At 71.5% G+C, this 109616-nt stretch carries 110 protein-coding genes, 1 pseudogene and 1 riboswitch; of the genes and pseudogenes, 96 read left to right on the top strand and 15 right to left on the bottom strand.

Annotated elements, in window-relative coordinates; genetic code table 11:
• From ACYVAQ_RS17660 to ACYVAQ_RS17580, 17 genes and pseudogenes are all read left to right on the top strand, one after another.
• Nucleotides 1-110 (top strand): annotated as a pseudogene (locus tag ACYVAQ_RS17660) (pyridoxal 5'-phosphate synthase lyase subunit PdxS); the annotation flags it as partial.
• 45 nt (nt 111-155) lie between these two features.
• The gene (locus ACYVAQ_RS17655) at nt 156-776 is read left to right on the top strand and encodes a hypothetical protein (protein WP_460791745.1); all 621 of its coding nucleotides are present in this window, start codon (nt 156-158) and stop codon (nt 774-776) included.
• Nucleotides 777-786: 10 nt separating this feature from the next.
• Complete coding sequence (locus ACYVAQ_RS17650; RefSeq protein ID WP_460791744.1) at nt 787-1470, top strand: hypothetical protein; 684 nt, start codon at nt 787-789, stop codon at nt 1468-1470.
• Entirely contained in the window at nt 1467-2864 is a 1398-nt protein-coding gene (locus tag ACYVAQ_RS17645) for a hypothetical protein (protein ID WP_460791742.1), read from the top strand. The genes ACYVAQ_RS17650 and ACYVAQ_RS17645 overlap by 4 nt, the downstream gene beginning before the upstream one ends.
• Nucleotides 2861-3739, top strand: coding sequence for a S26 family signal peptidase (locus tag ACYVAQ_RS17640; protein WP_460791741.1), 879 nt, complete (start codon nt 2861-2863; stop codon nt 3737-3739). The genes ACYVAQ_RS17645 and ACYVAQ_RS17640 overlap by 4 nt, the downstream gene beginning before the upstream one ends.
• Nucleotides 3705-4280 carry a pyridoxal 5'-phosphate synthase glutaminase subunit PdxT gene (gene pdxT, locus ACYVAQ_RS17635; protein WP_460791740.1) on the top strand — a complete coding sequence of 192 codons (576 nt, stop codon included), beginning with the start codon at nt 3705-3707 and terminating at the stop codon, nt 4278-4280. The genes ACYVAQ_RS17640 and pdxT overlap by 35 nt, the downstream gene beginning before the upstream one ends.
• A gap of 55 nt (nt 4281-4335) precedes the next feature.
• Nucleotides 4336-5103 (top strand): YebC/PmpR family DNA-binding transcriptional regulator, encoded by a 768-nt coding sequence (locus ACYVAQ_RS17630; protein WP_460791739.1) that lies wholly within the window; start codon nt 4336-4338, stop codon nt 5101-5103.
• A 49-nt stretch (nt 5104-5152) separates the two neighbouring features.
• The gene (locus ACYVAQ_RS17625; protein ID WP_460791738.1) at nt 5153-6463 is read left to right on the top strand and encodes a hypothetical protein; all 1311 of its coding nucleotides are present in this window, start codon (nt 5153-5155) and stop codon (nt 6461-6463) included.
• A gap of 83 nt (nt 6464-6546) precedes the next feature.
• Nucleotides 6547-7068, top strand: coding sequence for a crossover junction endodeoxyribonuclease RuvC (gene ruvC / locus ACYVAQ_RS17620; protein WP_460791737.1), 522 nt, complete (start codon nt 6547-6549; stop codon nt 7066-7068).
• A complete protein-coding gene (gene ruvA, locus ACYVAQ_RS17615; RefSeq protein ID WP_460791736.1) occupies nt 7065-7661 on the top strand; it encodes a Holliday junction branch migration protein RuvA in 597 nt (198 codons plus the stop codon). The genes ruvC and ruvA overlap by 4 nt, the downstream gene beginning before the upstream one ends.
• Nucleotides 7661-8740 carry a Holliday junction branch migration DNA helicase RuvB gene (gene ruvB, locus ACYVAQ_RS17610; protein ID WP_460791734.1) on the top strand — a complete coding sequence of 360 codons (1080 nt, stop codon included), beginning with the start codon at nt 7661-7663 and terminating at the stop codon, nt 8738-8740. Before ruvA ends, ruvB begins: the two co-directional genes overlap by 1 nt.
• A 96-nt stretch (nt 8741-8836) precedes the next feature.
• Nucleotides 8837-9199, top strand: coding sequence for a preprotein translocase subunit YajC (yajC, locus tag ACYVAQ_RS17605; protein WP_460791733.1), 363 nt, complete (start codon nt 8837-8839; stop codon nt 9197-9199).
• A gap of 8 nt (nt 9200-9207) precedes the next feature.
• Nucleotides 9208-10950, top strand: a complete 1743-nt coding sequence (secD, locus tag ACYVAQ_RS17600; protein WP_460791732.1) for a protein translocase subunit SecD — start codon at nt 9208-9210, stop codon at nt 10948-10950.
• Complete coding sequence (secF, locus tag ACYVAQ_RS17595; RefSeq protein WP_460791731.1) at nt 10950-12212, top strand: protein translocase subunit SecF; 1263 nt, start codon at nt 10950-10952, stop codon at nt 12210-12212. The genes secD and secF overlap by 1 nt, the downstream gene beginning before the upstream one ends.
• A 5-nt stretch (nt 12213-12217) precedes the next feature.
• Nucleotides 12218-12760, top strand: coding sequence for an adenine phosphoribosyltransferase (locus ACYVAQ_RS17590; protein WP_460791730.1), 543 nt, complete (start codon nt 12218-12220; stop codon nt 12758-12760).
• A gap of 41 nt (nt 12761-12801) precedes the next feature.
• Nucleotides 12802-15066: a RelA/SpoT family protein gene (locus tag ACYVAQ_RS17585; protein WP_460791729.1), complete on the top strand. Its 2265-nt coding sequence runs from the start codon at nt 12802-12804 to the stop codon at nt 15064-15066.
• A gap of 187 nt (nt 15067-15253) precedes the next feature.
• Nucleotides 15254-16213 carry a hypothetical protein gene (locus ACYVAQ_RS17580; protein WP_460791727.1) on the top strand — a complete coding sequence of 320 codons (960 nt, stop codon included), beginning with the start codon at nt 15254-15256 and terminating at the stop codon, nt 16211-16213.
• Between the two features lie 106 nt (nt 16214-16319).
• Here ACYVAQ_RS17580 and ACYVAQ_RS17575 read toward each other — a convergent pair whose 3' ends face one another.
• Nucleotides 16320-17549, bottom strand: coding sequence for a DUF349 domain-containing protein (locus tag ACYVAQ_RS17575; protein WP_460791726.1), 1230 nt, complete (start codon nt 17547-17549; stop codon nt 16320-16322).
• Between the two features lie 46 nt (nt 17550-17595).
• On the opposite strand from ACYVAQ_RS17575, the gene ACYVAQ_RS17570 reads away from it, so the two are divergent.
• The 15 genes from ACYVAQ_RS17570 (at nt 17596) to ACYVAQ_RS17500 (ending at nt 35448) form a co-directional block, all read left to right on the top strand.
• Nucleotides 17596-18303 (top strand): MBL fold metallo-hydrolase, encoded by a 708-nt coding sequence (locus ACYVAQ_RS17570; RefSeq protein WP_460791725.1) that lies wholly within the window; start codon nt 17596-17598, stop codon nt 18301-18303.
• 3 nt (nt 18304-18306) lie between these two features.
• Entirely contained in the window at nt 18307-19563 is a 1257-nt protein-coding gene (gene hisS, locus ACYVAQ_RS17565; RefSeq protein ID WP_460791724.1) for a histidine--tRNA ligase, read from the top strand.
• Nucleotides 19560-21347 carry an aspartate--tRNA ligase gene (gene aspS / locus ACYVAQ_RS17560; protein ID WP_460791723.1) on the top strand — a complete coding sequence of 596 codons (1788 nt, stop codon included), beginning with the start codon at nt 19560-19562 and terminating at the stop codon, nt 21345-21347. Before hisS ends, aspS begins: the two co-directional genes overlap by 4 nt.
• Before the next feature lie 180 nt (nt 21348-21527).
• A complete protein-coding gene (locus ACYVAQ_RS17555) occupies nt 21528-22532 on the top strand; it encodes an ABC transporter permease (protein ID WP_460791722.1) in 1005 nt (334 codons plus the stop codon).
• A gap of 76 nt (nt 22533-22608) precedes the next feature.
• The gene (locus ACYVAQ_RS17550; protein WP_460791721.1) at nt 22609-24345 is read left to right on the top strand and encodes an ABC transporter substrate-binding protein; all 1737 of its coding nucleotides are present in this window, start codon (nt 22609-22611) and stop codon (nt 24343-24345) included.
• A gap of 131 nt (nt 24346-24476) precedes the next feature.
• Nucleotides 24477-25490: an ABC transporter permease gene (locus ACYVAQ_RS17545; RefSeq protein ID WP_460791718.1), complete on the top strand. Its 1014-nt coding sequence runs from the start codon at nt 24477-24479 to the stop codon at nt 25488-25490.
• Between the two features lie 23 nt (nt 25491-25513).
• Entirely contained in the window at nt 25514-26593 is a 1080-nt protein-coding gene (locus tag ACYVAQ_RS17540; protein WP_460791717.1) for an ABC transporter ATP-binding protein, read from the top strand.
• A complete protein-coding gene (locus ACYVAQ_RS17535) occupies nt 26590-27807 on the top strand; it encodes an ABC transporter ATP-binding protein (protein WP_460791715.1) in 1218 nt (405 codons plus the stop codon). Before ACYVAQ_RS17540 ends, ACYVAQ_RS17535 begins: the two co-directional genes overlap by 4 nt.
• A gap of 38 nt (nt 27808-27845) precedes the next feature.
• Entirely contained in the window at nt 27846-29201 is a 1356-nt protein-coding gene (locus tag ACYVAQ_RS17530; protein WP_460791714.1) for a replication-associated recombination protein A, read from the top strand.
• A gap of 180 nt (nt 29202-29381) precedes the next feature.
• Nucleotides 29382-29906 (top strand): hypothetical protein, encoded by a 525-nt coding sequence (locus ACYVAQ_RS17525; RefSeq protein WP_460791713.1) that lies wholly within the window; start codon nt 29382-29384, stop codon nt 29904-29906.
• A 7-nt stretch (nt 29907-29913) separates the two neighbouring features.
• Nucleotides 29914-30201: a DUF6167 family protein gene (locus tag ACYVAQ_RS17520; protein WP_460791712.1), complete on the top strand. Its 288-nt coding sequence runs from the start codon at nt 29914-29916 to the stop codon at nt 30199-30201.
• A complete protein-coding gene (gene alaS, locus ACYVAQ_RS17515) occupies nt 30198-32882 on the top strand; it encodes an alanine--tRNA ligase (RefSeq protein ID WP_460791711.1) in 2685 nt (894 codons plus the stop codon). The genes ACYVAQ_RS17520 and alaS overlap by 4 nt, the downstream gene beginning before the upstream one ends.
• A gap of 154 nt (nt 32883-33036) precedes the next feature.
• Nucleotides 33037-33507, top strand: a complete 471-nt coding sequence (gene ruvX, locus ACYVAQ_RS17510; RefSeq protein ID WP_460791710.1) for a Holliday junction resolvase RuvX — start codon at nt 33037-33039, stop codon at nt 33505-33507.
• Nucleotides 33500-34633: an endolytic transglycosylase MltG gene (gene mltG, locus ACYVAQ_RS17505; RefSeq protein WP_460791709.1), complete on the top strand. Its 1134-nt coding sequence runs from the start codon at nt 33500-33502 to the stop codon at nt 34631-34633. Before ruvX ends, mltG begins: the two co-directional genes overlap by 8 nt.
• Nucleotides 34633-35448 carry a shikimate dehydrogenase gene (locus tag ACYVAQ_RS17500; RefSeq protein WP_460791708.1) on the top strand — a complete coding sequence of 272 codons (816 nt, stop codon included), beginning with the start codon at nt 34633-34635 and terminating at the stop codon, nt 35446-35448. Before mltG ends, ACYVAQ_RS17500 begins: the two co-directional genes overlap by 1 nt.
• 10 nt (nt 35449-35458) lie before the next feature.
• On the opposite strand, the gene ACYVAQ_RS17495 is transcribed toward ACYVAQ_RS17500, so the two are convergent.
• Entirely contained in the window at nt 35459-36190 is a 732-nt protein-coding gene (locus ACYVAQ_RS17495) for an SDR family NAD(P)-dependent oxidoreductase (protein ID WP_460791707.1), read from the bottom strand.
• Between the two features lie 74 nt (nt 36191-36264).
• On the opposite strand from ACYVAQ_RS17495, the gene ACYVAQ_RS17490 reads away from it, so the two are divergent.
• Genes ACYVAQ_RS17490 through ACYVAQ_RS17480 form a run of 3 tightly spaced genes read left to right on the top strand, consistent with a single transcriptional unit; the run spans nt 36265 to nt 38717 of the window.
• Nucleotides 36265-37005: a prepilin peptidase gene (locus tag ACYVAQ_RS17490; protein WP_460791706.1), complete on the top strand. Its 741-nt coding sequence runs from the start codon at nt 36265-36267 to the stop codon at nt 37003-37005.
• Between the two features lie 21 nt (nt 37006-37026).
• On the top strand, nt 37027-38205 hold the full coding sequence (gene aroC / locus ACYVAQ_RS17485; RefSeq protein ID WP_460791705.1) for a chorismate synthase: 1179 nt from the start codon (nt 37027-37029) through the stop codon (nt 38203-38205).
• A complete protein-coding gene (locus tag ACYVAQ_RS17480) occupies nt 38202-38717 on the top strand; it encodes a shikimate kinase (protein ID WP_460791704.1) in 516 nt (171 codons plus the stop codon). The genes aroC and ACYVAQ_RS17480 overlap by 4 nt, the downstream gene beginning before the upstream one ends.
• A 26-nt stretch (nt 38718-38743) precedes the next feature.
• Here the strand turns inward: ACYVAQ_RS17480 and ACYVAQ_RS17475 are convergent, their stop codons facing one another.
• Nucleotides 38744-39517, bottom strand: coding sequence for a hypothetical protein (locus ACYVAQ_RS17475; protein ID WP_460791703.1), 774 nt, complete (start codon nt 39515-39517; stop codon nt 38744-38746).
• Nucleotides 39514-40023, bottom strand: coding sequence for a SigE family RNA polymerase sigma factor (locus ACYVAQ_RS17470; protein WP_460791701.1), 510 nt, complete (start codon nt 40021-40023; stop codon nt 39514-39516). The genes ACYVAQ_RS17475 and ACYVAQ_RS17470 overlap by 4 nt, the downstream gene beginning before the upstream one ends.
• Before the next feature lie 51 nt (nt 40024-40074).
• On the opposite strand from ACYVAQ_RS17470, the gene aroB reads away from it, so the two are divergent.
• The 3 genes from aroB to ACYVAQ_RS17455 all read left to right on the top strand — a co-directional run bounded on the left by aroB (nt 40075) and on the right by ACYVAQ_RS17455 (nt 42276).
• Nucleotides 40075-41175, top strand: coding sequence for a 3-dehydroquinate synthase (aroB, locus tag ACYVAQ_RS17465; protein ID WP_460791699.1), 1101 nt, complete (start codon nt 40075-40077; stop codon nt 41173-41175).
• On the top strand, nt 41172-41603 hold the full coding sequence (locus ACYVAQ_RS17460; protein ID WP_460791698.1) for a type II 3-dehydroquinate dehydratase: 432 nt from the start codon (nt 41172-41174) through the stop codon (nt 41601-41603). Before aroB ends, ACYVAQ_RS17460 begins: the two co-directional genes overlap by 4 nt.
• 76 nt (nt 41604-41679) lie before the next feature.
• On the top strand, nt 41680-42276 hold the full coding sequence (locus ACYVAQ_RS17455; protein WP_460791697.1) for a hypothetical protein: 597 nt from the start codon (nt 41680-41682) through the stop codon (nt 42274-42276).
• A gap of 48 nt (nt 42277-42324) precedes the next feature.
• On the opposite strand, the gene ACYVAQ_RS17450 is transcribed toward ACYVAQ_RS17455, so the two are convergent.
• From ACYVAQ_RS17450 to ACYVAQ_RS17440, 3 genes are all read right to left on the bottom strand, one after another.
• On the bottom strand, nt 42325-42885 hold the full coding sequence (locus ACYVAQ_RS17450) for an RNA polymerase sigma factor (protein ID WP_460791696.1): 561 nt from the start codon (nt 42883-42885) through the stop codon (nt 42325-42327).
• Nucleotides 42882-43604, bottom strand: a complete 723-nt coding sequence (locus tag ACYVAQ_RS17445; protein ID WP_460791695.1) for a hypothetical protein — start codon at nt 43602-43604, stop codon at nt 42882-42884. Before ACYVAQ_RS17445 ends, ACYVAQ_RS17450 begins: the two co-directional genes overlap by 4 nt.
• A gap of 74 nt (nt 43605-43678) precedes the next feature.
• Nucleotides 43679-44281 (bottom strand): hypothetical protein, encoded by a 603-nt coding sequence (locus ACYVAQ_RS17440; protein ID WP_460791693.1) that lies wholly within the window; start codon nt 44279-44281, stop codon nt 43679-43681.
• Between the two features lie 271 nt (nt 44282-44552).
• Here ACYVAQ_RS17440 and efp point away from each other — a divergent pair, with 271 nt between their 5' ends.
• The 25 genes from efp (at nt 44553) to ACYVAQ_RS17315 (ending at nt 70105) form a co-directional block, all read left to right on the top strand.
• Nucleotides 44553-45119 (top strand): elongation factor P, encoded by a 567-nt coding sequence (gene efp, locus ACYVAQ_RS17435; protein WP_460791691.1) that lies wholly within the window; start codon nt 44553-44555, stop codon nt 45117-45119.
• A gap of 1 nt (nt 45120) precedes the next feature.
• Entirely contained in the window at nt 45121-45528 is a 408-nt protein-coding gene (gene nusB, locus ACYVAQ_RS17430; RefSeq protein ID WP_460791690.1) for a transcription antitermination factor NusB, read from the top strand.
• A gap of 144 nt (nt 45529-45672) precedes the next feature.
• Nucleotides 45673-47046, top strand: a complete 1374-nt coding sequence (locus ACYVAQ_RS17425; RefSeq protein ID WP_460791689.1) for a dihydrolipoyl dehydrogenase family protein — start codon at nt 45673-45675, stop codon at nt 47044-47046.
• A 239-nt stretch (nt 47047-47285) separates the two neighbouring features.
• On the top strand, nt 47286-48218 hold the full coding sequence (locus tag ACYVAQ_RS17420) for a MinD/ParA family ATP-binding protein (protein WP_460791688.1): 933 nt from the start codon (nt 47286-47288) through the stop codon (nt 48216-48218).
• Nucleotides 48219-48294: 76 nt separating this feature from the next.
• Complete coding sequence (locus ACYVAQ_RS17415) at nt 48295-48465, top strand: CsbD family protein (RefSeq protein WP_460791687.1); 171 nt, start codon at nt 48295-48297, stop codon at nt 48463-48465.
• A 108-nt stretch (nt 48466-48573) separates the two neighbouring features.
• Entirely contained in the window at nt 48574-49557 is a 984-nt protein-coding gene (locus ACYVAQ_RS17410; RefSeq protein WP_460791686.1) for a TIGR03557 family F420-dependent LLM class oxidoreductase, read from the top strand.
• Between the two features lie 80 nt (nt 49558-49637).
• The gene (pyrR, locus tag ACYVAQ_RS17405) at nt 49638-50183 is read left to right on the top strand and encodes a bifunctional pyr operon transcriptional regulator/uracil phosphoribosyltransferase PyrR (protein WP_460791684.1); all 546 of its coding nucleotides are present in this window, start codon (nt 49638-49640) and stop codon (nt 50181-50183) included.
• Complete coding sequence (locus ACYVAQ_RS17400) at nt 50180-51127, top strand: aspartate carbamoyltransferase catalytic subunit (protein WP_460791683.1); 948 nt, start codon at nt 50180-50182, stop codon at nt 51125-51127. The genes pyrR and ACYVAQ_RS17400 overlap by 4 nt, the downstream gene beginning before the upstream one ends.
• Nucleotides 51124-52410 carry a dihydroorotase gene (locus ACYVAQ_RS17395; protein WP_460791682.1) on the top strand — a complete coding sequence of 429 codons (1287 nt, stop codon included), beginning with the start codon at nt 51124-51126 and terminating at the stop codon, nt 52408-52410. Before ACYVAQ_RS17400 ends, ACYVAQ_RS17395 begins: the two co-directional genes overlap by 4 nt.
• A 28-nt stretch (nt 52411-52438) precedes the next feature.
• On the top strand, nt 52439-52855 hold the full coding sequence (locus ACYVAQ_RS17390; RefSeq protein WP_460791681.1) for a nitroreductase family deazaflavin-dependent oxidoreductase: 417 nt from the start codon (nt 52439-52441) through the stop codon (nt 52853-52855).
• A gap of 115 nt (nt 52856-52970) precedes the next feature.
• Nucleotides 52971-54107 (top strand): glutamine-hydrolyzing carbamoyl-phosphate synthase small subunit, encoded by a 1137-nt coding sequence (gene carA, locus ACYVAQ_RS17385; RefSeq protein ID WP_460791748.1) that lies wholly within the window; start codon nt 52971-52973, stop codon nt 54105-54107.
• A 1-nt stretch (nt 54108) separates the two neighbouring features.
• The gene (gene carB / locus ACYVAQ_RS17380; RefSeq protein WP_460791680.1) at nt 54109-57405 is read left to right on the top strand and encodes a carbamoyl-phosphate synthase large subunit; all 3297 of its coding nucleotides are present in this window, start codon (nt 54109-54111) and stop codon (nt 57403-57405) included.
• Nucleotides 57402-58442, top strand: a complete 1041-nt coding sequence (locus ACYVAQ_RS17375) for a quinone-dependent dihydroorotate dehydrogenase (protein ID WP_460791679.1) — start codon at nt 57402-57404, stop codon at nt 58440-58442. The genes carB and ACYVAQ_RS17375 overlap by 4 nt, the downstream gene beginning before the upstream one ends.
• Nucleotides 58442-59599, top strand: a complete 1158-nt coding sequence (locus ACYVAQ_RS17370) for an alpha-hydroxy-acid oxidizing protein (protein WP_460791678.1) — start codon at nt 58442-58444, stop codon at nt 59597-59599. The genes ACYVAQ_RS17375 and ACYVAQ_RS17370 overlap by 1 nt, the downstream gene beginning before the upstream one ends.
• Nucleotides 59596-60432 (top strand): orotidine-5'-phosphate decarboxylase, encoded by an 837-nt coding sequence (gene pyrF / locus ACYVAQ_RS17365; RefSeq protein WP_460791677.1) that lies wholly within the window; start codon nt 59596-59598, stop codon nt 60430-60432. Before ACYVAQ_RS17370 ends, pyrF begins: the two co-directional genes overlap by 4 nt.
• Complete coding sequence (locus ACYVAQ_RS17360; RefSeq protein WP_460791676.1) at nt 60429-60902, top strand: hypothetical protein; 474 nt, start codon at nt 60429-60431, stop codon at nt 60900-60902. Before pyrF ends, ACYVAQ_RS17360 begins: the two co-directional genes overlap by 4 nt.
• Nucleotides 60903-60975: 73 nt before the next feature.
• Nucleotides 60976-61293: an integration host factor, actinobacterial type gene (gene mihF / locus ACYVAQ_RS17355; protein WP_460791675.1), complete on the top strand. Its 318-nt coding sequence runs from the start codon at nt 60976-60978 to the stop codon at nt 61291-61293.
• On the top strand, nt 61293-61877 hold the full coding sequence (gene gmk / locus ACYVAQ_RS17350) for a guanylate kinase (RefSeq protein WP_460791674.1): 585 nt from the start codon (nt 61293-61295) through the stop codon (nt 61875-61877). The genes mihF and gmk overlap by 1 nt, the downstream gene beginning before the upstream one ends.
• Nucleotides 61877-62194 carry a DNA-directed RNA polymerase subunit omega gene (gene rpoZ, locus ACYVAQ_RS17345; RefSeq protein ID WP_460791673.1) on the top strand — a complete coding sequence of 106 codons (318 nt, stop codon included), beginning with the start codon at nt 61877-61879 and terminating at the stop codon, nt 62192-62194. Before gmk ends, rpoZ begins: the two co-directional genes overlap by 1 nt.
• 16 nt (nt 62195-62210) lie before the next feature.
• Nucleotides 62211-63422, top strand: a complete 1212-nt coding sequence (gene coaBC / locus ACYVAQ_RS17340) for a bifunctional phosphopantothenoylcysteine decarboxylase/phosphopantothenate--cysteine ligase CoaBC (RefSeq protein WP_460791672.1) — start codon at nt 62211-62213, stop codon at nt 63420-63422.
• Between the two features lie 84 nt (nt 63423-63506).
• Nucleotides 63507-64706, top strand: coding sequence for a methionine adenosyltransferase (gene metK, locus ACYVAQ_RS17335; protein WP_460791671.1), 1200 nt, complete (start codon nt 63507-63509; stop codon nt 64704-64706).
• Between the two features lie 175 nt (nt 64707-64881).
• Nucleotides 64882-66912: a primosomal protein N' gene (locus tag ACYVAQ_RS17330; protein ID WP_460791670.1), complete on the top strand. Its 2031-nt coding sequence runs from the start codon at nt 64882-64884 to the stop codon at nt 66910-66912.
• 349 nt (nt 66913-67261) lie between these two features.
• Nucleotides 67262-67807 carry a peptide deformylase gene (gene def, locus ACYVAQ_RS17325; RefSeq protein ID WP_460791669.1) on the top strand — a complete coding sequence of 182 codons (546 nt, stop codon included), beginning with the start codon at nt 67262-67264 and terminating at the stop codon, nt 67805-67807.
• Between the two features lie 10 nt (nt 67808-67817).
• A complete protein-coding gene (fmt, locus tag ACYVAQ_RS17320) occupies nt 67818-68741 on the top strand; it encodes a methionyl-tRNA formyltransferase (protein ID WP_460791668.1) in 924 nt (307 codons plus the stop codon).
• Entirely contained in the window at nt 68738-70105 is a 1368-nt protein-coding gene (locus ACYVAQ_RS17315; RefSeq protein WP_460791667.1) for an RsmB/NOP family class I SAM-dependent RNA methyltransferase, read from the top strand. The genes fmt and ACYVAQ_RS17315 overlap by 4 nt, the downstream gene beginning before the upstream one ends.
• A 6-nt stretch (nt 70106-70111) precedes the next feature.
• Here the strand turns inward: ACYVAQ_RS17315 and ACYVAQ_RS17310 are convergent, their stop codons facing one another.
• Both ACYVAQ_RS17310 and ACYVAQ_RS17305 read right to left on the bottom strand, forming a co-directional pair.
• A complete protein-coding gene (locus ACYVAQ_RS17310) occupies nt 70112-70954 on the bottom strand; it encodes a hypothetical protein (protein WP_460791666.1) in 843 nt (280 codons plus the stop codon).
• Nucleotides 70951-71439: a sigma-70 family RNA polymerase sigma factor gene (locus tag ACYVAQ_RS17305; protein WP_460791665.1), complete on the bottom strand. Its 489-nt coding sequence runs from the start codon at nt 71437-71439 to the stop codon at nt 70951-70953. The genes ACYVAQ_RS17310 and ACYVAQ_RS17305 overlap by 4 nt, the downstream gene beginning before the upstream one ends.
• A gap of 154 nt (nt 71440-71593) precedes the next feature.
• Here ACYVAQ_RS17305 and ACYVAQ_RS17300 point away from each other — a divergent pair, with 154 nt between their 5' ends.
• Nucleotides 71594-72610, top strand: coding sequence for an LLM class flavin-dependent oxidoreductase (locus tag ACYVAQ_RS17300; protein ID WP_460791664.1), 1017 nt, complete (start codon nt 71594-71596; stop codon nt 72608-72610).
• A 278-nt stretch (nt 72611-72888) separates the two neighbouring features.
• Entirely contained in the window at nt 72889-73857 is a 969-nt protein-coding gene (ligD, locus tag ACYVAQ_RS17295; protein WP_460791663.1) for a non-homologous end-joining DNA ligase, read from the top strand.
• Here ligD and ACYVAQ_RS17290 read toward each other — a convergent pair.
• The gene (locus ACYVAQ_RS17290; RefSeq protein WP_460791662.1) at nt 73847-74065 is read right to left on the bottom strand and encodes a hypothetical protein; all 219 of its coding nucleotides are present in this window, start codon (nt 74063-74065) and stop codon (nt 73847-73849) included. The genes ligD and ACYVAQ_RS17290 overlap by 11 nt on opposite strands.
• A gap of 145 nt (nt 74066-74210) precedes the next feature.
• Between ACYVAQ_RS17290 and rpe the strand changes: the two genes are divergently transcribed.
• A complete protein-coding gene (gene rpe / locus ACYVAQ_RS17285) occupies nt 74211-74879 on the top strand; it encodes a ribulose-phosphate 3-epimerase (RefSeq protein WP_460791661.1) in 669 nt (222 codons plus the stop codon).
• A gap of 1 nt (nt 74880) precedes the next feature.
• Here the strand turns inward: rpe and ACYVAQ_RS17280 are convergent, their stop codons facing one another.
• Nucleotides 74881-75792: a type IV toxin-antitoxin system AbiEi family antitoxin domain-containing protein gene (locus ACYVAQ_RS17280; RefSeq protein ID WP_460791660.1), complete on the bottom strand. Its 912-nt coding sequence runs from the start codon at nt 75790-75792 to the stop codon at nt 74881-74883.
• 126 nt (nt 75793-75918) lie between these two features.
• Nucleotides 75919-76048, top strand: a riboswitch (FMN riboswitch).
• A gap of 99 nt (nt 76049-76147) precedes the next feature.
• Between ACYVAQ_RS17280 and ribD the strand changes: the two genes are divergently transcribed.
• From ribD to ACYVAQ_RS17245, 7 genes are all read left to right on the top strand, one after another.
• Nucleotides 76148-77191 (top strand): bifunctional diaminohydroxyphosphoribosylaminopyrimidine deaminase/5-amino-6-(5-phosphoribosylamino)uracil reductase RibD, encoded by a 1044-nt coding sequence (gene ribD / locus ACYVAQ_RS17275; protein WP_460791746.1) that lies wholly within the window; start codon nt 76148-76150, stop codon nt 77189-77191.
• Between the two features lie 2 nt (nt 77192-77193).
• Complete coding sequence (locus tag ACYVAQ_RS17270) at nt 77194-77793, top strand: riboflavin synthase (RefSeq protein ID WP_460791659.1); 600 nt, start codon at nt 77194-77196, stop codon at nt 77791-77793.
• Nucleotides 77790-79109: a bifunctional 3,4-dihydroxy-2-butanone-4-phosphate synthase/GTP cyclohydrolase II gene (locus ACYVAQ_RS17265; protein ID WP_460791658.1), complete on the top strand. Its 1320-nt coding sequence runs from the start codon at nt 77790-77792 to the stop codon at nt 79107-79109. The genes ACYVAQ_RS17270 and ACYVAQ_RS17265 overlap by 4 nt, the downstream gene beginning before the upstream one ends.
• Before the next feature lies 1 nt (nt 79110).
• On the top strand, nt 79111-79590 hold the full coding sequence (ribH, locus tag ACYVAQ_RS17260) for a 6,7-dimethyl-8-ribityllumazine synthase (RefSeq protein ID WP_460791657.1): 480 nt from the start codon (nt 79111-79113) through the stop codon (nt 79588-79590).
• A 68-nt stretch (nt 79591-79658) separates the two neighbouring features.
• Nucleotides 79659-79922 carry a phosphoribosyl-ATP diphosphatase gene (locus ACYVAQ_RS17255; RefSeq protein ID WP_460791656.1) on the top strand — a complete coding sequence of 88 codons (264 nt, stop codon included), beginning with the start codon at nt 79659-79661 and terminating at the stop codon, nt 79920-79922.
• Between the two features lie 8 nt (nt 79923-79930).
• Complete coding sequence (hisG, locus tag ACYVAQ_RS17250; protein ID WP_460791655.1) at nt 79931-80773, top strand: ATP phosphoribosyltransferase; 843 nt, start codon at nt 79931-79933, stop codon at nt 80771-80773.
• On the top strand, nt 80757-81248 hold the full coding sequence (locus ACYVAQ_RS17245; protein ID WP_460791654.1) for a PH domain-containing protein: 492 nt from the start codon (nt 80757-80759) through the stop codon (nt 81246-81248). Before hisG ends, ACYVAQ_RS17245 begins: the two co-directional genes overlap by 17 nt.
• Here ACYVAQ_RS17245 and ACYVAQ_RS17240 read toward each other — a convergent pair.
• A complete protein-coding gene (locus ACYVAQ_RS17240) occupies nt 81223-82143 on the bottom strand; it encodes an aldose 1-epimerase family protein (protein ID WP_460791653.1) in 921 nt (306 codons plus the stop codon). The two genes, ACYVAQ_RS17245 and ACYVAQ_RS17240, sit on opposite strands and share 26 nt — an antisense overlap.
• Nucleotides 82143-83378 (bottom strand): amino acid deaminase/aldolase, encoded by a 1236-nt coding sequence (locus ACYVAQ_RS17235; protein ID WP_460791652.1) that lies wholly within the window; start codon nt 83376-83378, stop codon nt 82143-82145. Before ACYVAQ_RS17235 ends, ACYVAQ_RS17240 begins: the two co-directional genes overlap by 1 nt.
• Nucleotides 83379-83392: 14 nt before the next feature.
• On the opposite strand from ACYVAQ_RS17235, the gene ACYVAQ_RS17230 reads away from it, so the two are divergent.
• The 13 genes from ACYVAQ_RS17230 (at nt 83393) to ACYVAQ_RS17170 (ending at nt 97798) form a co-directional block, all read left to right on the top strand.
• Nucleotides 83393-83947, top strand: a complete 555-nt coding sequence (locus ACYVAQ_RS17230; protein WP_460791651.1) for an SseB family protein — start codon at nt 83393-83395, stop codon at nt 83945-83947.
• Nucleotides 83948-84158: 211 nt separating this feature from the next.
• Nucleotides 84159-84863 carry a translation initiation factor IF-3 gene (infC, locus tag ACYVAQ_RS17225; RefSeq protein WP_460791650.1) on the top strand — a complete coding sequence of 235 codons (705 nt, stop codon included), beginning with the start codon at nt 84159-84161 and terminating at the stop codon, nt 84861-84863.
• 22 nt (nt 84864-84885) lie between these two features.
• Nucleotides 84886-85080 carry a 50S ribosomal protein L35 gene (rpmI, locus tag ACYVAQ_RS17220; protein WP_460791649.1) on the top strand — a complete coding sequence of 65 codons (195 nt, stop codon included), beginning with the start codon at nt 84886-84888 and terminating at the stop codon, nt 85078-85080.
• Between the two features lie 100 nt (nt 85081-85180).
• Nucleotides 85181-85564: a 50S ribosomal protein L20 gene (gene rplT / locus ACYVAQ_RS17215; protein WP_460791648.1), complete on the top strand. Its 384-nt coding sequence runs from the start codon at nt 85181-85183 to the stop codon at nt 85562-85564.
• Nucleotides 85565-85566: 2 nt separating this feature from the next.
• Nucleotides 85567-86334 (top strand): TrmH family RNA methyltransferase, encoded by a 768-nt coding sequence (locus ACYVAQ_RS17210; RefSeq protein WP_460791647.1) that lies wholly within the window; start codon nt 85567-85569, stop codon nt 86332-86334.
• Nucleotides 86335-86472: 138 nt separating this feature from the next.
• Entirely contained in the window at nt 86473-87912 is a 1440-nt protein-coding gene (locus tag ACYVAQ_RS17205; RefSeq protein WP_460791646.1) for an MFS transporter, read from the top strand.
• Between the two features lie 190 nt (nt 87913-88102).
• A complete protein-coding gene (locus ACYVAQ_RS17200) occupies nt 88103-89137 on the top strand; it encodes a sensor histidine kinase (RefSeq protein WP_460791645.1) in 1035 nt (344 codons plus the stop codon).
• Entirely contained in the window at nt 89130-89726 is a 597-nt protein-coding gene (locus ACYVAQ_RS17195) for a DinB family protein (protein WP_460791644.1), read from the top strand. Before ACYVAQ_RS17200 ends, ACYVAQ_RS17195 begins: the two co-directional genes overlap by 8 nt.
• A gap of 93 nt (nt 89727-89819) precedes the next feature.
• On the top strand, nt 89820-90926 hold the full coding sequence (gene pheS / locus ACYVAQ_RS17190; protein WP_460791643.1) for a phenylalanine--tRNA ligase subunit alpha: 1107 nt from the start codon (nt 89820-89822) through the stop codon (nt 90924-90926).
• 1 nt (nt 90927) lies between these two features.
• On the top strand, nt 90928-93402 hold the full coding sequence (gene pheT, locus ACYVAQ_RS17185) for a phenylalanine--tRNA ligase subunit beta (RefSeq protein ID WP_460791642.1): 2475 nt from the start codon (nt 90928-90930) through the stop codon (nt 93400-93402).
• A 52-nt stretch (nt 93403-93454) separates the two neighbouring features.
• Nucleotides 93455-94099 carry a SatD family protein gene (locus tag ACYVAQ_RS17180; RefSeq protein ID WP_460791641.1) on the top strand — a complete coding sequence of 215 codons (645 nt, stop codon included), beginning with the start codon at nt 93455-93457 and terminating at the stop codon, nt 94097-94099.
• A gap of 16 nt (nt 94100-94115) precedes the next feature.
• On the top strand, nt 94116-94847 hold the full coding sequence (locus ACYVAQ_RS17175) for a hypothetical protein (protein WP_460791640.1): 732 nt from the start codon (nt 94116-94118) through the stop codon (nt 94845-94847).
• Nucleotides 94844-97798, top strand: a complete 2955-nt coding sequence (locus ACYVAQ_RS17170) for an ATP-binding protein (RefSeq protein WP_460791639.1) — start codon at nt 94844-94846, stop codon at nt 97796-97798. The genes ACYVAQ_RS17175 and ACYVAQ_RS17170 overlap by 4 nt, the downstream gene beginning before the upstream one ends.
• Before the next feature lie 2 nt (nt 97799-97800).
• Here ACYVAQ_RS17170 and ACYVAQ_RS17165 read toward each other — a convergent pair whose 3' ends face one another.
• Nucleotides 97801-98643 (bottom strand): ABC transporter permease, encoded by an 843-nt coding sequence (locus tag ACYVAQ_RS17165; RefSeq protein ID WP_460791638.1) that lies wholly within the window; start codon nt 98641-98643, stop codon nt 97801-97803.
• Nucleotides 98643-99641, bottom strand: a complete 999-nt coding sequence (locus ACYVAQ_RS17160) for an ATP-binding cassette domain-containing protein (protein WP_460791637.1) — start codon at nt 99639-99641, stop codon at nt 98643-98645. Before ACYVAQ_RS17160 ends, ACYVAQ_RS17165 begins: the two co-directional genes overlap by 1 nt.
• A gap of 105 nt (nt 99642-99746) precedes the next feature.
• Here ACYVAQ_RS17160 and argC point away from each other — a divergent pair, with 105 nt between their 5' ends.
• Genes argC through argH form a run of 10 tightly spaced genes read left to right on the top strand, consistent with a single transcriptional unit; the run spans nt 99747 to nt 109276 of the window.
• A complete protein-coding gene (gene argC, locus ACYVAQ_RS17155; protein WP_460791636.1) occupies nt 99747-100784 on the top strand; it encodes an N-acetyl-gamma-glutamyl-phosphate reductase in 1038 nt (345 codons plus the stop codon).
• On the top strand, nt 100781-101197 hold the full coding sequence (locus ACYVAQ_RS17150) for an ACT domain-containing protein (protein ID WP_460791635.1): 417 nt from the start codon (nt 100781-100783) through the stop codon (nt 101195-101197). Before argC ends, ACYVAQ_RS17150 begins: the two co-directional genes overlap by 4 nt.
• Nucleotides 101198-101213: 16 nt before the next feature.
• Nucleotides 101214-102365, top strand: a complete 1152-nt coding sequence (gene argJ, locus ACYVAQ_RS17145; protein WP_460791634.1) for a bifunctional glutamate N-acetyltransferase/amino-acid acetyltransferase ArgJ — start codon at nt 101214-101216, stop codon at nt 102363-102365.
• Nucleotides 102362-103285 carry an acetylglutamate kinase gene (gene argB, locus ACYVAQ_RS17140; RefSeq protein ID WP_460791633.1) on the top strand — a complete coding sequence of 308 codons (924 nt, stop codon included), beginning with the start codon at nt 102362-102364 and terminating at the stop codon, nt 103283-103285. Before argJ ends, argB begins: the two co-directional genes overlap by 4 nt.
• Nucleotides 103282-104493: an acetylornithine transaminase gene (locus ACYVAQ_RS17135; RefSeq protein ID WP_460791632.1), complete on the top strand. Its 1212-nt coding sequence runs from the start codon at nt 103282-103284 to the stop codon at nt 104491-104493. Before argB ends, ACYVAQ_RS17135 begins: the two co-directional genes overlap by 4 nt.
• Nucleotides 104490-105425: an ornithine carbamoyltransferase gene (gene argF, locus ACYVAQ_RS17130; protein WP_460791631.1), complete on the top strand. Its 936-nt coding sequence runs from the start codon at nt 104490-104492 to the stop codon at nt 105423-105425. The genes ACYVAQ_RS17135 and argF overlap by 4 nt, the downstream gene beginning before the upstream one ends.
• Nucleotides 105422-105940, top strand: a complete 519-nt coding sequence (locus ACYVAQ_RS17125; protein WP_460791630.1) for an arginine repressor — start codon at nt 105422-105424, stop codon at nt 105938-105940. Before argF ends, ACYVAQ_RS17125 begins: the two co-directional genes overlap by 4 nt.
• Nucleotides 105937-107373 carry an argininosuccinate synthase gene (argG, locus tag ACYVAQ_RS17120; RefSeq protein ID WP_460791629.1) on the top strand — a complete coding sequence of 479 codons (1437 nt, stop codon included), beginning with the start codon at nt 105937-105939 and terminating at the stop codon, nt 107371-107373. Before ACYVAQ_RS17125 ends, argG begins: the two co-directional genes overlap by 4 nt.
• A complete protein-coding gene (locus tag ACYVAQ_RS17115) occupies nt 107373-107849 on the top strand; it encodes an NUDIX hydrolase (RefSeq protein WP_460791628.1) in 477 nt (158 codons plus the stop codon). The genes argG and ACYVAQ_RS17115 overlap by 1 nt, the downstream gene beginning before the upstream one ends.
• On the top strand, nt 107846-109276 hold the full coding sequence (argH, locus tag ACYVAQ_RS17110; protein WP_460791627.1) for an argininosuccinate lyase: 1431 nt from the start codon (nt 107846-107848) through the stop codon (nt 109274-109276). The genes ACYVAQ_RS17115 and argH overlap by 4 nt, the downstream gene beginning before the upstream one ends.
• The last annotated feature ends 340 nt before the right edge of the window (nt 109277-109616 follow it).

The raw sequence follows: 109616 nt of genomic DNA, 5'->3' as shown, positions 1-109616 counted from the left end.
ATGACCCGGATGTGATCGCGAAGGTGTCGCGGGGTCTGGGTGAGGCGATGGTGGGGATCAACGTGGACGAGATCCCGCAGCCGCACCGCCTCGCCGAGCGCGGCTGGTGAGCTAGCAACTCCTCAACCGGTCCTTCTGCCCGCCGATAGGTGGGCATGAAGTCCCACCGCCGACGCCGCGTCGCGCCACTGATCTGGATCAGTGGCGCGCTGGCAGCGGTGCTGCTGATCCTCGGTGTCAACGGCACGTTGTCCAGCTGGACCCGGGCGATCATCACCAACGACACCAACACGGTGCAGGCGGCGAATTCGCTGGTCCTGCAGGAGTCCGGTCCCAACAGCGCGGTCTGCAGCTCGACCGACGGTGGGGGAGTCGGCAACAGCTACACGTGCTCGACCATTGACAAGTACGGCGGCACCGCGTCCCCGCTCGCGCCGGGCGACCACCAGAGCGTGACCGTGACGCTCACGAACACCGGCACCATGACGGGGTCGCTGACGCTCGGTCCCGGCACCTGTGCGAAGTCGGTGGGCAGCCCCACCGCGACCGTCGACATCTGCGACGTCGCGACCGTCACGATCGCGTGCACCGCACCGAGCGGCCTGGACACGACGGCGACCCCGGTCGCGCTCTCGTCCTTCGCGAACCAGACCGTCGCCACGCTGAACGCCGGCGACTCGACCGCCTGCACCTTCGACGTCGCGATGCCCGCGACCGCGTCCGCGCAGATCGGCGGGCAGGTGGCGACCCAGCCGTTGGTCTGGACGCTGAGCTGAGGAGTCGGTCGTGGCACAGCACGCAGCACGACGTCGTCGCCTTCCCGGCCCGCGCAGCCTCCTGCTCGGCGCGTGCGCGCTGGCCGCCGCCCTGCTCACCCTGAGCGTCAACGGAACGCTGTCGGACTGGGCCAGCGCGGTCCTCAACAACAGCACCAACACGGTGGCGACCACGACGGCCGTGATCCTGCAGGAGGTCGGGCCCGACGGCACGGCCGGCCACGTCTCGCAGACCTGCCGCTCGAGCGACGCGGCCAGCAACGCCGCCACCTGCACCACGATCAACAAGTACGGCGGCACGACCTCCCCGCTGAGCCCCGGCTCGAGCCAGGTGACCGACGTCGTCTTCACCAACCTCGGCGCCGCGAACGCGACGAGCTTCGTGCTGACGCCCGGGACCTGCTCCTCCACTCCCTCGAGCGGTACGCCGACCCCGAACAACCTGTGCACCACCGACCTCACGGTGGCGGTCAGCTGCTCGAACGGGGCGACGTACGCCGGCGGCTCGGCCTGGACCGACCTCGTGTACGCCGCCGGGGCGGTCACCAGCATGGGCACCCTGACCCACGCCGCGGGCCTGGCCTCGGGCACATCCGCGACCTGTCGGATCACCGTGACGCTGCCCGCGAACGCCTCGGTGCTCGACCAGGGCCTCACGCTGAGCCAACCCCTGAGCTGGACCCTGAACAAATGAGCCGCGGGCGGCACCGGCGGCGGCACCGCGGGCCGGGCCGCTGGATCGCCGCGACGGCCGCCCTCGCACTCGCCGGGCTGACCTGGGGCACCACCACGACCTTCTCGGGATGGGCCGCCGGTGCCCTGACCAACACCACCGACAGCGCCGCGATCAGGACCCTCGCGGTCACCCACTCCTATCCGGGCGGACCCTGCGTCGGCGGCCCTCGCACGGCGAGCGTGACCTGCCCGCCGGCACTCGCCCCGTCCTCGAGCCCGCCGGCGAGCTCCTCCGACTCGATCACGAACAACAGCGCCGCCATCGCCCAGAGCCTCACGGCGTCGTCGTGCGCACCGGTGCGTTTCCTCAACAACCAGCAGACGACGGACCCGATGCTGCCGCGCAACACCGTGGCCTTCCAGCAGACGGACCCGTGGGGGAGCGCGGGCGCCGCGACGTTCAGCGGCTCGGGCTACGCCACCGACCTCGTCGGCACGTCCGGCAGCGGCCTGCTCGGGCTGTTGTCGAACAGCTACAGCGTCGGTGTCTGGTTCAAGGCCTCCGACGCGCAGGGCGGCGGGCTGGTCAGCCTCGACTCCAGCGCCTCCAACGCGACCTCGGCCACCGGCAACCCGATGGTCTGGCTGGACACGGCCGGCCACGTGAGCTTCTCGGCCAACGGCACGCTCGGGCTCAACGTCACCGGCACCAGCCCGGCGACGTACGCCTCGGGGTGGCACTTCCTGGTGCTGACCGTGGACACGACCGGGGTCGTCACGCTGACCAAGACCCTGAACCTGTACGTCGACGGCGCCCTGGTGAAGACCGCGTCGGGCCTGACCCTGCTGACCAGCACCACCGGCATCTGGCACCTGGGCTGGGCCGACTTCACGAGCCTGACCGCGCCGACGTCGGCGTACTTCCACGGCTCACTGGCGGGCGGCTTCGTCAACCAGTCGTCGGTGCTGACCGCCGGCCAGGTGAGCACGCTCTACGGCAGCGCGTCCGCGACGGCGTACCGCACGACGCTCGCGGGACAGAGCGGGACGGCCTCGATCTGGATGCTCGGCGACGACGGAACCACGACGTACGCCGGCACGCTGCCCGGCCCGATGACCGACCCGTGCGGCCAGGTCAACGTCGCCCTCGCCTTCGCGAACCCGGCGGCCAGCATCGCCTCGACGAGCCTCAACGCCTTCGTCAGCGGCGGCAGCAGGTCGATCGCCGCGCCCGCGGCCGGTGCGACCCAGAGCCTCACGGTCAGCACCACGAAGGCGGCCGGCTACAGCAACGACATCGCCGGGCTGCACCTCTACGTCCCGATGACCTTCACCTACGGCACGAGCCCGGCGACCGGCTGGGCGATGGCGATGCAGTGGTCGGGCGACCCGAAGGACGTGTTCCTCGGATGAGCCGCCGGCTCGTGGCTGTCGCGCACTGGCTGCTGCTCGCCGTGCTCCTGGCGACGGTCGCCAGTGCGGGTGCGTGGCGAGCGACCGGCGGGCGCTGGGAGCGCGTCGAGACCGCCTCCATGGGGACGACCGCGCCGGTCAACACGCTGCTCTGGGTCGAACCGATCTCCTTCGACCGGCTGGCGGTCGGCGACTTCATCACCTTCCACCCGCCCGGTCACCCCGACCTCACCTACAGCCACCGCGTGGCCGCGATCGACGCCGACGGCACCGTCGAGACCCAGGGGGACATCACCGCACGCGACCCGTGGCACCTGACGCGCGGCGACCTGGTGGGGAGGGTCGTGATGGCCTGGAAGGGCGTGGGCTGGCTGGTCGTCGCGGCACCGGTGCTGCTGGGCGGTGGGCTGCTGCTCTGGGCGCTGGTGTGGTGGGTGCGCGACCGCACGTGGCGGCTGCCCGTCGCGATCGTCGGCGGTGCGCTGCTCCTCAGCGTGGCGATCGTCGTCTACCGGCCCCTGATCCGCGCCGATCAGCTGGGCTTCGGTCCGGTGGACGGCGGGGCGCGGGCGACGTACGTCTCGACGGGGCTGGCGCCGATCCGCGTGGTGGCCTACCGCGGAGCCCACGTCGACCTGCGCGACGGGCAGGTCGGCTCGGTGACGATCACGCGGAAGGACCCGACGGGCCGGTACGGCGTCGCGGTGCACCCGCGCCTGCCCCCCTGGTGGTGGCTGGTGATCGTGGTGGTCTGCTTCCTGCCCGCGCTGTGGACGCTCGCCATCGGGCGGCCGGACCGGCCCGATCCTCACCACCGGCCCACTCATAGAATGGCCGATCGTGCCCTCGATCGGAGTCTTCGCCCTGCAAGGTGACGTCCGCGAGCACCTCGCGGCCCTGACCGCACTCGGTGCCGACGCCTTCACCGTACGACGCCCCGAGGAGCTCGAGCGCTGTGACGGTCTCGTGCTCCCGGGCGGTGAGTCGACGACCATGTGGAAGCTCGCCAAGGCCTTCGACCTGCTCGACCCGCTGCGCGAGCGCGTCCGCGACGGCCTCCCGACGTTCGGCACCTGCGCGGGCATGATCATGCTCGCCGACCGCATCGTCGGCGGCACCCCGGACCAGGAGACCATCGGCGGCCTCGACGTGACCGTGCGACGCAACGCCTTCGGCCGCCAGGTGGCCTCCTTCGAGGACTCCCTGACCGTCACCGGGCTCGCCGACCCGGTCCACGCGGTCTTCATCCGTGCACCCTGGGTGGAGCAGACCGGGCCGGACGTCGAGGTGCTCGCCACCGCGATGGACCACCCGGTCGCCGTACGCCAGGGCCACCTGCTCGCCACCTCGTTCCACCCCGAGGTCGACGGCGACGGGCGGATCCACCGACTCTTCCTCGATCTGCTCCCCGCCTGACGGCGTGGATAGGATCGCGGGGTTCGTCGTACGGGTAGGGAAGTAGGGAACGGAAATGTCTGGCCACTCCAAGTGGGCAACCACGAAGCACAAGAAGGCCGCGATCGACGCCAAGCGCGGCAAGCTCTTCGCGAAGCTGATCAAGAACATCGAGATCGCCGCGAAGATGGGTGGCCCCGACCCCTCCGGCAACCCGACCCTCTTCGACGCCATCCAGAAGGCCAAGAAGCAGTCGGTCCCCAACAAGAACATCGACTCCGCGGTCAAGCGTGGCGGTGGCCTCGAGGGTGGCGGCGTCGACTACGAGACGATCATGTACGAGGTCTACGGGCCGCAGGGTGTCGCGCTCCTCGTCGAGTGCCTCACCGACAACCGCAACCGCGCCGCGATGGAGGTCCGCACCGCGGTCACCCGCAACGGCGGCACGATGGCCGACCCGGGCTCGGTGTCGCGACTGTTCGACCGCAAGGGCGTCGTCGTGGTCGCGAAGTCGCAGGAGGGCAAGGAGGTCGACGAGGACGCCGTCCTCGAGGCCACCCTCGACGCGGGTGCCGAGGAGGTCAAGGACCTCGGCGACAGCTTCGAGGTGCAGTCCGAGCCGGGTGACGTCGTCGCGGTCCGCACGGCCCTGCAGGACGCCGGCATCGACTACGACTCCGCTGAGGTGCAGTTCGTGGCCAGCCTCGACATACCGGTCGCCGAGGCGGATGCAGCCGCCAAGGTGTTCCGCCTGGTCGACGCGGTCGACGACCTGGACGACGTGCAGAACGTCTTCACCAACGCCGACATCCCGGACGAGGTCCTCGAGGCGATCGACGCCTGAGCCGGGCCTCGGGGTTTCCCGGGATGTGCCATGCGGGAATGGCGGGACCATGACCGTTGCACACCGCCGATCCGGCGCACTGATCTCGCTGCTCAGCACCGCAGTGCTCGCAGGGTTCGGCCTCGTGGGCGCCAGCCCGTCGCACGCCGCGGCGGCCGCGCCGACGTGCGCGGGCCGCACCGCCACGATCGTCGGGACCGACGGCCCCGACAGGCTGACCGGGACGCCCGGTCGCGACGTCATCGTGGGCGGTGCGGGAGACGACGTGATCTCGGGGATGGGCGGGAACGACCTGATCTGCGGGGGAGCCGGTGCGGACCGGCTGTTCGGCGGCGCCGGTGCGGATCGGCTCCTCGGCGAGGACGGCGACGACACCCTGCGCGGTGGACTGGACCAGATCAGCTTCGACGGCGAGAGGAGCTCCTTCCGCACCGGCGACCGCCTCGTCGGCGGTGCTGGGGACGACGTCCTCGATCCGGGCCTCGACACCCGCAAGACCGACTTCGCCGGGTATGACGTGGTGTCGTACGCCGGCTCTCCCGCCGGCGTACGCGTCGATCTCACGAAGGCGACGCTGTCCACCCCGGGCACGGCGAGCGGCGACGGCTCGGACACCATCGTCTGGGGGCCGGGCATGGCGGTGGAGGGTTCGGCGTACGCCGACACGCTCCTCGGCTCGGCCGGTCGGGACGTGCTGCTCGGCCACGCGGGCGACGACCTGATCAGGGGAGGAGCCGGCCGCGACGAGCTGGTCGCCGACGACATGCCGCAGGCGGCGGCCGACGCGGATCGGGTGTACGGCGGGCCCGGCAACGACGACCTGACCAGCTACCGCGGCAGCGACCTCCTCGACGCCGGCGCGGGCGACGACCGGGTCTCGGCCCTGGCCGGCATCGACGAGATCTACCCGGCTGCCCCGGTGACCGTGCGCGCCGGGACGGGCAACGACACGGTCACGCTCGAGTTCGGCGCCCACACCGCCACGGTCACCGGCTCGTCGGTCAGGGGAGGTACTGGCCGCGACGAGGTCATTGCGTACCTCGACCGTGGCACGGGGTGGGCGGTCGACAACGTCGCCGGCACCCTCGCCGCCTCGATCGGCGACGTCCGCCAGACGATGGACCTCGACGGCTTCGAGCGCTTCTCGTTGATCGGTCGGCCGATCGCGTTCCGCGGTTCGTCGAAGAGCGAGTTCCTGCGCGTGTTCCCCCGGGTGACCGCGCACATGGGTGCCGGTGACGACCGCGTCGAGGGCGGCTCCGGCCCGGATCGGATCGACGGCGGCGCGGGCAACGACACCGCCGACGGCGGCCCGGGGGCTGACACCTGCGTCCGCGTCGAGCACCGCACCAGCTGCTGACACCTCCCTGCGTGTCGGCGTGCGCGCGCGCCGCACCGCCGTCTAGTGTTGCGAACAGACGTTCGAAGTGATGGAGGTGCGACGTGCGCGTGCTCGGCATCGACCCCGGCCTGACCCGCTGTGGTCTGGGCGTGGTCGACGGCACGGTCGGCCGTCCGTTGACCCTCGTCGACGTCGGCGTGGTGCGTACGCCGGCCGACTGGTCGGTCCCCGAGCGGCTCGTCTACATCGAGAAGGGCATCGAGGCCCGGCTCGACGAGCACCGGCCCGACGCGGTGGCGATCGAGCGGATCTTCGCGCGGTCCGACGTCTCGACGATCATGGGCACCGCCCAGGCAGCCGGCATCGCCATGGTGTGCGCGGCCCGGCGCGGACTGCCCGTCGCGCTGCACACCCCGAGCGAGGTCAAGGCCGCCGTCTCCGGCAGCGGCCGCGCCGACAAGGCCCAGGTCGGCGCCATGGTCACCCGCATCCTGCGTCTGGACGCGATGCCGAAGCCGGCCGACGCGGCCGACGCGCTCGCGCTGGCCATCACCCACATCTGGCGCGGCGGCGCCCAGGCCCGGATCGACGCGGCGATGGCCGCAGCGAGGAGCAACCGATGATCGCCTTCGTCCGCGGGAAGGTCGCCGACCTGACCCTGTCCAGCGCGGTGGTTGAGGTGGGTGGCATCGGCCTGGAGCTGATGTGCACCCCGGCGACGCTGGCCGGGCTGCGCACCGGCCAGGAGGCCACGCTGCCGACCAGCATGATCGTGCGCGAGGACTCGATGACGCTCTTCGGCTTCGCCGACGAGGACGAGAAGGCCATCTTCGAGCTGGCCCAGACCGCCTCGGGCGTGGGGCCGAAGCTGGCGCAGGCGATCGTCGCGGTCCTCTCGCCCGACGGTGTCCGCACCGCTATCGCGACCGAGGACGTCAAGACGCTCACCAAGGTGCCCGGCATCGGGCAGAAGGGTGCGCAGCGGATCATCCTGGAGCTCAAGGACCGGATCGGGACGCCGGTGGGCGGCGGCTCGCCCGTCGCCGTGCCGGCGGGGGAGCCGTGGCGCGACCAGGTGCTGCAGGGCCTGATCGGGCTCGGCTACAACACCAAGGAGGCCGAGAAGGCGGTCGAGGCCGTGAGTGACGAGGCCGCCTCCGGCGTACCGAACGTGAGTGCGCTGTTGCGCTCCGCCCTGCGAGCCCTGGCACGCTGATGGGCTTCCACGAGGACGAGCTCACCGAGGCGGAGGAGACCCACCTCCGGTCGCTGACGGCCGCTGAGGCCGACGGGGACGAGCGTGCCGTCGAGGCCGCGCTCCGACCCCGGACCCTCGACGAGGTCGTCGGGCAGACGCGCGTGCGCGACCAGCTCGGCCTGGTGCTCGAGGCGGCCAAGCAGCGCGGTCGCACACCCGACCACGTGCTGCTCTCCGGTCCGCCGGGCCTCGGCAAGACGACGCTGTCGATGATCATCGCGGCCGAGATGGGTGCCGCGCTGCGGGTCACCAGCGGGCCTGCGATCACCCACGCGGGCGACCTCGCCTCGATCCTGTCGGGGCTCAACGAGGGCGACGTCCTGTTCGTCGACGAGATCCACCGCATGTCACGGCCCGCGGAGGAGATGCTCTACCTCGCGATGGAGGACTTCCGGGTCGACGTGGTGATCGGCAAGGGGCCGGGGGCGACCGCCATCCCGCTCGACATCCCGCCGTTCACCCTGGTGGGCGCCACCACGCGGGCCGGCCTGCTGCCCGGCCCGCTGCGCGACCGGTTCGGCTTCACCGCGCACCTGGAGTTCTACGAGCCGGCCGAGCTCGACCTGATCGTCCACCGCTCGGCGGGCCTGCTCGGCGTCGAGCTGACCGACGAGGGCTCGGCCGAGATCGCCTCGCGCTCCCGGGGCACGCCCCGCATCGCCAACCGGCTGCTGCGCCGGGTCCGCGACTTCGCCCAGGTCCGCGCCGACGGTCTCGTGACGCGCGCCGTCGCCGAGGCCGCGCTGGACCTCTACGAGGTCGACCAGCTCGGTCTCGACCGCCTCGACCGCGCGGTCATCGACGCGCTGTGCCGTCGGTTCGGCGGTGGCCCGGTCGGCGTCTCCACCCTGGCCGTCGCGGTCGGTGAGGAACGCGAGACCGTCGAGGAGGTCGCCGAGCCGTTCCTGGTCCGCAACGGCTTCCTGGCACGTACGCCGAGGGGGCGGATCGCCACGCCGGCGGCCTGGCAGCACCTCGGGCTGACCCCGCCCGTCGTACCGCCGGATGGTGGGGATCCCACGCTCTTCTCGGAGTGAGCCCGCGCCGAACAGGTCCGATTGCGGGACGGGCGCGCCCTGCTGGCTATGCTTGCCCGTCGGTTCAGCGCTCCACCCGGGAGAAGGTCCAACAACATGCAGCAACTGCTCGGCTGGCTGCCGATCCTGCTGATCGCGGTCGTCTTCTGGCTGCTGATCATCCGGCCGGCACAGCGCCGCCAGACCGCCACTCTCTCGATGCAGAAGGGCGTCGAGGTGGGCGATGACGTCGTGCTCACCTCCGGCATCTTCGGCACCGTCGTGGAGCTGACCGACGACCACCTCGGCGTCGAGGTCGCCGAGGGTGTGACGCTGCGCGTGCTGCGCGGCGCCATCGCGTCCACGGTCCACCAGGACGAGGCGGACGACCGCGCCGACGGTGAGCACGACGAGCCCGAGGCTGACGACAACGCGACCTCCGACAACGACGACGTCGTCGCTGTCGAGCGAGAGGACTGACACCTTCCATGGCGGCACGACGCCACCGGCCCGGCCGGACGCTCATCATCTTCTTCCTCGGCATCGCCGTGCTCTACGGACTCGCGGCACTGACCGGCACCTGGAAGCCGGCGCTCGGGCTGGACCTGCAGGGCGGCACCCAGATCACGCTGACCGCCACCAAGACGCCGTCGAAGGCGAACCTGGACGAGGCACGCTCGATCATCGACCGCCGCGTCAACGCCTCCGGCGTCACGGAGGCCTCCGTGACGACCCAGGGCAACAACCACATCATCGTGTCGATCCCGAAGTCGACCAGCAACGCGGCGCAGCTGGAGGAGACGGCCAAGCGCCAGGCGGTGCTGCGGTTCCGGATGGTCGCCTGCCCGGTCATCGACGCCAACGGCAGCACCACCTCGTCGCCGTGCGACAGCTCCGGCGGCTCCTCGGTCCTGGGCGGCAACGGTCGCCCGGCGCCGGCCTTCGGCAAGGTGGCCGCGAAGCCGACGACCAAGCCGACGGCCAAGCCGACCGGCAAGGCCTCGCCGTCAGCGACCGCGTCGGCCACCCCGCTGGCCACGTCGTCGGCGACGGCGGGCGGCAACAGCGGCTCCGGGTCCGCCGACCCCAACTCCGCCCAGGCGATCATGGACTGGACCGCGTCCCCCGATGCGGCCGCCATCGCGGAGTACAACAAGCTCGCCTGCAGCGCCCAGGGTGAGCTGGTCAACCAGGACGGCTCGCCGGCCAAGATGCCGGACGAGCCGAACCAGCCGCTGGTTGCCTGCGAGGGATCGCAGAAGTACCTGCTGTCCCGCTCGGTCATCGAGGGCACCGAGCTCACCGACGCGCGGGCCGAGGTGCCGCAGAACCAGATCGCCTGGGAGGTCGCCCTCACCATGGGCAACGATCGCTCGAAGGCGTACCCGCCCGGCAGCGCCGGCGCCGAGGACGACTTCGCCACGATCACCAAGAAGTACGCCAACACCGGCCACCAGTTCGCGGTCGTCCTCGACGGCCAGGTGATCTCGGCGCCGACCATGAACGCCGTCATCACCGACGGCCGGTCCACGATCCAGGGCAACTTCACCGAGGAGTCGGCCCAGTCGCTGGCCACCAGCCTGAAGTATGGCTCGCTCCCGATCGCCTTCGAGCAGCCGAGCACGGAGACCATCGGTCCCTCGCTGGCGGGCAACCAGCTCCACGCCGGTCTGCTCGCGGGCGCCATCGGCCTCGCGCTGGTGATGCTCTACTGCCTGCTCTACTACCGCGGCCTGGGCCTGGTCGTCGTGGCGTCGTTGTTCGTCGCCGCCTCGATCACCTACGCCATGGTGCTGCTGCTCGCGAAGGGTGCCGGCTTCACGCTCACCCTCCCGGGCATTGCGGGTCTGATCATCGCGGTCGGCATCACGGCGGACTCGTTCGTCATCTTCTTCGAGCGCATCCGTGACGAGATGCGTGAGGGCAAGTCGATGCGGGTCGCGGTCGAGTCCGGCTGGCACCGCGCTCGCATCACCCGACTCGCTGCCAACACCGTCTCGGTCCTGTCTGCCGTGGTCCTGTACGTGTTCGCGAGCGGCGTGGTGAAGGGCTTCGGCTTCGCGCTGGGCCTGTCGACGCTCGTCGACCTCGCCGTGCTGTTCTGGTTCACCAAGCCGATGGTCTCGTACCTGGCGCAGTTCAAGGCGTTCAACTCCGGCCGCAAGTGGTCGGGTCTGAGCCGTGAGACGCTCGGCATGGACACTCCGCGTACGGCGGGAGGGGAGGCCTGATGGGCAAGATGTCCCGACTGGGCAACGACCTGTACCAGGGTCGCAAGTCCATCGACTTCGTCGGCAAGCCCTGGCTCTGGTACTCCGTCTCCCTGACGCTCGTCACCGTCGCGCTGCTCTCCGCTTTCGTCTTCAAGCCGCTGCACTACGGCGTGGAGTTCAAGGGCGGCACGACCATCTCGGTCAACGTCGGAGCCGGCAACGCCACGCAGGCGAACGCCGACAAGCTCCAGACCGACATCGGGAACGCGCACATCCAGAACGCGGGCCAGCCGGTGGTCACCACCGCTGGCGACAAGGCGCTCAGCGTCCAGGTGGAGAGCCTCAGCCCGGCTCAGCAGCAACAGGTCGGCGCGGTCATCTTCAAGGACTTCCCCCAGGCCGGCAGCAGCGTCGACGACCTGTCGATCAACTCGATCGGTCCGAGCTGGGGCAAGGAGGTCGCCAACCGCGCCGCACTCGGTGTCGCGATCTTCCTGATCCTGGTCGTGCTGTTCATCTGGTTCTACTTCCGCGAGTGGAAGATGTCGGTCGGCGCCATGGTCGCCCTCGTCCACGACTGCGCGCTCACCATCGGTGTGTACGCCCTCTCCGGGTTCGAGGTCACCCCCGCAGCCGTCACCGGCCTGCTCGCGATCCTCGGCTTCTCGCTCTACGACACGGTGGTCGTCTTCGACAAGATCAAGGAGAACACCACCAAGCTCCGCACCAAGACGCAGACGTACGGCGATGCCGCGAACCTCGCGGTCAACCAGACCCTGGTCCGCTCGATCAACACCTCGATCGTCGCGCTCATCCCGATCGGCGCCATCCTCTGGGTGAGCGCCGTGATGCTGGGCGCCAGCACGCTGAAGGACCTCGCGCTCGCGCAGTTCGTCGGCATGGGCGCCGGCGTCTACTCCTCGGTGATGCTCGCCCCGCGGGTGATCGTGCACCTCAAGTCGCGCACCTCGGAGGAGCAGGAGCGCGCGAAGAAGGCCGCCCGGGCCCGCAAGGCCCAGGTCGACCGCTACGCGTCCGTGCCGGCGTTCGCCGAGGACATGCCGCTCGTCGACCCCGACGCCCCGGGAGCCTCGGGTGCCTCCGCGGCCCGCTCGGCCGCTGACGGGCAGGCGGCCCCGGTGGCCTCGCGTCCCGAGCCGAAGACCTCGGCGATGGGCAAGGGCCGCACGCTGCCGACGCAGCACCGCCCCGTCGGCGAGAGCGGCTCGTCGGGTCGCAGCCAGCCGGAGCGCAAGCCCCGGTCGAAGCGCGGCAAGTAGCGCCGATGCCCGAGTCGTCGATCGACGTACTGCAACGGCTGGTGCGGGACGTCCCCGACTTCCCGCAGCCCGGGGTGGTGTTCAAGGACATCATGCCGCTGCTGGCCGACCACGAGGGCTTCCGCACGGTCGTCCAGGCGCTCGCGGACGCCGGCCGCGACGCCGGCGGCGAGGTGGTCGTCGACAAGGTGATCGGCATGGAGTCGCGCGGGTTCATCCTGGGCGCGCCGGTCGCCCTCGCGCTCGGGGTGGGCTTCGTCCCGGCCCGCAAGCCCGGCAAGCTGCCGGGGGAGACCCACGCGGTCTCCTACGCGCTGGAGTACGGCGAGGCGACCCTCGAGATCCAGTGCGATGCGCTGCGGCCGGGCGACCGGGTGCTCGTCGTCGACGACGTCCTCGCCACCGGTGGCACGGCCCGCGCCACCTGCGAGCTGGTCGAGCGGGCCGGCGCGACCGTGCACGGGATGGCGTTCCTGATGGAGCTGTCGTTCCTGCCCGGCCGAGAGGCGACGACCGGACGCGACGTCACGTCGCTGCTGACGGTGTGATCCCCGTGCGTCTGTGCGACGGGGCTCACTAGACTGGGCCAATGGCTGAGGAACGCACCGCCCCGCGTCCGTCGGCGGTGCGCGCCCGCCTGGCCCGGATGGGCACGCGGAGCAGCGCCAACCCGGTGCTCGAGTCGCTGTTCCGCGCCGTACGTGCCAACCACCCGAAGGCCGACCTCGCGCTCCTCGAGCGCGCCTACACCACGGCCGAGCGGCTGCACGGCGACCAGAAGCGCAAGAGCGGCGACCCGTACATCACGCACCCGCTCGCCGTGACGACGATCCTCGCCGGCATCGGCATGACCGAGGCGACCCTGGTCGCCGCGCTCCTGCACGACACCGTCGAGGACACCGAGTACACGCTCGAGCAGTGTCGCCGCGACTTCGGTGACGAGGTCGCCCAGCTCGTCGACGGCGTGACAAAGCTCGACAAGGTCGTCTACGGCGACAGCGCTCAGGCCGAGACGATCCGCAAGATGATCGTCGCGATGTCGCGCGACATCCGGGTCCTCGTCATCAAGCTCGCCGATCGACTGCACAACATGCGCACGCTGCGCTACGTGCCGCAGAAGAGCCAGGAGCGTACCGCCCGCGAGACGCTCGACATCTACGCTCCGCTCGCGCACCGGCTCGGCATGAACACGATCAAGTGGGAGCTGGAGGACCTCGCGTTCGCCACGCTGCACCCCAAGATCTACGACGAGATCGTCCGGATGGTCGCCGAGCGCGCCCCGTCGCGCGACCAGTTCCTCGCCGAGGTCATCAACCAGGTCGAGGCGGACCTGCGCGAGGCCAAGATCAAGGCGACCGTGACCGGCCGCCCGAAGCACTACTACTCGATCTACCAGAAGATGATCGTCGGCGGCCGCGACTTCTCCGACATCTACGACCTGGTCGGCATCCGCATCCTGGTCGAGCACGACCGTGACTGCTACGGCGTCCTCGGTGTCCTCCACTCGCGCTGGAACCCGGTGCTGGGGCGCTTCAAGGACTACGTCGCGATGCCGAAGTTCAACATGTACCAGTCGCTGCACACGACGGTCATCGGTCCGCAGGGCAAGCCGGTGGAGATGCAGATCCGCACCTTCGCCCAGCACCGCCGGGCGGAGTACGGCGTGGCCGCCCACTGGAAGTACAAGGAGGACGGCCGCAACGGCACCGACACCGACAAGTCGGGCGACCTCAGCGACATGGGCTGGGTGCGCCAGCTGCTCGACTGGCAGAGCGAGGTCGAGGACCCGGGGGAGTTCCTGGAGTCGCTGCGCTTCGAGATCAACCAGGCCGAGACCTACGTCTTCACCCCGCGCGGTGACGTGATCGCGCTGCCCACCGGCGCGACCCCGGTTGACTTCGCGTTCGCTGTGCACACCGAGGTCGGCTACAAGACCATCGGCGCGCGGGTCAACGGGCGCCTCGTCCCCCTCGAGTCCACGCTCGAGAACGGTGACGTCGTGGAGGTCTTCACCTCGAAGGCGCCCACTGCCGGGCCGTCGCGCGACTGGCTGACGTTCGTGAAGTCGCAGCGCGCCCGCTCCAAGATCCGCCAGTGGTTCACCAAGGAGCGCCGCGAGGAGGCGATCGAGAGCGGCAAGGACGAGATCGCCAAGCTGATGCGCAAGGAGGGCCTGCCCCTCAAGCGGTTGCTCAGCCACGACTCGCTCTCGCAGGTCGCCGAGCAGTTCAAGCTCGCCGACGTCTCAGCGCTGTACGCCGCGGTCGGTGAGCACAACCTGGGCGCCCAGACCGTGGTCCGCAAGGTCATCGAGCTGCACGGCGGCGACGAGGGCGCTCAGGAGGACCTGGCCGAGGCCGTCACGATCACCGGACGACGCCACCGCTCCCGGATCGCCAGCGGCGGCGACGTCGGCGTCATCGTCAAGGGAGCTCCGGATGTCTGGGTCAAGCTCGCGAAGTGCTGCACCCCGGTGCCGCCCGACGACATCCTCGGGTTCGTCACCAAGGGCGGGGGAGTCTCGGTCCACCGCAAGGACTGCACGAACGCCGCGAACCTGCTCGGCCAGCCCGAGAAGGTCCTCGACGTCGAGTGGGCCCCCACCGGCCAGTCGACCTTCCTGGTCAACATCCAGGTCGAGGCCCTCGACCGCTCCCGGCTGCTCACCGACATCACCCTGGTCCTGTCCGACGCCCACCTCAGCCTGCAGTCGGCCAACCTGACCACCTCCCGCGACCGCGTCGCCAAGCTCCGCTTCACCTTCGAGATGGCCGACGCCAAGCACCTCGACACCGTCCTCAACGCCGTCCGGTCGGTGCCGGGGGTCTTCGACGTCTACCGCGTCACCGCCTGACCCATGGGGCGTCGGAATCACCGGTCGGCCGGTGATTCCTGCACAGGACGGGTGTTGCAACGGCCGCCAAGCGCAGGGAAACCTCCGCCAGTCTTGCTCACATGTCCAGGCGTCACTGGACGACTGGTTATCCACAGGCTCTGATCGGGCTCGCGTCGGCGGTAGCACCTCGGGGCAGGTTCCCGTCATGTACCTGGACCCGCACGATTCCGTCTATACGCCCGTCCTGCTCCGGCGTGAGCTACTCGCGGCGGGGCACAGCGATCGAAGCCTCGCGCGCGACCTCCAGCGCGGGGTGCTGGCTCGGCCGCGGCGAGGTGCGTACGTCGACGGGCCGCGATGGAACGCAATGACGAGTGAGCAGCGGTATGCAGTCCGCTGCCATGCGGCGTACCGCAATGCATCCACGGACGTCGTGCTGAGTCACACCTCCGCCCTACCGTTCCTCGGCGCGCCGCTGTGGGGCCTCTCCCTGAGCGAGATTCATCTGACGCGCACAGACGGTCGGACCGGCCGGCGGGAGGCGGGTGTGCGGCAGCATCGCGGTGCCATCGGCGAGGCTGACGTGATCCGCGAGAACGGTCTGTTGGTGATGGCACCGGCGCGCGCAACCCTCGAGGTGGTCACCGTGGGGTCGGTCGAGGCCGCGGTCGTGGTTGCGAACCACTTCCTGCACGCGAATGCATTCAGTCTGGGTGGCTTGGCCGCCCGGTTCGACGATCCGATGGACCACTGGCCGAACTCCCTCCGCACCCGCGTGGTCATGCGACTCCTGAACCCGCGGATCGAGTCCGTGGGTGAAAGTCGGCTCTTCTACTTCTTCTGGAACCAGCGACTGCCGCTTCCGGAACCTCAGTTCGAGGTGGTTGTCGACGGAGTTGTGATCGCGCGACTGGACTTCGCACTCCCGGACTTTGGCATCTGGTTCGAGTTCGACGGCCGCATCAAGTACGTGAAGCTCAAACGGGATGGCGAATCGACGACTGACGTCGTCGTACGCGAGAAGCAACGGGAGGAGCGGATCGCTGAGCTCACCGGCTGGAGGTGCGTCCGGGTGACCTGGAAGGACCTGGCGGAACCCGAGCGCCTGGCGTGGCGGATCAGGGCGCTGATCGAATCGGGTGGTTCCCGCCGCCGGACCTCTTGAAGGCACAGTCTGAAGGCGGAGGGTTTCTGGCGCTTGTCGGCCGTTGCAACGCCCGACAAGCGCAGGAATCACCGGTCGACCGGTGATTCCTGCACCGCGCGGACGATCAGCCCGAGAAGTCCTCCGACGCCCGCCTGGCCATCTCCAGGAAGGACCGGCGACCCTCGAGGTTCTCCTCCAGCTCGCGGACCTTCTTGGCGTCGCCCGCGGCGCGCGCCTTGTCCAGCTTGGCCTCGGCGTCGGCGATGGCGGCCTCGAGCTTGCTGACCATGTCGTCGGCACGGGCCGACTTCTCCGGGTCGGTACGCCGCCACTGCTCGTCCTCGACCTTGCGGATCGCCTGCTCGACGGTGCGCATCCGGCCCTCGAGGTCCTTGAGCCGGTCGCGCGGGACCTTGCCCGCCGCATCCCAGCGCTCGGCGATCTCGCGGAAGGCGGCCTTCGCGGCGGTCAGGTCGGTGACCGGCAGCAGCGCCTCGGCCTCGACCAGGAGCTTCTCCTTGACCTCGGCGTTCGCGGCGAACTCCTGGTCCAGGGCGGCGTTCTCGGCGTCGCGGGCACCGAAGAAGCGGTCCTGCGCACCGCGGAAGCGGGCCCACAGCTCGTCGTCGATGTTCTTCGGGGCCGGGCCTGCCGCCTTCCACTGCCGCATCAGCTCGCGGTAGCGACCGGCGGTCGGGCCCCACTCGGTCGAGTCGGCGATCTTCTCGGCCTCGGCGACGAGGCGCTCCTTGATCACCTGCGCGCCTGCGCGCTTGCTGTCCTGCTCCGCGAAGTGCGCCTTCCGCGCCTTCGTGTACGCCGAGCGGGCGGTCGAGAAGCGCTTCCACAGCGCGTCGTCCGCGGACCGCTCGAGGCGCGGCAGCGCCTTCCACTCGTCCAGCAGCTCGCGGAGCCGGTTGGCGCCCCCGCGCCAGTCGCGACCGGCGGCGATCTTCTCGGCCTCGGCCGCGAGGCGCTCCTTGGCCTCACGCGACTCGGTCGACCGGGCCGCCTTCTCGGCGCGCCGCGCGTCCCGTTGGGTGGCGATGACCGGTCCGAGCTCGTCGAGCCGAGCCGTGAGCGCGGCCAGGTCGCCGACCGCGTTGGCGTCGACCAGCTGGGTGCGCACGGTCTTCACCGACGCGGTGGCCTCCTCGGGGGAGAGGAGCCCGGCGGAGACCCGCTTGTGCAACAGGTCCACCTCGAGGGCGAGCGCGTCGTACCGGCGGGTGAAGAAGGCCAGGGCTTCGTCAGCCGAGACGTCGGGCACCTGTCCGACGGCGCGTTCGCCGTCGTTCGTCTTCACGTAGACGGTGCCGTCGGAGTCGACGCGTCCCCAGTCGGAGGTAGTCACGAGACGCAATGCTAATGCGAGCAGTGCCGGCCGATAGGCTGGGTCGGTGCTGATCGCCGGCTTCCCCGCAGGACCGTGGGGCACGAACTGTTACGTCGCGGCCACCTCAGCCGGCGCCGAGTGCGTCGTGATCGACCCGGGCAAGGACGCCGCGCCCGGGATCGCCGAGATCGTCCGCGAGCACCGGCTGAAGCCGGTCGCCGTGCTGCTGACCCACGGCCACGTGGACCACATGTGGAGCGTCACCCCCGTCGCCGGGACGTACGACGCCACCGCGTGGATCCACCCCGCGGACCGACACCTGCTGACCGATCCCGCCGCCGGGCTGTCGCGGGAGTCCGCCGGGATGCTGCTGGGTGGCAGCTACGAGTTCACCGAGCCCGACGACGTTCGCGAGCTGTCCGACGGCGCGGCGCTCGAGCTGGCCGGCCTGACCTTCACCGTCGATCACACCCCGGGCCACACCGAGGGATCGGTGACCTTCCGCAGCCCGTACGGTGGGGACGTCTCCGAGGTGATGTTCTCCGGCGACCTGCTCTTCCAGGGCTCGATCGGGCGCACCGATCTGGCCGGCGGCGACCACGCCAAGATGCTGCAGAGCCTGCGCAGCAAGGTGCTGACCCTCGCCGACGACATCGTCGTGCTGCCCGGCCACGGCGGCCAGACCTCCATCGGCCAGGAGCGTGCCACCAACCCGTTCCTCCAGGACCTCATCGACGCCCGCACCACCAGCACGCCGACCAGGGGGCTGTGACCGATGGCCGACACCATCTCCGCGCCCAAGGGCGTGCCCGAGTACCTGCCGCCCGCCTCCGCGACCTGGCTCGCGATCAAGGATGCCCTGGCGAGGCCGGCGATCCTGGCCGGCTACGGCTACATCGAGCTGCCGATCTTCGAGGACACCGCCCTCTACGTGCGCGGCGTGGGGGAGTCCACCGACGTGGTCTCGAAGGAGATGTACACCTTCACCGACCGCGGCGACCGCTCCCTGACCCTGCGCCCCGAGGGCACCGCCGGCGTCATGCGCAGCGTCATCGAGCACCGGCTCGACCGTGGCGCGCTCCCCGTCAAGCTCTGGTACGCCGGCCCGTTCTTCCGCGCCGAGCGCCCGCAGCACGGCCGCTACCGCCAGCTGCAGCAGTTCGGCGTCGAGGCGATCGGCTCCGACGACCCGGCGCTGGACGCTGAGGTCGTGGCCATGGCCGACGCCGGCTTCCGGGGCCTCGGCCTGACCGGCTACCGGCTGGAGATGACCAGCCTCGGCTGCAAGGAGTGCCGTCCGCCGTACCGGGCGCTGCTGCAGGCCTTCCTGGACACCCTCGACCTCGACGAGCCGACCCGCGAGCGAGCGCTCATCAACCCGCTGCGCGTCCTGGACGACAAGCGGCCCGAGGTGGTCGCCCAGCTCGCCGACGCACCGCTCATGCTCGATCACCTCTGCGAGCCGTGCGCGACGCACTTCGCCGCGGTCCGCGCGCTCCTCGACGAGCAGGGCGTCGCCTACGTCGTCAACCCGCGCATGGTCCGCGGCCTCGACTACTACACCCGCACCACCTTCGAGTTCGTCCACGACGGCCTCGGCGCCCAGTCGGGCATCGGCGGCGGCGGCCGGTACGACGGCCTCATGGCCGAGCTCGGCGGCCAGGAGCTGTCCGGCATCGGCTTCGGCCTCGGCCTGGACCGCACCTTCCTCGCCTGCGAGGCCGAGGGCCTGCAGGTCGGCCCGCGCAGCCCGCTCGACGTGTACGTCGTCCCCCTCGGCGCCGCGCGCGACCGCGCCCCCGGCATCGTGGCCGCCCTGCGCAACCACGGGCTGCGCACCGACCAGGTGTACGGCGAGCGCGGCCTGAAGGGTGCGATGAAGCAGGCCGATCGCAGCGGAGCGCCGTACGTCGTCGTGATCGGCGAGCGTGACCTGGCGGCCGGCGTGGCCCAGGTGAAATCGATGGACACCGGCGACCAGGTCGCCGTAGCACTGGAAGACCTTGTCAAGCACCTCGAGGAGAAGAAGTGATCCGCACCCAGGACGCCGGCACGCTGCGTGCCGAGAACGTCGGCCAGACCGTCACCCTCGCGGGCTGGGTGGCGCGGCGGCGCGATCACGGTGGCGTGACCTTCATCGACCTGCGCGATGCCAGCGGCGTGGTGCAGATCGTCTTCCGTGACGAGGAGGAGGCGCACGCCCTGCGCAGCGAGTTCTGCATCGCCGTCACCGGCGAGGTGATCGCGCGCTCGGAGGGCAACGTCAACCCCAACATCCCGACCGGCGAGGTCGAGGTCGTCGTCTCCGAGCTGGAGATCCTCAACCCGAGCGCGCCGCTGCCGTTCCCCATCGACGACGCCAGCAGCGCCGGTGAGGTCGGCGAGGAGGCGCGGCTGAAGTACCGCTACCTCGACCTGCGCCGTAGCGGCCCCGCGGCCGCCATCCGCCTGCGCAGCAAGGTCAACAAGGCCGCGCGCGACGTCCTGGACCGCCACGGCTTCGTCGAGGTCGAGACCCCGACGCTGACCCGCAGCACCCCCGAGGGCGCGCGTGACTTCCTGGTGCCCGCGCGGCTGCACCCCGGCAGCTGGTACGCCCTGCCGCAGAGCCCGCAGCTGTTCAAGCAGCTGCTCATGGTCGGCGGACTCGAGCGCTACTTCCAGATCGCGCGCTGCTACCGCGACGAGGACTTCCGCGCCGACCGTCAGCCCGAGTTCACCCAGCTCGACATCGAGATGAGCTTCGTGGACCAGGAGGACGTCATCGCCCTGACCGAGGACGTCCTCGAGGCGATGTGGGCGCAGATCGGCGTGACCATCCCGCGGCCCATCCCACGCATGACGTACGCCGACGCGATGCGTCTCTACGGCAGTGACAAGCCCGACCTGCGCATGGGTCAGGAGCTCGTCGAGTGCACCGACTACTTCAAGGACACGCCGTTCCGCGTCTTCCAGGCCGAGTACGTCGGCGCCGTGGTCATGCCCGGCGGCGCGAGCCAGCCGCGCAAGCAGCTGGACGCCTGGCAGGACTGGGCCAAGCAGCGTGGTGCGCGCGGCCTGGCCTACGTGCTGGTCCAGGAGGACGGCGAGCTCGGGGGACCGGTCGCCAAGAACCTCTCCGACGAGGAGAAGGCCGGTCTCGCCGCCCACGTCGGCGCGCAGATCGGTGACTGCATCTTCTTCGCCGCCGGCGCGACCAAGTCCAGCCGGGCCCTGCTCGGTGCCGCCCGCCTGGAGATCGGCCGCCGCTGCGGCCTGATCGACGAGGACGCGTTCGCGTTCACCTGGGTCGTGGACGCCCCGATGTTCGAGCCGGCCTCCGACGCGGTCGCGTCGGGTGACGTCGCCGTGGGCGCGGGCGCCTGGACGGCCGTGCACCACGCCTTCACCGGGCCCAAGCCGGAGTTCGCCGACACCTTCGACACCGACCCGGGCAGCGCGCTGGCCTACGCCTACGACATCGTCTGCAACGGCAGCGAGCTCGGCGGCGGCTCCATCCGCATCCACCGCGAGGACGTGCAGAAGCGGGTCTTCCAGGTGATGGGCATCGACGACGACGAGGCGCAGGAGAAGTTCGGCTTCCTCCTCGACGCCTTCAAGTACGGCGCCCCGCCCCACGGCGGCATCGCGGTCGGCATGGACCGCATCGTCGCCATGCTCGCCAAGGTCGACTCGATCCGCGAGGTCATCGCGTTCCCGAAGTCGGGAGGCGGCTTCGACCCGCTCACCGCCGCGCCCGCACCCATCACCGCGGAGCAGCGCAAGGAAGCGGGCGTCGACGCCATGCCGAAGGAGGATGTTCCGCCCACCGCTTGATCGGTCGGAACATCGCCGTGAGAGCGGCCGGAACGCCGGATCGGGCGTTCGTGTCCGGATCGTTACCTCACGGTGATCGTCGTGCGCATCACAGAGGGCTAAAGTCGCGGACGTCCGGGCCACGACGGTGTCGTGGGGCCGGTCGTAACGCCGTAGTCCCGACCAGCCCACGAGGTGCGCATGACGATCAGCCCCACGCAGATCGATGAGGTCGCCGAAGACACCACGGTCGGGGAGGTCGTCGGTGCCCCGGCGGCGAAGTCGCCGCTGCGGCTCGCGATCAACCGGTTCCGCCACGACGTGCTCTCGATGATCTCCTTCGTGGTGGTCAGCATCCTCGTCGTCCTCGCCGTGCTGGCGCCGATCCTCCTCAAGCTCGGCGTCCTGGACTACAGCACGCCCCACCAGGACCTGACCGACCCCACTTCGGGTGGCGTGCCGACGGGCTCCTTCGGCGGGGTGAGCGCTCACCACCTCTTCGGCGTCGTGCCCGGCGACGGCACGGACGTCCTCTCCCGGCTGTGGATCGGGGTGGCGTTCTCGGTCGCCATCTGCCTGTTCGCCACGATCGTCTCGGTGGTGCTGGGCACGGTCCTCGGCATCATCGGCGGCTACTCGCGCGGCCTGCTGGACGCGGTGATCGGCCGGTTGGTCGACCTGACGCTCTCGTTCCCGCAGACGCTGATGCTGCTCGCCCTCTCGACGCCGATCATCGCCTTCCTCAACGAGCAGATGCACATCAGGGGCAACCTCGGTAACGCGCTCTACGTGATCCTGGTCCTCGGCTTCTTCGGGTGGCCCCCGGTCGCGCGTCTGGTGCGCGGTCAGGTGCTGTCCATCCGCGAGCGCGAGTTCATCGACGCGGCGCGCTCCATCGGCGCCTCCAACTCCCGGATCTACTTCAAGGAGATCCTGCCCAACCTGTGGGCGCCCCTGCTGGTCGTCAGCACCCTGTTGCTGCCGTCCTACGTGTCGGCCGAGGCCGCCCTGAGCTACCTGGGTGTCGGCGTGCAGGCCCCCATGCCGACGCTGGGCAACGTGCTCGCGGATGCCACCCAGTGGATCGGCAACGGCGACAACACCTACTTCTGGATCCCGACGGTCGTGATCGTGACGATCGTGGTCAGCTTCAACCTGCTCGGCGACGGCCTGGGCGATGCGCTGGACCCCAAGGGCAATCGATAAGTCTTCCCGGCGGGCTGCCTGCCCGCGGGGAACGTGCGCCACCTGTCGGGAGGTGCCACTCACACAAGGAGGAACCATGTTCAGGAATCGAAAGCGCGTGCTCGCCGCAGGCGCTGTCGTAGCGGCCTCGGCCGGTCTCCTAGCCGCGTGCGGCGGAGGCGGCAGCTCGGCGGCTCCCGAGAAGGGCACGCTGTACTACCTGATTTCCACGAGTGCCAAGCCGGAGCACCTCGACCCGCAGCGCGTCTACATCGGCCGGGACATCACGAACCTCTCGCGCCTGGTCTACCGCCAGCTCGTCACCTTCCCGGACAGCACCAACACCAAGACGTCCATCACCCCGGTTCCTGACCTCGCCACCAACACCGGAACGTCCCTGAATGGCGCGAAGACCTGGAAGTTCACGATCAAGAGCGGCGTGACCTGGCAGGACGGCAAGCCGATCACGTGTGACGACTTCAAGTACGGCGCATCGCGGGTCTTCGCCCAGGACGTCCTGACCGGTGGCCCGAACTACCTGGTCTCCTACCTCAACGTCCCGACCAACAAGGACGGCTCCTCCATCTACGCCGGCCCGTACGACAAGTCGGCCAAGAACGCCGCGGGTCAGAAGGCGTTCGACAAGGCGATCACCTGCCAGGGGCAGACGATCACCTACAACTTCAAGAAGCCGTGGCCGGACTTCCCGCTCGCCATCGCCGCGCTGCACATGATGGACCCGTACCGGGCCGACCAGGACAACGGCGACAAGTCGAACTACTCGGTGTTCTCCGACGGCCCCTACGAGCTCCAGGGCTCGTGGAACGAGGACACGGGCGGCACGTTCGTCCGCAACCCGAACTACAAGGCGAGCAGCGACACCACTGGTAGCCGCAAGGCCCTGCCCGACAAGGTCATCTTCCAGGTCGGCGGCACGACCGAGACGATCGCGGACCGCCTCATCGCCGACAACGGCACCGACGTCAACGCGGTCAGCGACCGCTCGGTCCCGCCGACGCGCTACGGCCAGCTCACCGGCTCGGTCAACGACCGCCTCACCACGGTCCCGTCGCCGTACGTCGACTACCTGGCGATGAACGTCAAGAACGTCCCGAACGTGCTGGTCCGCAAGGCCATCTACCTGGCGACCAACGACCAGGGCTGGATCGACGCCGGCGGCGGTACCCGCTCCTACAAGACGGCCAAGTCGATCGTGCTTCCGACGATCACCGGCTACCAGCCCAACCCGGCGTTCACCGCGCCGCCGTCGGGCGACGTGAACGCGGCGAAGCAGCTGCTGCAGCAGGCAGGCGTCAAGACGCCGTACCCGATCACCTTCATGTACGAGAAGACCGACACCGCTGACAAGCAGGCAGCCGTGCTGCAGGCCCAGTGGAAGCAGGCCGGCTTCGACGTGACCCTGCAGGGCATCGGTGCGGACAACTACTACGCGACGATCCAGAAGCCCTCGAACAAGGGCTCGTTCTACTGGGCCGGATGGGGCGCTGACTGGCCGTCGGCCATCACCATCACCCCGCCGCTGTTCGACGGTCGGGTCAACCTGACCCCGAGCTCGAGCCAGAACGACTACGGCCAGTACAACTCGCCGGCGTTCAACAAGTACGTCGACGAGGCGCAGAACGCGTCGACCCTCGCGCAGCAGACCACGGCCCTGCAGAAGGCCGACGCTCAGCTGGGCAAGGACTACGCCTACATCCCGCTGGAGAACCAGATCTTCAACCTCCTGCGGGGCTCGAACGTCACCAACTACCAGACGACGGCGGCCTCCAACGGCTACCCGGACCTGGGCGGGATCGACGTCAGCAACCACTGATGGCTGGGTGGCGGCCGATGACCTCGGCCGTCACCACACCAGTCATTGACCGTGCACCGACACGGGGCGGGGCGCCACGGCGCCCCGCCCCGTGAGCGGGCAGACCTCTGCGGGAAGAGCCACTCGAAGCCATGTATGCCTACATCATCCGCCGCCTTGTGATCGGCGTGGTGCTGCTCATCGTGATGAGCCTGGTCACGTTCCTGTTGTTCTTCTCGGGGGCCTTCGACCCGGCCCGCAACGCGTGCGGCAAGGTCTGCACGCCGGCCCAGATCGAGAACACGAAGAAGGCACTGGGCTACGACCACCCGATCCTCGTCCAGTGGGGCGAGTTCCTGAAGGGCGTCGTCGTCGGTCGCGACTACCCGAACGACCCCGCGCTCCGCGCTGCCAACCCGAACATCGTGACCCACTGTGCGGCCCCCTGCCTCGGCTACTCGCAGGTGCACACGGCCACGGTCAACAGCCTGCTCAAGAACGCCACCCCGATCTCGATCTCCATCGCCATCGTCGCGTTCGTGTTCTGGATCATCGGCGGTCTGCTCTTCGGCATCATCGCCGCGATGACCAAGGGCTCGTTCCTGGATCGCGGCATCGTCGGGCTCTCGCTGGTGTTCTACGCGCTGCCCACGTTCGTCATCGGCACCATCCTGCTGCGGTTCGTGGCGATCAAGTGGAACATCTTCCAACGACCCGTCTACGTGCCCTTCACCCAGGACCCGGGCCTGTGGTTCACGAACCTGGTGCTCCCTGCGGTCACGCTGGCCCTGTTCTACATGGCGGCGTACGCCCGGATGAGTCGGGCCTTCATCATCGAGTCCTCCGGTGAGGACTACATCCGCACGGCCAAGGCCAAGGGGGTCAAGCGCGTGCCGCTGCTGCTCAAGCACACGCTGCGTGCCGCGCTCACCCCGCTGCTCACGATGGCCGGCCTCGACCTGGCGGTGCTCCTCGGCGGAGCGATCATCACCGAGTCCGTCTTCAGCCTCAACGGCCTCGGCCTGCTCGCGGTCACCGCGAACGCGCGGTTCGACATGCCCACGATCGTCGGCATCGTGCTGCTGCTCGCCGCGTTCATCATCGTCGCCAACATCATCGTCGACATCCTGTACGCATTCATCGACCCGCGGGTCCGGCTGGTCTGAGGCGCCCCATGACGACAACCACCATGAACAGTTCTGAGACCTCCACCGCTCCCACCGACAGCTATCTGTCGGTTCGGGACCTGGTCGTCCACTTCCCGACCTCCGACGGCATCGTCAAGGCCACGGACGGCCTCTCCTACGAGGTCGACCGCGGTCGCACCCTCGGCATCGTCGGTGAGTCCGGCTCGGGCAAGTCCGTGTCGAGCTCGGCGATCCTGGGCCTGCACCGCGGCACCAACGCCCAGGTGAGCGGGGAGATCCTGCTCGACGGCGTCGACCTGCTGCGGATCGACGACGAGGACATGCGCCGGCGCCGCGGCAAGGACGTCGCGATGATCTTCCAGGACCCGCTCTCGGCGATGCACCCGTACTACTCGGTGGGCAACCAGATCGCCGAGGCCTACCGGGTCCACAACGACGTGAGCCGCAAGGCGGCGAAGCGGCGCGCGATCGAGATGCTGGACCGAGTCGGGATCCCGAACCCGGAGCGGCGGGTCGACGACTACCCGCACCAGTTCTCCGGCGGGATGCGACAGCGCGCCATGATCGCGATGAGCCTGATCAACGACCCGGGCCTGCTGATCGCCGACGAGCCGACCACGGCACTGGACGTGACCGTGCAGGCGCAGATCCTGGACCTGCTCCAGGACCTGCAGAAGGAGTTCAACTCCGCGATCATCATCATCACCCACGACCTCGGGGTCGTCGCCGAGATGGCCGACGACGTGCTGGTCATGTACGCCGGTCGGGCGGTCGAGTACGGCCCGACCCACGAGATCCTGGTGCGGCCGGAGATGCCGTACACCTGGGGCCTGCTGTCCAGCGTCCCTGACGTGAGCGGTGACACGGACGCCAAGCTGATCCCGATCCGGGGGAACCCGCCGAGCCTGCTCACCCCGCCGACCGGCTGCGCGTTCCACCCGCGGTGCGACCACCGGGACAAGGTGCCGGGCAACCTGTGCTTCACACAGCTGCCCGACCTCACGCCCGCGGCCAGCGGAGGCACCCACACCAAGCGCTGCCATCTCGCCAACCCCGACGAGGTGTACGCCGTCGAGGTGCTGCCCGAGATCGCGCCCGACCTCGTCGAGGAGCAGTCATGACGACCGATTCGAACACCGCCGACGCCACGCTCGGGACGCCCGTGGGTCACGCGGCCGTCCAGGCGGACCTGGACGCGCCGCCGGTGCTGACCGTCGACAAGCTGAAGATGTACTTCCCGGTCAAGAGCTCCGGCGTCATCCGCCGGACCATCGGTCACGTGAAGGCCGTCGACGGCGTGTCCTTCCAGGTGCCGACCAACGGGTCGCTCGGCCTGGTCGGCGAGTCCGGTTGCGGCAAGTCGACGACGGGTCGGCTGATCACCCGGCTCTACCAGCCGACGGCCGGCAAGATCGAGTTCGAGGGCCGCGACATCGCCCAGCTGTCGCAGCGTCAGCTGCTGCCGATGCGGCGCGAGATCCAGATGATCTTCCAGGACCCCGCGACCTCGTTGAACCCGCGGCACACGGTCGGGACGATCGTGGGCGCTCCGCTCGAGGTCCACAAGGTGGTGCCGAAGAACAAGATCCTGCCGCGGGTCCAGGAGCTGCTGGAGATCGTCGGCCTCAACCCCGAGCACTACAACCGCTACCCGCACGAGTTCTCCGGCGGTCAGCGCCAGCGCATCGGCATCGCCCGCGCGCTCACCCTCCAGCCGAAGCTCTTGGTGGCCGACGAACCCGTCTCGGCACTGGACGTCTCGATCCAGGCACAGGTCATCAACCTGCTGCAGGACCTGCAGCGCGAGTTCGGGATCGCCTTCCTGTTCATCGCCCACGACCTCGCGGTCGTCCGGCACTTCTGCCCCGAGATCGCGGTCATGTACCTCGGCAAGATCGTCGAGATCGGCGATCGCGACAGCATCTACGGCAACGCGCACCACCCCTACACCCAGGCACTGCTCTCGGCCGTCCCGGACGTGAAGCAGGCGACGGTGGGCGGTCGGCGGGAGCGCATCCGGCTGCAGGGCGACGTCCCGAGCCCGATCAACCCGCCGTCGGGCTGCCACTTCCGCACCCGCTGCCCGCTCGCGCAGGAGATCTGTGCCGAGGTCGAGCCGCCGCTGCTGCAGATCGGGCGCCGGCACAAGGTGGCGTGCCACTTCCCGGGTCGTCTGGGCCAGGCGCCGATGGAGCCGTTCACCGCGCGCCTGCTCGGGGTCGACGCCTACGGCCAGCCGGACCCCGAGGCCCAGCCGCCCGCCGACCTCGACGACCAGCCCGGCTACGCCGACAAGTGGTTCGACCTCGACAAGCCGGGGATCGGCTCGGTCTGAGGTCGGGGAGGTCGGAGGCACGGCCTAGGCTCGCCGTCATGGAGGGTCTGTTCGACATCGCCGGGAGCACGCCGACGGGTGGGTCGCTCAGCGACGCGACCCACGCCGCGGCGCCCCTGGCGGTGCGGATGCGCCCCCGGACGCTGGACGAGCTCGTCGGCCAGCCGCAGCTGAAGGCGCCGGGCTCGCCGCTGCGCCAGCTCGTCGAGGACGACCGGGCGCTGTCCCTGCTGCTCTGGGGACCGCCCGGCACCGGCAAGACCACGATCGCCTCGATCATCAGCCACCAGACCGGTCGCCGGTTCGTCGAGATCTCCGCGGTCGCGGCCGGGGTGAAGGAGGTCCGCGAGGCGATCGAGGCCGCGCGCCTCGAGCTGATGGCCGGTGGGCGGCAGACGGTGCTCTTCGTCGACGAGGTGCACCGGTTCAGCAAGGCGCAGCAGGACGCCCTGCTCCCCGGCGTCGAGAACCGCTGGGTGACCCTCGTCGCCGCGACGACGGAGAACCCGAGCTTCAGCGTCATCTCGCCGCTGCTCTCGCGCAGCCTGCTGCTGCGCCTGGAGTCGCTGACCGACGACGACATCGCGGCCGTGCTCGACCGGGCCGTCGCCGACGAGCGGGGGCTCGGCGCTGCGGTCACCCTGTCCGACGACGCGCGCGACCACATCGTGCGGCTGGCCGGGGGAGACGCCCGCCGCTCGCTCACCTACCTGGAGGCGGCGGCCGGCGCCGCGGTCTCGACAGGCTCACCCACTCCGCTGATCACCGTCGAGGTCGCCGAGGCCGCGGCCGACCAGGCCGCCGTGCGCTACGACCGCGACGGCGACCAGCACTACGACGTCATCAGCGCCTTCATCAAGTCGATCCGCGGCAGCGACTCCGACGCGGCGCTGCACTACCTGGCGCGGATGCTGGAGGCGGGCGAGGACCCGCGGTTCATCGCCCGTCGGCTGATCATCAGCGCCAGCGAGGACATCGGGCTGGCCGACCCGACCGCGCTCCCGACCGCGGTCGCCGCGGCCCAGGCGGTCCAGCTGATCGGCATGCCGGAGGCTCGGATCACCCTCGGCCACGCCACCGTCGCGCTCGCGGTCGCGCCGAAGTCCAATGCGGCGTACGTCGGGATCGGCGAGGCCATCGCCGACGTACGCGCCGGGAAGATCGGGGCGGTGCCCGCCCACCTGCGCGACGCCCACTACGCGGGTGCGGCGAAGCTCGGGCACGGGCAGGGCTACGTCTACAGCCACGACGAGCCCTTCGGCATCGCCGAGCAGCAGTACCTGCCCGACGTGCTCGTGGACGCCGCCTACTACCGCCCGACCGAGCTCGGGAACGAGGCCGCGGTCAAGCAGCGGTGGGAGCGGATCCGGGCGATCATCAGGGGCCACCGGTAAGGGCATGGCTGCTTGACCGGCGCCTGCTGCGCGACCCCCGGCACGCACGTCGGCTGCGTTGTCGTCAGTCGCGAGGCCTCCGGCATCGCTCCCTCCTCCGCCTTGCCGCCGCACGCACCGGAGGCCGCTCGCGACGCCGCCGCTCAAGCAGCCATGCCCCGACCACTAGGCTTGCCTCCCGTGATCCCGCTTCTCCTGCTGGTCGTCGCCGTGCTGGTCGGTGCCGTCGTCTGGCTCACCGGCCAGCTGCGCTCCGCCCGCGCCGAGCGCGATGCCGCCGACGCGAGGCTCGCGGACGCGGCGGACAGCGCGGAGGCGCTGCGGGTCCAGCTGACCGAGCTGGAGGAGGAGCTGAGGGCGCAGTCCGTCGCCGCGCAGCGCCTGGTGACCTCGGACCGCGCGCCGGTCATCGTCGACGACCGCGAGTTCGTGATCACCGACCTGGGCCGCGAGCGCGCCCTGGTCCCGGGCATCCCGCCGGTCCCGCTGCCGTTCGTCGACACCCTGCTCCGCGAGAGCCTGGTCCGTACGGCGTCGCTGGCGGCCGGGCTGCGGCACGCGCTCGCCCCGGAGGTCCGCAACCGGATCCGGTTCGAGATGAAGCGGGAGGTCAAGCGCTCGCGCAAGCAGCGCCGGGCCGACCTGCGCCAGGCCCGTCGGGAGTTCGAGGCGCGCCAGCGTGCGGGGATCGAGCTCACCGGATGAGGTCGCAGTGAGGCGCGGGATCTGGTTCGGCGCCGGCGTGGCCGCCGGCGTGTACGGCATGGTCCGGGCACGCCGGGTCGCCGAGGCCTTCACGGCCGACGGCATCGGCGACCGGGTGAAGGCCGCCACGCTGGGGGCCCGCATGTTCCGCGAGGAGGTCGCGCAGGGCGTGGCCGACTCGGAGACCGACCTCCGCCGCCGATTCGGCCTGCCGTCCCCGGAGCCTGGGACGCCCGCCCTCGAGGCACCCCCGACCGCCCAGCCCGCACAGAACGACCCGAAGGAAATCCGATGACCGGCTACCTGAGCAGCGCGGAGATCCGGCGCCGCTTCCTCGCGCACTTCGAGGAGAACGGGCACACCGTCGTACCCTCCGCGTCGCTGCTGCTCGACGACCCGAACCTGCTGTTCGTCAACGCCGGCATGGTGCCCTTCAAGCCGTACTTCCTCGGTCAGGAGACGCCGCCGTACCCGCGCGCGACCAGCGTCCAGAAGTGCGTGCGGACCCTCGACATCGAGGAGGTCGGCAAGACCACCCGGCACGGCACGTTCTTCCAGATGAATGGCAACTTCTCCTTCGGCGACTACTTCAAGGAAGGCGCCATCGGCTACGCCTGGGATCTCATCACGAAGTCGCAGGACGACGGCGGTCTCGGCTTCCCCGAGGACAAGATCTGGGTCACCATCCTCCCCGAGGACACCGAGGCACGTGACTACTGGCTGAAGGTGGGCGTCCCGGCCGACCGCATCCAGCCGCGCGGCCTGAAGGACAACTACTGGAACATGGGCATCCCCGGTCCGGGCGGCCCGTGCAGCGAGATCTACATCGACCGCGGCCCGGAGTACGGCCCCGACGGCGGCCCGGACGCCGACGAGGACCGGTTCCTGGAGATCTGGAACCTCGTCTTCATGCAGGACGAGCTCTCGCGGGTCCGGGCGAAGGACGACTTCGACATCGCCGGACCGCTCCCGAGCAAGAACATCGACACCGGCATGGGCCTGGAGCGGGTCGCGTACCTGCTGCAGGGCAAGCACAACATGTACGAGATCGACACCGTCTTCCCGGTGATCGAGCAGGCCGAGGCGCTCAGCGGCAAGAAGTACGGCGCCGACGCGACCGACGACGTCCGCTTCCGCGTGGTCGCCGACCACGTGCGCTCCGGGCTGATGCTCATCAACGACGGCGTGACGCCGGGCAACGAGGGTCGCGGCTACGTCCTGCGTCGCCTGCTCCGGCGGGCGGTGCGCAACATGCGCCTGCTCGGGTACGCCGACCCGGCGCTGCCCGAGCTGATGCCGGTCTCCCGCGACAAGATGGGTGAGACCTACCCCGAGCTGTTCACCGAGTGGGACCGGATCGCGCGGGTGGCCTTCGCCGAGGAGGAGGCGTTCCGCAAGACCCTCCAGGCCGGCACCCAGATCTTCGACCTCGCCGCCGGCGAGGTGAAGGCCTCCGGGGCCACCACGATCTCCGGCGACAAGGCGTTCGCCCTCCACGACACCTACGGCTTCCCGATCGACCTGACCCTGGAGATGGCGGCGGAGGCCGACCTCGCCGTCGACGAGCCGGGCTTCCGGCAGCTGATGGCCGAGCAGCGCGAGCGGGCGAAGGCCGACGCGCGCGCCAAGAAGGGCCAGCACGCGGACACCACCGTCTACCGGGGCATCCTGGACGCCAACGGCCCGACCGAGTGGCTCGCCTACGAGACGCTCGAGACCGAGTCGAAGGTGCTCGCCGCGCTCAAGGAGGGTGCGCCGGTCGACGTGCTCCGCGAGGGTGAGATCGGCGAGCTCGTGCTCGACCGCACCCCGTTCTACGCCGAGTCCGGCGGCCAGGTGGCCGACGCCGGCGTGATCGAGTACGCCGGGGCCAAGCTCGAGGTGATCGACGTGCAGCGGCCGGTGCGTGGCCTCGTCGTGCACCAGGTCCGCGTCGTCGACGGCGAGCTGCCGGCTCAGGCCAGCGGCCTGCACGCGAAGGTCGACCCGGAGTGGCGCATCGGCGCCCGCCAGGCGCACTCGGGCACGCACGTCGTGCACGCGGCGCTGCGCGAGGTGCTCGGCCCCACCGCCCTGCAGTCCGGCTCCTACAACCGGCCCGGCTACCTCCGCCTCGACTTCGGCTGGACCCAGGCGCTGACGCCGGGTCAGCTGACCGAGCTCGAGGAGGTGTCGAACAACGCCCTGCGCGCCGACCTGCCGGTCGGGTGGCAGTACATGACGCTCGCCGAGGCCAAGGACTGGGGGGCGATCGCCCTCTTCGGCGAGACCTACGACGACACCAAGGTGCGCGTGGTCGAGATCGGCGGCCCCTGGTCGCGCGAGCTCTGCGGCGGCACCCACGTCGACCACTCCAGCCAGATCGGGACGATCGTCGTCACCGGTGAGGCGTCCGTCGGCTCCGGCAACCGCCGGATCGAGGCGTTCACCGGCGTGGAGGGCTTCCGCTACCTCGCGCGCGAGCGGGACGTGGTCGGCCAGCTGACCAGCCTGCTCAAGACCCAGCCCGGCGACCTCGTCGGCCGCGTCGAGGACCTCGTCGAGCGGCTCCGGCAGAGCGAGAAGGAGATCGAGAAGATCCGACTCGCCCAGCTGCTGGCCGGCGGCGCAGGCCTGGCCGACGCCGCGGTCGACGTGAACGGCGTACGGCTCGTCGCGCAGCGGCTCGACGGAGCCGGCGGCGGTGACGTCCGCACGCTCGCCACCGACGTCCGGGCGCGGCTGCAGGGCGACGCCCCGGCCGCGGTCGTGCTGATCGGCGCGGCCGACGGCAAGGCGGCGATCGTGGCGGCGCTCAACGACGCGGCCCAGGCCCGCGGGCTCTCGGCCGGCGAGCTGGTGCGGGTCGCGAGCCCGTTCCTCGACGGCAAGGGCGGCGGCAAGGCCGACATGGCCCAGGGCGGCGGCAGCGACGTGTCCCGCATCGACGAGGCGCTCGCGGCGGTCACCGCGGCGGTCGCCGGAGCCTCGGCATGACTCCCGGTCGAGCGCCTACTGCGCGACGCCCGGCATCCGCGTCGCCTGCGTTGCCGTCGCTCGACGTGCGATCCAGCATGCCCTCGCTCCGCCGCCTTGGCGACGCGGCGCCGAACGCCGCTCGCTACGGCGCCCGACCGGGAGACATGCCGTAGTGCGCTTCGGCGTACGGCTGGGCGTCGATCCGGGGGAGGCCCGGATCGGCGTCGCGCGCAGCGATCCCAGCGGCACGCTGGCCACCCCCGTCGAGACGGTACGCCGGGGGAAGGGCGACCTGCGCCGGCTGGTGCGGCTCGTGGCCGACGAGGGCGCGATCGAGGTGCTCGTCGGGCTACCGCGCTCGCTGAACGGCCGCGAGACCGCCTCGACCGAGAAGGCCCGCGACCTCGCGGTGCGTCTCGCCGCGCGGATCGCTCCGGTGCCGGTGCGCCTGGTCGACGAGCGCCTCACCACCGTGAGCGCGGAGGCTATGCTGCGCGATCAACGCAAGGGCGCCGATCGGCGGGCCGTGATCGACCAGGCCGCGGCGATGGTGATCCTGCAGCACGCGCTCGACAGCGAGCGCGCCACCGGCAACCCGCCAGGGGAGCTGGTCGTCACCGAGCCCGAGGAGTCCGATGAGTGATCCGACCGGAGTTCCCGGGTTCCACGGAAGCGAGGTGCCGACGCCGAGCGGCGGCCACCGTGCCCAGCGCCCGCGTCGCTCCGTGCCCGCGCTCGTCCCGCTCGTGGTGGTCGTGCTCGTCCTCGGTGGCGCTGTGTACGCCGGCGGCAGCTGGCTCAAGGACCGGCTGGCGGGCGCGCCCGACTACCCGGGCCCCGGCACCGGCCAGGTCACCTTCACCATCGCCAAGGACGAGTCGATCCGGGAGATGGGCAACGCGCTCAAGCAGCTCGACGTCGTCAAGTCGTCCGACGCCTTCGTCTCGGCGGCGTCGAAGAACCCCCAGGCGACGGGGATCCAACCCGGCAGCTACCTGCTGAAGAAGCAGATGAAGGCCTCCGACGCCGTGGCGGTGCTCGTCGACCCGGCCAACCTCGACCAGAGCATCGTGACGATCCCGGAGGGCACGCGCACGGCCACGGTGATCGAGCTCGTCGCGTCCCACTCGAAGATCTCGCGGGCCGCCATGAGGAAGGCCCTGGAGAAGCCGGGCAAGCTCGGGCTCCCGTCGTACGCGCACGGAGACCCGGAGGGCTACCTGTTCCCGGCGACGTACACGATCTCGCCGAAGGAGACGGCGACCCAGCTGCTCACGGCGATGATCGCGAAGTTCAAGCAGGAGGCTGCCGCCATCGACCTGGTCGGAGCGGCCAAGGCCGTCAACCTCGACCCGGGCCAGGCCGTGGTCGTGGCGAGCATGCTCGAGTACGAGGCGAGCCGCGGCCAGGACTACCCGAAGGTCGCGCGGGCCATCTACAACCGGCTCAGGATCGGGATGCCCCTGCAGTCCGACGCCACGGTCTCCTACGCGAACGGCCTCACCGGACAGGTGTGGACCACCGCCGCGGAGCGGGCCGTGCAGTCGGCGTACAACACCTACACGCACAAGGGGCTCCCGCCGGGCGCGATCGGCAACCCGGGCCTGGAGACGATCAAGGCCGCGCTGCACCCGGCGAAGGGCCCGTGGCTCTACTGGGTCGTGGTGAACCTGCGCACCGGCGAGACGGTGTTCTCGACGACGTACGCGCAGCACCAGGCCGCGACCCAGCAGCTGCGTCAGTACTGCAAGACCTCCGACGCCTGCTGATGCGCTGCGCGGTCATCGGCGACCCCATCGCCCACTCGCTGTCTCCCGTCCTGCACCGGGCCGGGTACGACGCGCTCGGCCTGGCCGGCTGGGAGTACGACGCCGTCCGGGTCCCCGCCGGTGGCCTCGCCGCCTTCCTCGAGGCCGTCGGTGACGACGTCCGGGGGCTGTCGGTCACGGCGCCCCTCAAGCGCGAGGCTCTCGCCGCCGCCGACGGGGTGACCGAGCGGGCGCGGCTGGCCGGCGGCGCGAACACGCTGGTCCGCGACGACATCCGGTGGGCCGCGGACAACACCGACCTCCCCGGAGCGGTGGCCGCGATCCGGGAGCGGTTCTCCGGCCCGCTGCACGAAGGAGTGGTGCTCGGCGGGGGAGCGACGGCCGCGAGCACGGGGCTCGCGCTGATCGAGCTCGGGGTGGAGCGACTCTCGCTGGCGGTTCGCGACCCCGGGCGGGCCGCGGAGACGATCAGCGCGCTGATGGCTCACCCGGCGGGACCGCGCGTGGACGTGATCCACCTGACCGACGCCCGTGCGTCCGACATCGTCGTGTCGACCATCCCGGTCGCGGCCCAGTCGCCCGAGCTGGTCGCGCGGATGGCCGGGACACCGGTGCTCTTCGAGGTCACCTACAACACCTGGCCCACCCCGCTCGCGGCAGCGGCCGCCGAGGCCGGCGACGTCGTGGTCTCCGGCCTCGACCTCCTGGTCCACCAGGCGGTGCTGCAGTTCGGGATGTTCACGACCGCGCCCGGGCCGCTCGAGGCGATGCGCGCGGCCGGCGAGGCCGCGCTCGCGGCGCGTCAGGCGCGCTGACCCACCAGGCTCACCAGACCACGCCGCGATCCACCACGAGGTTCGCCCCGGTCACCGACGCGGCGGCGTCGGAGGCCAGGTGCAGCAGGTTCTCGGCGACCTCGATCGGTGGCATGAAGCCGGGCATCACCGACATGCTGCGTCCGACCAGGTTCCAGTCGGCGTCCTCGGGCAGGCCGGCGGCCGCGGCCGCGATCAGGGGCGTGTCGATGCCACCGGGGGAGACGCAGTTGACCCGGACGCCGTGCGTGCCCAGCTCGATCGAGAGCGCTCGCATCCCCAGCACCAGTGCGGCCTTCGAGGCGCAGTACGGCGCGTTGTAGGGCTGCGCCATCACCCCGGAGATCGAGGCGACGGAGACCACGTTCCCCTTGCTGGCGATGAGCGCATCGGCGAAGTCCTGGGTCAGCATCAGTGGCGCGAGCGCGTTCACGTCGAAGTGGCGGCGCAGGTCGGCGGCCGTGATCGAGCCGAGCGCGGCGAACCGCTGCACCCCCGCCACGTTGCACAGCACGTCCAGCCCGCACTGCTCGGCCAGGACGTCGGCGACGAAGGCGCTGCGCTGGGCGTCGTCGGCCAGGTCGCAGGTCACGACCCCGTCGGCGGGGACGACGTCGGTGGCGACAACGGACGCGCCCTCGGCACGGAACAGGTCGGCGACCACGCGGCCGAGACCGCCGGCGGCGCCGGTGACGACGATCCGACGGTCGGTGAAGCGCTGGCTGCGGGCGGGTGTCTCCATGACCCAAGAGTAGAACATGTTCTAGTGCGGCCGGGCGCGTCTCGGGGGCGGAGCGGGACGATAGGTTGCCGACCATGGAGTGGCACCTCGTCCCGGCGGCCGCGTGCGCTGCGATCGGTGCCGCCGGCGGCCTGCTGGTGCCACGGATCATCGGCTCCACCCCCGAGCCGGAGCCGGACCCCGACGAGAAGCCGGGCGAGTACCCCGACAAGGTCCCGTACGCCGACCTGGCCGCCCGCCCGCGCCTCGTGGTCGGTTCGGTGCTGGCCGGTGGTCTCGCCGGAGCCGCGCTCGGCCTCGTCCTCGGCTGGAGCTGGGCGCTGCCCTGGCTGCTGTTCCTGCTGCCGGTCGGCACCGCCCTGGCGGTCATCGACTACGTGACCTGGTACCTGCCCTCGCGCATCATCCGGCCGGCGTACGTCGTGGTGGGGGTGCTCGTGCTCGTCGCGAGCGCCGCCCGACCCGACTGGCGCTACGCGGCCGCGGCTGCGATCGGCTTCGTGCTGATCGGGGGCTACTACGGGCTGATGCGGCTGATCAGCCCGCGGATGATGGCGGGCGGCGACGTACGCCTCGGTGCGCTGCTGGGCCTGGCCCTCGGCCCCTTCGGCCTGATGACGCTGCTGCTCTCGGTGCTGCTGGCGGCCGTCTCCATGCTCGTCGCGCTGCCCGTGCTTCGGTTGCTCGGCAACACCGTGAAGCGGGAGGAGGGCGTGCTCGGTGGTCTGGGCAAGCGGCACCTGCCCTTCGGCCCGTTCCTGGTCGTCGGTGCGCTGCTGGCCGTGCTGCTCGGACAGGTCCTCGTCCTCAGGTGAGCCCATGGGAGGATTGCTCCCATGTTGCGCTGGTTGACCGCAGGGGAGTCGCACGGCCCCTCTCTGGTCGCGATCCTCGAGGGGCTGCCTGCCCACGTCGAGGTCACGACCTCTGACATCGCCGACTCGCTCGCCCGCCGCCGCCTGGGCTACGGCCGCGGCGCGCGGATGAAGTTCGAGCAGGACGAGGTCACGATCACCGGCGGCGTCCGGCACGGGGAGACCCAGGGCGGTCCGGTCGCGATCCAGATCGGCAACACCGAGTGGCCGCGCTGGGAGAAGGTCATGGCGGCCGACCCGGTCGACGCCGACGAGCTCGCCGCGATGGCGCGCAACGCGCCGCTGACCCGGCCGCGTCCCGGTCACGCCGACCTGGCCGGCATGCAGAAGTACGACTTCGAGGACGCCCGCCCGCTGCTCGAGCGCGCCTCCGCCCGCGAGACCGCGGCCCGCGTCGCGCTCGGCCGCGTGGCCAGCAACTTCCTCGAGCAGGCGACCGGCGCCCGCATCGTCTCCCACGTCCTCGAGATCGGCGGCGTCCGTACGCCGAGCACCGACCTGCCGACGCCCGACGACGTCGCGCGCCTCGACGCGGACCCGGTCCGCTGCCTCGACCCCGACGGCTCGAAGCTGATGGTCGAGCGCATCGACCTGGCTCACAAGGAGGGCGACACGCTCGGCGGTGTCGTCGAGGTCGTCGTCTACGGGCTGCCGCCGGGCCTCGGGTCGCACGTCCACTGGGACCGCCGCCTCGACGCCCGCCTCGCCGGCGCGCTGATGGGCATCCAGGCGATCAAGGGTGTCGAGGTCGGCGACGGCTTCGAGCTCGCGGCCACCCCGGGCAGCCAGGCGCACGACGAGATCGTCAAGGAGGACGGCGTGATCCGGCGTACCTCCGGACGGTCCGGCGGCACCGAGGGCGGCATGACGACCGGCGAGGTGCTGCGCGTCCGCGCGGCCATGAAGCCGATCGCGACCGTCCCGCGCGCGCTGCGCACGATCGACGTCGCCACTGGCGAGGAGGCCGTCGCGCACCACCAGCGCTCCGACGTCTGCGCCGTCCCCGCGGCCGGCATCGTCGCCGAGGCGATGGTCGCGCTCGTGCTCGCCGACGCCGTCACCGAGAAGTTCGGCGGCGACTCGATCGGCGAGACGCGCCGCAACGTGCAGTCCTACCTCGACAACCTGCGCTACCGGTGACCGCTCCGCGCGTGGTCCTCGTGGGCCCGATGGGTGCCGGCAAGACCACGGTGGCCCGCATCCTCGGCCGCCGCTGGGACGTCGCGATCCGCGACACCGACGCCGACGTCGAGCGGCTGGCCGGCAAGACCGTCCAGGACATGTTCGTCGAGGACGGCGAGGTTGCGTTCCGTGCGCTGGAGGCGTCGGCCGTCGCCACCGCCCTGACCGAGCACGACGGTGTGCTGAGCCTCGGCGGTGGGGCGGTGCTCGACCCGACCACCCGTGAGCGCCTCGACGGCCACACCGTCGTGTTCCTCCGGGTCGGCCTTGCGGATGCCGTGAAGCGGGTCGGCCTCGCCGAGAGCCGGCCGATCCTCAACCAGGCCGTGGGCGGCGTACGCACCCGGATCAAGTCGCTGCTCGACGAGCGCACCCCGATCTACGAGTCGGTCGCGACGATCACCGTCGACACCGACGGCCGCACCCCCGACGACGTCGCCGGCGAGATCATCGCACGGCTGGGTGGCTAGGCCGGACCGATCCGCCCCGTCGCGGCTCAGCCGTGGCTGAGCTGCGCGTCGGGGGTGACGGTGATGCCGTCCGCGAACTCGCGGAGCTGGGCGTCGGTGAGGCCGAACGTCGGCCAGACCTGGATGACGACGCGCACGTCGCCGGAGGTGTAGCGGAAGTACGTCGCGCCTTCGCCGTTCCGGCTGATCGTGCCGGCGGACCCGTCGACGTCGATCGTGGTGCCCACGGTGTCCGGTGCGCTCGTGGTGGAGCTCCCGGGGCAGGGGTCGTGGATCAGCCTCTGCCCGGTCACGCGGATGACGCCGGTCGATCCGTTCGGGCACCGGTAGTGGAGCGTCCCGCCGTGGTGACGGGAGACACGGACTCGCTCCCGGTACGACCACTGCGGTCCGGACGCGGGCGGTGGTGAGGCCTGCTCGACCGTGACCACGATCTTGTCCCGGAAGTCGTCCAGCGAGCTGGTGTCACCGGGGAGGGCGACGTCGAGGGTGCCGGCCTGCACGCCCTGCAGCACGTAGCCGGCCGGGATCTCGTCCACCGTGAACCCGGGCTGCTGGGCACCGGTGTAGTCGACGAGCCGGACTCCGCCGGCCGGGGCGTCCGAGTGCGAGCCGGTGACCACGACGGCCGTCGTCACGCCGCCGATGCCGAGGGCGAAAGCGCTCGTCGTCGCGATGCGGACCGAGCGGCGTCGGGCGGCGGCGCGCCGGCCGCGTCGCAGGTCTGCGGCGAGGGTCGGTTCGTCGGTGGGGGCGCTGGTGACGCGCAGCGCGGCGAGTCGGTCGTGGAGGTCGGTCATCGGTGGTTCCTCTCGGGAGTGGTGGCGAGAAGGTCGCGCAGCTTGTCGAGTCCGCGCGCGGTCTGGCTCTTGACGTTGCCGGTCGAGCACCCGAGTGCCCGCGCGGTCTCCTCGACCGAGAGGTCCTCGACGTGCCGCAGCACGACGGCCGCGCGCATCCGGGGAGGCAGCTCGAGGAGTGCGCCGCTGAGCTCGGGGTCGATGGCGTCGCCGGCGTCGGGTGCCGGCGACGTCGCGTGGGCCGGCATCGTGACGGCCGACTGCTCCCGGCGTACCCAAGGACGCCGGCGGTGGTCGACGAAGCAGTTGACGAGCACGCGGCGGGCGTAGCCACCCGTGTTTGTCTGGCGGGCACGGGGCCAGGCGAGGTAGAGCTTGGTGAGCATCGTCTGCACCAGGTCCTCGGCGAGGTGGTGGTCGCCGGTCAGGTGCCGTGCGGTGGCGAGGAGCTCAGCACGGTGGCCCCGCACGAAGTCCTCGTACTCGGCCTCGTGCGTGCGTCTCACAGCCCTACAACGGCTGAGGGGGCCTCCGAGGTTGCATCTAGGCTCGGGCCCATGAGTGGGAGCGTGCTGCACGTGGGCGGAGCGTCGCCGTACGACGTCGTGATCGGGCGCGGTATCGCCGGTCGCCTGCCCGGCATCCTCGGTGACAGCGTCCAGCGCGTCGCCTTCCTGTACGCCGCCGAGCTGGCCGAGCTCGCCGAGCCGGTCCTGGGCGTCCTGCGGGCCGAGTACGACGTGCTCGCGCTGGGCCTGCCGAGCGGTGAGCAGGCGAAGACGGCCGACGTGGTCGCCGAGTGCTGGGACGCGCTGGGGGAGTCGGGCTTCACCCGCTCCGACGCGGTCGTCACCTTCGGCGGTGGCGCGACCACCGACGTCGGCGGCTTCGTGGCGGCCTCCTGGCTGCGCGGGGTGAGGGTCGTGCACGTGCCGACCACGCTGCTCGCGATGGTCGACGCGGCGGTCGGCGGCAAGACCGGCATCAACACGCCCGCGGGCAAGAACCTGGTCGGGGCGTTCCACGAGCCCGCCGGTGTGCTGGTCGACCTCGACACGCTGCTCACCCTGCCGCGCGAGGAGCTCGTCGCCGGGATGGGCGAGGTCGTCAAGTGCGGCTTCATCGCCGACCCCGAGATCCTGCGCCTGGTCGAGGCCGACCCGGTCGTGGCGACCGACCCGCGGGGTGACGTCCTGCCCGAGCTGGTGCGGCGCGCCATCCAGGTCAAGATCGACGTGGTCGTCGCCGACCTCAAGGAGACCGGTGGCGCCGACGGGCACCCCGGGCGCGAGGTCCTCAACTACGGCCACACGATGGCGCACGCGATCGAGCGGGCCGAGGGCTTCACCATGCGCCACGGCGAGGCGGTCGCGATCGGCTGCTGCTACGTGGCCGAGCTGGCCCGGCGTACCGGCCACATCGACGACGCCCTCGCGGCTCGGCACGCCGCCGCGTTCGGCAGCGTCGGGCTGCCCACCACCTACGACAACGCCGACTTCGACACCCTCCTCGCCGGGATGCGGGTCGACAAGAAGTCCCGCGGCAACACGTTGCGGTTCGTGGTGCTCGACGAGCTCGCGAAGCCGGTCGTCCTCGCCGGCCCCGCCGAGGACGACCTGCGGGCGGCGTACGACGTGATGACGGGATCGACCCGATGACCAAGGTGCTGGTCCTCAACGGACCCAACCTCGGCCGGCTCGGCAAGCGGCAGCCGGAGATCTACGGCTCGACGACGTACGCCGAGCTGGCCCGCCTGTGCGTGCAGTGGGGCGCGGACCTCGGGCTCGAGGTCGAGGTGCGCCAGACCAACCACGAGGGCGAGCTGCTCGACTGGCTCAACGCCGCGGCCGACGACGGCAACCCGGTCGTCCTCAACGCGGCCGCCTGGACCCACTACTCGCTCGCGATCTACGACGCGTGCGCCCAGCTGACCGCGCCGCTCGTCGAGGTCCACATCTCCGAGCCCAAGCAGCGGCCCGAGGAGTTCCGGCACACGTCGTACGTCGAGCCGCACGCCGCGACGACGATCAGCGGGCAGGGCATCGACGGCTACCGCCAAGCGCTGGAGGTCCTCGCGCGCTCGTGACGGTTTGAAGTCCTCCCGGCAGCGGTATCGCTGCTTCCGACACGGTGCATCGGCACCCCGGATCTCGGAGGTACTCGTGAAGTCTTTGGTCAGCAAGCTCGCGGCGGTCGCGTTCGTGGGCTCGACGCTCGCCGGCATCGGTGCCGCGAGCATCGCACCGGCCCAGGCCGTGTGCGACGCCAACACGTACACGTCGACGCCCTACGTGGGTCGTCAGGTGTGGATCCCCACCAGCCTGATGTCGGCCTGGCGCACCGATGGCACCATCCGGCGGACCGAGTCCCAGGGGTCGAGCACCTCCTCGACCAAGGGCGAGATGCACGAGGTCACCGCCACGGGCAAGGTCGGCGCGAAGGTCGGGCCCATCGGCGCCGAGGTGACGACGACCTACCACCAGCGGTGGAACCAGAGCGTGACCAGCTCGACGTCGTACCGCGACACCTGGAGCTACACCTTCAAGGTGCCCACCGACGGACAGCTCTGGCACGCCCGGCTCTACAAGCTGGGCCGGGTCTTCAAGTACAAGACCACCCACTTCGCCTACCCGTGCACGCCGATCACGCAATGGCACTACGGCGCCGCGCCGTACACCGGCAACGGGTCCACGAAGTTCTACTGGCGGCTGGAGAACCGCAAGCACCTGGGCGACCTGCGCTACGACGGCCTCGGCTGACCGACGTGCGAACGCGGCGCGGGCACCCTTCGGGGTGTCCGCGCCGTGTCATGCCGGATCGAAGACGGGTCGCGGCTCGGCGGCACGCCGGAGGCGGCCGATCGCCCGGTGCCGCGCCACGCGCACCGCGGTGACCGACATCTCGAGCGCCGCGGCGGTCTGCTGCGCGTCGAGCCCGGCGACCTCCATCGCGGCGATCACGTCGGCCTCGCGGGGAGAGAGCGTGGCGAGCTGGCGGCGTACCCAGTCACTGGCGGCGACCGACTCGGCGACACCGTCCACGATGCCCCAGGCCTCGGGGTGCTCGGTGCTGTCGGTGGGGTCGGTCCTGCGGCGCTCGCTGCGTCGGCGGGCGTTCAGCGCGACGTTCCGGGCGATGCCGAAGAGCCAGCCCGCGAAGGCGTCACGATCGCCGTTGAAGTCGGCGATGGACTGCGCAGCGACCAGCCAGGTCTCGGCCACGACGTCCTCGGGTGCGACGGCGACGTCGCGGCTGGGCCGGCTGCGCAACCAGACCAGCAGACGCCCGGTCGTGGCTTCGTACAGCTCACTCCAGGCGTCCGCTTCTCCGCTCCTCGCGCGTTCGACGAGGTCGTCGCGGGTCGTCACGCCCCGTCCTGGCCTCCGTCTGTCCCGAGCACGTCGATCCTGGTGATGGTGAGGGAGGACGGCGTGCTCGTGGCCAGACCGCCGTCGTGACCGCCGCTGGAGCCGCCCTTGCCGCCGCCCGAGTCGTCGCCACCGCTTCCCCCACTGGTGGGCGCGGGGGTCGGGGTGTCACGGCCGCTGGTGCCGTCATCGCCGCCGCCCGAGCCGCCGCCGGAGCTGTCGTCACCACCGCGACCGCCACCGCTGGTGTCGTCGCCGCCGGAGGAGGAGCCGCTCGTGCCGTCGTCGCTGCCGCGGCCGCCGCTCCCGTGGTCGTCGGTGCCGGTGCCGCCCGTGCCCCGGCTCTGGTCGTGTCCCGGCGTCGAGCCGTGGCCGGAGTCGTCTGGGCGACCGGTGGGCTCGTCGGTCGCGTCGTCGGTCGCGGTGTCCTCGGACCCGGGGTCGTCAGCGCTGGGGGACGGGACCATGCTGACCGGTGGCGTCGGGCTCGGCTGGTGCGGGGTGTGGTCGCCGTCGATGTGCGATGCCGCGAAGGCGCCGGCGCCGGTCACGGCGATCACGGTGCCGGCGGCAGCCAGGCCCACGACCCAGCGGGGCCTCGCCGCGGCGGCGGCAGCCGGCACCGAGGCAGCTGCCAGGAGGCCGAGCTGCTCGGAGAACGCCGGGTCGGCGGGCGTCTCCGGGACGGGCACCGTGAGGTCGATCTCAGGTCGGGTCATCGCACTTCCTGTTGCCGGGTTGGCCCGCTCAGCGTAGCGCCGGGGAGCGGGCCAGCCCCCGTCTTCTGGGTCGGTCAGTTGTCGCCGCCGCCGTGGTGGCCGCTGTCGTCGGTCGCGCTGTCGGTCGCCGTGGGGGTGTCGGTCGGCGAGGGGGACTCGGACTGGTCGTCACCGCCGCGGCCCTGGTGGTCACCCTCGGTGTCGGTGGCCTCGGGCGTCTCGGTCTCGTTGTCATCGCCCTGGTTGTCGTCACCCTGGCTGTTGTCGCCGTGGTGGTCGCCGTGGTGGTCGCCCTCGCCCTGGTTGTCGCCCTGGTCGTCGGTGGCGGTCTCGGTCGGGTCGGTCTGGTCGGCCTCGGGCGAGTCGGTCTCGGTGGCGTCAGGGGTCTCCGTCGCGTGCGGGGTCTCGGTGGCGTCCGGGGTCTCGGTGGCGTCAGGGGTCTCCGTCGCGTGCGGGGTCTCGGTGGCGTCCGGGGTCTCGGTGGCGTCCGGGGTCTCGGTGGCGTCAGGGGTCTCGCTGGCGTCAGGGGTCTCGCTGGCGTCCGGCGCGTCGGTGGGGTCGACCTGCGAGCTGTGGTCGGAGGAGGTGGCGGCCTGGACGGCGTACGCGCCGCCGAACGTACCGAGGACGAGGGCCGTCGTACCGGCCGCGATCTGGAACGGATTGAGCTTGCGCATGGGTGCTCCTGGGGAGAAGGAATCGGGGTACCGGGCACCGTTCTGGCGTGCCCGTTCACTCCGCTCATGTCGCGGCCCGTCACGGGCATTACATGCGATTCGAGGAGGTGTCGCGGCGCCGTTCGCGGGTGCCTGCTCGCCGGTTTCAGAACTCGCGGTGGCGCCGACTAGACTCGGGCGCCGCTCGGTACGCCGAGCGATGGGACTACGTACGCGGGCGCGCCCGCGTGCTTCTTTGACACACAGACATCGGTAGGGGCGAGAGACGCGCATGGCAACCACGAACGACCTGAAGAACGGCATGGTGCTCAACCTCGAGGGCCAGCTCTGGACCGTGGTGGAGTTCCAGCACGTCAAGCCGGGCAAGGGCCCCGCGTTCGTCCGCACCAAGCTCAAGCACGTCGAGTCGGGCAAGAACGTCGACAAGACCTTCAACGCCGGCACCAAGGTCGAGACCGCGACCGTCGACAAGCGCACCTGGCAGTACCTCTACAACGACGGCACGTCGTACGTCTTCATGGACGGCACCACCTTCGAGCAGCTCGAGGTCGCGCCGGAGGTCGTCGGTGACGCCGCCAACTTCATGCTCGAGAACACCGACGTCATCATCGCCATGAACGAGGGCCGCGTCCTCTTCATCGAGCTTCCCGCGTCGGTCGAGCTCACCATCACCTACACCGAGCCCGGTGTCATGGGCGACTCGGCCACCGGCCGCACCAAGCCCGCCACCCTCGAGACCGGCGCTGAGATCCAGGTCCCGCTGTTCATCGAGAACGGCGAGAAGATCAAGGTCGACACCCGCGACGGCGGCTCCTACCTGTCCCGTGTGAAGGGCTGAGGTGTCGGCTCGTAGCAAGGCGCGCAAGCGCGCGCTCGACGTCCTGTACGCCGCCGACATGCGCGGCGAGACCGGCGTCGAGGCGTTCGCCCGGGTCTCGAAGGAGACCGAGGCACCGAGCAACCCGTACACCGAGGAGCTCGTGCGCGGCGTCACCGAGCACCAGGAGCGCATCGACGAGGTGCTCGAGGAGTACGCCGAGGGCTGGACCCTCGCGCGGATGCCGGCCGTCGACCGCAACGTCCTGCGCATCGGAGCGTTCGAGATCCTCTTCGCGGAGGACATCCCGGACCCGGTCGCGGTGAGCGAGGCGCTGGCGCTGGTCACCGAGCTCTCCACCGACGAGTCGCCGTCGTTCGTCAACGGCGTCCTGGGCGCGATCGTGCGCTACAAGGACGCCCTCATCTAATTGCGCGAGCGCGTCTTCGGAACCGCCGGCGGCGCGGCAGGATCCGCTCGGACGCTGCAGGACGGATTCCGCCGACGGCTCCTCCCGCCGCGCTGCCGCGCGTGACGCTGTTCCTCTGACCTCAACCTCCGTAGGGTCGGTCCCATGGCCGACTCCACGGAGGTTGATGTCGTTGTCGTCGGGCTCGGGCCCGGCGGGGAGCACGCTGCGGCGGAGCTCGCGAGCGCGGGGCTGGAGGTGGTGGGCGTCGACCGCCGCCTCGTCGGCGGCGAGTGTCCCTACTTCGGGTGCATCCCGTCGAAGATGATCGTCCGTGCCGCGGGCCTCGTCGCCGAGGCGCGGAGGATCCCGGGCATGGCCGGCACCGTCGAGGTGCTGCCGAGCTGGGAGCCGGTCGCGCGGCGGATCCGCGAGGAGGCCACCGACGACTGGGACGACGCGGTCGCCGTCGAGCGGCTGGAGAAGGCCGGGGCCCGCTTCGTCCGGGGCACCGGCCGGCTCACCGGGCCGCGCACGGTCCGGGTCGACACCGCGGATGGGGCGGTCGAGGTCACCGCCCGGCGCGGCGTGGTGCTCAACACCGGCACCGAGCCGGCGGTGCCGCCGATCGACGGGCTCGCCGGCACGCCGTACTGGACGAACCGGGACGCCGTCCGCGTCACCGAGCTGCCCTCGAGCCTCGTCGTGCTGGGTGGGGGAGCGATCGGCTGCGAGCTCGCCCAGGCGTTCGCCCGGTTCGGCGTACCGGTCACGGTGGTGGAGGCCGGCGAGCGCATCCTCGGCCCGGAGGAGCCGGAGGCCTCCTCGGTCGTCGCGGCCGCCATGGCGGCGGACGGCGTCACGGTGCTGACCGGTGTGGGCGCGTCCTCGGTCCGGTACGACGAGGGCTTCCACCTGACCCTCGCCGACGGTACGTCGATCAGCTCGGCCGCCCTGCTCGTCGCCACCGGACGCACCACGAACCTGCGCGACATCGGGCTCGACACGGTCGGCCTCGACCCGTCGGCGCGGACCCTCGACCCCGACGACCGGATGCGGGTCGGCGACGGGCTGTGGGCGATCGGCGACATCACCGGCAAGGGCGCGTTCACGCACGTGTCGATGTACCAGGCCGGCGTGGCCATCCGCTCGGTCCTCGGCGAGGACGGTCCCTGGGCCGACTACCGGGCCGTCGGCCGCGTCACGTTCACCGATCCGGAGGTCGGCTCGGTCGGCATGACCGAGACGCAGGCGCGCGCAGCCGGGGTGGACGTGCACGTCGGCCTCGCCGACCTCGCCTCCTCCAGCCGCGGCTGGCTGCACGGTCCCGGGGGTGCGGGCGTCATCAAGCTCGTCGCCGACGCCACCCGCGGCGTGCTCGTCGGCGGTACGACGGTCGGCCCCTCGGGCGGTGAGGTGCTCGGCTGGGTGGCGACCGCGGTGCACGCACAGGTCCCGATCGCGACGCTGCGCACCATGCACTTCGCCTATCCCACCTTCCACCGGGCGATCGAGACGGCACTCGGCGATCTCGGCTGAGGCGGCGGTTGAGCCGGGGCGTGCTCGGGTAGGTTGACCTCGCCGTACAACCTGCTCGGAGGTGGTGCCCGGTGAGTCATCCCGTCGACCCTGTCGGTCCGGACCCGATGTCCGGACTCGGTCCGCGTCCCTCGGCGCCGCCCCCGGTGGCCCCGCCCCCGACGTACCCACCGGCGGCGCCGCCTGCGCCCACACCCGCACCGACGTCGGTGACGCCCACCGACGAACCGCGCCGGTTCATGTCGGCCACCGACTTCCTGGACCGGCGGGACACCACCGCGGAGCTGGGGCCGGCGACGTGGGGATGGCGCGGTCGCGCACGCCGCTGGACCGGCGGGCTCGTGCGCCCCCGGATGGGCGCGAAGGAGCTGTCCTTCCACCAGGACCGCCGCCAGATCCAGAAGGACTTCGACGGACCGCGGACCATCGCGTTCGTGAACCCGAAGGGCGGAGCGGCCAAGACGACGGGTGTGCTCGCGGCAGGATTCACCTTCGGCACCGTGCGCGGTGGGGGCGTCGTGGCGTGGGACAACAACGAGACGCGCGGCACCCTCGGCATCCGCGGTTCGCGCAGCGCCCATCGCAACACCACCCGCGAGCTGCTCGAGGACCTCGGCCGGTTCAAGGACGTCTACCAGTCGCGCATCGGCGACCTGGGGGCGTTCGTCCGCTCCCAGGGCGACGCGCACTTCGACGTCCTCGCCTCGGACGAGCGGCCGGACGTGACCGGCCAGATCCACGCCAAGGACTTCACCGAGGTCCACCACCTGCTGGAGCGCTTCTACCGGATCATCCTGGTCGACACCGGCAACAACATGCGGGCCGAGAACTGGCTCGCCGCCGCCGAGGCCGCCGACCTCCTCGTCGTCACGAGCACGGTCCGCGAGGACACCGGCTACAGCGGCCTGTGGATGCTCGACGCCCTCCAGGACGCCGGCTACCAGAACCTCAAGTACAAGACCGTCACCGTGCTGTCCGACCCCGGAGACAAGGTCGACCCGAAGCTCGCCGCCGACCTGACCCAGGTCTACGAGCAGCGCACCCGCGCGGTCTACCGGGTGCCCTACGACCCGGCGCTGGTCTCCGGGTCGGTCGTCCCGTACGACCAGCTCTCGGAGGCGACGAAGCGGGCCTGGCTCCGGGCCTGCGCGGGGATGGCGTCCGCCCTCTGAGCCACGCCGATGCATCCTCCGCCGACCGCCGGGTACGGGACCCCTGACCACCCGATCCGAGCGAGAGGAGATCGCCATGGGTTTCGACGACAAGCTCGAGAACACCGCCCAGGAGAAGATGGGCGAGGCCAAGGAAGCGATGGGCAAGGCCAGCGACGACAAGGACCTCGAGAACGAGGGCAAGGCCGACCAGGTGAAGGGCGACCTCAAGCAGGCTGGCGAGAAGGTCAAGGACGCCTTCAGCTGATCTGCTGAGCGGCCGAGCCGCAGCACGTGACGACGGAGGGACCTCCCGGGGTTCCTCCGTCGTCGTACGTGGGGTGAGTGATCGGCGAAGTCGGGTACCCGGGCCCGCATGACGAACTTCGGCTACACCCTGATGACCGAGCAGAGCGGCCCCCGCGACCTCGTCGAGTACGCCGTCGCCGCCGAGCGGGTCGGCTTCGACTTCGAGGTCTGCAGCGACCACTACGCGCCGTGGCTGGAGGAGCAGGGTCACGCGCCGTACGCCTGGGCCGTCCTCGGCGCGGTCGCACACGCCACCGAGCGGGTCGGGCTGATGACCTACGTGACCTGCCCCACCGTGCGGTACCACCCGGTCGTGGTCGCCCAGAAGGCCGCGACGCTCGCGATCCTCTCCGAGGAGCGGTTCACCCTGGGCCTCGGCGCGGGGGAACGCCTCAACGAGCACGTCGTCGGCGAGGGCTGGCCCGGCGTCGAGACCCGGCACGCGATGCTGGTGGAGGCGATCGGCCTGATCCGCAGCCTCCTCGCGGGCGAGACCGTCGACCACGCGGGTGAGTTCTACACCGCCGACGCCGCCCGCCTCTGGGACCTGCCGGACCGCCCCCTCGAGATCGGTGTCGCCGTCAGCGGCCCGCGATCGATCGGCGCGCTCGCGCCGCTCGCGGACCACCTCGTCGCCGTCGAGCCCTCGGCCCAGCTCGTCACCGGCTGGAACGCCACCGGCGGTGCGCCGCGCATCGGCGACCCGGCGCGCGCCGTCGGGCAGATCCCGATCTGCTGGGCGCCCGACGAGGAGGAAGGTCGCCGCATCGCGCACGAGCAGTTCCGCTGGTTCGGCGGCGGTTGGGCGGTCAACGCCGAGCTGCCCGACCCGCGCGGCTTCGCCGGCGCGAGCCAGTTCGTCCGCGTGGACGACGTCGCGGGCTCGATCCCGTGCGGCCCGGACCTGGACGCGATCGCCGAGGCGGTGCTCGCCTACCCGCGCGCCGGCTTCACCGACGTCGCGCTGGTGCAGGTCGGTGACCGCCACCAGCGCAGGTTCCTCGACGAGGCGGCGGGACCGCTGCTCGACCGGCTGCGGTCCGGCGCCTGATCCCGAGACGGTAGGGTGAGGCACGACGTTCGACACCTTTAACGAGCCGTCCCGTGAGGCGGAGAAGGAGTCAGGCGCTGATGCCTGTTGATCACCCGTCCCCGGGACGTGTCGTCCTGGATGCTGACGACGTCGCCCGTGCGCTGACCCGCATCTCGCACGAGATCCTGGAGCGCAACAAGGGCGCCGAGGACCTGCTCCTGCTCGGCCTGCACACCCGCGGTGTGCCGCTGGCCCAGCGGATCGCGGCCAAGATCGCGGAGGTGGAGGGTACGACGGTCGCGACCGGCTCGCTGGACGTGACCATGTACCGCGACGACCTGCGCACCCACCCGACGCGCAGCCCGCACCAGACCCAGATCCCCGCCGGTGGGATCGACGGCAAGACCGTGGTGATCGTCGACGACGTGCTGTTCAGCGGCCGCACCATCCGCGCCGCGCTCGACGCGCTGAGCGACCTCGGCCGGCCTGCCGTGGTGCGGCTCGCGGTGCTGGTCGACCGCGGCCACCGCGAGCTGCCGATCCGCGCCGACCACGTCGGCAAGAACCTGCCGACGGCCCGCTCCGAGCGGGTCCACCTGCGCCTGGTCGAGACCGACGGGGAGGACGAGGTGACCATCCGATGAAGCACCTGCTCAGCATCGACGACGTCGACGCCGGCCAGATCGAGCAGATCTTCGCCACGGCGGCCGAGATGCACGACGTGCAGAAGCGCTCGGTGAAGAAGCTGCCCGCGCTGCGTGGCCGCACGGTCATCAACCTGTTCTTCGAGGACTCCACCCGCACCCGGTCCAGCTTCGAGATCGCGGGCAAGTGGTTGTCGGCCGACGTCATCAACATCTCCGCGAAGGGCTCCAGCACCTCCAAGGGCGAGAGCCTGCGCGACACCGTCCTCACGGTGACCGCGATGGGGATCGACGGCCTGGTCGTCCGGCACCACGCGAGCGGCGCCGCGAAGCAGATCAGCCAGTGGATCGACGTACCGGTCATCAACGCGGGCGACGGCACCCACGAGCACCCCACCCAGGCGCTGCTCGACGGCTACACCCTGACCCGCCGGCTCGGCTCGCTCGAGGGCAAGCACGTCGCCATCGTCGGCGACCTCACCCACAGCCGCGTCTTCCGCAGCAACGTGAAGAGCCTGGCCAAGCTCGGCGCGAAGGTCACCGCCGTCGCGCCGCCGACCCTGATGCCCTCGGGCATCGGCGACTGGTCGAAGGCGGACGGGTTCGCCACGTCGTACGACCTGGACCCGGTGCTGCCCGAGGTCGACGCGGTGATGATGCTGCGGGTCCAGAAGGAGCGGATGAGCGGCGGCTACTTCCCGACCGCCCGCGAGTACACCGTCGGCTACGGCCTCACCCGCCCGCGGCTGTCCCTGCTCCGACCCGGTACGCCGATCCTGCACCCCGGCCCGATGAACCGCGGCCTGGAGATCTCGGCCGAGGCGGCCGACGCGATCGACCAGTCCGCCGTCCTCGACCAGGTCTCCGCCGGTGTGGCCGTGCGGATGGCCGTCCTGTACCACCTGCTCGCCGGAGAGCCCGAGACGAACGAGGGGCACGAATGAGCCTGCTGATCAAGGGCGCGCGCGTCCTCGGTGGCGAGCCCGCCGACGTGTACGTCGAGGACGGCGTCATCACCGAGATCGGCGCCATCCACGGCTCCACCGGCGAGACGATCGACGCCGACGGCCTGGTGCTGCTGCCCGGCTTCGTCGACCTGCACACCCACCTGCGCGAGCCCGGCCGCGAGGACGCCGAGACCGTGCAGTCCGGCTCCGAGGCGGCGGCCGTCGGCGGGTTCACGGCGGTTCTCGCGATGGCGAACACGAACCCCGTCACCGACACCGCCGAGGCCGCCGAGCGCGTGCTCGACCTGGGCGAGAAGGCCGGGCTGGTCGACGTGCAGCCGGTCGGCGCGGTCACCAAGGGCCTGGCCGGCGAGGAGCTCGCCGAGCTCGGGCTGATGGCCCGCAGCCGCGCGAGGGTCCGCGTCTTCTCCGACGACGGGAAGTGCGTCGCCGACCCGCGGGTCATGCGGCGGGCGCTGGAGTACGTCAAGGCGTTCGGCGGCGTGATCAGCCAGCACAGCCAGGACCCCGCGCTGGCGCCGTACGGCAGCGCGTGCTGCCACGAGGGCGAGCTGTCCGGACGGCTCGGCCTCCCGGGCTGGCCCGGCGTCGCCGAGGACGTCATCGTCGCGCGCGACGTGATGCTCGCGCGGCACACCGGCAGCCGGGTGCACGTCGCGCACGTCTCGACGGCGGGCTCGGTCGAGGTCATCCGCTGGGCGAAGGCGCAGGGCATCGACGTCACCGCCGAGGTCACCCCGCACCACCTCCTGCTGACGACCGACCTGCTCGGCGGCTACGACCCGACGTACAAGGTGAACCCGCCGCTGCGCCCGGCCGAGGACGTCGAGGCGCTGCGCGCCGCGCTCGCCGACGGCACCATCGACGCCGTCGCCACCGACCACGCCCCGCACGCCCGGCACGACAAGGAGCACGCGTTCGTCGACGCCGCCTTCGGCATGCTCGGCCTGGAGACGGCGCTCGCCGTCGTCAGCACCGTCATGGTCGGCGGCGGCCTGCTCGACTGGGCCGGCGTCGCGCGGGTGATGAGCGAGAACCCCGCGCGGATCGCCGGTCTCGAGGGCCACGGCCAGCAGGTCGCGGTCGGGTCGCCGGCCAACCTCACCCTCGTCGACCCGTCGGCCACGGTCACGATCGACCGCGACACCTCGGTCTCGCTGAGCCGCAACAACCCCTGGCACGGCCGCGAGCTCACCGGCGCCGTCCGCGCCACCCTGCTCCGCGGCCGCCCCACCGTCCTGGACGGCTCCCTGGTCTGAGCCCTCCGGGCGCGGCGGGATCGAGGTCATGGACTTCAACCAGCAGATCATCGACGCCTTCCGGTCCCACGGCGGCGACGTCCAGGAGCCCGTCGCCTTCGGCAAGGTGCTGATCCTGGTCCACATCCCGCGCAAGGACGGCTCGATCCGGCCGCAGCCGCTGCGCAACATGCCCGACGGCGACGCCTGGATGGTCGCCGGGTCCGCTGGCGGCTCGGACAGGACGCCGGGCTGGGTGCACGCGCTGCGCCGTGCCGACGAGGTCGACATCGAGGTGCCCGCCGACCCCGTGCCGCAGACCGTCCGGGTGCGGGTCGAGGAGCTCGAGGGCGCGGCGTACGACCGCGCCTGGAGCATCTTCAAGGAGACCGAGCCGGGCTTCGCGGAGTACGAGGAGAAGGCGGGCGGCCGCCGCATCCCCGTGTTCCGCTTCACCCGGATCTGACCGTACGCCGGTGCGGGTCGGCAGGCTCCTGGCTGGTAGTCTCGCCGGCGAACCGAACGTCCTTTAACGACCGTCCCGTGAGGCGGAGAAGGAGGCCCGGGTGCCTTTGCACGCCATGCCAGCACTGCTCGTTCTCGAGGACGGCCGCACCTTCCGCGGCGAGTCCTACGGCGCCGAGGGGGAGACCTTCGGAGAGGCCGTCTTCTCGACCGGCATGACCGGCTACCAGGAGACGCTGACCGACCCGTCGTACCACCGCCAGGTGGTCGTGATGACCGCTCCCCATGTCGGCAACACCGGCATGAACGACGAGGACCCCGAGTCCCGGCGCATCTGGGTCGCCGGGTACGTCGTCCGCGATCCCGCCCGCGTCCCGTCGAGCTGGCGCAGCCGCCGCAGCCTCGACGACGAGCTGCGCGAGCAGGGCGTCGTCGGCATCTCCGGCATCGACACCCGCGCCCTCACCCGGCACCTGCGCGAGGCCGGCGCGATGCGTGTCGGCATCTCCACGGTGGAGACCGACCCGGCCACGCTGCTGGAGAAGGTCAGGGCGTCCGCCGAGATGACCGGCGCCAACCTCTCCGACGCCGTCTCGGTCACGGAGGCGTACGTCGTCCCCGCGCAGGGCGAGAAGCGCTTCACCGTCGCCGCGATCGACCTCGGCATCAAGGCCAACACGCCGCGGATGATGAGCGAGCGGGGAATCGAGGTGCACGTGCTGCCGTCCACGGCGAGCATCGACGACGTCAACGCCGTGGGTGCCGACGGGCTGTTCTTCTCCAACGGTCCCGGCGACCCGGCGGCGACCACCGGCCAGGTGGAGCTGCTCAAGGCCGCGCTGGGCGAGGGGATCCCGTACTTCGGCATCTGCTTCGGCAACCAGCTGTTCGGGCGCGCGCTCGGCTTCGGCACCTACAAGCTCAAGTACGGCCACCGCGGCATCAACCAGCCGGTGCTCGACCGCACCACGGGACGCGTCGAGGTGACCGCCCACAACCACGGCTTCGCGGTCGACGCGCCGCTGGAGACCAGCACCACCACGCCGTACGGCGAGGCCACGGTCTCCCACATCAACCTCAACGACGACTGCGTGGAGGGCCTCGAGCTCCGCGAGGTCTCGACAGGCTCGACCACCGGAAAGCTCAAGGCGTTCAGCGTGCAGTACCACCCCGAGGCAGCGGCCGGCCCGCACGACGCGGCGTACCTCTTCGACAGGTTCTGCGAGCTGATGACCGCACGGAAGGAGGCCTGACATGCCCAAGCGCGACGACATCAAGTCCGTCCTCGTCATCGGGTCCGGCCCGATCATCATCGGCCAGGCCTGCGAGTTCGACTACTCGGGCACCCAGGCCTGCCGGGTCCTGAAGGACGAGGGCCTGCGGGTCATCCTCATCAACTCCAACCCTGCCACGATCATGACCGACCCCGAGTTCGCCGACGCGACGTACGTCGAGCCGATCACCCCGGAGTTCGTCGAGAAGGTCATCGCCAAGGAGCGACCCGACGCGATCCTGCCGACCCTCGGCGGCCAGACCGCCCTCAACGCGGCCATCGCCATGCACGAGCGCGGCGTGCTCGAGAAGTACGGCGTCGAGATGATCGGCGCCAACTTCGACGCCATCCACCGCGGTGAGAACCGCGAGCTGTTCAACGCCATCGTGAAGAAGGTCGGCGGCGAGGTCGCCCGCTCGGTCATCTGCCACTCGATGGAGGACGTCCTGGCCGCGGTCGACACCCTCGGCGGTGTCTACCCGGTCGTCATCCGCCCGTCCTTCACCATGGGCGGCACCGGATCGGGCATCGCCTACGACGTCGAGGACCTGCACCGGCTCGCCGGCGCGGGTCTCGCGGCCAGCCCCACGACCGAGGTCCTCATCGAGGAGTCGATCCTCGGGTGGAAGGAGTACGAGCTGGAGGTGATGCGCGACAAGAACGACAACGTCGTCATCATCTGCTCGATCGAGAACTTCGACCCGATGGGCACCCACACCGGCGACTCGATCACGGTCGCCCCGGCGATGACGCTGACCGACCGCGAGTACCAGCACCTGCGCGACCTCGCCATCGGCATCATCCGCGAGGTCGGCGTCGACACCGGCGGCTGCAACATCCAGTACGCCGTCAACCCCGCCGACGGCCGGGTCATCGTCATCGAGATGAACCCGCGGGTGTCCCGGTCGTCCGCCCTCGCGAGCAAGGCGACCGGCTATCCGATCGCGAAGATCGCCGCCAAGGTGGCCGTCGGCTACACGCTCGACGAGATCGCCAACGACATCACCGAGGACACCGCCGCGAGCTTCGAGCCGACCCTCGACTACGTCGTGGTGAAGGTGCCGCGCTTCGCGTTCGAGAAGTTCCCGACCGCCGACGACACCCTGACCACCCACATGAAGTCGGTCGGCGAGGCCATGTCGATCGGCCGGAACTTCACCGAGGCGTTCAACAAGGCGCTGCGGTCGATGGAGAACAAGAAGGCCCCCTTCGACTTCGCCTCCGAGGCCGGCGACCTGGACACCCTGCTCGAGCAGGTCGCCCGGCCCCACGACGGCCGGGTCCAGAAGGTCATGCTCGCGATCCGCGCCGGCGCGACCCCCGAGCAGGTCTTCGAGGCCACGAGGATCGACCCCTGGTTCGTCGACCAGCTCTTCCTCATCAACGAGGTCGCCGAGAAGGTCGCCGCCGCCGAGTCGCTCGATGCGACCCACCTGCGGTTGGCCAAGCGGCACGGCTTCGCCGACAGCCAGGTCGCGGCGATCAGGGGGATCACCGAGGCCGAGGTCCGCGCGATCCGGCACGCCCTCGACATCCGGCCGGTCTACAAGACGGTGGACACGTGCGCGGCCGAGTTCAAGGCGTTGACGCCGTACTACTACTCGTCGTACGACGAGGAGACCGAGGTGCTGCCGCGCGAGAAGCCGGCCGTCCTCATCCTCGGCTCGGGCCCGAACCGGATCGGTCAGGGCATCGAGTTCGACTACTCCTGCGTGCACGCAGCGCTCGAGCTGTCCAAGGCCGGCTACGAGACCATCATGGTCAACTGCAACCCCGAGACCGTGAGCACCGACTACGACACGGCCGACCGGCTCTACTTCGAGCCGCTCACGCTCGAGGACGTGCTGGAGATCTACCACGCCGAGCTCGCCGCCGGCCCGGTCGCGGGTGTCATCGCCACCCTGGGCGGCCAGACCCCGCTCGGCCTGGCCCAGGGCCTCAAGGACGCCGGCGTCCCGATCGTCGGCACCCAGCCCGAGGCCATCGACCTCGCCGAGGAGCGCGGCGCCTTCGGGCGGGTGCTCGACGAGGCCGGCCTGGTCGCGCCCAAGCACGGCACCGCGGTCTCGTACGACGACGCGCAGGCGATCGCCCACGAGATCGGCTACCCGGTCCTGGTCCGCCCCAGCTACGTCCTGGGCGGCCGCGGCATGCAGATCGTCTTCTCCGACGACCAGCTCCGCTCCTACCTGGAGCTCGCCACCGAGCTGATCAGCGAGGACCGGCCGGTCCTCATCGACCGGTTCATCGACGACGCGGTCGAGATCGACGTGGACGCGCTGTACGACGGCCAGGAGCTCTTCCTCGGCGGCGTCATGGAGCACATCGAGGAGGCCGGGGTCCACTCCGGCGACTCCTCCTGCACCCTGCCGCCGATCACGCTCGGCGCCTCGGAGATCGAGCGGATCCGCGCGGCCACCGAGGGCATCGCCAAGGGCGTGGGCGTGCGCGGCCTGATCAACATCCAGTTCGCGCTCGGCTCCGACGTGCTCTACGTCCTGGAGGCCAACCCGCGCGCCAGCCGCACGGTCCCGTTCGTCTCCAAGGCGACCGGCACCTCGCTGGCCAAGGCCGCGAGCCGGGTGATGATGGGCGAGTCGATCGCCGAGCTGCGCAAGGTCGGCATCCTGCCCGAGACCGGTGACGGCGGCACGCTGCCTGCCGACGCGCCGATCGCGGTCAAGGAGGCGGTGCTGCCGTTCAACCGGTTCCGCACCCCGGAGGGCAAGTTCGTCGACTCCGTGCTGGGGCCGGAGATGAAGTCGACCGGTGAGGTCATGGGCTTCGACTCCGACTTCGGCACGGCGTTCAGCAAGTCGCAGGCGGCGGCGTACGGACCGCTTCCGACCAGCGGCAAGGTGTTCATCTCGATCGCCAACCGCGACAAGCGCTCGATGATCTTCCCGGCCCGGGTGCTGGCCGACTACGGCTTCGAGATCCTCGCCACGCAGGGCACCGTCGAGGTGCTGCGGCGCAACGGCATCGAGGCGACGGTCGTGCGCAAGCACTTCGAGGGTGAGGGCGGTCCCGGTGAGAAGACGTCGGTCCAGATGATCCTGGACGGCGAGATCGACCTCATCGTGAACACCCCGAACGGCTCGGCCTCCGAGGCCCGCGTCGACGGCTACGAGATCCGGGCGGCCGCGGTGCTCACCGGCACCCCGTGCATCACCACGGTCCAAGGTGCCGCGGCCGCGGTCCAGGGCATCGCCGCGATCCGCGCCGGTGACATCGGGGTGAGGTCGCTGCAGGAGTGGTCCGCCGAGGCGGGACGTTGAGGCTCTACGACGCCGCGTTCAAGCACGGCTTCGCGAAGCTCGACCCGGAGAAGGCCCACCACCTGGCGTTCGGCGCGATCCGCGCCGCCACGCCGGTGCTGGCGCGCGCGCCCTTCCCGGGGCGTGCGGTCAAGGCGCTCGGCCTGACCTTCCCGAACGTGCTCGGCCTCGCCGCCGGCTTCGACAAGCTCGGCATCGGGTACGACGCCCTCGGCGGGCTCGGCTTCGGGCACGTCGAGATCGGCACCGTCACGGCGCTGGCCCAGCCGGGCAACCCGCAGCCGCGGCTGTTCCGGCTGGTCGAGGACCGCGCGGTCGTCAACCGGATGGGCTTCAACAACGACGGCGCGGCGGCCGTGGCACAACGGCTCGCAGCGCACCGGCGTACCGGCAGGGGTCCGATCCTCGGCGTCAACATCGGCAAGTCCAAGGTCGTGCCCGACGAGGACCAGGCCGCGGTCGAGGCCGACTACGCGACGTCGACCCGCCTGCTCGCGCCGTACGCCGACTACCTGGTCGTCAACGTGAGCTCGCCGAACACCCCGGGCCTGCGCAACCTGCAGGCGGTCGAGAAGCTGGCGCCGCTGCTGACCCACGTCCGCCGGGTGGCCGACGAGACGCGTCCCGACCACCGGGTGCCGCTGCTGGTGAAGATCGCTCCTGATCTCGCGGACGAGGACGTCACCGCGGTGGCGGACATGGCGCTGAGCCTCCGGCTCGACGGCATCATCGCCACCAACACCACGATCAGCCGCGACGGGCTCCGCTCGTCGGCGGCGCAGGTCGAGGCGTGCGGCGCGGGCGGTCTGTCCGGTGCGCCGCTCCGCGAGCGCTCCACGGAGGTCGTCCGCCGGCTCCGGGCGCGGGTCGGGCACGAGCTGACCCTCATCGGCGTCGGTGGCATCTCCACCGCCGCCGACGCGCGCGAGCGGCTCGACGCGGGCGCCGACCTGCTCCAGGGCTACACCGCCTTCATCTACGGTGGGCCCACGTGGCCCCGGGAGATCCTGAGGGGCCTGGCGAAAGGGAAGCGCTGATGGCCTTCGGTGACTACCAGCTCGAGCTCTACCTGGGCGCGCTCGGCGGCACGCTGCCGGCCCACCCGTTCAGCTACGAGGAGCTGGAGCGCAACGCCCTCGCGGCGTTGCCGCCCGAGCTGCGTACGTACGTCGCCGGCGGCGCCGGTGACGAGGCGACGCAGCGGGCCAACGTGGCGGCGTTCGCCGACCACGCGCTCGTGCCGCGGATGCTGCGGCCGTCGGGGGAGCGCGACCTCGGTGTCGACCTCTTCGGCCAGCACCAGGACAGCCCGTTCCTGCTCGCCCCGGTCGGTGTCCTCGGGATCTGCACGCCGGACCAGCACGGCGACATCCACGGCGCGGAGGCGGCGGCCGCCACCGGCGTGCCCTTCATCGGCTCGACGCTGATGAGCGACCCGCTCGAGGACGTCGCGGCGTCGACCGAGGGCCGCAAGTGGTTCCAGCTCTACACGCCGAAGAACCGCGAGCTGGCCGAGAGCTTCGTGCGCCGTGCCGAGGAGGCCGGCTACGAGGCCATCGTCGTCACCCTCGACACGTGGGTCCCCGGCTGGCGGCCGCGCGACCTCGCGTCCGGCAACTTCCCGCAGCTGCGGGGCAAGTGCCTGGCCAACTACACCTCCGACCCCGTCTTTCAGGAGATGACCGGCGGCAGCCAGGACACCGGCACCATCGTGATGACCTGGGCGGGCGTGTTCGGTCACCAGGTCACCTGGGACGACCTGCCGTGGCTGCGCGGCCTGACCGACCTGCCGATCCTGGTCAAGGGGATCTGCCACCCCGACGACGCCCGCCAGGCGCTCGACGCGGGCATCGACGGCATCTACTGCTCCAACCACGGTGGGCGACAGGCCAACGGCGGGGGAGCGGCGCTGGGCTGGCTGCCCGACGTCGCGGTGGCGGTCGACGGGCGTGCGCCGATCGTCTTCGACTCCGGGATCCGCACCGGGGCTGACGCCGCCAAGGCGCTCGCGCTGGGCGCCGACGCGGTCGCCATCGGCCGCCCCTATGTCTACGGCCTCGCCCTGGGCGGCGTTCCGGGCGCGGTCCACCAGCTCCGGTCGCTCCAGGCCGAGCTCGACCTGATCATGGCCGTCGACGGCTACCCGTCGCTGGCCGACCTCACCCCCGAGTCCCTCAGGAAGGTTGCCCGTTGAGCAGTTTCGGAGAGCGCGTCGCCGCCGCCATGGCCGAGCGCGGCCAGTTCTGCGTGGGGATCGACCCGCACAGCAGCCTGCTCCACGAGTGGGGGTACGACGACGACCTTGCCGGCCTCGAGCGGTTCGCGCTCGCTGCGACGGAGGCCGTGGCGCCGTACTGCTCGGTGATCAAGCCGCAGTCGGCGTTCTACGAGCGCTTCGGCAGCCGCGGGGTCGCCGTGCTGGAGAAGGTCATCGCCACCGGCCGGGAGGCGGGTGCGCTCGTCCTGCTCGACGTGAAGCGCGGCGACATCGGCTCCACCTCGCAGGCGTACGCCGACGCCTACCTCGACCCGCGCTCGCCGCTGTTCTCCGACGCGATCACGGTCAGCCCCTACCTGGGCTTCGGCTCGCTCACGCCGTTCGTCGACACCGCTCGCCGCAACGACGCGGGGCTCTTCGTCCTCGCCGCGACCTCCAACAAGGAAGGCCCCGAGGTCCAGGAGGCCCTCACCACCGAGGAGCACGGCGCCCGCACGGTCGCCTCGTCGATGCTGGAGCACCTCCGCGAGCTCAACGCGGCCGCGAGCCCGATGGGCTCGTTCGGCGCGGTCGTCGGCGCCACCATCGACGGCAGCGGCCTGGACTTCGCCATCAACGGACCGATCCTGGCTCCCGGGTACGGCGAGCAGGGCGGCACCACCCACGACATCCTGCGCATCTTCGGCGCCAGCGCCGGTCACGTCCTGGCCAGCTCCTCGCGGGGCGTGCTGCGGCTGGGGCCCGACCCGGTGGCGATGCGCGACGCGATCCTGCGGGCCAACGACGAGCTGCGGGGCCTGGCCGGGTGACCCGCGCCGGCGTCGTCCGGGTCGTGGCGACCGTCGCGGTCGCGGCAGCGGTCGTGGCCGGCGTGCTGGTCTGGCGCGCCCACCGCGACCGCGATCCGTACGCCGCCTACTGCAGCCTCGTGGTCGACCACCGTGGGCTCATCTCGTCGGCGGCCGAGCAGGGCGCCGCCACCGGGCTGATCGCGGCGCTACCGAGCTTCCGCGCCCTTGCCGCGGCGGCACCCTCCGACATCGCCGACGACTGGGCTGTCGTCGTGTCGGCCATCAGCAACCTGGGCGACGCCCTGTCGGCCGCCGGGGTCGATCCGGCGACGTACGACCGCGCCCACCCGCCGGCCGGCGTCACCGCGCAGCAGCGCGGTGTCATCGACGCCGCGGCCACGCGGCTCGATTCCCGCGAGACCCGCGACGCGATGAGCGCGGTCGACCAGGAGGCGCGCGACGTGTGCCACAGCCCGCTGATGATGTGACGACTCCGCGTCTCAGAAACTCCAGTACCTACCTGCGTTGCTGGGTGTCGGGGCGGCTGGCTAGTGTGCCGATGTGGCCCTACCTCCTCTGACCCCGGAACAGCGTGCGGCCGCGCTCGACAAGGCGGCTGCAGCCCGCCGCGAGCGCGCCGCGATCAAGAATCGGCTCAAGCACTCGGGCGCCCAGATCGCCGACGTGCTGATCGAGGCCGAGACCAACGAGGTGCTGGCCAAGATGAAGGTCATCGACCTCCTGCAGTCGGTCCCGGGGCTCGGCAAGGTGCGCGCGCGCCAGATGATGGAGCGCATCGGCATCGCTGAGTCGCGACGCGTCCGGGGGCTCGGTGCGAAGCAGATCGCCGCCCTGGAGCGTGAGTTCGGCCTCGACTGATGGCGGACGGGAGCCGCCTGGTCGTGCTCGCCGGTCCGACCGCCGTCGGCAAGGGCACGGTCGTCGCTGACGTCCGCGAGCACCACCCCGAGGTGTGGCTGTCGGTGTCGGCCACCACGCGCAGGCCCCGGCCCGGCGAGGTCGACGGTGTGCACTACCTCTTCGTCGACGACGCGGAGTTCGACCGGATGGTCGCCGACGGCGACCTGATGGAGTGGGCCGTCGTCCACGGCCACCACCGCTACGGCACGCCGCGCGGCCCGGTCGACGAGGCCCTGGCGAGCGGCCGGCCCGCGCTGCTGGAGATCGACCTGCAGGGCGCGCGGCAGGTGCGGGCGACCATGCCGGAGGCCCTCTTCGTGTTCCTCAAGCCGCCGTCGTGGGAGGAGCTGGTCCGCCGGCTCGTCGGTCGCGGCACCGAGACCGAGGCCGAGCGCGAGCGCCGGCTCGCCACCGCGCGGGAGGAGCTGGCGTCGGAGAGCGAGTTCGACGCGACGATCGTCAACCGCGAAGTTCATGCTGCTGCGGAGGAGTTGGTAGCATTGTTGGGTTCCCCGTCATCCGACCGTGAGGTATCTCCGTAGTGTCTGCCCCGAACATCGACGCCGTGGGTGTCACCAACCCCCCGATCGATGACCTGCTCGCCAAGACCGACAGCAAGTACCGTCTGGTCCTCTACGGAGCCAAGCGCGCCCGGCAGATCAACGCCTACTACTCCCAGCTCGGCGAGGGCCTGCTGGAGTACGTCGGCCCGCTCGTGGAGACCCACGTGCAGGAGAAGCCGCTGTCGATCGCGCTGCGCGAGATCAGCGCCGACCTGCTGACCTGCGAGGAGATCGACCCGGCCGAGCTGGCCGCGGCCGAGGCTGCCGCCGAGGCGCCGCTCTCCGAGACCGAGTGACCTGAGGGCAACGACCGTGTCCCGGGTCGTCCTGGGCGTCTCGGGCGGCATCGCCGCCTACAAGGCGTGCGAGCTGCTGCGGCGGTTCACCGAGTCGGGGCACGACGTCACCGTCGTCCCCACCGCGTCCGCGCTGGAGTTCGTCGGTGCCCCCACGTGGGAGGCGCTCTCGGGCAAGTCGGTCGCGACCGAGGTGTTCGAGAACATCACCGATGTCCCGCACGTCCGGATCGGCCAGGAGGCCGACCTGGTCGTGGTGGCGCCGGCGACGGCGAACACCCTCGCGCGTGCGGCCCACGGCCTGGCCGACGACCTGCTCACCAACACGCTCCTGACGGCGCGCTGCCCGGTCGTGTTCGCCCCGGCGATGCACACCGAGATGTGGGAGCACCCGGCGACGCAGGTGAACGTGGCCACGCTGCGCGCCCGCGGCGCCGTCGTGATCGAGCCCGCCGAGGGGCGTCTGACCGGCAAGGACACCGGTAAGGGCCGGCTGCCCGACCCCGCCGAGATCTTCGAGCTGTGCGCGGAGGTCCTCGCGCGCGGCGCCGTACCGGCTCTCGACCTGGCGGGACGCCACGTCGTCGTGTCCGCCGGCGGCACCCGTGAGCGGCTCGACCCGGTGCGCTACCTCGGCAACAGCTCCTCGGGCCGCCAGGGCTACGCGCTGGCCCGCGCCGCCGCCGCCCGCGGCGCCGAGGTGACGCTGATCGCGGCCAATGTGACGCTGCCGGACCCGGCGGGCGTCAAGGTGGTCGGCGTCCGGTCGACCGCGGAGCTGCGTGACGCGGTGCTCGCGGCGGCGGGCAGCGCCGACGCGGTGGTCATGGCCGCCGCGCCCGCGGACTTCCGCCCGGTGACGACCTCGAGCGTGAAGATCAAGAAGGCGACCGACGGCTCCGCGCCGACGATCGAGCTCGAGCAGAACCCCGACATCCTCAAGGAGCTCAGCCACCACCGCCCGCGCCCGGGCATCGTGGTGGTCGGCTTCGCCGCCGAGACCGGTGACGCGACCGGCGGCGTGCTCGACCTGGCCCGCGCCAAGCTCGCCCGCAAGGGCTGCGACCTGCTGGTCGTCAACGACGTCAGCGGTGGAGCGGTCTTCGGCGAGGAGGAGAACGAGGCCGTGATCCTCGCGGCCGACGGCTCCTCGACATCGGTTCCCCGCGGGTCGAAGTCGGCTCTCGCGCACGTCATCTGGGATCGTGTAGCAGCGCTCATTTCCTGAGACCAATGTCCGGACTTCGGACGCACCCGTGGGAGGGCCACGTACAGTCCTCTACGGCACCCCTATCTAGACCAGGAGTTAGCAGTGACTGGACGTCTGTTCACCTCGGAGTCCGTGACCGAGGGTCACCCGGACAAGATCGCTGACCAGATCAGCGACACCGTGCTCGACTACCTCCTCGAGCACGACCCCACCAGCCGCGTCGCGGTCGAGACGCTGCTGACCACCGGCCTCGTCGTCGTGGCCGGCGAGGTGACCACCGAGGCGTACGCCCCGGTCGCCCAGCTCGTCCGCCAGAAGGTGCTCGAGATCGGCTACGACTCCTCCGACAAGGGCTTCGACGGCAACTCCTGCGGCGTCCAGGTCGCGATCGGCGCGCAGTCGCCCGACATCGCGCAGGGGGTCGACACCGCCGAGGACGTGCGGCTCGGCGGCTCGGCCGACGAGCTGGACCAGCAGGGTGCGGGCGACCAGGGCCTGATGTTCGGCTACGCGTGCGACGACACCCCGGAGCTGTTCCCGCTGCCGATCAAGATCGCGCAGACGCTCGCCGAGAAGCTCACCGAGGTCCGCAAGGACGGCACGCTGCCGTACCTGCGCCCCGACGGCAAGACCCAGGTCACCATCGAGTACGACGAGGACGACCGCGCCGTCCGGGTCGACACCGTCGTGCTGTCGACCCAGCACGCCGAGGACGTGAGCCAGGAGCAGATCGCCGCGGACATCAAGGCGAAGGTCATCGAGCCCGTCCTCGAGCAGTTCAAGACGAGCGTCCCGTTCGACGGCTACAAGCTGCACATCAACCCGACCGGCAAGTTCGTCGTCGGCGGCCCGATGGGTGACGCCGGCCTGACCGGCCGCAAGATCATCGTCGACACCTACGGCGGCATGGCCCGCCACGGTGGCGGCGCCTTCTCGGGCAAGGACCCGTCCAAGGTCGACCGCTCGGCCGCCTACGCCATGCGCTGGGTCGCCAAGAACATCGTCGCCGCGGGCCTGGCCCGTCGCGCCGAGGTCCAGGTCGCCTACGCCATCGGCGTCGCCAAGCCGGTCGGCGTCTTCGTCGAGACCTTCGGCACCGGCGTCGTCCCGGACGAGAAGATCCAGGAGGCCGTGCTGCAGGTGTTCGACCTGCGTCCCGCAGCCATCCTGCGCGACCTCGACCTGCGTCGCCCGATCTACGCCAAGACCGCGGCGTACGGTCACTTCGGCCGCGAGCTCCCCGAGTTCACCTGGGAGCGCACCGACCGCGCCGACGCGCTGAAGGCTGCCGCGGGCATCTGACCTGCCCCGACGAAGTGTCGGCCGCAACTGACAGAGTTCTCTGTGTGGTTGCGGCCGATCTTCTTCTTCGGGGGTCTCGATACGTCGCGTCGCGGCCTCGCGAGCTCGGCCGCGGCGACACTCGACCTCCTCGCCCGACGTCGCTCGGGCTTCGCCCGATCGACGAGGCTTGGACATGACCCCCGACGAGCCATTTTTGGACCTCCCGGGGTTGGTCCGTGACCGTGCCGCGGAGGGGCGCGCGAAGGCGGCCGCGACCCGCGCCCGCAAGGCGGCGTCGGTGGAGATCACGGACGAGCTGCCGGTGGCCCGGGTGGTGCCCGACCTGCCGTTCGCGCACCTGGACCGGGAGTTCGACTACGCCGTGCCGGTGACGATGGCCGAGTCGGCGCGGGCCGGGGTCCGGGTGAAGGTGCGCTTCGCCGGACAGGACGTGGACGGGTTCGTCCTCGAGCGGCGGGCCGACAGCGACCACGCGGGCCGGCTGGCGCCGCTGCGTCGCGTCGTGAGCCCGGAGCCGGTGCTGCACCCGCAGGTGCTCGCGGTGATCGACCGCGTCGCCGAGAGGTACGCCGGCACCCGCTCCTCGCTGCTGCGCCTGGCCGTGCCGCCGCGGCACGCCACCGTCGAGAAGGAGCCGTGGGTCCCGGCGCCCGTGCCCAAGGGGCGCGTCGAGCCGGCGGCCTGGGCGGCCTGGCCGCGCGGACCGGAGCTGGTGCAGGCGCTCGCGCGGGGCGACAGCCCGCGGGTGGTGTGGGGCGCGCTGCCGGGAGCGCCGTGGGTCGACCAGGTGGCGGCCGCGGCGTCGGCGACGCTCGCGGGAGGCCGCGGGACGCTCGTCGTCGTCCCGGACGGGCGGGACGCGACCCGGGTCGGCGCGGCGCTCGACGCCGCCGCGTGCCCGCACGTCGTGCTGTCCGCCGACTCCGGCCCGGCCCAGCGCTACCGCGACTTCCTCGCGATCAGCCGCGGCGAGACGCGGGTCGTGGTGGGCCCGCGCAGCGCTGTCTTCGCGCCGGTCCGCGACCTCGGGCTCGTGGTCGTGTGGGACGACGGCGACGACCTGCACGAGGAGCCGCGGGCGCCGTACTTCCACACCCGCGAGGTCGCGATGATCCGCGCGGAGGTGGAGGGCGCGGCGCTGGTGATCGGCGGCCACACCCGCACCCCCGAGGGACAGCTGCTCGTCCGCACCGGTGTCGCTGTCGAGCTGACGCCGCACCGCCACGCGTTGCGGGCGCACGTGACCTCCGGCGTCACCGGCGCGACCGACTTCGAGCTGCACCGCGACCCGTGGGCGCGGAGCGCCCGCCTCCCGCAGGAGGTGCACCGGCTGATCCGCGACGCCGTCGAGGCCGGTCCGGTGCTCGTCCAGGTCCCCCGCCAGGGGTACGCCGCCGCGCTGGCCTGCGCCACCTGCCGGACCGCCGCCCGGTGTCGCACCTGCACCGGACCGCTCCGCCAGGACGCCGCGACGGCACCGCCCACCTGCGGTTGGTGCGGTGCCGAGGACACCGCGTGGGTCTGTCCCGCGTGTGGCGACCGCGGCCTCCGTGCGCCCGTGGTGGGGGAGTCGCGGACCGCCGAGGAGCTCGGTCGGGCCTTCCCCGGCGTCCGCGTGGTCAGCTCGGGCGGCCAGCAGGTGCGATCCACCGTGCCCGACCGTCCGCGGTCCATCGTCGTCAGCACGCCGGGGGCGGAGCCCGTGGTCGAGGGCGCCGGCTATGCCGCCGTGGTCCTGCTCGACACGTGGCTGGCGCTGGCGCGTCCGTCGCTGCGGGTGCGCGAGGAGGCGTTGCGGCGCTGGATGAACGCCGCGGCCCTGGTCCGCCCCGGTGGGCGGGCGCTCGCCGTCGGTGACCCGGCCGACCCCGTCCTGCAGACCCTGGTCCGCTGGGCGCCGGCCGCCTTCGCGGAGCACGAGCTCGACGACCGTGCGTCCGCCCACCTGCCGCCGGTCAGCCGGCTGGTCACGATCACCGGCGACCCGGGCGCGGTCGACGACGCCCTGACGATCCTCGACCTGCCCGAGCACGCGGAGGTCCTCGGGCCGCTGCCGGTCGAGGACGAGCAGTCGCGCGTCGTCGTACGGGTCCCGTACGTCGAGGGTCCGTACCTGAGCGCCGCCTGCCGCGAGCTCAACCGGGTCCGCTCCGCGCGGAAGCTCGATCCCGTCAAGGTGAGGGTCGACCCCTCCGACCTGTGATGGCCGAGCGTGGCTCCGTCGGACCGACCTCGAGGGCACGGCTCCGTAGGCGCGAGCGGGTTTGGAGGCGGCCGGCCCGACTCCCGCCACGCTGCCGGCCGCCGGACCTGTGATGGCCGAGCGTGGCTCCGTCGGACCGACCTCGAGGGCACGGCTCCGTAGGCGCGAGCGGGTCCGGAGGCGGCCGGCCCGACTCCCGCCACGCTGCCGGCCGCCGGACCTGTGATGGCCGAGCGTGGCTCCGTCGGACCGACCTCGAGGGCACGGCTCCGTAGGCGCGCGCGGGTCCGGAGGCGGCCGGCCCGACTCCCGCCACGCTGCCGGCCGCCGGACCTCTAGGCTTGCGCACGTGGCTGTGCGACCCATCCGACTCTTCGGCGACCCGATCCTGCGCAAGAAGGCGATCGAGGTCGTCGACTTCGACGCCGAGGTGCGCCAGCTGGTCGCCGACCTCACCGACACCATGCTCGACGCGCCGGGCGCCGGCCTCGCCGCCCCGCAGATCGGCGTCGGGCTCCGCGCCTTCACCTGGTACGTCGACGGCGAGGTCGGCCACCTGATCAACCCGGTCCTCGAGCTGTCCGACGACATCCAGGACGGCCCCGAGGGGTGCCTGTCGCTGCCCGAGCTGACCTACGACTGCCGACGTGCGCTGTCCGTCGTGGCCTCCGGCTTCAACATGTACGGCGACCCGGTCCGCATCGAGGGCTCCGAGCTGCTCGCCCGGGCGATCCAGCACGAGACCGACCACCTCGACGGCATCCTGTTCATCGACCGGATCGAGTCCGACGCCCGCAAGGCCGCGATGCGGGAGATCCGGGAGTCGGACTGGTTCGGCCTCGAGCAGCCCCAGATCCGGGTCTCCCCACACGCCACGGGTGGGTTCGGCCTGTGAGGGCGGAGTCGTGAAGGTCGTCTTCGCGGGGACACCCGAGGTGGCGCTGCCGTCGCTCGAGGCCATCGCCGCGTCTCCCCACGAGCTCGTCGGTGTGGTGACGCGCCCGGACGCGCCCGCGGGCCGCGGCCGACGCCTCACCCCGAGCCCGGTGGGGGCGCGGGCCGAGGAGCTCGGCGTACCGGTCCTCAAGCCGTCGCACCCCCGCGACCCCGACTTCCAGGAACAGCTGCAGGCGCTCGCCCCCGACTGCTGCCCGGTGGTCGCGTACGGCGCGCTGCTGCCGCAGTCGGCCCTCGACATCCCGCGGCACGGCTGGATCAACCTGCACTTCTCGCTGCTGCCCGCGTGGCGCGGTGCGGCGCCGGTGCAGCGCTCGATCTGGGCGGGCGACGAGATGACCGGTGCGACGACGTTCCGCATCGTGAAGGAGCTCGACGCGGGTCCGACGTACGGGCTGATGACGGAGGTCGTCCGACCCACCGACACCGCCGGCGACCTGCTCGGGCGCCTGGCCGAGGGCGGTGCCCACCTGCTCGTCGCGACGCTCGACGGCATCGAGAGCGGCCAGATCGAGGCACGCGAGCAGCCGACGGACGGCATCACCTACGCCGCCAAGATCGAGGTCGAGGACGCCCGCGTCGACTGGACCGAGCCCGCGATGGCGGTCGACCGGCGCATCCGCGCGTGCAGCCCGTTCCCCGGCGCGTGGACCGAGTACGCCGGCGAGCGGGTCAAGCTCGGCCCGGTCACCCCGGTCGACACCGACGAGCTCGCCCCCGGCCTGCTCGGCATCGGGAAGAACGAGGTGCTCGTCGGCACGGCCCGCGGCGCCGTACGCCTCGGCGAGGTGAAGGCGTTCGGCAAGAAGCAGATGGGCGCCGCGGACTGGGCCCGCGGTGCGCGGTTGCCGGACGGGGCCCGGTTCGAGTGAGTCGCCCGCGCCGCGTCGACAAGCCCCGGGCCGCGGCACTCGCCGTGCTGCAGGCGGTCCGCTCCGACGACGCCTACACGAACCTGGTCCTGCCCGGCGTGATCAGCACCTTCGGGCTCGACGGCCGTGACGCGGGCTTCGTCACCGAGCTCGCCTCGGGCACGATCCGCCGTCAGGGCACGTACGACGCCGTCCTGGCCGCCTGCATCGACCGGCCGCTGCGCAAGGTCGAGGTGACCGTCCTCGACGTGCTGCGGATGGGCGCCCACCAGCTGCTGTCGATGCGCGTCCCGACGCACGCGGCGATCTCGACCAGCGTCGACCTCGCCCGCGACCGCAAGGGACAGGGCGCCGGCGGCTTCGTCAACGCCGTGCTCCGCTCGGTGGCCAAGCGCGACCTCGACGACTGGCTGGCCGAGCTCGCCCCGGGAAGCAGCCCGGCGGACCTGGCGATCCGCACCAGCCACCCGGTCTGGGTGGTCGAGGAGCTGCTCCGTGCCGACCCGCATGCCGACCCGGACGCCCTGCTCGCCGCCGACAACGTGCCGCCCCGGGTGACCCTCGTGGCACGACCCGGGCTCTGCGAGCCGTCCGAGCTGCCGGGGGAGCCGACGGCGTACAGCCCGTTCGGGGTGGTGCTCGAGGGCGGTGACCCCGGCGCGGTCCGCGCCGTGGCCGACGGTCGCGCGGGCGTGCAGGACGAGGGCTCGCAGCTGGTGGCCCTCGCAGCGGCGACCGCCCCGCTCGACCCTTCGACAGGCTCAAGGACCGAAGGGGAGCGCTGGCTGGACCTCTGCGCGGGCCCCGGCGGCAAGGCGGCGCTGCTGGCGGCGCTCGCCCGCCAGCGCGGCGCCTCGTTGACGGCACTCGAGCTGCACGACCACCGCGCGCGCCTGGTCGAGCGCAACCTCGCGCCGATCGCAGCGGCCGGCGGCGACGTCACGGTCGTCGAGGGCGACGGCACCGCGGCCCCGTTCGAGCCGGGCAGCTTCGACCGCGTGCTCGTCGACGCGCCGTGCTCCGGCCTGGGTGCATTGCGCCGCCGGCCCGAGGCCCGGTGGCGTCGTACGCCGGCCGACCTGCCGGTCCTCGTCGACCTCCAGCGGCGGTTGCTGCTCAGCGCCCTGGACCTGGTCCGCCCGGGAGGCGTGGTGCTCTACGCGACCTGCTCGCCGGTCCTGGCCGAGACGGCCGGTGTGGTCGAGCACGTGCTGGCCGAGCGGAGCGACGTACACCTGGAGGACGTGACGCCGCTGCTCCCGAACCTCACCGATGCCGCCGGCCCGCTGCCGGGCACGGCCCAGCTCTGGCCGCACCGGCACGGCACCGACGCGATGTTCCTCGCGCTGCTGCGGAAGCGCTAGGAGCTCCTAGTTCCAGGTCAGCGAGGCGCCGAGGGCCTGGATGTCCGCATCGGTGGTGCCCAGACCGCCCTGGATGCTGACGAAGACGCCGTCGTGGACCGCGCTGGTCCAGACACCGGGCGCGTTCCCCTTGTCCGAGGAGGCGGCCCAGGCGTCGTGCTCGGAGCCGTCGCGCCAGACGATGTCGGCGACCGCGCCACCCGGGCCCTCGAGCGTCTCCTTGTCGTCGGCGACCGGCCCGACCTGCTTCCACCCCGCGAGGTGGATCGTCACGTCCTGCCCCTGGTAGATCGCGGGTGGTGCGGACGTCCCGGCCATCTGGTGCGCCTGCGGCATCACGATGGCGATGCCGGGCAACCGCCGCTGGATGCGGTCGAAGACCGCGGCCTGGGCCAGGGCGCCCTTCGGGGCGCGACCGGTCACCACGAGGGCGTAGCCGGTTCCGATGCCCTTGCGGTTGAAGCTCACCGCGGGAGCGGCGACATGGGGCACCACGCAGGCGCCGAGGCTTGCGGGCTCCTTCTTGCAGGCATGCACGGTGCCGACCAGGCCGTGACCGAGGTCGATCCTCTGCCCGGCCGCCAGCGCGGCGGTGTCAGGCTGGGCGGCGAAGCCCTGCTGCTTCGCCGTGGTCCCGCCGGACAGGATGCCTCCGACCGAGGCGAGGCCGACGACGCCGGCGACCGCGGTGGCGGTGCCGAGCGTGACGCCGACGCGGCGGCGCCGTCGGATCCGGGTGCCGGCCAGGCGCGAGCGGGTGACGAGGGCGTCGAGATCGGTGGACGTGGACTCGGCGTACGCGCGCAGGGCGGTGCCGAGACCGGACTCGAGGTGGGATTCGTCGTTCACGAGGAGGTCCTTTCGGAGACGTGGGGGCGGAGGCGCTGGAGGGCGCGGCGAGCGCGGGTGCGGACGGTGGTCTCGGTGAGGCCGAGGTCGAGCGCCACGTCGCTCACGCTGCGGTCATCCCAGTAGCGCAGGACGACGACCGCCCGGTCGAGCGGGTCGAGGGTGGCCAGCGCGGCGAGCAGGTCCAGGCGGTCGGCCGGGTCGACCGCGGCGACGGTGCCGCCGTCCTCGGCCGAGAGGTCGCTGGGCCGCTCGCTGTTGCGCCGCAGCCGGCGGTGCGACAGGTAGGTGTTGAGCAGGGTGGCGCGGGCGTAGCCGAACGGGTTGTCCGTCGCGCGCACCCGGCGCCAGGACGCGAAGACCTTGGCGTACGTCGCCTGGGTCAGGTCCTCGGCGAGGTGGTGATCGCCGGTGAGCAGCAGAGCGGCGCGGTGGAGGCGGGTACCTGTCTCCCACACGAAGGTCGTGAACTCGTCGTCTGCCATCACATCTCCTTGGACGCCTCGACCCCGTCGCCACGTTGCAGCGGCGCTCGCGAGGGCCGGTGCGCCGACGGTACGACGCCGCGGGACTAGCGTGGCGAGCACGACGCAGGAGCGGCCGAGGGAATCCAGGAGACACGTTGAAGGTTCAACCAACATGAAGAAGATCGGGTTCCTCAGCTTCGGCCACTGGACGCCGGTGCCGTCGTCGCAGGCGCGGTCGGCGTCCGACGTGCTCCACCAGTCGATCGACCTCGCCGTCGCCGCCGAGGAGCTCGGCGCCGACGGCGCCTACTTCCGGGTGCACCACTTCGCCCGCCAGCTCGCGAGCCCCTTCCCGCTGCTCGCCGCGATCGGGGCGAAGACCGAGCGCATCGAGATCGGCACGGGCGTCATCGACATGCGCTACGAGAACCCGCTGTACATGGCCGAGGACGCCGGCGCCGCCGACCTGATCGCCGACGGGCGCCTGCAGCTCGGCATCTCGCGCGGCTCACCGGAACAGGTCGTCGACGGCTGGCGCTACTTCGGCTACGCCCCCGCCGAGGGCGAGACCGAGGCCGACATGGCGCGCCGGCACACCGAGGTGCTGCTCTCGGTGCTCGAGGGCGAGGGGTTCGCGCAGCCGAGCCCGCGTCCGATGTTCGCGAACCCGCCCGGCCTGCTGCGGCTCGAGCCGCACTCCGACGGCCTGCGCGACCGGATCTGGTGGGGTGCCGCGTCCAACGGCACGGCCCGCTGGGCCGCCGAGAAGGGCATGCACCTGATGAGCTCCACGCTCAAGGAGGACGAGAGCGGCCAGCCGTTCCACGTCCAGCAGGCCGAGCAGATCCGGATCTTCCGCGAGGCCTGGGCGGAGGCCGGGCACGACCGCGCGGCGCGGGTGTCGGTGAGCCGGTCGATCTTCCCGCTGGTCTCCGACACGGACCGCGCCTACTTCGGCGACCGTCCGGACGACGACCAGATCGGCGAGATCGACAACATGCGCGCGATCTTCGGTCGCTCGTACGCCGCCGAGCCCGACGTCCTCATCGAGCAGCTCGGTGAGGACGAGGCGATCGCGGCCGCGGACACCCTGCTCCTCACCGTGCCCAACCAGCTCGGCGTCGACTACAACGCCCACGTCATCGAGTCGATCCTCACCCATATCGCGCCCGCGCTCGGCTGGCGGTGAGCGCCGCTTCCTCCTCTCCGCCCTCCCCGAGGGCGTCACCCGCGTCTCCGCCATCACCGATCGGTACGTCGACGGCACCCGGCTCCGGCTGCGCGAGGTCGTCACCGACGGCCTCGTCATCGCCGTCGACGAGCACGACGACGGCACGCTGGTGGCCGAGATCGACCGGGGCGACGTCGTACCTGCCGACCCGCCGGCCTGGCTCCCGGTGATCCGCGAGGTCACCGACGACGAGCGCTTCACCGGCGGGAGCCTCGCGGCGCACTAGGGTTGCCGACGTGGCGAGCCCGTTCACCGAGGTCGAGGTCGAGAACCGCGTGGTCAAGGTGACCAATCCGGACCGCATCTACTTCCCGGAGATCGGCGCGACCAAGCTCGACCTCGTCGAGTACTACCTCTCGGTCGGCGACGGCATCGTCAACGCGCTCTTCGAGCGGCCCTGCATGCTGCACCGGTTCCCCAAGGGGCTGACCGGGGAGCCGGGGGAGAAGGTGCACCAGAAGCGGCTGCCGGCGGGCGCGCCCGACTGGGTCGAGACGGTCCAGCTGTACTTCCCGCGGTGGAAGCGGACGGCTGACGAGCTCTGCGTGACCGAGCTCGGGGCGGTGATCTGGGCGGTCCAGATGTCGACGGTCGAGTTCCACCCCTGGAACAGCCGCCGCGGCACCACCGAGCAGCCCGACGAGTGGCGCATCGACCTCGACCCCGGCCCGGAGTCGACGTACGACGACATCCGGCGGGCCGCCCACGTCGCGCACGAGGTCCTCGACGAGCTCGGCGCGGTCGGCTACCCCAAGACCAGCGGCTCCAAGGGCCTGCACGTCTACGTCCGGATCAAGCCCGAGCTCGACCACAAGGGCGTACGCCGGGCGGCCCTCGCCTTCGCGCGCGAGGTCGAGCGACGCGCGCCCGACCTGGTCACCACCACCTGGTGGAAGAAGGACCGCGACCCCCGGGCCGTCTTCGTCGACTACAACCAGAACGCCCGCGACCACACCATCGCGGCGGCGTACTCGGTGCGCGGCCTCCCCGACGCCCGCGTCTCCACCCCGATCCGCTGGGACGAGATCGACGCGGCCGACCCCAGGGACTTCACCATCCGCACCGTGCCGCAGCGGTACGCCGAGCTCGGCGACCTCCACCACGACATCGACGACCACGTCTTCGACATCGCCCCGCTGGTCGCGTGGGCCGATCGCGACGAGGCCGAGGGCGCGGCCGACGGAGAAGACGGACTCAGGCGCTGATCGGGAGTGACAACGCCGCCCGGAGCTCCCGCGCGTTCGCGTGTAGGATGACCGCGGCGAAGCCGTTGCCGCAGGCGTCCTCGTGATCGGCCTCGGCGTCCCACTGGTCGGCCAGGCGGTGCGCGAGCAGCCGGGGGTCGGTGGATCCGTTGGGCATGACCGCCCCGGACACGGCCCGCTTGCGGGCCTCGCTGTTCATCATCGGCATGACGCACCTCCTCGTCGTCCCAGCTCTTCCCCAACGATCATCGGTGCCGCCGAGGTACGCGGGATCAGCAGTTCGGCCGGACCACGATGGCCCACCCGGGTGAGCGGCGTCCTCCGTCCGGCGGTCACCTCCTAGACTCCGGGCCGTGGGCATCCAGATCACGCCGTCGATCCTCAACGCCGACTTCGCGAACCTCGGGGCGGAGGTTGCCCGGATCCCCAGCGCGGACTGGGTCCACGTCGACGTCATGGACAACCACTTCGTGCCCAACCTGACCTTCGGCCCGACCATGGTCGAGGCTCTCGCGCGCAGCACGGACCTCCCGCTCGACGCCCACCTGATGATCGAGGACCCCGATCGCAACGCCGTGACGTACGTCGAGGCCGGCTGCCGCTCGGTGACCTTCCACGCCGAGGCCGCGAAGGCCCCGATCCGGACGGCACGGGAGATCCGTAAGGCCGGCGCGCGAGCCAGCCTGGCGCTCAACCCGGCCACCTCCATCGAGCCGTACGCCGACCTGCTCGGCGAGTTCGACATGGTCCTGCTGATGACCATCGAGCCCGGCTTCGGCGGCCAGCGGTTCATGGACTTCGTGCTGCCCAAGATCCAGCGCACGCGTGAGCTGATCGAGCGCACCGGCGGCGACATCTGGCTCCAGGTCGACGGGGGTGTGAGCCTCGAGACGATCGAGCGCTGCGCCGAGGCCGGCGCCGACACGTTCGTGGCCGGCTCCGCCGTCTACTCCGCCGACGACCCGGACGCGATGGTCGAGGCGTTGCGCGACAAGGCGGCGAAGGCCTGCGCCCACCAGTAGCTCACGCCGCGCGGGCGAGCGGTGGCAGGCACCTCGGGCACGACCGGACCTGCCCCTCCCAACCCCGCGCCCTGAGCATCGCCGCGATCCTCGCCGCGGTGGCGCATCCCTTCTCGTGGACCTGGTGCCACCCGAGCCGGACCACGTCGGTGTCGGGGAGCTCCTCGCCCGCCCGCACGGGGAAGCGGCCGTCGAGCAGGACGACCAGCCCCTCGGCGTACCGGAGCGTGCGGACGGCGCCGCCGGAGGAGTCCTGCAGCGTCCGCCCTGTGCCGGGCAGGCCGTGCGCCCGCTCCACCCGGCTGAGGTAGCCGCGCTCGAGTGCCGTGCATGTGCCCGCACCGACATCGGCCAGCACGGCCGACAGGAACCGGCGCCGCGCCACCCGGGGCGTCGTGTCCAACGCCTCGACCAGCCGTGCAGCGGTCGTCAGCCGCGCCCCCACGGCACGGCCGATCTCGGCGACGGCGTCGATGTCGCGCGGAGCGGCGGCCGCGCGGGCGATCACGACGTGCTCGAGCCGCTGCCGGGGTGGCGACGTCCGCCAGCTCACGGTCGCGTCCAGCGCGACCACCCGGTGCACCCGCACGCCCGCCGGTGCCCGGACGGTACGTCGGTGGTCGATCGCCACGTGGATGACGCCCTCGTCGGCCCCGACGCGCCCCGGCCCGTCCGCCGCCCGCCGTGCCGACGCGTGGCACAACGCGGCAGCCGGTCCGCAGAACAGCACCGCCGCCCACGCGCGCTGCAGCCAGGTGAGGGGACCGGTGTGGTCGACGTACACGCCGGGATGGACCCGCGCCCACCGCCGGCGACGGACCAGTCGGCGGAGGTCCCCGTCGTCCATGCCGCCGTCGTACGCCTGCTCGCGCGAGATCACACCTGACTGTCGTTCGAGGATCGCCGAGATCATCGCCCCACCGTCCGCCGCCGGACCCCGGCCCGCAACCGCGCCCTCCGGCACCTGTGGACAACCGTCCGTGACGGGACTCACCCACCGACCCCCGGGGCGGATGTGTCACCATGGACCCACAAGAGCTCGCGTGCTCTGGGGTCGGTGAAACTCCGAGCCGGCGGTGAAAGTCCGCGACCCGACCACAGCCAGTGGTCGGTTGACCAGGTGCAACTCCTGGACCGACGGTCAAAGTCCGGATGGGAAGTGCACGCACCTCTCGACGCCCACGCGTCGTGAGCCACTGATGCCCCGGAGTCCCGAGCAGAGGACCCGTGAGGAGCAGCAAGTGGCCTTCGCCGACGAGTACGACGCCATGCGTCGCGCGCTCGCCATCGCAGCCGCCCCCGGCGTACCCCTGCACCCGAACCCGCGTGTCGGCTGCGTCCTGCTGACGCCCGACGGCGAGGTCATCGCCGAGGGCTTCCACCACGGCGCCGGCACCCCGCACGCCGAGGTCGAGGCGTTGCGTGCCGCGGGCGACGCAGCCCGGGGCGCGACCGCGGTCGTCACCCTCGAGCCCTGCAACCACACCGGCCGCACCGGTCCGTGCTCCCAGGCCCTCATCGCCGCAGGAGTACGCCGGGTGGTGATCGCCCAGCGCGACCCGAACCCCCTCGCGGGCGGTGGCATCGAGACCCTCGAGGCGGCCGGGGTTGAGACCGACACCGGTCTGCTCGCCGAGGACGCCCGGGCCCTCAACCCGACCTGGACCTTCGCCCACGAGCACGGCCGGCCCTTCGTCACCTGGAAGTTCGCGACGACCCTGGACGGCCGCAGCGCGGCCACCGACGGCAGCAGCCGCTGGGTGAGCAGCGCAGCGGCCCGCCGCGACGCCCACGTCCTCCGCGCGCTCTGCGACACGATGCTCGTCGGCTCGAACACGGTCGAGGTCGACGACCCGCACCTCACCGTCCGCGACGCCGACGGTGAGCTGCTGCTGAGCCAGCCGCTCCGCGCGGTGATGGGCAACCGTGACCTCCCGCAGAGCCGGCGGGTCTTCGACGACGCGGCCGCCACGGTCCAGCTGCGCACCCACGACCCGCTCGAGGCGCTGCGCAGCCTCTACCAGGACCACGACCGCCAGCACGTGCTCTTCGAGGGCGGCCCCAAGCTGGCCGCGGTGTTCCTCAAGGCCGGCCTGGTCGACGAGGTCGTCACCTACGTCGCACCGACCCTGCTCGGCAGCGGCAGGTCGGCGGTGGGCCGGCTCGGGATCCGCAGCATCGACAAGGCGCTTCGGTTCGACCTGGTCGATTCCCTTGTGCTGCTACCGGCCTCCGACGACCCTGCCGACGAGCTGATCAACCTGCGGCTCACGCTGCGCCCCCGCGTCACCCCGACCAACGAGGAGAAGTAGAGATGTTCACCGGCATCGTCGAGGAGCTCGGCACCGTCGCCGCACTGGAGGACCAGGGCGACGCGATCCGGCTCACCATCGACGCCACCACCGTGCTCACCGACGCCGGGCTGGGCGACTCGATCGCGGTCAACGGCTGCTGCCTGACCGTCGCCGAGCGCACCGATGGCACCTGGACCGCCGACGTCATGCAGGAGACGCTCGACAAGACCTCGCTGCGCGGCGTCCAGCCCGGCGACCGGGTCAACCTCGAGCGCGCCGTCACCCCGCAGACCCGGCTCGGCGGCCACATCGTCCAGGGCCACGTCGACGGCGTCGGCGAGATCCTGTCGCGCACCCCGAGCGAGCACTGGGAGGTCGTGGAGATCAGCCTCCCCGAGCACCTCAGCCGCTACCTGGTCGACAAGGGCTCGATCACCGTCGACGGCATCAGCCTGACCGTCGTCGAGGCGAAGCAGGACAGCTTCACCATCAGCCTGATCCCCGAGACCCTCGCCCGCACCACGCTCGGCTTCCGCCAGGTGGGCGACCGGGTGAACCTCGAGGCCGACATCCTTGCCAAGCACGTCGAGAAGTTGCTGCAGTCAGGAGTGAACCGATGAGCCACAGCGTCCAGCACGGCGGCGTGCGCCTCGACCCGGTCGAGCGCGCCATCGCCGACATCCGCGACGGCAAGGCCGTCATCGTGGTCGACGACGAGGGCCGCGAGAACGAGGGCGACATCATCTTCGCCGCCTCGAAGGCCACGCCGGAGCTGATGGCGTTCACCATCCGCCACTCCAGCGGCGTGATCTGCGTGCCGATGCCGGGGGAGATGCTCGACCGGCTCGAGATCCCGCTGATGACCCCGCACAACAAGGACGCCTACCGCACGGCGTACACCATCTCGGTCGATGCCCGCGACGGCGTCTCCACCGGCATCTCCGCCAAGGACCGCGCCCACACGGCGCGCGTGCTGGCCGACAGCGCCACCGAGCCGTGGGAGCTCACCCGCCCCGGTCACGTGTTCCCGTTGCGCTATCGCGAGGGAGGCGTGCTGGTACGCCGGGGCCACACCGAGGCCGCCGTCGACCTGGCCCGCCTCGCGGGGCTCACGCCGGCCGGCGTCCTGGTCGAGGTCGTCAACGAGGACGGCACGATGAAGCGCGCCACCGAGCTGCGCGCGTTCGCCGACGAGCACGGGCTCGCGATGATCTCCATCGAGGACCTGGTCCGCTACCGCCGGCGTACCGAGGTGCACGTGGTGCGCAACGCCGAGACCCGGCTCCCCACGACGCACGGCGACTTCACCGCCTTCGGCTACACGATCACCGTCGACGGCAGCGAGCACGTCGCCCTCGTGTACGGCGACCCGGCCAGCCTCTCCGACGGCACACCGGTCCTGACCCGGGTGCACTCCGAGTGCCTCACCGGCGACGTCTTCGGCTCGCAGCGGTGCGACTGCGGCCCGCAGCTCAACGAGGCGATGGACCGGATCGTCCAGGAGGGCCGCGGGGTCGTGGTCTACCTGCGCGGCCACGAGGGCCGGGGGATCGGCCTGGTCGCGAAGCTGCAGGCCTACCAGCTGCAGGACGGCGGCCGCGACACGGTCGACGCCAACCTCGACCTCGGCCTGCCGGCGGACGCGCGCCACTACGGCGCGGCCACCCAGATCCTGCGCGACCTGGGCATCGGCGACGTGCGGCTGATGACCAACAACCCCGACAAGGTCGAGAACCTCGAGGACTACGGGATCAAGGTCGCCGAGCGCGTGCCGCTGACCCCGCACCCGAACGACCACAACCTCGCCTACCTGCTCACCAAGCGGGACCGGATGGGCCACGAGCTGCCCGACCTCGCGCTGGACCACCAGGACGAGGGTCTCGATACGCCGCTCGCTGGCGCTCGCGGCTACTCGACCACCGAAGAGGAGAACTGACATGGCCGGACACGGCGCCCCCGACCTCGAGCCGATCGACTGCCACGACCTGCGGGTCGCGGTCGTCGCGGCCAGCTGGCACACCCAGGTCATGGACGGCCTGCTCGCCGGTGCCCAGCGCGCCCTCGCCGACTTCAAGATCGAGGCACCGGTCGTGGTCCGGGTGCCGGGCACCTTCGAGCTGCCGGTGACGGCGGCCGCCCTCGCGCCGTCGTACGACGCTGTCATCGCGCTCGGCGTGGTGATCCGCGGCGGCACGCCGCACTTCGACTACGTCTGCAACGCGGCCACCGACGGTCTGACGCGGGTCTCGATCGACGCGCAGACGCCGATCGGCTTCGGCGTGCTCACCTGCGACGACGAGCAGCAGGCCCTGGATCGCGCCGGTCTCGAGGGCTCCAAGGAGGACAAGGGCTACGAGGCCACGTCCGCCGCGCTGCAGACGGCGTACACGCTGCGCAAGCTGCGCCGCCACGGCTGACGCCACCCGGGTCCCGCCGACTGGGCCGAGTCCTCATCCAGGAGGGCTCGGCCCTAGGCTTGTCACCTGTGAAGACGTTCGACGAGCTGTTCGCTGAGCTGAGCGAGAAGGCCCGCACGCGGCCGGAGGGATCCGGCACCGTCCAGCAGCTCGACGCCGGCGTCCATGCGATCGGCAAGAAGCTGATCGAGGAAGCCGCCGAGTCGTGGATGGCCGCCGAGCACGAGGGCCCCGAGGCGACGGCGCTGGAGATCAGCCAGCTGCTCTACCACGCCCAGGTCCTCATCATCGCGAGCGGACTCACGCTCGAGGACGTCTACACCCACCTCTAGGAACTCAGATGTTGAAGGTCGCCGTACCCAACAAGGGCGCGCTCTCCGAGGCCGCGTCCACCATCCTGCGCGAGGCCGGTTACGCCCAGCGCAGCGAGTCCAAGCAGCTCACCAAGCTCGACCCGGAGAACGGCGTCGAGTTCTTCTACCTGCGTCCCAAGGACATCGCCCTGTACGTCGGCGAGGGCACCCTCGACGTCGGCATCACCGGGCGCGACCTGCTCCTCGACTCCGGCGCCAAGGCCGACGAGGCGATGCAGCTCGGCTTCGGGCGGTCCAAGTTCCGCTTCGCGGCCGTCCCGGGCACCTGCTCGAGCGAGGCCGACCTGGCCGGCAAGCGGATCGCGACGTCGTACGACGGCATGCTGACCCGCTACCTCACCGAGAAGGGCATCGACGCGACCGTCGTACGCCTCGACGGTGCGGTGGAGAGCAGCATCAAGCTCGGCGTCGCCGATGCGATCGCCGACGTCGTCGAGACCGGCACCAGCCTGCGCAACGCCGGCCTGGAGATCTTCGGCGACGCGATCCTCGAGTCCGAGGCGGTGATGATCACCCGTCCCGGCTCGGATCCCGACGGGCTCGACATCTTCCTCCGCCGCGTGCAGGGCGTCCTTGTCGCGCGCGCTTACGTGATGATGGACTACGACATCCCGGCCGCCCACGTGGAGCAGGCCGTCGCCCTGACGCCGGGCATCGAGAGCCCGACGGTCAGCCCGCTCCATCGGGAGGGCTGGGTCGCGGTCCGCTCGATGGTCGAGCGCGAGAAGGCCCAGCGCGTCATGGACGACCTGTACCGCGTGGGTGCCCGCGGCATCATCACGACCGATCTGCATGCCTGCCGACTCTGAGGTCCCGGGCGGGCGGAGGCTCGCCGAGATGCCGCCGCTGCCGCGGACGTGGCGCCCGATCGGCCCGCGCTACGCGGCGTACGCCTTCGGCATCGTGCTGCTCGGGATCTTCATCTTCATGTGGTTCACGTTCCCGCAGCAGACCAAGGACGCGATCACGGTCCCGCAGCGGCTGACCGTGCTGGGCTTCGTGCTGGTGGGCGACGCCCTGCTCTACGCGCTGGCGCGTTCGCGCATCACCGCCACGGAGGACGGCCTCGTCATCGTCAACGGCTACCGGACCCGTCGCTTCGAGTGGGCCGAGGTCGTCGCGGTGCGCATGCCTCGTGGCGCGCCGTGGCCGACGCTCGACCTGTCCGACGGCACCACCTGCTCGGCGATGGGGATCCACCAGTCCGACGGCGGCAAGGCGCGCTACGCCGTGCGGGAGCTGAAGACCTACCTGGCCCTCAGGGCCGGGCGTCCAGGCGCCTGATCCCCCACGAGGCCCCGAACGTCGCACCCGGCTCGAGGACGACCAGGTCGTCGCCGGAGTTGAACGCGTCCGGGGGAGCGGTCATCGGCTCGACCGCCAGGCTCACCCGCGGGGTCGAGGTGTCGTCGGCGGTGTAGAGCTGGAGCCACCGGTGGTGCTCGTCGACCCACAGCTCCACGCCCGGCCCGGCGCCCCGGTCGCTGCGCAGCCACACGTGGGCGCGTCCGTCGGTGTCCCGGTCGAGGTCGGTGACGGCGTGGTTGAGCACGAGTCCGCCGATCACGTCCGGGTCGTCGTCCAGCATGATCTCCTCGATCGGCCCGCGGCTGATCGGCAGCAGTCGCTCGGGGTCGGTGCGCAGGTAGGACTGGGCGGCGATCTCGAGCTCCCAGTCGTCGACGGGGCCCTCGCCCGCCCGCAGGTAGGGATGCGCACCCGAGGCGTACGGCGCCGCGCCGCCGCTCCGGTTGGTCGCCGACTGCGTCACGGTCAGGCCGTCAGCGTCGAGCGCGTAGGCGATGGTGAGGTCGAGGGTCCACGGGTAGCCGGTCTGCGCCGGCAGCCGGTAGCCCAGGACCACGCGGTCGGGTGTCTGCTCGACGGGCGACCACGCCGCCCAGCGCACCAGGCCGTGCGAGGCGTTGTGCCGCTTCTGCTCGGTGAGGGCGAGCTGCTGCTCGGTGCCGGCGAAGGTGTAGCGGCCGTCCCGGATCCGGTTCGGCCACGGCACGAGCACCTGCCCGCGGCCGCCCGAGGACATCGCGGACTTGTCGAATCCGTCGACGAGCGGCTGTCCGTCGTACGACAACGCGCGGAGCGCCCCGCCGCTCTCGGTGACCACGGCGGCGTACCCCTCCGCCTCGATCCGGTACTGCTCCCCGCTCGGCGGCACCATCAGAACGCCAACCCCTCTCCTCGGTACGTCGGCACCGTCTCCACGACCTCGTCGCCGCGGACCAGGTGCACCTGGTTGCCGTGCTCGAACAGCTCACCGGACTTCGCGTGGCGGAACCACACGAGGTCGCCGATCCGCAGCCGTGCGGTGCCGCTGCCGGTCAACGGCGTCTGCACCTCACCGGCGCCCTCCAGACCGGTCAGCCGGAGACCGGCCGGAGCCCAGGGAAGCGGCGAGCGGTCGGCGCCCGTGGGCCCGGACGCGATCAGCCCGCCCCCGTGGACCGTCACGACCCCCGGCCCCGGGATCCGCGTGACCGGGAGGCCGAAGTAGGCCGCCGGCCGGGGTGCGAACGCCCGGTAGTGGTCGAACAGGCCCGGCACGAGCAGGCCGGAGCCCGCGGTCACCTCGGTGACGACCGGGTCGGCCGCCGACGACTCCAGCGAGCCCGAGCCTCCCGCGTTCCAGAGCTCGAGGTCCGCCACCGGGGCGAGCTCGCGGGCGATCTCCGCCCGCCGCTCGAGCAGCTGGGCGATCGAGCGCTGCTTGACCTGCCGCACCACCGTCGACCGTGCGCGCTGCCCCGGTACGTCGTCCGGTACGCCGGCCACCTGGCCCTCGTAGGTCATCACCCCGACCAGGCGGAAGCCGGGCCGCGCCGCGATCGTGCGCGCCAGCGAGACGACCGCGGACACGTCGAAGAGCGGCGACCGCTTCGGCCCGATCTGCTGCCCGGCCATCCGCAGCCCTGCGTCGACGTCGATCGCGACCCGGACCGGCACGGCGTGCGAGTGGCGCAGGGAGTCGACCACGTCGAGGTGGGCCGGGTCGTCGACCATCAGCGTGATCCGCGAGGCTGCCCGTGGCGACGCCACCAGCGCGGCGAGGGAGGCCCGGTCGACGCTGGGGTAGGCCACCACCACGTCGTCGCAGACGTCGTGCTCCTCGAGCCACAGCGCCTCGGCCACCGTGTAGGCCAGCACGCCGGCGAAGCCCGGGTGCGCGAGCGCCCGGCTGACCAGCGCGGGGACCCGCAGCGACTTCGAGGCCACCCGGATCGGCGTACCTCCGGCGCGGCGGGCGAGGTCGTCGGCGTTGGCGTCGAAGGCGTCCAGGTCGACCACGAGGACGGGCGTGGAGACGGGGCCGACCGAGGTCACGGCGGCCGTGAGTCGGTCCGCCAGTCGGTTGCGGGTGAGCCCGTCGCCCGGTGATGCAGCCTGCACGAGGCTCATGGTTCCATGAGGCCGTGACCGACGAGCACCCGAACCAGCGCCGGCTCCAGGGTTCGGAGTACGTCGACGACACCGGCGCCGCCGACCCCGCGCTCACCGCAGCGCTCCAGGCGTACGCCGCCGGCCCGGCCGCCTACCCCGAGGTGCTCGCCGCGCTGGTCGAGGCCCGGCTGCTGGTCCCCGTCGTGGCCGTGCTCGGCGAGGTGGAGGTCGGTGACGACGGCTTGGCCCGCGACAAGACCAGCGACATGGCCGCGGTCCTGCTCACCGGCGCGGACGGCCGGATGGCGCTCATCGCCTTCACCGACACCGCCAGCCTGACGGCGTGGAACCCCGAGGCGCGCCCGGTCCCGGTCGCGGCGCCCCTCGCCGCGGCCACCGCGGTCCAGGAGGGCGCGGCCGCGCTGGTGGTCGACGTGGCTGGCCCGGTGCAGCTCGCGCTCGAGGGCGACGACCTGCACCGCATCGCCGCCGGCTGGCGCCCCGTGCGCCTTCCGGACGGAGCGTGGGGGTGGCTCGGTGTGGCGGATCCCACCGAGGATTCGGCCGACGGGGAACAACTCCGGTAGCATCGGCGTTGACCGATCCGTCACCCCATGCGAATGAAGTGACGGATCCACAAGCGGGGACCACCGAGCAACACCGTCTCCCACCCGCACCGACCGAACGAGGTCGTCGGGTCCGGTCCACAGGCACTGCGCCGGCGCGAGCCGGAGGAGCAGGTGTCGTCGACTGGCTTCCGCTTGTACCAAGCGGAAGCCACTTCCAGTTTTAGCGCCAGTGGCCTCCGGACAAGACGAACTTGGAGGACACATCAGCACCGAGCTGCGTATCAACGAGCGGATCCGGGTACCCGAGGTCCGCCTCGTGGGACCCAATGGGGAGACCGTCGGCATCGTGTCGACGGACCAGGCTCTCAAGCTGGCCCAGGAGGCCGACCTCGACCTGGTCGAGATCGCGCCGATGGGCAAGCCGCCCGTCTGCAAGCTCATGGACTACGGGAAGTTCAAGTACGAGAACGCCCAGAAGGCCCGTGAGGCGCGTCGGAACCAGACGAACGTGATCATCAAGGAGATGAAGCTTCGTCCGAAGATCGACCAGCACGACTACGAGACCAAGAAGGGCCACGTCGTCCGGTTCCTCAACGCCGGTGACAAGGTCAAGATCACGATCATGTTCCGTGGTCGCGAGCAGCACCGGCCCGAGCTGGGCTTCCGGCTGCTGCAGAAGCTGGCCGAGGACGTCCAGGAGCTGGGATTCGTCGAGTCCGCCCCGAAGCAGGACGGCCGGAACATGATCATGGTCCTGGGTCCGAACAAGAAGAAGGCCACCGCGCTGGCCGAGGTCAAGGCCGCCAAGCAGGAGGCCGCTGCCGAGAAGGCCGCCGAGGTCGCCGCCGAGCACGCCGACCGCCCGGCTGCCGCGAGCACGCCGAAGAAGGCCAAGCGCGCCAACGAGGCCCTCGACCCCGACATCGACCTGTAGAGCAGATAAGAGAGAACACGAGATGCCGAAGAACAAGACCCACTCGGGCGCGAAGAAGCGCTTCAAGGTGACCGGCAGCGGCAAGATCCTGCGGGAGAAGGCCGGCAAGCGCCACAACCTCGAGAAGAAGGCCTCCAAGGTCACCCGTCGCCTCACCGGCAACGTCGAGGTCGCCAAGAACGACGTCCCCCGCGCGAAGAAGATGCTCGGCCTCTGAGCCTACGCACGGGGGCTCCGCCCCCGTGTCCCCCTGCTGGGGCTCCGCCCCAGACCCCGAGCACGCGCCCGCGAACTGAAGAAGCAACAAGGAGTTAGAGATGGCACGCGTCAAGCGCGCAGTAAACGCCGCCAAGAAGCGTCGTACCACCCTCGAGCGCGCCAGCGGCTACCGCGGCCAGCGCTCGCGGCTGTACCGCAAGGCCAAGGAGCAGGTCACCCACTCGCTGGTCTACAGCTACAACGACCGGAAGAAGAACAAGGGCAACTTCCGTCGCCTGTGGATCCAGCGCATCAACGCCGCCGCGCGTGCGCAGGGCATGACCTACAACCGCTTCATCCAGGGCCTCAACCTGGCCGGCGTCGAGGTCGACCGCAAGATCCTGGCCGACCTGGCCGTCAACGACACCGCCGCGTTCAACGCGCTCGTCGAGACCGCCCGGGCCGCGCTGCCCGAGGACGTCAACGCCCCGGCTTCCGCCTGAGCATGACTCCTCCTCTTTCCGCGGGCAACGCCCGCGTGAAGGACGCAAGGAAGTTGAGCCGCCGCTCCGTCCGTACGGAGCGGCGGCTCTTCCTCGCTGACGGCCCGAAGGCCGTCGAGGGCGCGCTCTCGCGTGGCGTCGTGGAGGAGGTCTTCGCGACCGAGGCCGCGATCGAGCAGTACGCCGACGTACTCGGTCACGCTCCCGTCACGCCGGTCGAGCCCCGCGCGATCGAGCTGCTGTCCGACTCGGTCACGCCCGCCGGCCTGGTCGCGGTGTGCCGATTCCTGGACGTCCCGCTCAGCGGCCTGGTGTCGCCGCGACTGGTCGCGATCTGCGCCGACGTCCGCGACCCCGGGAACGCGGGGACCGTCATCCGGTGCGCGGACGCGGCCGGCGCCGACGCCGTCGTGCTCGCCGGCGACGCGGTGGACCTCTACAACGCCAAGACGATCCGGGCTTCGGTCGGCTCGGCGTTCCACCTGCCTGTGGTGGTCGAGCGGGATCCCGCCGCCGCGGTCGCGTGGGCACGCGGGGCGGGTCTCGAGGTGCTGGCGGCCGACATGGACGGCGAGTCCCTCTTCGAGACGGAGCTGAGCGGGCCGACCGCGTGGCTGTTCGGCAACGAGGCCTGGGGCCTGCCCGATGAGCTCCGGGTCGCCGCCGACCGGGTGGTGAGCATCCCGATCTACGGGCAGGCGGAGTCGCTCAACCTGTCCACGGCCGCGGCGGTCTGCCTCTACGCGTCGGCGCGTTCCCAGCGCGGCTGACCCTCAGGTCTCGATACACGCGGTCACGGGCTCGCGAGCTCGCCCGTGAGCGCACTCGACCTCGCTCGCATCGCGCCCCGCTCGCAGGCTCGCGGTGCGCGGCTCCTCGATGTCGGTGCTCGGTGGTTGGCTGCTGCCATGACCGACATCCAGAGTGATCCGCGCCGTTGGAAGGCGCTCGGCGTCCTGGGCCTGATCCAGTTCATGCTGATCCTCGACGTCACCGTGGTGAACGTCGCCCTGCCGAGCATCCAGAGGGACCTCGACATCTCCGAGGGCGCGCTGGCCTGGGTCGCCGAGGCCTATGTCCTGGCGGCCGGCGGCCTGTTGCTCCTCGGCGGCCGGCTCGCGGACCTGGTCGGTCGTCGGGCCCTGTTCCTCGCGGGTGTCGCGCTGTTCGGCCTCGCGTCGGCCAGCTGCGGCTTCGCGCAGAGCGGCCTGATGATCGACGTCTCCCGGTTCATCCAGGGCATGGGTGAGGCGATGGCCGCGCCCGCCTCGCTCGGCATCATCGCGGTCCTGTTCACCGATCCCGGTGAGCGGATCAAGGCGCTCGGCCTCTTCGGTGGTCTCGCCGGCCTCGGCGGCACCACCGGCACCGTGATCTCCGGCTTCATCACCCACCTCGACTGGCGCTGGATCTTCTTCATCAACGTGCCGGTCGCGATCGTCGCCCTGCTGCTCGTGCCGCGCCTCGTCGACGAGAGCAAGTCGCCGCAGCCCCATCGCCCCGACTTCCTCGGCGCCATCACCGGCACGGCAGGTCTGCTCGCCGTGGTCTACGGTCTGCTACGCGCCGCCGACCACCCGTGGAGCTCGACCGGTGTGTGGGTCTCGATCACCGCGGGCGTCGTGCTCCTGGTGCTGATGGTCCTCATCGAGGCCCGCTCGAGCGACCCGCTGATCCCGTTGTCGTTCTTCCGCAACCGCACGCGCGTGACGACCAACGTGGTCACGCTGTTCTTCTCGAGCGCGTTCTTCTCCTACTTCTTCCTGCTCACCCTCGTCGAGCAGCAGACGATGCACTGGGGCCCGATCAAGGGCGGCCTGTCGTACCTGCCGTTCGGCCTGTGCATCGGCGCCGGCATCGGTGTCGGCACCGGCCTGATGCCGAAGCTGGGCGTCAAGCGCCTGCTGGCCATCGGCTTCTTCCTCGACGCCGTCGGCATGGTGCTGACCTCGACGATCGGCAGCGGCACGAGCTATTGGGCCAACATCCTGCCGGGCATGGTGGTGCTCGCCATCGGCTCCGGGCTCAGCTTCCCCGCGATCGGCAACGCATCGCTGCACGAGGTGACCGGCGAGGACTCCTCGTTGGCGTCCGGGATCCAGCAGGCCATCCAGCAGATCGGTGGCGCGCTCGGCCTGGCGACGTTGGCCAGCATCGCGATCAAGTACGCCGCCCACCACTTCGGCGACCTCCCCGGGGGCATGCAGATCACGTCCTGGATCGGTGCCGGGTCGCTGCTGGTCGGCGGCATCCTGGTGCTCGCGCTCATGGAGCACGTCGACGCGGTCCCGCGCAGCCCGCTCGAGGCCGAGGTCCCGCTCGGCGGTGTTGAGCCGGAGCCCGCCTGACGGCTCCGACATGCCCACAGGGCATGGCGGCTTGTCTGGCGCCTGCTGCGCGACGCCCGGCACGCACGCCGGCCACGTTGTCCTCGGTCACGAGGCCTCCGGCATCGCTCCCTCGTCCGCCTTGCCGGCGCACGCACCGGACGCCGCTCGCGACGGCGCCAGACAAGCAGACATGCCCTAGATTCGGGGCATGGCCGCCGCCTCGATCGACCTGCTGCCCGACGGCGTCGTCATCGCCGACGCCGACGGTGTGGTCGTCCTCGTCAACCGGGTGGCGGCCGAGATGCTCGGGATCGACGCCGACGACGCGGTCGGGGAGAAGCTGGGTGACGTCCTCGCCCTCACCGACCACGACGGCGCCCGCTGGACCGATGTCGCCGATCCCTACGTCGGCCTCGCGATCCGCACCGGCGTGGGCGAGCAGAGCTGGCTGCTGCCTGACGGCACCGAGGTGCTGGTGACCGTTCGGCTCACCCGGGTGGCGAGGCTCGGCCCGATCGATCGGGTGGCCGTCAGCCTCCGGTCGGGCCGCGGGCGCGCCCGGTTGGACCGTGAGCGCTCCGACCTCGTGGCGACCGTCGCCCACGAGCTGCGTTCCCCGCTCTCGGGAGTCCGGGGCTTCGTGAACGCCCTGCTGAACCGCTGGGACAAGCTCACCGACGACCAGAGGAAGCTGATGCTCACGACCGTCAGCACCGACGCCGAGCGGCTGGCCCGGCTGATCGCCGAGCTGCTCGACGTCGCCCGGATCGACACCGGCCGGCTGCAGCTCAACATCCGGCCCACCGACCTGGCCCTGAAGGCGCAGCGGGTGGTCGCCTCGACCAGCGTGTCGACGTCGCGACCGATCGTCCTCGACATCGTCGACCGACCGATGGTCCACGCCGACCCGGACAAGGCGACCCAGGTGATCACCAACCTCGTCGAGAACGCGCTGCGGCACGGCGAGGGGGAGGTGCGGGTCACCGTCCGTCTCACACCCGGCGACCCGTCGTACGCCGAGGCCGTGGTGACCGACGAAGGGGAGGGGATCCCGGCCGAGCTCCGGGACCGCGTCTTCACCAAGTTCTGGACCGTCGGCACCGGAGGCGGATCCGGCCTCGGTCTGTACGTCGTCAACGCCCTCATGAAGGCCCTCGGCGGCACGACCGTGATCGACGACGCGCCGGGCGGCGGCAACCGCGTGACGGTTCGGTGGAAGGTGAGCGAGGTGCGTCGTGACTGAGGAGATGAACGAGCCGAAGCACGCGCTGCACCACTACCTGCAGGCCAGTCGAGACTCCCTGCTCGCGAAGCTCGACGGAGTCGGTGAGCGCGCCGCGCGGATGCCGCGCACCCCGACCGGCACCAGCCTGGCCGGGATCGTCCTGCACTGCGCGAACGTCGAGATCGTCTACTTCGGTCCGACCTTCGGACGGCCCTGGCCCGCGCCGGAGCACCCGTGCGCCATCGCCGAGGAGCGGTACGACGACGACCCGCAGGCCGACTGGGTGCTGCCGGCCGACGTCCCGGTGGCCGAGCTGGTCGCGTTCTACCGGCAGGTGTGGGCCTTCGCCGACGAGACCATCGCCGCGACGCCGCTCGACGGTCCCGGCCGCGTGGCGCACTGGGGCGACACCCCGGTCACGCTGCACCGGATCCTGGTGCACACCTTGACCGACCTGGACCGCCACGCGGGGCAGGCCGACATCCTGCGCGAGGAGGTCGATGGAGCGGTCGGCTGGCACGGTGACGGCAACAACGTGCCCGACGACGTCGACTGGCCGGCGTACGTCGCTCGGCTGCGGGCGATCGCCGAGGGCTTCCCCGCCTGAGGCGGGTCGGAGTCCACCCGCGGTATCCCGGTCGCCACCCCGCTGCGCCGCTTCCTAGACTGGCGGCTGTCCCGCCCGCCGAGAAAGGCACCGATGTCCGGCCCGAACACCGACTACGACCCGGTCGAGGTCACCCCCCTGCAGCAGGCCGAGATCGACGCGGCCCGTGACGCCGCGCTCGTGGCGATCGCTGCTGCCTCCGACCTCGAGCAGCTGAAGGCCGCTCGCCTGGAGCACGCGGGCGACCGCTCGCCGATCGCGCTGGCGAACCGCGAGATCGGCGCGCTGCCGCCGCAGGCCCGCAAGGAGGCCGGCCAGCGTGTCGGCCAGGCCAAGGGCGCCATCGCGAAGGCGCTCGCCGAGCGGCAGGTCGTGCTCGAGGCCGAGCACGAGGCGCGGATGCTGGTCGAGGAGGCTGTCGACGTCACCCTGCCGACCGACCGGCTCCCGGTCGGTGCCCGGCACCCGCTCACCACCGGCGCCGAGCTGATCGCCGACATCTTCGTCGCGATGGGCTGGGAGGTCGCCGAGGGTCCGGTCATCGAGGCCGAGTGGCTCAACTTCGACGCGCTCAACCTGGGCCCGGACCACCCGGCGCGCACCATGCAGGACACCTTCTGGACCGACCCGGCGGAGGACCACCTCGTGCTGCGCACCCACACCAGCCCGGTGCAGGCGCGCACCATGCTGACCCGCACCCCGCCGATCTACGTGGTGTGCCCCGGTCGCGTCTTCCGCACCGACGAGTACGACGCGACCCACAGCCCGATGTTCCACCAGGTCGAGGGCCTGGCCATCGACGAGGGCATCTCGATGGCGCACCTCAAGGGCACCCTCGACCACTTCGCCACGCAGATGTTCGGCGAGGGCATCACGACGCGGTTCCGCCCGTCGTACTTCCCGTTCACCGAGCCGAGCGCCGAGGTCGACCTGATCTGCTTCGTGTGCCGGGGCGCGGGCGCCGTCGACCGCACGGCCTGTCGCACCTGTCGCGGCGAGGGCTGGATCGAGTGGGGCGGCTGCGGCATCGTCAACCCGCGCGTGCTGCGCGCCTGTGGCGTCGACAGCGACCGCTACAGCGGCTTCGCGTTCGGCATGGGCATCGACCGGACCCTGATGTTCCGGCACGGCCTCGAGGACCTCCGGACCCTCTTCGAGGGCGACGTCCGGTTCACCACTGCTTTCGGAACGGAGCTGTGAGATGAAGGCGCCGATCTCCTGGATCAAGGAGTACGTCGACCTGCCGGACTCGGTCTCCACCGAGGCGCTCACCGACCGCCTGACCGCGCTCGGGCTGAAGCTCGAGGCGATCGACAAGGCCGACATCACCGGCCCGCTCGTCATCGGACGCGTCCTGACGCAGGACAAGGAGCCGCAGAAGAACGGCAAGACGATCAATTGGTGCACCGTGGACGTCGGCGACGCCAACGGCACCGGTGAGCCCCAGGGCATCGTCTGCGGTGCCCACAACTTCGGCCCCGGCGACCTGGTCGTCGTGTGCCTCCCGGGCGCCGTCCTGCCCGGTGGCTTCGCGATCTCCGAGCGCAAGACCTACGGGCACCTGAGTGCCGGCATGATCTGCTCGGCCCGCGAGCTCGGCATCGGCGAGGACCACGACGGGATCATCGTGCTGCCGGCGGACGCCGGTCAGCCCGGCGACGACGTCTTCGCCCTGCTCGGCCTCGACGAGGAGGTCATCGAGTTCGAGATCAACCCGGACCGCGCCTACGCGCTCAGCCTGCGCGGCATCGCCCGCGAGGCCGCGCTCGGCTTCGACCTGCCGTTCACCGACCCGGCCGACCGGCCGACCCCGGCCGTCGACGGCAAGGCCTACGAGGTCGTCGTCGACGACCCCGCCGGGTGCCCGGTGTTCTCGACCCGCACGGTCAGCGGCTTCGACCCGACGGCGCCCACCCCTGACTTCATGCGCAAGCGCCTGGAGCAGGCGGGCATGCGGTCCATCTCCCTCGCCGTCGACGTGTCCAACTACGTCATGCTCGAGCTCGGCCAGCCCAACCACTGCTACGACCGCGCCAAGCTCGGCGGCCCGATCCGCGTCCGCCGCGCCCAGGCGGGGGAGAAGCTCACCACGCTCGACGACGTCGCCCGCACCCTCGACCCCGAGGACCTGCTGATCGCCGACGACAACGGGCCGATCGGTCTGGCCGGCGTGATGGGCGGCGCCGACACGGAAATCTCCGCGACGACGACCGACATCGTCGTCGAGGCCGCGCACTTCGACCCGACCACGATCTTCCGCCAGCAGAAGCGGCACAAGCTCGGCTCGGAGGCGTCCAAGCGCTTCGAGCGCGGCGTCGACCCGCTGCTGCCCGCGGTGGCGGCCGACCGGGTCGTCGAGCTGCTCGTCGCCCACGGCGGTGCGACCGCCGACCCGGGCTTCACGCTGGTCGGCACGGCCCCCGAGCGCCCGACGATCACGATCGCCGCCGACCTCCCGGCGCGGATCAGCGGCATCGGCATCGACGCCGCCACCGTCGTGGCGGACCTGACCGCGATCGGGGCGAGCGTCGAGACCGCCGGTGACGAGCTGACCGTCGCTCCGCCGAGCTGGCGGCCCGACCTCAACGATCCCTACGACCTGGTCGAGGAGGTCGTCCGCATCGTCGGGTACGACGAGGTCCCGTCCGTCCTGCCGCGTCGCGCGACCGGCCGCGGGCTGACCCGCTCCCAGCAGCTGCGCCGCCGGATCACCCGGACCCTGGCCGGTGCCGGCTGCGTCGAGGTGGTGAGCTTCCCGTTCGTCGGCGAGGCGACCTTCGACCAGCTCGGCCTGCCGGCCGACGACCCGCGCCGCACCACGGTCGGCCTGGCGAACCCGATCTCCTCGGAGGAGCCGGCGTACACGACCACGCTGCTGCCGGGCGTGCTGAAGGCGGCCAACCGCAACCTGGGCCGCGGCGCTCCCGGCGTCGCGCTCTTCGAGACCGCCACCGTCGCGTTCCCGACCGGTGGTGCGACGCCGATCTACGGTGTGGACGGCCGGCCGAGCCAGGCCGAGCTCGACGCGCTGCTCGCCGCTCTCCCGCGCCAGCCGCTGCACCTCGCGGTGGTCCTGTCCGGCGAGTCCGAGCGTGCCGGGTGGTGGGGCAAGGGGTGCACCGCGACCTGGTCCGACGCCGTCGGGCTCGTCCGCCGGCTCGCCGACGAGCTCGGTGTCGCCGTCACGACGACGTCCGCGGCCCTCGCGCCGTGGCACCCGGGGCGTTGTGCCGAGCTCCGCATCGGTGACGCGGTCCTGGGCCACGCCGGCGAGCTGCACCCCGCGGTCTGCCGGGCCTTCGGCCTCCCGGAGCGTACGGCGGCCCTGGAGATCGACCTCGACCTGTTGATGGCCAGCGCGCCCGACGTACGTCCGGGGCCGTCGTTCTCGACCATGCCGCTCGCCAAGGAGGACGTCGCCCTGGTGGTCGACGCCGACGTGACGGTGGCCGCCGTCCAGGAGGCCCTGCGCGAGGGTGCGGGCCCGCTGCTGGAGTCGGTCCGGCTCTTCGACGTCTACACCGGCGACCAGATCGGCGAGGGCCGCAAGTCCCTGGCGTTCGCGCTCCGGTTCCGGTCGCCTGACAGCACGTTGACGGAGGCCGAGACAGCGGCCGCGCGCGACGCGGCCGTGGCGCGGGCAGCGGAGGTCACCGGCGCCGTCCAGCGCGCCTGACGTCAATGAAGGAGATACCTTCATTTTCGAGAAATGAAGGTATTCTCTGCACATGACCGCTGCACCGCTCGCCGCGCTGATCGGCGACGTCGTCGGCTCCCGCGCGGAGTGGGACCGCCGTGGCGGCCTGCACGACGACGTCGTGGCGGCGATCGACGCCGTCAACGAGCGGATGTCGCCGGTCGTGCCGTTGCGGATCACCATCGGGGACGAGTACCAGGGCTGCTTCGCCACGGTCGGCGACGCCTGTCGGGCGTCGCTCGTGCTGCGGCTCGCCCTGCTGCCCGACCACGACGTCCGGCACGGCATCGGCTGGGGCACGACGTCCGTGCTCCGCGACGAGCCGCGGGTCGAGGACGGCCCGGCCTGGTGGGCCGCCCGCGAGGCGATCGAGCAGGCCGAGGCAGCGTCCGGCCGGGCCGCGCTGCGCGGGTCGCGCACGGCGTACGTCTGCGGAGAGGGCACCGACGGCCCGCAGCCGGACGCGATCAACGCCGCGCTGCTCTGCCGCGACGAGCTCGTGGGTTCACTGTCGGAGCGATCGGTCATGCTGTTGCGGGGGCTGCTCGAGGGGCGCACCCAGCGCGAGCTCGCTGCGGACCTCGGTGTCTCGGCGTCTGCGCTCTCGCAGCGGGTGCGGCGCGACGGGCTCGGGACGCTGGTGCGCGCCGACGAGCTGCTCGCACGGGTGGGCTGAGGAAGGGAGGACGGACATGAGCTGGGTCGCCCTGCTGCTGATCGGTCTCGGCGTGACCGACCTGGTCCACTCCCTGCGCCACCGGCCGGTCGTGCCGGAGTGCGTCGGTGCGGTCACGGTGGTCGCCGTGGCGCTGCTCGCCGGCCTCGTGCACGTGCGCGACCTCGCCGCGGTCGTCCTCCTCGTCGTCGTCACCCTGGCCTGGGGGCGCACCGTCACCCGCGGCTTCGGCCGGAACCGGCCGGCCGTCCCGCTCACCCTGCTCGCCCTCGCCCTCCTGGTGACGATCCTCTGCTCGCCCTGGGCCGATGCCGCCGGCGGCCCGCTGCGGCACTGGCTCGACGACGCATCCCTGCCGGTGCTGAGCGGCATGTCCGCCGACCACTTCCTCGTCGTGCTCGGCGCCGCCCTCGTCCAGCTCTCGACCGGCAACGTGGTCGTCCGCCTGGTCCTCTCGGCGACGCACACGATCAGCCCGATGAAGCAGGACGCCCCGAGCGGTCCGGAGCAGGAGCTCAAGGGCGGGCGGCTGCTCGGCCCCATGGAGCGCCTCGTCATCTTCGGCTTCGGCCTCAGTGGTGCGCTCACGGCGGCCGGTGTGGTCATCGCGGCCAAGGGTCTGCTCCGCTTCCCGGAGCTGCAGTCGCGGCGCGGTGAGGACCGGATCCACCTGCTGACCGAGTACTTCCTGGTCGGCAGCTTCGTCAGCTGGATCGTCGCCCTGGGCGCACTGGTGCTGGCGCAATGAGCGCTGCGCGCCTGCACGTCCTCGACGACGTGACCTGGGACGGCTCACCCGTCCCCGGCGAGCGCACGCACGCCCTGCTCCGCGCGCTGGTCGATGCCGGTCCCCGGGGAATCGGCGAGCACGCCCTGATCGACGAGATCTGGGCCGACGACCTGCCCGCCAACCCGACCAAGGCGCTCCAGGTAGTCGTGTCCCGCGCCCGGTCGGCGACGGCGGCCAACGCCATCGAGCGCACCGCCGTCGGCTACCGGCTCGCCCTCGCTCCCGAGGACGTGGACGCCTGGGCCCTTCGGCCGGTCGGGCTGCGCCTCGCCGCCGAGGGTGCGTACGCCGACGCCCTCCCTCTCCTCGAGCGCGCGACCGCCGACGACGAGGTCGTGGTGGCGCTCCTGCGCGCGACGGCGGCCGTGCACGGCGTACCCACGGCGCTGGAGCGGTACGAGCAGCACCGCTCCGACCTGGCCGACCGGCTCGGCATCGACCCCTCACCCGACCTCCAGGACCTGCACCGCGAGCTGCTGGCGAGTGACAGCCCGGTGCGATCCGGGCTGCGGCACTACGCCTCGAGCCTGGTCGGCCGCGACGACGCGCTCGACGAGCTGCAGCGGCTCCTCCGCACCCACCGGGTCGTGTCGATCTTCGGTCCGGGCGGCCTGGGCAAGACCCGGCTGGCCCAGCTCGCGGCGACGTACGCCGAGCAACCGGTCGTCCATGTCGTCGAGCTGGTCGGGGTGGTCGACCCCGAGGACCTCGCGTCCGAGCTCGGCTCGGCCCTCGGCGTACGCGACTCGGTGAGCGGGCGCCGGGTGCTGACCGCTGCCGAGCGGCGCGACGTCCGCACCCGCATCGCCCAGCAGCTCGACCAGGCGCCGACCCTGCTGGTGCTCGACAACTGCGAGCACCTCATCGAGGCCGTCGCCGACCTCGTCGCCTACGTCGTGACGACAGCGCCCCGGCTCCGCGTGCTCACCACGACCCGGATCCCGCTCGCCATCGCGGCCGAGCAGGTGTTCCCGCTGCGCACCCTGGACGTCCGCGACGCGGCGGAGCTGTTCTGCCAGCGCGCGGCGGCGGCCCGGCCCGGCGTCGCGCTGCCGGCCGATGCCGTCGCGAGCATCGTCACCCGCCTCGACGGCCTTCCGCTCGCCATCGAGCTGGCGGCGGTGAAGGTGCGGGCGATGAGCGTGGCCGAGGTCGACGCGCGCCTGGAGAACCGCTTCGCGCTGCTGCGCGGGGGAGACCGCAGCGCCCCCGACCGGCACCAGACGCTGCTCGCCGTCATCGACTGGTCCTGGAACCTGCTCGATCCTCGCGAGCGCCGCGCCCTGCGGCGGCTGTCGGTGTTCCACGACGGCTTCACCATCGGCGGCGCCGAGGCGCTGCTCGGCCCCGACGCGCTGGCCTCGGTGGAGCAGCTGGTGGACAGCTCGCTGCTCGTCGTCGCCGAGGAGTCGACGGGCATCCGCTACCGGATGCTGGAGACCGTGCGCGAGTTCGGCCGGATGCAGCTGGTCGACGCGGGGGAGCGCGACGACGCCGTCGCGGCCCAGCGACGCTGGGCGGTCGACTTCTGCACCACCTGGGGTACGCGGCTGTTCACCGCCGACCAGGTCGAGGCCGTCGAGGCCCTGCGCGCGGAGGTCACGAACCTCGCCGACGTGCTGCGGCAGGTGATCGCGGCGGGCGACCGCGCCGGCGTCGTCCGCATCTACAGCGCGCTCGGTGGCTACTGGGCGATCGTCGGCGACCATCCACGCGCGTTCACCGTCGGCCCCGCGGTCGCGCGGGCCATCGACGGCTGGAGGCCTCCCGCCGACCTGCTCGAACCGGCCCGGGTCACCCTCGCCAGCTGCTTGATGGGCGCGATCCTGACCGGCGCCGAGGAGGAGGCGGTGGCACGACGCATCGCCGACCGGATCGGCGTCGACTCGCCCAGCGCGCACCTGCGCACCATGCTCACGATCCTGCTCGCCCACGACCGCCGCGGCACGGACGAGGCGGAGGAGCTGTTCGAGCGCCTCGCCGGGGACCCCGACCCGCGGGTCCGTGCGACGACGTACCAGTTCCTCAGCCACGACCGGGAGAACGGTGCCGATCCCGCGGCGGCGATCGACGCGGCGACGAAGGCGCTCGAGCTCACCACCGGCGAGCACGGTCCGTGGCTGGGCGCTGTGCTGCACGCCCAGCTCTGCGCGCTGCACGCCCAGATCGGGGACGTGCGCGGCGCGGCCCACCACGCCACCGCCGCGCTGCCCGGCCTCCGCCGGCTCGGCGCGCTCGACGACGTCGTGCAGTCCGAGGCGATCCTCGGCATGGCGGCCCTCGAGATGGGCCGCGTCGACGAGGCCGAGCGGATCGTCGAGGCGCTCGGCGAGATCAGCGGCCAGGGCCCGTTCGGCTCGAAGGGCGCCCTGCTGTCCCTGCGCGGCGAGGTGCTGCTCGCCCGCGGTCGCGTCGACGAGGGGTTGGCGTGCTTCCGCGACAGCATCGCCGCGATGTCCCAGCTGCGGTTCCCCGGCACCGAGGACGAGCCGAACATGGTGCCGTGGGTGATCTTCACCGAGGCCAGCGCCCTCGCGGCCCACGTGCGGCACGCCGAGGCCGACGACGGCGCCGACTTGTACGCCGCCCTCACGGCGAAGGCACGCCCGGTCCTCGCCGAGTCGCGCCAGATGATCGACCTGCCCGTCGCGGGCGTCCTGCTCTTCGCGATCGGTCTCTGGGCCCTCAACCGTGCGGCGCTGCCCGCCGAGGACGCCCTCCGGCTGCTCGTCGTCGCCGACGGCCTGTCCTACCACCGCTTCGCGCCCGCCCTGCGCTGGGAGAGAGCGGTGAAGGATGCCGAGCGCATCGCACCCGGCGTCCTGGGCGGCGTGCAGGACGAGTACGCCGGGCGCCGCGGAGCAGATCTGCTCGACGACGCCCGGCGCCTGGTCGGCCGGCTGTACTGAGGTCACATCTTGCGCGCGTACCCCCGCATCGCGAGCGGGGCGAAGATCGCGACGACGATCGCGCACCCGCCGAGAGCCCAGAGGACCTCGAGCGTGACGTCGCCGTTGTTCATCAGGTCCCGCACCGCCGTGACCACGTGCGACACGGGGTTCACCTGGACGAACGCCTTGAGCCACCCGGGCAGCGTGCTGGTCGGCACGTAGGCGTTGGACAGGAACGTCAGCGGGAACATGATCATCATCCCGATGCCCTGCACGGCCATCGCCGACCTGGCGACGGTCCCGAGCGCCACGAAGATCCAGGACAGCGACCAGCCGGCGACGATCGTCATCAGCCACCCGGCCGCGACGCCGAGGAAGCCACCGCCTGGCCGGTAGCCCATCAGCATCCCGACCGCGATGGTGATGGTCGCGGCGATGCCGTAGCGCAACAGGTCGGCGATGACCGGGCCCGCCAGCGGAGCGATCCGGGCGATCGGCAGCGACTTGAAGCGGTCGAAGACGCCCTTGTCCATGTCCTCGCGCATCTGCGTGCCGCTGGCCATCGAGGCGGTCAGCGTGGTCTGCGCCAGGATGCCGGGGATCATCAGCGGCAGGTAGGCGCTCACCGAGCCGGAGATCGCGCCGCCGAAGATGTAGCCGAACATCGCGGTGAACAGGATCGGCTGCAGCGCCACGTCGAAGAACTGCTCCGGGTTGCGGCGCATCTTCTTGAGGGCCCGCCATGCCATCGCCATCGTCTGGTCGACGGTGTCACGCAGGCTGGGCCGCAGGGACAGCCCGGCAGCGGGGTCGACGACGCGTGCGCCGATCGAGGTCTCAGGGGTGCTCTGGAGGGTGGTCATCAGGCCACCTCCCTTCCGGTGTCGTCGGTGTCGTCCTGGGCGTGGTCGTCCTCGGAGTGGTGACCGGTGAGGGCCAGGAAGACCTCGTCGAGGGTGGGCTGGCGCACCGAGGCGGTGGTGATGTCGAGACGTGCCTCCCGCAACGCGATGAGTACGTCGGCCGCGCGGTTCGCGTCCGGCAGCGCGACGTTGAGCCCACCGGCCTCCGGGGTCAGGACTGGCGCCTCGCCGAGCAGCCGCTCGACGATCGCCGCGGCCTCGCTCGTGCGCTCCTTGTCGGAGAACCGCACGTGCAGCGTCGAGTCACCGACGCTGGTCTTGAGCTGCTCGGACGTGCCCTCGGCGACCTTGCGGCCGCGGTCGATGACAGCGATCCGGTCGGCGAGCTGGTCGGCCTCGTCGAGGTACTGCGTCGTCAGCAGGATCGTCGACCCGTTCGCGACGAGCTCGCGGATCGTGTCCCACATCTGGCCGCGGGTGCGCGGGTCCAGGCCGGTCGTCGGCTCGTCGAGGAAGATCAGCGGCGGCTGGGCGATGAGCGACGCGGCCAGGTCGAGCCGGCGCCGCATGCCGCCGGAGAAGTTCTTGATCTGTCGGCTGGCCGCTTCGGCCAGGTCGAACCGAGCGAGCAGCTCGTCGGCGATCACGCGCGCCTGGCGCGTGGACCGGCCGAGCAGCCGGGCGAAGAGGACGAGGTTCTCGGCCGCGGTCAGGTTCTCGTCGACGGAGGCGTACTGCCCGGTCACGCCGACGAGCTGTCGGATCTGGTGCGGGTGGGACGCGACGTCGACGCCGAACAGGGAGGCCCGGCCCCCGTCGATCGGCAGCAAGGTCGCGAGCATGGACAGGGTCGTGGTCTTGCCGGCGCCGTTCGGGCCGAGGACGCCGAAGACCTCGCCCCGGCGTACCTCCAGGTCGATGCCGTCGACGGCCCGGAAGTCGCCGAAGGTCTTGACCAGACCGACCGCCTCGACAGCGAGGGGAGTGGTGGAGTTCATGGCGCTACTGTGGGCCGCGCCGGTTTCAATCCGCCTTCACTTTTCGACGTGGCCGGTTTCAGCCCGGAACCCGGTGCACATGAACATGCAGGGTTGTGTATGATCATGCATATGGACAAGGTCAAGGTCGCCGTCGCCGGCGCCAGTGGGTACGCCGGGGGCGAGGTGCTCCGGTTGCTGCTCGGCCACCCCGGCGTGGAGATCGGCGCGCTCACCGCGGGATCGAACGCGGGGGAGAAGCTCGGTTCGCTCCAGCCGCACCTGCTGCCCCTGGTCGACCGGGTGCTGCTCGAGACCACCGTCGACAACCTCACCGGGCACGACGTCGTCTTCCTGGGCCTCCCGCACGGCCAGTCCGCCGCGATCGCCGAGCAGCTCGGTGACGACGTGGTCGTCGTCGACTGCGGTGCCGACTTCCGGCTCGAGGACGCCGCGGAGTGGGAGAGGTTCTACGGCTCGGATCACGCCGGCACCTGGCCCTACGGCCTGCCCGAGCTCCCCGGCCTGCGCGCGACGCTCACCGGCGCGAAGCGGATCGCCGTCCCCGGCTGCTACCCGACGATCTCCAGCCTCGCCCTCGCGCCCGCCGTCGCGGCCGGCCTCGTCGAGCCTGACGTCGTCGTGGTCGCCGCCTCCGGCACCAGCGGTGCCGGCAAGTCCGCGAAGACCCACCTGCTCGGCAGCGAGACGATGGGCAACACCAGCGCCTACGGCGTCGGCGGCGTCCACCGGCACACCCCCGAGATCACCCAGAACCTCGGCCGGCTCACCGACGCCGACGTGACGGTCTCCTTCACTCCGCTGCTCGTCCCGATGAGTCGCGGCATCCTGGCCACCTGCAGCGCCCCGGTCGTCGACGGCGTCACGGCCGAGCAGGCCCGACAGGCCTATGTCGACGCGTACGCCGACGAGCCGTTCATCCACGTGCTGCCGGCCGGTCAGTGGCCGCAGACCCAGAGCGTGCTCGGCTCCAACGCCGTCCACCTGCAGGTGACCGTCGACGAGACTGCGGGTCGGCTCGTCGCCATCGGCGCGATCGACAACCTCGCGAAGGGCACCGGCGGCGCCGCCGTACAGTGCATGAACCTGGCCCTCGGCCTCCCCGAGACCACCGGCCTCTCGACCGTAGGAGTCGCGCCGTGACCGCGTCAGCCCGGACCTTCCACCTCGCCCGCTTCCCGGAGACCCTGGCCGTCGTCCGGCTCGCGCCGGGCGCCGAGATCCCGGAGTGGGCCGAGTCGTCCTCGGTCTTCTCGATCACGGCCACCGCGACCGAGACGAGCCTGATCTGCGCGGGCCGGAGCGTGCCGAAGAAGGCCAAGCACCACAAGCCGTTCACCGCCTTCTGCCTCACCGACGAGCTCGAGACCACCGAGGTCGGCGTGCTGCACGCCCTGCTCGGCCCGCTCGCCGAGGACGGCATCCCGGTGCTCACCCTGTCGACCTACGACACCGACTGGATCCTGGTCCCGACGGCGCAGGCCGACGCGGCCGAGGAGGCCTGGCGACGATCGGGGCACGACACCGCCCCCGCCGTCCCCTCCCACCTCAGCTAGCGCAAGGATCACCACCGTGAGCGTCACCCACCCCGCCGGCTTCGTCGCCGCCGGCGTCGCCGCCGGCCTCAAGTCCACCGGCGCCAAGGACTTCGCCCTCGTCGTCAACCAGGGCCCGAACTTCGACTCCGCCTCCGTCTTCACCAGCAACCGCTGCAAGGCCAACCCGGTCCTGTGGAGCGAGCAGGTCGTCAAGGACGGCATCGTCAAGGCGGTCGCCCTCAACTCCGGCGGCGCCAACTGCTACACCGGCCCCGAGGGCTTCCAGACCACCCACGCCACCGCCGAGAAGGTCGCCGAGCTCGTCGGCATCGGCGCGGGTGACGTGGTCGTCTGCTCGACCGGTCTCATCGGCCTCACCAGCACCCGCGAGAACATCCTCGGCGGTGTCGTCGACGCGGTCGCGCAGCTGTCGAAGGACGGCGGCGACGACGCGGCGCACGCGATCATGACCACCGACACCGTCAGCAAGCAGGTCGTGGTGCAGGGCGACGGCTGGTCGATCGGCGGTATGGCGAAGGGCGCGGGCATGCTCGCCCCCGCGCTCGCCACCATGCTCGTCGTCATCACGACCGACGCCGTCGTACCCGCCGCCGACCTCGACAAGGCCCTCCGTGCCGCGACCCGGGTCAGCTTCGACCGGCTCGACTCCGACGGCTGCCAGTCCACCAACGACACCGTGACCGTCATGGCTTCCGGCGCCAGCGGCGTCACACCGACGGTCGAGGGGTTCACCGCGGCCCTCACCGAGCTGTGCACCACGCTCGCGACCCAGCTCCTCGCCGACGCCGAGGGCGCCAGCCACGAGATCTCCATCAGCACCATCAACGCGGTCAGCGAGGACGAGGCGGTCGAGGTCGGCCGGAGCGTTGCCCGGAGCAACCTGTTCAAGGCCGCCGTCTTCGGCAACGACCCGAACTGGGGCCGCATCCTCGCCTCCGTCGGTACGACGAGCGCCACCTTCGAGCCGGCCGACCTCGACGTCGCGATCAACGACGTCTGGGTGTGCCGGAACTCGACGCCCGCCGCCGACCCCGCCACGGTCGACCTGACGCCGCGGAAGGTCACCGTCACCATCGACCTCAAGTCGGGTGACGCCCAGGCCACCGTCTGGACCAACGACCTGACCCACGCCTACGTCCACGAGAACAGCGCGTACTCGTCGTGACCGCGCAGCCCGGAAGGCCCGACCCGACCAAGGCCGCCATCCTCGCGGGTGCGCTGCCGTGGCTGAAGGCGTACCACGGGAAGATCGTGGTCATCAAGTACGGCGGCAACGCCATGACCGACGACACGCTCAAGCGCGCGTTCGCCGAGGACATCGCGTTCCTCCGCTTCGCCGGCTTCCGGCCCGTCGTCGTCCACGGCGGTGGTCCGCAGATCTCGCAGATGCTCGACCGGCTCGGCATCGAGTCGGAGTTCCGCGGCGGTCTGCGGGTCACGACCCCCGAGGCGATGGACGTCGTCCGGATGGTGCTCGTCGGCCAGGTCCAGCGGGAGCTGGTCGGGCTGATCAACGAGCACGGCCCGCTGGCGGTCGGCCTGTCCGGTGAGGACGCCGGCCTGTTCACCGCGACCGCGACCGGCACCGTCGTCGACGGCGAGGAGGTCGACCTCGGCCTCGTCGGCGAGGTGACCCACGTCCGGCCCGAGTCGGTGATCGACCTGATCGAGGCCGGCCGGATCCCGGTCGTCTCCAGCGTCGCGCCCGACGCGGCCGGCGTCGTCCACAACGTCAACGCCGACTCCGCCGCCGCCTCGCTCGCCGCGGCGCTCGGCGCGGAGAAGCTGCTCGTCCTCACCGACGTGGAGGGCCTCTACGCCTCGTGGCCGGACCCCGAGGAGGTCATCGGCGAGATCAGCCCGGAGGCGCTCGAGGAGATGCTGCCGTCGCTCGCGAGCGGCATGATCCCGAAGATGACCGCCTGCCTGCAGGCGGTGCGCGGGGGAGTCCCTCGCGCGACCGTGGTCGACGGCCGCGAGCGGCATGCGGTGCTGCTCGAGCTGTTCACCGACGAGGGCGTCGGCACCCAGGTGCTGCCCGGCGTCAGCACCAAGACCCGCAAGGCCCGGGAGGTGGGCAGGTGAGCACGCAGCAGTGGCTGGACCGGTACGCCGGCGCCGTCATGAACACCTTCGGCACGCCGAAGCTGGTGCTGGCCTCCGGCAAGGGCTGTCGCGTGACCGACGTCGACGGCAAGGAGTACGTCGACTTCCTCGGCGGCATCGCCGTCAACACGCTGGGTCACGCCCACCCGGCGCTGGTCGACGCAGTGACCACCCAGCTGCAGACCCTCGGCCACATCTCGAACTTCTTCGCCAGCACGCCGCAGGTCGAGCTGGCCGAGAAGCTCGGCGACCTGGTCCAGCCAGTCGTTGGTCGAGTAGCGAGCGCCAGCGAGCGTATCGAGACCAAGGTCTTCTTCTGCAACTCCGGCGCCGAGGCCAACGAGGCCGCGCTCAAGATGACCCGGCGTACCGGCCGCACCCGGATCGTCGCCATGGAGGACGCCTTCCACGGCCGCACGATGGGTGCCCTCGCGCTGACCTCGAAGGCCGCCTACCGGGAGCCCTTCGAACCGTTGCCGGGCGACGTCACCTGGGTCCCGTACGCCGACGTCGACGCGCTCGCCGCAGCGGTCGACGACAGCACCGCCGCGGTGATCATCGAACCGCTCCAGGGCGAGGCCGGCGTCAACGTCGCGTCCTCGGAGTTCCTGCAGGCGGCCCGCCGGATCACCAGCGAGCACGGCGCGCTGCTGTGGCTCGACGAGATCCAGAGCGGCATGGGGCGCACCGGCACCTGGCTCGCGAGCCAGCCGTCCGGCATCGTCCCCGACATCGTCACCCTGGCCAAGGGCCTCGCCGGCGGCATCCCGATCGGCGCCTGCATCGGCCTGGGGGACGCCGCCACCCTGCTCCAGCCGGGCAACCACGGCACCACCTTCGGCGGCAACCCCGTCGCCACCGCGGCCGCGCTCGCGGTCATCGACACGATCGAGTCCGACGGGCTGCTGGCGAACGCCACGGCCATGGGCGACCGGCTCCGTGCGGGCCTCGCCGCCGATCCCCGGGTGACCGAGGTCCGCGGCTGCGGCGTCCTCGTCGGCCTCACCCTGGCAGCGGCCCAGGCCCCCGCTGTCGTCGCGGCCGCGCAGGACGCCGGCTGGATCATCAACGCCACCGGCCCCGACCGGATCCGCCTCGCCCCGCCGCTCATCGTCACGGCCGACGAGGTCGACGCGTTCCTGGCCGCCTGGCCGTCCATCCTCGACGACGCAGGAGTCACCGCATGACCCGCCACTTCCTCCGCGACGACGACCTCACGCCCGCCGAGCAGGCGGAGGTCCTCGACCTCGCGGCCAGCCTGAAGGCAGCGCCGTACGACGCCAAGCCGCTGGCCGGCCCACGCACGGTCGCGATGATCTTCGACAAGCCGACCCTGCGCACGCAGGCGAGCTTCGCCGCCGGCATCGCCGAGCTCGGCGGTCACCCGATGCTGGTCGACGGGGCGCTGGCCGGGATCGGCAAGCGCGAGTCGGTCGCCGACGTGGCGCGGGTGCTGGGCCGGCAGGCCTCGATGATCGTGTGGCGCACCTACGCGCAGACGGCCCTCGACGAGATGGCCGCGCTCTCCGGCGTACCCGTCGTCAATGCGCTGACCGACGAGTTCCACCCCTGCCAGCTGCTGGCCGACCTGCTCACGATCCGCGAGCACAAGGGCGCGACCGCCGGCCTGACCGTGGCGTTCCTCGGCGACGCGGCCTGCAACATGGGCAACTCCTGGGCCCTCGCCGGCGTGACCGCTGGCATGCATGTCGTCTTCGGCTGCCCGGAGGGCTACGTCCCCGACACCGAGGTGCTCGACAGGGCCGCGGCCATCGGTGAGCAGACCGGCGGCTCGGTCCGCATCGCCGTCGATCCCGACGTCGCCGTCAAGGACGCCGACGTCGTCGTCACCGACACCTGGGTCTCGATGGGCAAGGAGGACGAGGCCGCCGCACGCCGCGCCGTCTTCGCCCCGTACGCCGTCACGACCGAGCTGATGAAGAACGCCAAGGACGACGCGATCGTGCTGCACTGCCTGCCGGCGTACCGCGGCAGCGAGATCGACGCCGACGTGATCGACGGTCCGCAGAGCGTCGTCTGGGACGAGGCCGAGAACCGCCGCCACGCGCAGAAGGCGGTCCTCGCCTGGTTGCAGGAGCGACGAGGCGACGGCGGATGAGCGAGCACGCCCTGACGCCCCTGACCAAGAGCGCCCGTCAGCAGCTCATCACCGAGCTGCTCGGCGGGCGTGAGGTGCACTCGCAGCCGGAGCTCGCCGAGCTGCTGGCCGAGCGCGGCGTCAACGTCACCCAGGCGACGCTGAGCCGCGACCTCGTCGAGCTCGACGCGGTCAAGGTGCGCGCTCCCTCCGGCTCGCTCGTGTACGCCGTCCCCGCACTCGGCGGCGACCGCACCCCGGTCGCGGGGGAGTCCGCCGCCGCCGGCCACCGGCTGGCCCGACTCGCGACCGAGCTGCTCGTCAGCGCCGAGGCCAGCGCCAACCTGGTCATCCTCCGCACCCCTCCGGGCGCGGCCCAGTTCCTCGCCAGCGCCGTCGATCGTGCGGACCTGCTGGACGTCCTCGGCACCATCGCCGGCGACGACACGGTCCTCGTCATCGGCCGCAACCCGGCCGGCGGCGACAAGCTGGCCAAGAAGTTCACCGCCCTCGCAGAAGGAAGCATCACCGAATGAGCAAGGTCCTCACGTCCCTCCCCGTCGGCGAGAAGGTCGGCATCGCGTTCTCCGGCGGTCTGGACACCTCGGTGGCCGTCGCCTGGATGCGGGACAAGGGCGCGATCCCGTGCACCTACACCGCCGACATCGGGCAGCCCGATGAGCCGGACATCGCCGGCGTCCCCGCCCGTGCCAAGCAGTACGGCGCCGAGATCGCCCGCGCGGTCGACATCAAGCCGCAGCTGGTCGAGGAGGGCCTGGCTGCGCTCGCGTGCGGGGCCTTCCACATCCGCTCGGGCTCGAAGGCCTACTTCAACACCACCCCGCTCGGCCGCGCCGTCACCGGCACCATGCTGGTGCGCGCGATGCAGGCCGACGACGTCAACATCTGGGGCGACGGCTCGACGTACAAGGGCAACGACATCGAGCGGTTCTACCGCTACGGCCTGATGGCCAACCCGGAGCTGCGCATCTACAAGCCGTGGCTCGACGCCGACTTCGTCAACGAGCTCGGCGGTCGGCACGAGATGAGCGAGTGGCTCGTCGAGCACGGCCTCCCGTACCGCGACTCGACCGAGAAGGCCTACTCCACCGACGCCAACATCTGGGGCGCCACCCACGAGGCGAAGATCCTCGAGCACCTCGACGTCTCGCTCGAGGTCGTCGAGCCGATCATGGGCGTGAAGTTCTGGGACCCGTCGGTCGCGATCGAGACCGAGGACGTCACCATCACCTTCGAGGCCGGCCGTCCGGTCGCCCTCAACGGCAAGCGGTACGACGACGCGGTGGCCCTCGTCGTCGAGGCCAACACGATCGGCGGTCGGCACGGCCTCGGCATGTCCGACCAGATCGAGAACCGCATCATCGAGGCCAAGTCGCGCGGCATCTACGAGGCGCCCGGCATGGCGTTGCTGTTCGCGGCGTACGAGCGCCTGCTCAACGCGATCCACAACGAGGACACCCTGGCGAACTACCACCTCGAGGGCCGCAAGCTCGGCCGCCTGCTCTACGAGGGCCGTTGGCTCGACCCGCAGGCGCTGATGCTGCGCGAGTCGATCCAGCGCTGGATCGCCTCCCTGGTGACCGGCACGGTCACGCTGCGGCTCCGTCGCGGCGACGACTACACGATCGTCAAGACCGAGGGCCCGAACTTCTCCTACCACCCGGAGAAGCTCTCGATGGAGCGCGTCGAGAACGCCGCCTTCGGGCCGACCGACCGCATCGGCCAGCTCACCATGCGCAACCTCGACATCGCCGACAGCCGCGCCAAGCTGGAGCTGTACGCCGGCCAGCCGCTCGACCAGGGCACGGTGCTCGTCGAGAACGGCACCCTGTTCGGGGAGCTGCCGGCCGGTGGCTACGACCAGATCACGGCCAACCCGGACGTCGTGGAGGACCCCGACGCCCAGGCCGTCATCGAGGAGGCGGCCATGGAGCTCGGGACCGACTGATGCCCGAGCCCATCCACCGCACCGCGGCCCGGCTGCTGCCGGTGTCTCCCCAGGGGCGCGTGCTGCTGCTCGAGGCGCAGGACCCCGCGTTCCCCGGTGACCTGCACTGGATCAGCGTCGGCGGGGCCGTCGACCCGGGGGAGTCGCACGAGGAGGCTGCCCTGCGCGAGCTGGTCGAGGAGACCGGCATCGTCGCCGAGCTCTCCGCCGTGGTCGGCCCGCTCGGCACGGGGGTGCACCCGTTCTCCTGGAACGGCACCGACTACGTCTCCCACTCGACCTTCTACGCGATCCCGCTCGCCGAGGACGTGACCGTCCGCTTCGACGGCCTGGACGCAGGGGAGGTCGGCAACATCTTCCGCGCCGCGTGGTGGACGCCCGACGACCTGGCCGCCGACGGTACGGCGGCCTCCGCCGACATGCCCGACATGATGCGCGCTGCGATCGCCGCGGTGCTGGACGGAGTACTGCGATGAGCGAGATCAGCACCACCAACGAGGGCAAGCTCTGGGGCGGCCGCTTCGAGGGCGGCCCGTCGCCCGAGCTCGAGGCGCTCTCGCGCTCCACGCACTTCGACTGGCGCCTGGGTCTCTACGACATCGCCGGGTCGCACGCGCACGCCAAGGCGCTCGGTGCCGCGGGCCTGCTGACCGCCGAGGAGGAGAACGAGCTGCACCGCGGTCTCGACGTCCTCGCCGAGCGGTTCAGCCAGGGCCGGCTGCTGCCGGCCGACTCCGACGAGGACGTCCACGGCGCCCTCGAGCGGCTGTTGATCGAGGAGGTGGGTCCGGACGTCGGTGGCAAGCTCCGCGCCGGTCGCTCCCGCAACGACCAGATCGCGACGCTGTTCCGCTGCTACCTGCTCGACCACGCGATCCGGATCAGGGGCCTCGTCCTCGACCTCGTGGGAGCCCTTGCGGACCAGGCCGAGCGCCACCTGGGGGACAAGCCGGCGATCATGCCGGGGCGGACGCACCTGCAGCACGCCCAGCCCGTCCTGCTCGCGCACCACCTCCTGGCGCACGCGTGGCCGCTGCTCCGCGACGTCGACCGACTCGACGACTGGCGGCGGCGGGTCGAGTCGGACTCGCCGTACGGCTCCGGCGCGCTCGCTGGTCAGAGCCTCGGCCTCGATCCGGAGCTGGTCGCGCGCGAGCTGGGATTCACCGGCTCCACGGCCAACTCCATCGACGGTACGGCGGCCCGCGACTTCGTCGCCGAGTTCGCCTACGTCACCGCGCAGATCGGCATCGACGTCAGCCGGATCGCCGAGGAGGTCATCCTCTGGGCGACCAAGGAGTTCGACTTCGTGACGCTGCACGACTCCTGGTCGACGGGGTCGAGCATCATGCCGCAGAAGAAGAACCCCGACATCTCCGAGCTCGCCCGGGGCAAGGCGGGGCGGCTCGTCGGCAACCTCGCCGGGCTGCTCACCACCCTCAAGGCCCTCCCGTTGGCCTACAACCGGGATCTCCAGGAGGACAAGGAGCCGGTCTTCGACTCGGTCGACACCCTCGAGGTCCTGCTGCCGGCGTTCACCGGTCAGGTCGCCACCCTCGTCTTCAACGTCGAGCGGATGGCCGAGCTCGCTCCGCAGGGGTTCTCGCTCGCCACCGACATCGCCGAGTGGCTCGTCCGCCAGGGCGTCCCGTTCAGGATCGCCCACGAGCTGGCCGGCGCCTGCGTCCGTACGGCGGAGGCGCGCGGCGTCGAGCTCGACGCGCTGACCGACGAGGAGTTCGCCGCGATCTCGCCGGCGCTCACTCCCGACGTCCGTCTCGTGCTCACGGCCGAGGGCTCCGTGGAGTCGCGCAACGGGCGTGGGGGCACGGCTCCCGAGCGGGTCGCCGAGCAGCTCCAGCAGCTGCGCCAGCGTGCTGCGCGGGGCCCGTCGCAGGCGTAGATGCGCCCTGCTGCGGCCGAGGGGACCCCCGATTTGGCATGCCGTTCGCGTGTCTGTAATGTTCTCTCTGTCGCCGCAAGCGGCCGAAGCCCCCGGGCAAACCGGAGGGCTTCTTGCTTGCACAGACCAACCGCCGAGGGGCGGGGCCAACGTCAAGTTGACCGAGTACCGCAACGTGAGTAGCGTTGCTCAGGTTGCCCCGCGAAAGGGCGCCGGGTCACCGGTGAGACACGCGGGCGTGTCTGATGTTTGAGAACTCAACAGTGTGTCATGCATTTGATTGTTGTGAAATGTTTGTGCGGCGACCTTAGGGTTGTCGGAGTATTTTCGGCAATGAATG

It is taken from the genome of Nocardioides maradonensis (assembly GCF_054777115.1).
Note: the sequence above shows the minus strand (reverse complement) of the source record. Positions and strands in the feature narration are given on the sequence as shown.

Bases quoted from the DNA above. Each gene is read 5' to 3' on its own strand.
- ACYVAQ_RS17655 (WP_460791745.1), top strand. From the start codon at position 156: ATGAAGTCCCACCGCCGACGCCGCGTCGCGCCACTGATCTGGATCAGT.
- ACYVAQ_RS17645 (WP_460791742.1), top strand. From the start codon at position 1,467: ATGAGCCGCGGGCGGCACCGGCGGCGGCACCGCGGGCCGGGCCGCTGG.
- ACYVAQ_RS17640 (WP_460791741.1), top strand. From the start codon at position 2,861: ATGAGCCGCCGGCTCGTGGCTGTCGCGCACTGGCTGCTGCTCGCCGTG.
- ACYVAQ_RS17630 (WP_460791739.1), top strand. From the start codon at position 4,336: ATGTCTGGCCACTCCAAGTGGGCAACCACGAAGCACAAGAAGGCCGCG.
- ACYVAQ_RS17625 (WP_460791738.1), top strand. From the start codon at position 5,153: ATGACCGTTGCACACCGCCGATCCGGCGCACTGATCTCGCTGCTCAGC.
- ruvA (WP_460791736.1), top strand. From the start codon at position 7,065: ATGATCGCCTTCGTCCGCGGGAAGGTCGCCGACCTGACCCTGTCCAGC.
- ruvB (WP_460791734.1), top strand. From the start codon at position 7,661: ATGGGCTTCCACGAGGACGAGCTCACCGAGGCGGAGGAGACCCACCTC.
- yajC (WP_460791733.1), top strand. From the start codon at position 8,837: ATGCAGCAACTGCTCGGCTGGCTGCCGATCCTGCTGATCGCGGTCGTC.
- secD (WP_460791732.1), top strand. From the start codon at position 9,208: ATGGCGGCACGACGCCACCGGCCCGGCCGGACGCTCATCATCTTCTTC.
- secF (WP_460791731.1), top strand. From the start codon at position 10,950: ATGGGCAAGATGTCCCGACTGGGCAACGACCTGTACCAGGGTCGCAAG.
- ACYVAQ_RS17590 (WP_460791730.1), top strand. From the start codon at position 12,218: ATGCCCGAGTCGTCGATCGACGTACTGCAACGGCTGGTGCGGGACGTC.
- ACYVAQ_RS17585 (WP_460791729.1), top strand. From the start codon at position 12,802: ATGGCTGAGGAACGCACCGCCCCGCGTCCGTCGGCGGTGCGCGCCCGC.
- ACYVAQ_RS17580 (WP_460791727.1), top strand. From the start codon at position 15,254: ATGTACCTGGACCCGCACGATTCCGTCTATACGCCCGTCCTGCTCCGG.
- hisS (WP_460791724.1), top strand. From the start codon at position 18,307: ATGGCCGACACCATCTCCGCGCCCAAGGGCGTGCCCGAGTACCTGCCG.
- ACYVAQ_RS17555 (WP_460791722.1), top strand. From the start codon at position 21,528: ATGACGATCAGCCCCACGCAGATCGATGAGGTCGCCGAAGACACCACG.
- ACYVAQ_RS17550 (WP_460791721.1), top strand. From the start codon at position 22,609: ATGTTCAGGAATCGAAAGCGCGTGCTCGCCGCAGGCGCTGTCGTAGCG.
- ACYVAQ_RS17545 (WP_460791718.1), top strand. From the start codon at position 24,477: ATGTATGCCTACATCATCCGCCGCCTTGTGATCGGCGTGGTGCTGCTC.
- ACYVAQ_RS17540 (WP_460791717.1), top strand. From the start codon at position 25,514: ATGAACAGTTCTGAGACCTCCACCGCTCCCACCGACAGCTATCTGTCG.
- ACYVAQ_RS17535 (WP_460791715.1), top strand. From the start codon at position 26,590: ATGACGACCGATTCGAACACCGCCGACGCCACGCTCGGGACGCCCGTG.
- ACYVAQ_RS17530 (WP_460791714.1), top strand. From the start codon at position 27,846: ATGGAGGGTCTGTTCGACATCGCCGGGAGCACGCCGACGGGTGGGTCG.
- alaS (WP_460791711.1), top strand. From the start codon at position 30,198: ATGACCGGCTACCTGAGCAGCGCGGAGATCCGGCGCCGCTTCCTCGCG.
- mltG (WP_460791709.1), top strand. From the start codon at position 33,500: ATGAGTGATCCGACCGGAGTTCCCGGGTTCCACGGAAGCGAGGTGCCG.
- ACYVAQ_RS17500 (WP_460791708.1), top strand. From the start codon at position 34,633: ATGCGCTGCGCGGTCATCGGCGACCCCATCGCCCACTCGCTGTCTCCC.
- ACYVAQ_RS17495 (WP_460791707.1), bottom strand. From the start codon at position 36,190: ATGGAGACACCCGCCCGCAGCCAGCGCTTCACCGACCGTCGGATCGTC.
- ACYVAQ_RS17490 (WP_460791706.1), top strand. From the start codon at position 36,265: ATGGAGTGGCACCTCGTCCCGGCGGCCGCGTGCGCTGCGATCGGTGCC.
- aroC (WP_460791705.1), top strand. From the start codon at position 37,027: ATGTTGCGCTGGTTGACCGCAGGGGAGTCGCACGGCCCCTCTCTGGTC.
- ACYVAQ_RS17475 (WP_460791703.1), bottom strand. From the start codon at position 39,517: ATGACCGACCTCCACGACCGACTCGCCGCGCTGCGCGTCACCAGCGCC.
- aroB (WP_460791699.1), top strand. From the start codon at position 40,075: ATGAGTGGGAGCGTGCTGCACGTGGGCGGAGCGTCGCCGTACGACGTC.
- ACYVAQ_RS17460 (WP_460791698.1), top strand. From the start codon at position 41,172: ATGACCAAGGTGCTGGTCCTCAACGGACCCAACCTCGGCCGGCTCGGC.
- ACYVAQ_RS17445 (WP_460791695.1), bottom strand. From the start codon at position 43,604: ATGACCCGACCTGAGATCGACCTCACGGTGCCCGTCCCGGAGACGCCC.
- ACYVAQ_RS17440 (WP_460791693.1), bottom strand. From the start codon at position 44,281: ATGCGCAAGCTCAATCCGTTCCAGATCGCGGCCGGTACGACGGCCCTC.
- efp (WP_460791691.1), top strand. From the start codon at position 44,553: ATGGCAACCACGAACGACCTGAAGAACGGCATGGTGCTCAACCTCGAG.
- ACYVAQ_RS17425 (WP_460791689.1), top strand. From the start codon at position 45,673: ATGGCCGACTCCACGGAGGTTGATGTCGTTGTCGTCGGGCTCGGGCCC.
- ACYVAQ_RS17420 (WP_460791688.1), top strand. From the start codon at position 47,286: ATGTCGGCCACCGACTTCCTGGACCGGCGGGACACCACCGCGGAGCTG.
- ACYVAQ_RS17415 (WP_460791687.1), top strand. From the start codon at position 48,295: ATGGGTTTCGACGACAAGCTCGAGAACACCGCCCAGGAGAAGATGGGC.
- ACYVAQ_RS17410 (WP_460791686.1), top strand. From the start codon at position 48,574: ATGACGAACTTCGGCTACACCCTGATGACCGAGCAGAGCGGCCCCCGC.
- pyrR (WP_460791684.1), top strand. From the start codon at position 49,638: ATGCCTGTTGATCACCCGTCCCCGGGACGTGTCGTCCTGGATGCTGAC.
- ACYVAQ_RS17400 (WP_460791683.1), top strand. From the start codon at position 50,180: ATGAAGCACCTGCTCAGCATCGACGACGTCGACGCCGGCCAGATCGAG.
- ACYVAQ_RS17395 (WP_460791682.1), top strand. From the start codon at position 51,124: ATGAGCCTGCTGATCAAGGGCGCGCGCGTCCTCGGTGGCGAGCCCGCC.
- ACYVAQ_RS17390 (WP_460791681.1), top strand. From the start codon at position 52,439: ATGGACTTCAACCAGCAGATCATCGACGCCTTCCGGTCCCACGGCGGC.
- carA (WP_460791748.1), top strand. From the start codon at position 52,971: ATGCCAGCACTGCTCGTTCTCGAGGACGGCCGCACCTTCCGCGGCGAG.
- carB (WP_460791680.1), top strand. From the start codon at position 54,109: ATGCCCAAGCGCGACGACATCAAGTCCGTCCTCGTCATCGGGTCCGGC.
- ACYVAQ_RS17370 (WP_460791678.1), top strand. From the start codon at position 58,442: ATGGCCTTCGGTGACTACCAGCTCGAGCTCTACCTGGGCGCGCTCGGC.
- gmk (WP_460791674.1), top strand. From the start codon at position 61,293: ATGGCGGACGGGAGCCGCCTGGTCGTGCTCGCCGGTCCGACCGCCGTC.
- ACYVAQ_RS17330 (WP_460791670.1), top strand. From the start codon at position 64,882: ATGACCCCCGACGAGCCATTTTTGGACCTCCCGGGGTTGGTCCGTGAC.
- ACYVAQ_RS17305 (WP_460791665.1), bottom strand. From the start codon at position 71,439: ATGGCAGACGACGAGTTCACGACCTTCGTGTGGGAGACAGGTACCCGC.
- ACYVAQ_RS17300 (WP_460791664.1), top strand. From the start codon at position 71,594: ATGAAGAAGATCGGGTTCCTCAGCTTCGGCCACTGGACGCCGGTGCCG.
- ACYVAQ_RS17290 (WP_460791662.1), bottom strand. From the start codon at position 74,065: ATGCCGATGATGAACAGCGAGGCCCGCAAGCGGGCCGTGTCCGGGGCG.
- ACYVAQ_RS17280 (WP_460791660.1), bottom strand. From the start codon at position 75,792: ATGATCTCGGCGATCCTCGAACGACAGTCAGGTGTGATCTCGCGCGAG.
- ribD (WP_460791746.1), top strand. From the start codon at position 76,148: ATGCGTCGCGCGCTCGCCATCGCAGCCGCCCCCGGCGTACCCCTGCAC.
- ACYVAQ_RS17270 (WP_460791659.1), top strand. From the start codon at position 77,194: ATGTTCACCGGCATCGTCGAGGAGCTCGGCACCGTCGCCGCACTGGAG.
- ACYVAQ_RS17265 (WP_460791658.1), top strand. From the start codon at position 77,790: ATGAGCCACAGCGTCCAGCACGGCGGCGTGCGCCTCGACCCGGTCGAG.
- ribH (WP_460791657.1), top strand. From the start codon at position 79,111: ATGGCCGGACACGGCGCCCCCGACCTCGAGCCGATCGACTGCCACGAC.
- hisG (WP_460791655.1), top strand. From the start codon at position 79,931: ATGTTGAAGGTCGCCGTACCCAACAAGGGCGCGCTCTCCGAGGCCGCG.
- ACYVAQ_RS17245 (WP_460791654.1), top strand. From the start codon at position 80,757: ATGCCTGCCGACTCTGAGGTCCCGGGCGGGCGGAGGCTCGCCGAGATG.
- ACYVAQ_RS17240 (WP_460791653.1), bottom strand. From the start codon at position 82,143: ATGGTGCCGCCGAGCGGGGAGCAGTACCGGATCGAGGCGGAGGGGTAC.
- ACYVAQ_RS17235 (WP_460791652.1), bottom strand. From the start codon at position 83,378: ATGAGCCTCGTGCAGGCTGCATCACCGGGCGACGGGCTCACCCGCAAC.
- rpmI (WP_460791649.1), top strand. From the start codon at position 84,886: ATGCCGAAGAACAAGACCCACTCGGGCGCGAAGAAGCGCTTCAAGGTG.
- rplT (WP_460791648.1), top strand. From the start codon at position 85,181: ATGGCACGCGTCAAGCGCGCAGTAAACGCCGCCAAGAAGCGTCGTACC.
- ACYVAQ_RS17210 (WP_460791647.1), top strand. From the start codon at position 85,567: ATGACTCCTCCTCTTTCCGCGGGCAACGCCCGCGTGAAGGACGCAAGG.
- ACYVAQ_RS17205 (WP_460791646.1), top strand. From the start codon at position 86,473: ATGACCGACATCCAGAGTGATCCGCGCCGTTGGAAGGCGCTCGGCGTC.
- ACYVAQ_RS17200 (WP_460791645.1), top strand. From the start codon at position 88,103: ATGGCCGCCGCCTCGATCGACCTGCTGCCCGACGGCGTCGTCATCGCC.
- pheS (WP_460791643.1), top strand. From the start codon at position 89,820: ATGTCCGGCCCGAACACCGACTACGACCCGGTCGAGGTCACCCCCCTG.
- pheT (WP_460791642.1), top strand. From the start codon at position 90,928: ATGAAGGCGCCGATCTCCTGGATCAAGGAGTACGTCGACCTGCCGGAC.
- ACYVAQ_RS17180 (WP_460791641.1), top strand. From the start codon at position 93,455: ATGACCGCTGCACCGCTCGCCGCGCTGATCGGCGACGTCGTCGGCTCC.
- ACYVAQ_RS17175 (WP_460791640.1), top strand. From the start codon at position 94,116: ATGAGCTGGGTCGCCCTGCTGCTGATCGGTCTCGGCGTGACCGACCTG.
- ACYVAQ_RS17170 (WP_460791639.1), top strand. From the start codon at position 94,844: ATGAGCGCTGCGCGCCTGCACGTCCTCGACGACGTGACCTGGGACGGC.
- ACYVAQ_RS17165 (WP_460791638.1), bottom strand. From the start codon at position 98,643: ATGACCACCCTCCAGAGCACCCCTGAGACCTCGATCGGCGCACGCGTC.
- ACYVAQ_RS17160 (WP_460791637.1), bottom strand. From the start codon at position 99,641: ATGAACTCCACCACTCCCCTCGCTGTCGAGGCGGTCGGTCTGGTCAAG.
- argC (WP_460791636.1), top strand. From the start codon at position 99,747: ATGCATATGGACAAGGTCAAGGTCGCCGTCGCCGGCGCCAGTGGGTAC.
- argF (WP_460791631.1), top strand. From the start codon at position 104,490: ATGACCCGCCACTTCCTCCGCGACGACGACCTCACGCCCGCCGAGCAG.
- ACYVAQ_RS17125 (WP_460791630.1), top strand. From the start codon at position 105,422: ATGAGCGAGCACGCCCTGACGCCCCTGACCAAGAGCGCCCGTCAGCAG.
- argG (WP_460791629.1), top strand. From the start codon at position 105,937: ATGAGCAAGGTCCTCACGTCCCTCCCCGTCGGCGAGAAGGTCGGCATC.
- ACYVAQ_RS17115 (WP_460791628.1), top strand. From the start codon at position 107,373: ATGCCCGAGCCCATCCACCGCACCGCGGCCCGGCTGCTGCCGGTGTCT.
- argH (WP_460791627.1), top strand. From the start codon at position 107,846: ATGAGCGAGATCAGCACCACCAACGAGGGCAAGCTCTGGGGCGGCCGC.